The 112,605-nt window shown below is 63.5% G+C and carries 106 protein-coding genes, 1 tRNA gene and 1 other RNA gene (1 of these 108 only partly in view); 67 read left to right on the top strand and 41 right to left on the bottom strand.

All coding sequences use genetic code 11. The annotated features are described in order from the left end of the window. Positions 1-242: the 3' end of a TRAP transporter large permease gene (locus tag AC0CMF_RS18895; protein ID WP_374629501.1), read on the top strand. Its footprint begins 1,345 nt before the window's first position; only the last 242 of its 1,587 coding nucleotides appear in the window; its start codon lies beyond the left edge, outside the window; its stop codon occupies positions 240-242. A gap of 10 nt (positions 243-252) precedes the next feature. Here AC0CMF_RS18895 and AC0CMF_RS18890 read toward each other — a convergent pair whose 3' ends face one another. Beyond that, positions 253-954, bottom strand: a complete 702-nt coding sequence (locus AC0CMF_RS18890; RefSeq protein ID WP_208975691.1) for a response regulator transcription factor — start codon at positions 952-954, stop codon at positions 253-255. Between the two features lie 31 nt (positions 955-985). Further along, entirely contained in the window at positions 986-2,974 is a 1,989-nt protein-coding gene (locus AC0CMF_RS18885) for a PAS-domain containing protein (RefSeq protein WP_374629500.1), read from the bottom strand. A gap of 253 nt (positions 2,975-3,227) precedes the next feature. Here AC0CMF_RS18885 and AC0CMF_RS18880 point away from each other — a divergent pair, with 253 nt between their 5' ends. From AC0CMF_RS18880 to AC0CMF_RS18835, 10 genes are all read left to right on the top strand, one after another. Next, entirely contained in the window at positions 3,228-5,213 is a 1,986-nt protein-coding gene (locus AC0CMF_RS18880; protein ID WP_122522075.1) for an AMP-binding protein, read from the top strand. After that, on the top strand, positions 5,210-6,040 hold the full coding sequence (locus AC0CMF_RS18875) for an ABC transporter ATP-binding protein (protein ID WP_122522073.1): 831 nt from the start codon (positions 5,210-5,212) through the stop codon (positions 6,038-6,040). Before AC0CMF_RS18880 ends, AC0CMF_RS18875 begins: the two co-directional genes overlap by 4 nt. A gap of 12 nt (positions 6,041-6,052) precedes the next feature. After that, positions 6,053-7,006, top strand: a complete 954-nt coding sequence (locus AC0CMF_RS18870) for a branched-chain amino acid ABC transporter permease (RefSeq protein WP_050472402.1) — start codon at positions 6,053-6,055, stop codon at positions 7,004-7,006. A 6-nt stretch (positions 7,007-7,012) separates the two neighbouring features. Beyond that, positions 7,013-8,089 carry a branched-chain amino acid ABC transporter permease gene (locus AC0CMF_RS18865; RefSeq protein ID WP_058898741.1) on the top strand — a complete coding sequence of 359 codons (1,077 nt, stop codon included), beginning with the start codon at positions 7,013-7,015 and terminating at the stop codon, positions 8,087-8,089. 97 nt (positions 8,090-8,186) lie between these two features. Beyond that, positions 8,187-9,509, top strand: coding sequence for an ABC transporter substrate-binding protein (locus AC0CMF_RS18860; protein WP_374629498.1), 1,323 nt, complete (start codon positions 8,187-8,189; stop codon positions 9,507-9,509). 31 nt (positions 9,510-9,540) lie between these two features. After that, positions 9,541-10,419: an ABC transporter ATP-binding protein gene (locus AC0CMF_RS18855; protein ID WP_050472549.1), complete on the top strand. Its 879-nt coding sequence runs from the start codon at positions 9,541-9,543 to the stop codon at positions 10,417-10,419. A 42-nt stretch (positions 10,420-10,461) separates the two neighbouring features. Then, on the top strand, positions 10,462-11,706 hold the full coding sequence (locus AC0CMF_RS18850) for a phenylacetate--CoA ligase family protein (RefSeq protein WP_472482419.1): 1,245 nt from the start codon (positions 10,462-10,464) through the stop codon (positions 11,704-11,706). Positions 11,707-11,838: 132 nt separating this feature from the next. Further along, positions 11,839-12,918, top strand: a complete 1,080-nt coding sequence (gene hemH, locus AC0CMF_RS18845) for a ferrochelatase (RefSeq protein ID WP_122522069.1) — start codon at positions 11,839-11,841, stop codon at positions 12,916-12,918. A gap of 130 nt (positions 12,919-13,048) precedes the next feature. After that, entirely contained in the window at positions 13,049-14,050 is a 1,002-nt protein-coding gene (locus tag AC0CMF_RS18840) for an SPFH domain-containing protein (protein WP_374629497.1), read from the top strand. Next, positions 14,047-14,508 carry an NfeD family protein gene (locus AC0CMF_RS18835; RefSeq protein WP_374629495.1) on the top strand — a complete coding sequence of 154 codons (462 nt, stop codon included), beginning with the start codon at positions 14,047-14,049 and terminating at the stop codon, positions 14,506-14,508. Before AC0CMF_RS18840 ends, AC0CMF_RS18835 begins: the two co-directional genes overlap by 4 nt. A 28-nt stretch (positions 14,509-14,536) precedes the next feature. Here the strand turns inward: AC0CMF_RS18835 and AC0CMF_RS18830 are convergent, their stop codons facing one another. The 3 genes from AC0CMF_RS18830 to AC0CMF_RS18820 form a co-directional block, all read right to left on the bottom strand. Next, positions 14,537-15,385, bottom strand: a complete 849-nt coding sequence (locus AC0CMF_RS18830) for an OmpA/MotB family protein (protein WP_019964856.1) — start codon at positions 15,383-15,385, stop codon at positions 14,537-14,539. A gap of 27 nt (positions 15,386-15,412) precedes the next feature. Continuing rightward, positions 15,413-16,180, bottom strand: coding sequence for a motility protein A (locus AC0CMF_RS18825; protein ID WP_050472409.1), 768 nt, complete (start codon positions 16,178-16,180; stop codon positions 15,413-15,415). A 123-nt stretch (positions 16,181-16,303) separates the two neighbouring features. Continuing rightward, positions 16,304-17,320: a KpsF/GutQ family sugar-phosphate isomerase gene (locus AC0CMF_RS18820; RefSeq protein ID WP_050472410.1), complete on the bottom strand. Its 1,017-nt coding sequence runs from the start codon at positions 17,318-17,320 to the stop codon at positions 16,304-16,306. Positions 17,321-17,556: 236 nt separating this feature from the next. On the opposite strand from AC0CMF_RS18820, the gene AC0CMF_RS18815 reads away from it, so the two are divergent. The 3 genes from AC0CMF_RS18815 (at position 17,557) to AC0CMF_RS18805 (ending at position 21,765) form a co-directional block, all read left to right on the top strand. Next, a complete protein-coding gene (locus AC0CMF_RS18815; RefSeq protein ID WP_374629493.1) occupies positions 17,557-19,071 on the top strand; it encodes an outer membrane beta-barrel protein in 1,515 nt (504 codons plus the stop codon). 112 nt (positions 19,072-19,183) lie between these two features. Next, the gene (locus AC0CMF_RS18810) at positions 19,184-20,404 is read left to right on the top strand and encodes a lytic murein transglycosylase (RefSeq protein ID WP_374629550.1); all 1,221 of its coding nucleotides are present in this window, start codon (positions 19,184-19,186) and stop codon (positions 20,402-20,404) included. Positions 20,405-20,571: 167 nt separating this feature from the next. Continuing rightward, positions 20,572-21,765, top strand: coding sequence for an SGNH/GDSL hydrolase family protein (locus AC0CMF_RS18805; protein ID WP_374629492.1), 1,194 nt, complete (start codon positions 20,572-20,574; stop codon positions 21,763-21,765). 130 nt (positions 21,766-21,895) lie between these two features. Here the strand turns inward: AC0CMF_RS18805 and AC0CMF_RS18800 are convergent, their stop codons facing one another. Continuing rightward, positions 21,896-22,708, bottom strand: coding sequence for an SDR family NAD(P)-dependent oxidoreductase (locus AC0CMF_RS18800; protein ID WP_374629491.1), 813 nt, complete (start codon positions 22,706-22,708; stop codon positions 21,896-21,898). A 107-nt stretch (positions 22,709-22,815) separates the two neighbouring features. On the opposite strand from AC0CMF_RS18800, the gene AC0CMF_RS18795 reads away from it, so the two are divergent. After that, the gene (locus AC0CMF_RS18795; protein WP_050472414.1) at positions 22,816-23,181 is read left to right on the top strand and encodes a winged helix-turn-helix transcriptional regulator; all 366 of its coding nucleotides are present in this window, start codon (positions 22,816-22,818) and stop codon (positions 23,179-23,181) included. A gap of 129 nt (positions 23,182-23,310) precedes the next feature. Here AC0CMF_RS18795 and AC0CMF_RS18790 read toward each other — a convergent pair whose 3' ends face one another. Beyond that, positions 23,311-24,741 carry a glutamate synthase subunit beta gene (locus AC0CMF_RS18790; RefSeq protein WP_058898749.1) on the bottom strand — a complete coding sequence of 477 codons (1,431 nt, stop codon included), beginning with the start codon at positions 24,739-24,741 and terminating at the stop codon, positions 23,311-23,313. A 123-nt stretch (positions 24,742-24,864) separates the two neighbouring features. Beyond that, the gene (gltB, locus tag AC0CMF_RS18785) at positions 24,865-29,601 is read right to left on the bottom strand and encodes a glutamate synthase large subunit (protein ID WP_472482418.1); all 4,737 of its coding nucleotides are present in this window, start codon (positions 29,599-29,601) and stop codon (positions 24,865-24,867) included. A gap of 653 nt (positions 29,602-30,254) precedes the next feature. On the opposite strand from gltB, the gene AC0CMF_RS18780 reads away from it, so the two are divergent. From AC0CMF_RS18780 to AC0CMF_RS18755, 6 genes are all read left to right on the top strand, one after another. Then, entirely contained in the window at positions 30,255-30,554 is a 300-nt protein-coding gene (locus AC0CMF_RS18780; protein WP_050472425.1) for a BufA1 family periplasmic bufferin-type metallophore, read from the top strand. Between the two features lie 79 nt (positions 30,555-30,633). Then, positions 30,634-31,533 carry an MNIO family bufferin maturase gene (gene bufB, locus AC0CMF_RS18775; protein WP_472482417.1) on the top strand — a complete coding sequence of 300 codons (900 nt, stop codon included), beginning with the start codon at positions 30,634-30,636 and terminating at the stop codon, positions 31,531-31,533. Beyond that, the gene (locus AC0CMF_RS18770; RefSeq protein WP_472482416.1) at positions 31,526-32,305 is read left to right on the top strand and encodes an HvfC/BufC family peptide modification chaperone; all 780 of its coding nucleotides are present in this window, start codon (positions 31,526-31,528) and stop codon (positions 32,303-32,305) included. Before bufB ends, AC0CMF_RS18770 begins: the two co-directional genes overlap by 8 nt. A 118-nt stretch (positions 32,306-32,423) precedes the next feature. Beyond that, complete coding sequence (locus AC0CMF_RS18765) at positions 32,424-32,999, top strand: DoxX family membrane protein (protein WP_058898753.1); 576 nt, start codon at positions 32,424-32,426, stop codon at positions 32,997-32,999. 42 nt (positions 33,000-33,041) lie between these two features. Then, complete coding sequence (locus AC0CMF_RS18760) at positions 33,042-34,097, top strand: threonine aldolase family protein (protein ID WP_094463545.1); 1,056 nt, start codon at positions 33,042-33,044, stop codon at positions 34,095-34,097. Positions 34,098-34,286: 189 nt separating this feature from the next. Continuing rightward, positions 34,287-34,745, top strand: coding sequence for a GyrI-like domain-containing protein (locus tag AC0CMF_RS18755; RefSeq protein ID WP_374629490.1), 459 nt, complete (start codon positions 34,287-34,289; stop codon positions 34,743-34,745). 82 nt (positions 34,746-34,827) lie between these two features. Here AC0CMF_RS18755 and AC0CMF_RS18750 read toward each other — a convergent pair whose 3' ends face one another. Beyond that, the gene (locus AC0CMF_RS18750) at positions 34,828-35,277 is read right to left on the bottom strand and encodes an Hsp20 family protein (RefSeq protein ID WP_026355768.1); all 450 of its coding nucleotides are present in this window, start codon (positions 35,275-35,277) and stop codon (positions 34,828-34,830) included. 281 nt (positions 35,278-35,558) lie between these two features. Between AC0CMF_RS18750 and AC0CMF_RS18745 the strand changes: the two genes are divergently transcribed. Next, complete coding sequence (locus AC0CMF_RS18745; RefSeq protein WP_050472431.1) at positions 35,559-35,942, top strand: hypothetical protein; 384 nt, start codon at positions 35,559-35,561, stop codon at positions 35,940-35,942. A gap of 142 nt (positions 35,943-36,084) precedes the next feature. After that, a complete protein-coding gene (locus AC0CMF_RS18740) occupies positions 36,085-37,023 on the top strand; it encodes an alpha/beta fold hydrolase (protein WP_058898755.1) in 939 nt (312 codons plus the stop codon). 32 nt (positions 37,024-37,055) lie between these two features. On the opposite strand, the gene hisN is transcribed toward AC0CMF_RS18740, so the two are convergent. Both hisN and AC0CMF_RS18730 read right to left on the bottom strand, forming a co-directional pair. After that, positions 37,056-37,850 (bottom strand): histidinol-phosphatase, encoded by a 795-nt coding sequence (hisN, locus tag AC0CMF_RS18735; RefSeq protein WP_058898756.1) that lies wholly within the window; start codon positions 37,848-37,850, stop codon positions 37,056-37,058. Positions 37,851-38,190: 340 nt separating this feature from the next. Continuing rightward, positions 38,191-39,093, bottom strand: a complete 903-nt coding sequence (locus AC0CMF_RS18730; protein WP_019964838.1) for an N-formylglutamate amidohydrolase — start codon at positions 39,091-39,093, stop codon at positions 38,191-38,193. Positions 39,094-39,315: 222 nt separating this feature from the next. On the opposite strand from AC0CMF_RS18730, the gene cpdR reads away from it, so the two are divergent. From cpdR to AC0CMF_RS18705, 5 genes are all read left to right on the top strand, one after another. Further along, positions 39,316-39,675: a cell cycle two-component system response regulator CpdR gene (gene cpdR / locus AC0CMF_RS18725; RefSeq protein WP_019964837.1), complete on the top strand. Its 360-nt coding sequence runs from the start codon at positions 39,316-39,318 to the stop codon at positions 39,673-39,675. Positions 39,676-39,832: 157 nt separating this feature from the next. Further along, positions 39,833-39,907, top strand: a tRNA-Val gene (locus AC0CMF_RS18720). Between the two features lie 164 nt (positions 39,908-40,071). Beyond that, a complete protein-coding gene (ykgO, locus tag AC0CMF_RS18715; protein ID WP_019964836.1) occupies positions 40,072-40,197 on the top strand; it encodes a type B 50S ribosomal protein L36 in 126 nt (41 codons plus the stop codon). 57 nt (positions 40,198-40,254) lie between these two features. Then, entirely contained in the window at positions 40,255-40,932 is a 678-nt protein-coding gene (locus AC0CMF_RS18710) for a tetratricopeptide repeat protein (RefSeq protein WP_208991469.1), read from the top strand. Positions 40,933-40,982: 50 nt separating this feature from the next. Beyond that, entirely contained in the window at positions 40,983-41,915 is a 933-nt protein-coding gene (locus AC0CMF_RS18705) for an alpha/beta fold hydrolase (RefSeq protein WP_374629489.1), read from the top strand. A 156-nt stretch (positions 41,916-42,071) separates the two neighbouring features. Here AC0CMF_RS18705 and AC0CMF_RS18700 read toward each other — a convergent pair whose 3' ends face one another. From AC0CMF_RS18700 to AC0CMF_RS18685, 4 genes are all read right to left on the bottom strand, one after another. Continuing rightward, a complete protein-coding gene (locus tag AC0CMF_RS18700) occupies positions 42,072-42,557 on the bottom strand; it encodes a type II toxin-antitoxin system PemK/MazF family toxin (RefSeq protein WP_082205882.1) in 486 nt (161 codons plus the stop codon). Positions 42,558-42,709: 152 nt separating this feature from the next. Then, a complete protein-coding gene (gene pyk, locus AC0CMF_RS18695; RefSeq protein WP_472482415.1) occupies positions 42,710-44,146 on the bottom strand; it encodes a pyruvate kinase in 1,437 nt (478 codons plus the stop codon). After that, positions 44,143-44,604 carry a DUF1036 domain-containing protein gene (locus AC0CMF_RS18690; RefSeq protein ID WP_050472437.1) on the bottom strand — a complete coding sequence of 154 codons (462 nt, stop codon included), beginning with the start codon at positions 44,602-44,604 and terminating at the stop codon, positions 44,143-44,145. Before AC0CMF_RS18690 ends, pyk begins: the two co-directional genes overlap by 4 nt. Positions 44,605-44,676: 72 nt before the next feature. Continuing rightward, a complete protein-coding gene (locus tag AC0CMF_RS18685; protein ID WP_374629487.1) occupies positions 44,677-45,978 on the bottom strand; it encodes a glycerate kinase type-2 family protein in 1,302 nt (433 codons plus the stop codon). 102 nt (positions 45,979-46,080) lie between these two features. Between AC0CMF_RS18685 and AC0CMF_RS18680 the strand changes: the two genes are divergently transcribed. The 3 genes from AC0CMF_RS18680 (at position 46,081) to AC0CMF_RS18670 (ending at position 47,557) form a co-directional block, all read left to right on the top strand. Further along, complete coding sequence (locus AC0CMF_RS18680) at positions 46,081-46,872, top strand: N-formylglutamate amidohydrolase (protein ID WP_374629486.1); 792 nt, start codon at positions 46,081-46,083, stop codon at positions 46,870-46,872. A 19-nt stretch (positions 46,873-46,891) separates the two neighbouring features. Continuing rightward, positions 46,892-47,194, top strand: a complete 303-nt coding sequence (locus AC0CMF_RS18675) for a DUF1244 domain-containing protein (RefSeq protein ID WP_050472440.1) — start codon at positions 46,892-46,894, stop codon at positions 47,192-47,194. 99 nt (positions 47,195-47,293) lie between these two features. Continuing rightward, positions 47,294-47,557: a DUF2312 domain-containing protein gene (locus AC0CMF_RS18670; protein ID WP_050472441.1), complete on the top strand. Its 264-nt coding sequence runs from the start codon at positions 47,294-47,296 to the stop codon at positions 47,555-47,557. Positions 47,558-47,680: 123 nt separating this feature from the next. Here the strand turns inward: AC0CMF_RS18670 and AC0CMF_RS18665 are convergent, their stop codons facing one another. Next, a complete protein-coding gene (locus AC0CMF_RS18665) occupies positions 47,681-49,345 on the bottom strand; it encodes a peptidoglycan L,D-endopeptidase MepK (RefSeq protein WP_472482429.1) in 1,665 nt (554 codons plus the stop codon). A 375-nt stretch (positions 49,346-49,720) separates the two neighbouring features. Next, the gene (locus tag AC0CMF_RS18660) at positions 49,721-51,280 is read right to left on the bottom strand and encodes a sigma-54-dependent transcriptional regulator (RefSeq protein WP_374629484.1); all 1,560 of its coding nucleotides are present in this window, start codon (positions 51,278-51,280) and stop codon (positions 49,721-49,723) included. Positions 51,281-51,469: 189 nt separating this feature from the next. Here AC0CMF_RS18660 and AC0CMF_RS18655 point away from each other — a divergent pair, with 189 nt between their 5' ends. The 5 genes from AC0CMF_RS18655 to AC0CMF_RS18635 all read left to right on the top strand — a co-directional run bounded on the left by AC0CMF_RS18655 (position 51,470) and on the right by AC0CMF_RS18635 (position 57,258). Then, positions 51,470-53,287, top strand: a complete 1,818-nt coding sequence (locus AC0CMF_RS18655; protein ID WP_374629483.1) for a M3 family oligoendopeptidase — start codon at positions 51,470-51,472, stop codon at positions 53,285-53,287. Between the two features lie 35 nt (positions 53,288-53,322). Beyond that, positions 53,323-54,207, top strand: a complete 885-nt coding sequence (locus AC0CMF_RS18650; protein ID WP_374629482.1) for a heme-dependent oxidative N-demethylase family protein — start codon at positions 53,323-53,325, stop codon at positions 54,205-54,207. A gap of 84 nt (positions 54,208-54,291) precedes the next feature. Beyond that, the gene (locus AC0CMF_RS18645) at positions 54,292-55,662 is read left to right on the top strand and encodes an ABC1 kinase family protein (protein ID WP_374629481.1); all 1,371 of its coding nucleotides are present in this window, start codon (positions 54,292-54,294) and stop codon (positions 55,660-55,662) included. A 396-nt stretch (positions 55,663-56,058) separates the two neighbouring features. Continuing rightward, the gene (locus AC0CMF_RS18640) at positions 56,059-56,343 is read left to right on the top strand and encodes an aa3-type cytochrome c oxidase subunit IV (RefSeq protein ID WP_050472553.1); all 285 of its coding nucleotides are present in this window, start codon (positions 56,059-56,061) and stop codon (positions 56,341-56,343) included. A gap of 222 nt (positions 56,344-56,565) precedes the next feature. After that, a complete protein-coding gene (locus tag AC0CMF_RS18635) occupies positions 56,566-57,258 on the top strand; it encodes a pseudouridine synthase (protein ID WP_374629480.1) in 693 nt (230 codons plus the stop codon). Positions 57,259-57,267: 9 nt separating this feature from the next. On the opposite strand, the gene AC0CMF_RS18630 is transcribed toward AC0CMF_RS18635, so the two are convergent. Both AC0CMF_RS18630 and rpsU read right to left on the bottom strand, forming a co-directional pair. Next, complete coding sequence (locus tag AC0CMF_RS18630) at positions 57,268-58,137, bottom strand: tetratricopeptide repeat protein (protein WP_374629478.1); 870 nt, start codon at positions 58,135-58,137, stop codon at positions 57,268-57,270. 232 nt (positions 58,138-58,369) lie between these two features. Beyond that, positions 58,370-58,594 carry a 30S ribosomal protein S21 gene (gene rpsU, locus AC0CMF_RS18625; RefSeq protein WP_040678867.1) on the bottom strand — a complete coding sequence of 75 codons (225 nt, stop codon included), beginning with the start codon at positions 58,592-58,594 and terminating at the stop codon, positions 58,370-58,372. Between the two features lie 395 nt (positions 58,595-58,989). Here rpsU and AC0CMF_RS18620 point away from each other — a divergent pair, with 395 nt between their 5' ends. Continuing rightward, the gene (locus AC0CMF_RS18620; protein ID WP_472482414.1) at positions 58,990-60,390 is read left to right on the top strand and encodes an MATE family efflux transporter; all 1,401 of its coding nucleotides are present in this window, start codon (positions 58,990-58,992) and stop codon (positions 60,388-60,390) included. Between the two features lie 132 nt (positions 60,391-60,522). Here AC0CMF_RS18620 and AC0CMF_RS18615 read toward each other — a convergent pair whose 3' ends face one another. From AC0CMF_RS18615 to AC0CMF_RS18605, 3 genes are all read right to left on the bottom strand, one after another. Continuing rightward, positions 60,523-61,632, bottom strand: a complete 1,110-nt coding sequence (locus AC0CMF_RS18615; RefSeq protein WP_374629476.1) for a 5-(carboxyamino)imidazole ribonucleotide synthase — start codon at positions 61,630-61,632, stop codon at positions 60,523-60,525. A gap of 6 nt (positions 61,633-61,638) precedes the next feature. After that, a complete protein-coding gene (purE, locus tag AC0CMF_RS18610) occupies positions 61,639-62,136 on the bottom strand; it encodes a 5-(carboxyamino)imidazole ribonucleotide mutase (RefSeq protein ID WP_094463533.1) in 498 nt (165 codons plus the stop codon). Positions 62,137-62,266: 130 nt separating this feature from the next. Continuing rightward, entirely contained in the window at positions 62,267-62,473 is a 207-nt protein-coding gene (locus AC0CMF_RS18605) for a YdcH family protein (protein ID WP_019965137.1), read from the bottom strand. A gap of 377 nt (positions 62,474-62,850) precedes the next feature. Here AC0CMF_RS18605 and AC0CMF_RS18600 point away from each other — a divergent pair, with 377 nt between their 5' ends. Then, the gene (locus tag AC0CMF_RS18600; RefSeq protein WP_026355828.1) at positions 62,851-63,030 is read left to right on the top strand and encodes a YdcH family protein; all 180 of its coding nucleotides are present in this window, start codon (positions 62,851-62,853) and stop codon (positions 63,028-63,030) included. Positions 63,031-63,228: 198 nt separating this feature from the next. Here AC0CMF_RS18600 and rpmE read toward each other — a convergent pair whose 3' ends face one another. After that, complete coding sequence (gene rpmE, locus AC0CMF_RS18595; protein ID WP_019965135.1) at positions 63,229-63,453, bottom strand: 50S ribosomal protein L31; 225 nt, start codon at positions 63,451-63,453, stop codon at positions 63,229-63,231. A 248-nt stretch (positions 63,454-63,701) separates the two neighbouring features. On the opposite strand from rpmE, the gene AC0CMF_RS18590 reads away from it, so the two are divergent. Next, positions 63,702-65,543 (top strand): ABC transporter transmembrane domain-containing protein, encoded by a 1,842-nt coding sequence (locus AC0CMF_RS18590; RefSeq protein WP_374629475.1) that lies wholly within the window; start codon positions 63,702-63,704, stop codon positions 65,541-65,543. Between the two features lie 62 nt (positions 65,544-65,605). Here AC0CMF_RS18590 and AC0CMF_RS18585 read toward each other — a convergent pair whose 3' ends face one another. Continuing rightward, a complete protein-coding gene (locus AC0CMF_RS18585) occupies positions 65,606-66,397 on the bottom strand; it encodes an SDR family NAD(P)-dependent oxidoreductase (protein ID WP_050472555.1) in 792 nt (263 codons plus the stop codon). Between the two features lie 113 nt (positions 66,398-66,510). Continuing rightward, positions 66,511-68,427: a propionyl-CoA synthetase gene (locus AC0CMF_RS18580; RefSeq protein ID WP_374630418.1), complete on the bottom strand. Its 1,917-nt coding sequence runs from the start codon at positions 68,425-68,427 to the stop codon at positions 66,511-66,513. Positions 68,428-68,646: 219 nt separating this feature from the next. Here AC0CMF_RS18580 and AC0CMF_RS18575 point away from each other — a divergent pair, with 219 nt between their 5' ends. Further along, positions 68,647-69,423 (top strand): sulfite exporter TauE/SafE family protein, encoded by a 777-nt coding sequence (locus tag AC0CMF_RS18575; protein WP_374630419.1) that lies wholly within the window; start codon positions 68,647-68,649, stop codon positions 69,421-69,423. 85 nt (positions 69,424-69,508) lie between these two features. On the opposite strand, the gene rcdA is transcribed toward AC0CMF_RS18575, so the two are convergent. Then, positions 69,509-70,048 carry a protease adaptor protein RcdA gene (rcdA, locus tag AC0CMF_RS18570; protein ID WP_058898771.1) on the bottom strand — a complete coding sequence of 180 codons (540 nt, stop codon included), beginning with the start codon at positions 70,046-70,048 and terminating at the stop codon, positions 69,509-69,511. Between the two features lie 377 nt (positions 70,049-70,425). Continuing rightward, the gene (locus AC0CMF_RS18565; protein ID WP_050472454.1) at positions 70,426-70,632 is read right to left on the bottom strand and encodes a DUF1192 domain-containing protein; all 207 of its coding nucleotides are present in this window, start codon (positions 70,630-70,632) and stop codon (positions 70,426-70,428) included. A gap of 298 nt (positions 70,633-70,930) precedes the next feature. Here AC0CMF_RS18565 and AC0CMF_RS18560 point away from each other — a divergent pair, with 298 nt between their 5' ends. After that, positions 70,931-71,953, top strand: coding sequence for an NAD(P)H-quinone oxidoreductase (locus AC0CMF_RS18560; protein ID WP_374630422.1), 1,023 nt, complete (start codon positions 70,931-70,933; stop codon positions 71,951-71,953). 187 nt (positions 71,954-72,140) lie between these two features. Further along, positions 72,141-72,875 (top strand): DUF1013 domain-containing protein, encoded by a 735-nt coding sequence (locus tag AC0CMF_RS18555; RefSeq protein ID WP_050472456.1) that lies wholly within the window; start codon positions 72,141-72,143, stop codon positions 72,873-72,875. Positions 72,876-73,224: 349 nt separating this feature from the next. On the opposite strand, the gene AC0CMF_RS18550 is transcribed toward AC0CMF_RS18555, so the two are convergent. The 12 genes from AC0CMF_RS18550 to tkt all read right to left on the bottom strand — a co-directional run bounded on the left by AC0CMF_RS18550 (position 73,225) and on the right by tkt (position 86,023). Then, on the bottom strand, positions 73,225-74,256 hold the full coding sequence (locus AC0CMF_RS18550) for a peptidoglycan -binding protein (RefSeq protein WP_058898774.1): 1,032 nt from the start codon (positions 74,254-74,256) through the stop codon (positions 73,225-73,227). A gap of 3 nt (positions 74,257-74,259) precedes the next feature. Further along, positions 74,260-75,252, bottom strand: a complete 993-nt coding sequence (locus tag AC0CMF_RS18545; protein ID WP_058898775.1) for a hypothetical protein — start codon at positions 75,250-75,252, stop codon at positions 74,260-74,262. Between the two features lie 454 nt (positions 75,253-75,706). Next, positions 75,707-76,501, bottom strand: coding sequence for an inositol monophosphatase family protein (locus AC0CMF_RS18540; RefSeq protein ID WP_050472459.1), 795 nt, complete (start codon positions 76,499-76,501; stop codon positions 75,707-75,709). An 81-nt stretch (positions 76,502-76,582) separates the two neighbouring features. Beyond that, positions 76,583-77,146 (bottom strand): elongation factor P, encoded by a 564-nt coding sequence (efp, locus tag AC0CMF_RS18535; RefSeq protein ID WP_019965123.1) that lies wholly within the window; start codon positions 77,144-77,146, stop codon positions 76,583-76,585. 143 nt (positions 77,147-77,289) lie between these two features. Continuing rightward, entirely contained in the window at positions 77,290-78,585 is a 1,296-nt protein-coding gene (locus tag AC0CMF_RS18530; protein ID WP_374630425.1) for a tetratricopeptide repeat protein, read from the bottom strand. Beyond that, the gene (locus AC0CMF_RS18525; protein WP_374630426.1) at positions 78,582-79,226 is read right to left on the bottom strand and encodes a thiamine phosphate synthase; all 645 of its coding nucleotides are present in this window, start codon (positions 79,224-79,226) and stop codon (positions 78,582-78,584) included. Before AC0CMF_RS18525 ends, AC0CMF_RS18530 begins: the two co-directional genes overlap by 4 nt. A gap of 283 nt (positions 79,227-79,509) precedes the next feature. Then, entirely contained in the window at positions 79,510-80,577 is a 1,068-nt protein-coding gene (fba, locus tag AC0CMF_RS18520; protein WP_058898778.1) for a class II fructose-bisphosphate aldolase, read from the bottom strand. Positions 80,578-80,956: 379 nt separating this feature from the next. Then, positions 80,957-82,150, bottom strand: a complete 1,194-nt coding sequence (locus AC0CMF_RS18515; RefSeq protein WP_374630429.1) for a phosphoglycerate kinase — start codon at positions 82,148-82,150, stop codon at positions 80,957-80,959. Then, positions 82,147-82,452, bottom strand: coding sequence for a hypothetical protein (locus AC0CMF_RS18510; protein ID WP_058898780.1), 306 nt, complete (start codon positions 82,450-82,452; stop codon positions 82,147-82,149). Before AC0CMF_RS18510 ends, AC0CMF_RS18515 begins: the two co-directional genes overlap by 4 nt. 68 nt (positions 82,453-82,520) lie before the next feature. After that, complete coding sequence (locus tag AC0CMF_RS18505; protein WP_374630430.1) at positions 82,521-82,808, bottom strand: hypothetical protein; 288 nt, start codon at positions 82,806-82,808, stop codon at positions 82,521-82,523. A 26-nt stretch (positions 82,809-82,834) separates the two neighbouring features. Then, a complete protein-coding gene (gene gap / locus AC0CMF_RS18500; protein WP_122522023.1) occupies positions 82,835-83,845 on the bottom strand; it encodes a type I glyceraldehyde-3-phosphate dehydrogenase in 1,011 nt (336 codons plus the stop codon). Positions 83,846-84,034: 189 nt separating this feature from the next. Continuing rightward, positions 84,035-86,023 (bottom strand): transketolase, encoded by a 1,989-nt coding sequence (gene tkt, locus AC0CMF_RS18495; RefSeq protein ID WP_050472557.1) that lies wholly within the window; start codon positions 86,021-86,023, stop codon positions 84,035-84,037. Between the two features lie 440 nt (positions 86,024-86,463). Here tkt and AC0CMF_RS18490 point away from each other — a divergent pair, with 440 nt between their 5' ends. From AC0CMF_RS18490 to AC0CMF_RS18460, 7 genes are all read left to right on the top strand, one after another. Further along, on the top strand, positions 86,464-86,760 hold the full coding sequence (locus AC0CMF_RS18490) for a DUF4164 domain-containing protein (protein ID WP_050472465.1): 297 nt from the start codon (positions 86,464-86,466) through the stop codon (positions 86,758-86,760). Between the two features lie 6 nt (positions 86,761-86,766). Further along, a complete protein-coding gene (locus AC0CMF_RS18485) occupies positions 86,767-87,138 on the top strand; it encodes a cell division protein ZapA (RefSeq protein ID WP_019965113.1) in 372 nt (123 codons plus the stop codon). Positions 87,139-87,218: 80 nt separating this feature from the next. Then, positions 87,219-87,375: non-coding RNA, 6S RNA (ssrS, locus tag AC0CMF_RS18480), on the top strand. A gap of 102 nt (positions 87,376-87,477) precedes the next feature. Then, positions 87,478-88,089, top strand: a complete 612-nt coding sequence (locus AC0CMF_RS18475; protein WP_374630433.1) for a 5-formyltetrahydrofolate cyclo-ligase — start codon at positions 87,478-87,480, stop codon at positions 88,087-88,089. Further along, positions 88,086-88,907, top strand: coding sequence for a TIGR00282 family metallophosphoesterase (locus AC0CMF_RS18470; protein ID WP_374630435.1), 822 nt, complete (start codon positions 88,086-88,088; stop codon positions 88,905-88,907). Before AC0CMF_RS18475 ends, AC0CMF_RS18470 begins: the two co-directional genes overlap by 4 nt. A gap of 262 nt (positions 88,908-89,169) precedes the next feature. Continuing rightward, positions 89,170-89,916 (top strand): YebC/PmpR family DNA-binding transcriptional regulator, encoded by a 747-nt coding sequence (locus AC0CMF_RS18465; RefSeq protein ID WP_058898784.1) that lies wholly within the window; start codon positions 89,170-89,172, stop codon positions 89,914-89,916. Positions 89,917-89,979: 63 nt separating this feature from the next. After that, positions 89,980-90,279, top strand: coding sequence for a MazG-like family protein (locus AC0CMF_RS18460; RefSeq protein ID WP_050472469.1), 300 nt, complete (start codon positions 89,980-89,982; stop codon positions 90,277-90,279). A 14-nt stretch (positions 90,280-90,293) separates the two neighbouring features. Here AC0CMF_RS18460 and AC0CMF_RS18455 read toward each other — a convergent pair whose 3' ends face one another. Further along, positions 90,294-91,058, bottom strand: coding sequence for a sulfite exporter TauE/SafE family protein (locus AC0CMF_RS18455; RefSeq protein ID WP_123195140.1), 765 nt, complete (start codon positions 91,056-91,058; stop codon positions 90,294-90,296). Positions 91,059-91,158: 100 nt separating this feature from the next. Here AC0CMF_RS18455 and ruvC point away from each other — a divergent pair, with 100 nt between their 5' ends. The 18 genes from ruvC to serA all read left to right on the top strand — a co-directional run bounded on the left by ruvC (position 91,159) and on the right by serA (position 111,606). Beyond that, a complete protein-coding gene (ruvC, locus tag AC0CMF_RS18450) occupies positions 91,159-91,686 on the top strand; it encodes a crossover junction endodeoxyribonuclease RuvC (RefSeq protein WP_050472471.1) in 528 nt (175 codons plus the stop codon). Continuing rightward, positions 91,683-92,300, top strand: a complete 618-nt coding sequence (gene ruvA, locus AC0CMF_RS18445; protein WP_050472472.1) for a Holliday junction branch migration protein RuvA — start codon at positions 91,683-91,685, stop codon at positions 92,298-92,300. Before ruvC ends, ruvA begins: the two co-directional genes overlap by 4 nt. Before the next feature lie 122 nt (positions 92,301-92,422). Beyond that, complete coding sequence (gene ruvB / locus AC0CMF_RS18440) at positions 92,423-93,469, top strand: Holliday junction branch migration DNA helicase RuvB (RefSeq protein ID WP_374630438.1); 1,047 nt, start codon at positions 92,423-92,425, stop codon at positions 93,467-93,469. A gap of 161 nt (positions 93,470-93,630) precedes the next feature. Then, positions 93,631-95,742 (top strand): methyl-accepting chemotaxis protein, encoded by a 2,112-nt coding sequence (locus AC0CMF_RS18435; protein WP_374630440.1) that lies wholly within the window; start codon positions 93,631-93,633, stop codon positions 95,740-95,742. A 115-nt stretch (positions 95,743-95,857) separates the two neighbouring features. Then, positions 95,858-96,310, top strand: coding sequence for a tol-pal system-associated acyl-CoA thioesterase (ybgC, locus tag AC0CMF_RS18430; protein ID WP_058898787.1), 453 nt, complete (start codon positions 95,858-95,860; stop codon positions 96,308-96,310). 273 nt (positions 96,311-96,583) lie between these two features. After that, positions 96,584-97,291, top strand: coding sequence for a protein TolQ (gene tolQ, locus AC0CMF_RS18425; protein ID WP_050472476.1), 708 nt, complete (start codon positions 96,584-96,586; stop codon positions 97,289-97,291). A 3-nt stretch (positions 97,292-97,294) separates the two neighbouring features. After that, positions 97,295-97,738 (top strand): protein TolR, encoded by a 444-nt coding sequence (gene tolR / locus AC0CMF_RS18420; protein ID WP_058898788.1) that lies wholly within the window; start codon positions 97,295-97,297, stop codon positions 97,736-97,738. A 15-nt stretch (positions 97,739-97,753) separates the two neighbouring features. After that, a complete protein-coding gene (locus AC0CMF_RS18415; protein WP_050472478.1) occupies positions 97,754-98,743 on the top strand; it encodes a cell envelope biogenesis protein TolA in 990 nt (329 codons plus the stop codon). 51 nt (positions 98,744-98,794) lie between these two features. Then, complete coding sequence (locus tag AC0CMF_RS18410; protein ID WP_157757113.1) at positions 98,795-99,148, top strand: energy transducer TonB; 354 nt, start codon at positions 98,795-98,797, stop codon at positions 99,146-99,148. 35 nt (positions 99,149-99,183) lie between these two features. Further along, a complete protein-coding gene (gene tolB, locus AC0CMF_RS18405) occupies positions 99,184-100,539 on the top strand; it encodes a Tol-Pal system beta propeller repeat protein TolB (protein ID WP_050472480.1) in 1,356 nt (451 codons plus the stop codon). Between the two features lie 181 nt (positions 100,540-100,720). Then, positions 100,721-101,212, top strand: a complete 492-nt coding sequence (gene pal, locus AC0CMF_RS18400; RefSeq protein ID WP_050472481.1) for a peptidoglycan-associated lipoprotein Pal — start codon at positions 100,721-100,723, stop codon at positions 101,210-101,212. A 159-nt stretch (positions 101,213-101,371) separates the two neighbouring features. After that, positions 101,372-102,388: a tol-pal system protein YbgF gene (ybgF, locus tag AC0CMF_RS18395; protein WP_050472482.1), complete on the top strand. Its 1,017-nt coding sequence runs from the start codon at positions 101,372-101,374 to the stop codon at positions 102,386-102,388. Next, positions 102,372-103,733, top strand: a complete 1,362-nt coding sequence (gene tilS, locus AC0CMF_RS18390; RefSeq protein WP_374630445.1) for a tRNA lysidine(34) synthetase TilS — start codon at positions 102,372-102,374, stop codon at positions 103,731-103,733. The genes ybgF and tilS overlap by 17 nt, the downstream gene beginning before the upstream one ends. 228 nt (positions 103,734-103,961) lie before the next feature. After that, complete coding sequence (ftsH, locus tag AC0CMF_RS18385; protein ID WP_050472484.1) at positions 103,962-105,887, top strand: ATP-dependent zinc metalloprotease FtsH; 1,926 nt, start codon at positions 103,962-103,964, stop codon at positions 105,885-105,887. 151 nt (positions 105,888-106,038) lie between these two features. Further along, on the top strand, positions 106,039-107,382 hold the full coding sequence (gene glmM / locus AC0CMF_RS18380; protein ID WP_123195135.1) for a phosphoglucosamine mutase: 1,344 nt from the start codon (positions 106,039-106,041) through the stop codon (positions 107,380-107,382). Positions 107,383-107,710: 328 nt separating this feature from the next. After that, the gene (locus tag AC0CMF_RS18375; RefSeq protein ID WP_122522008.1) at positions 107,711-108,541 is read left to right on the top strand and encodes an outer membrane protein; all 831 of its coding nucleotides are present in this window, start codon (positions 107,711-107,713) and stop codon (positions 108,539-108,541) included. A 165-nt stretch (positions 108,542-108,706) separates the two neighbouring features. Beyond that, positions 108,707-109,879 carry a phosphoserine transaminase gene (locus tag AC0CMF_RS18370; protein WP_374630448.1) on the top strand — a complete coding sequence of 391 codons (1,173 nt, stop codon included), beginning with the start codon at positions 108,707-108,709 and terminating at the stop codon, positions 109,877-109,879. 140 nt (positions 109,880-110,019) lie between these two features. Then, complete coding sequence (serA, locus tag AC0CMF_RS18365) at positions 110,020-111,606, top strand: phosphoglycerate dehydrogenase (protein ID WP_374630450.1); 1,587 nt, start codon at positions 110,020-110,022, stop codon at positions 111,604-111,606. Between the two features lie 44 nt (positions 111,607-111,650). Here serA and AC0CMF_RS18360 read toward each other — a convergent pair whose 3' ends face one another. Next, positions 111,651-112,538 carry a DMT family transporter gene (locus AC0CMF_RS18360; RefSeq protein ID WP_374630452.1) on the bottom strand — a complete coding sequence of 296 codons (888 nt, stop codon included), beginning with the start codon at positions 112,536-112,538 and terminating at the stop codon, positions 111,651-111,653. Positions 112,539-112,605 lie beyond the last annotated feature (67 nt).

Below are 112,605 nucleotides of genomic sequence, written 5' to 3'. Positions count from 1 at the left end.
GCAGTTCCATGCATCCGGCCTGGCTGGGCGTGATGATGGCGGTCAACCTGCAGACCTCCTTCCTTACCCCGCCCTTCGGCTTCGCCCTGTTCTATCTGCGCGGTGTGGCCCCGGCCTCCGTGCGCAGCTCCGATATCTACCTCGGCATCATCCCCTTCGTGCTGATCCAGGTGCTGATGCTGGTGATCCTCTGGTTCGTGCCGCAACTTGCCACCTGGCTGCCGCAGGCGATCTACGGGTAGCAGCTGGAGTTTACGCCCAGTCCACCTGTGACGTCAGCATGTAGCCCGAGCCGTAGATGGTGCGGATGAGGGGCGTCGCGGATTCGGTCGCCAGTTTCTTGCGGATGCGGGAGATGCGCACGTCGATGGACCGGTCGAGGCTGTCGTCGCGGCCGCCGTGCTCCAGCAGGTAATCGCGTGAGAGCACGCGCTTGGGGGCCCGCAACAAGGCTTCCAGCAGGGTGGCTTCACCCGTGGAGAGGAACGTCTCCTCGCCCGAGGGCGAGACGAGCCGCAGGGCGCCGGGATGAAAGGTCCAGCCGGCAAAGCGGGCGGCATTGCCCTTGCCGGGGGGCGCGGCCTGACGCTCGGATGAGCGGCGCAGCACGGAGCGCAGCCGCGCCACGATCTCGCGCGGGTCGAAGGGCTTCACCACATAATCGTCAGCACCCATCTCCAGCCCCATTACCCGGTCGGAGGAATGGCTGCGGGCGGAAAGCACGATGACGGGCAGGGAGGTGCGTTTGCGGATCTCGTTGATGAGGCTCATGCCGTCCATGTCCGGCAGCCCAAGGTCGATGAGGCAGGCATCGGGCAGCTGCTGGTCCATCATGGCGAGCATCTTGCCCGCCTGCTGGAAGCAGACCGAGCGGAAGCCGTAGACCTCCAGCGTGCTGGCCAGAATGGCGCAGATCTCCGCTTCGTCGTCGCAGATGTAAACAAGTCCGGACATGGCTGTTGTGCTGCTTCCGGTGCCGGGCGTCTCAGGCGTCATGAGCGGTGATCTTCCTCAAGGTTCCAGACAGCGCTGCCATGTCAAAGGGCTTGGTCAGAAGTGGAAAAGCTGCGGCATCGGGCTTCTGGCCTGCCCCTTCCGCGGGCGCGCCATAGTCGGCATAGCCGCTCATCAGCGCAATGCCGATGTCCGGGCGCTCCTGCCGGATCTGGCGCGCGAGGGCGAGCCCGTTCATCTGCCCGGGCATCACCACATCGGAAAGCACGGCCCGGATTTCCGCCACATCCTGCGCCAGCTCAAGGGCATCTGCCGGGCTTTCCGCCGTCAGCACCGTATAGCCGAGGTCGCGGATCTGCAGGGCGACAGCTTCGGCCACGGCCGCTTCATCCTCCACCAGCAGGATCAGTTCGCCATTGCCCATGGCAAGGGTGGTCTGCACGCCCTCAGCTCCCGTTCCGGAAGGGCCGGTGCCGGCACTGAGGGGCAGCAGCAGCGACACGGTGGTGCCTGCGCCGGGGGCGGTGGAGATATCCGCATGCCCGCCCGCCTGCCGGGCAAGGCCATAGACCATCGACAGGCCAAGGCCGGAACCGGTGCCGAAGGGCTTTGTCGTGAAGAAAGGCTCGAAGGCCCGCTGCCGTGTGGCTTCATCCATGCCCTGGCCGGTGTCGCGCACGCTGATGCGGGCATAGGGGCCTGCCGCCAGACCCGCGCCGGGCAGATCGCGCTCCGCCAGTTGCTCCTGCGACAGGCTGACGGTGATGCTGCCGCCTTCCGGCATGGCATCGCGGGCATTGAAGACAAGGTTGACGATGGCCGTTTCCAGCTGCGCCGGGTCCACACGCGCCACCAGCCGTTCATCGGAAAGATCAAAGGACAGGCTGATGGCGCCGGGGAGGGAGCCATGCAGCAGCGTCGCGGTGTTGGCCAGAAGCGGCGCCAGTTCCACGGTCTGCAGGTCTGAGGACTGGCCCCGGCTGAAGGCCAGCATGCGCTGGGTCAGGTCCGCCCCGCGCTGTGCCGCCTGCAGCATGGGGGCAAGGTGGGCCTCCACATCGGCGGGCGTCACCTCACTGCCCTTGCGCTTCAGGCTGAGGAGATTGCCCATCAGGATGGCAAGCAGATTGTTGAAGTCATGCGCCAGCCCGCCGGTCAGCTTGCCGACCGCATCCATGCGCTGCGACTGGGCGAGCGCCGCCTCGTTGCGCTTCTGCTCTGTGGCATCGAGCGACAGCACGAAAACGCCGAGCGTGCGCCGGTCCACGGTCATGTCCGGAATGAGGGTGGAGCGCATGTAGGCCAGATCGCCGTTCGGCTTGCGGCGGCTGTATTCATAGGACACCGCATGGCCGCTGAACGCATGCTCGATCTGCGGCTGCAGTTCGGTGAAGAGTTCCGCCCCCAGCACTTCGCGGGCGGGCCTCCCCGCAATGGAGGCGATGGAATGGCCGAACCATTCTGCATAACGCCGGTTGGCAAAGCGGAAGACGGGACCGGCTCCAGAACCCGTGTCCGGGGCCATGTAGGCCACAAGAGCCGGGATGTTGTCGGTGACGAAGCGCAGCCAGTCCTCGCTCTGGCGCAGGGCGCGGGTGCGCTCGGCCACGGTCCGCTCCAGCTTCTCCTGCCGCCGCCGCTCCTCGGTGATGTCGGTGTAGATGGTGACGAACCCGCCCTGCGGCAGGGGCGTGCCGCGCACGGCAATCACCTGGCCGTTGGGGCGGATGCGCTCGAAATAATGCGGCACGAACTGGCGCGCCCGCTCCAGTCGCCGCTGGATCTTGCCCTCCACATCGCCGGGCCCGTATTCCCCGCGCTCCGTGTTGACCCGCAGGAACTCCGCCAGATGCGCGCCGCGCCGGGCCAGCTCCTGGGGGAAGTCCAGCATCTCCCAAAGACCCCTGTTCCAGGCCACCAGCTGCAGGTTTGCATCGAAGACCGAGAAGCCCTGATTCACATGATCAAGGGCAGCCTGCAGCATGTCGATATATTCGGTGGTGCCGGAGCTGATCGTCATGGCTTGAGTTTAGGCAGAAGGCCGGAGGGAACACCAGTCAGCCATCGGATGAATGGAGGATGGCCCTGAAACAATTCGTCACAGTCTGAACATACTGGCGCAATGCACCGGGTCTACCGTCAAATGCAACCCATGGTGAGACATCCGCAGGCTCCTCCAAAGAAAGAGCTTGCGGCCCTTCGGGAGGAAGGCGTTTCATGAGGGCCAAAACGCGACTCCGGTAAACGGGGCGCCTGGGAGGGTGGACGACGCGATGGCAAGATTGACCAGCGCTGCGAGGGAAGGTGCAGACACCTTTCCGAAGATTCTCTTGTGCAATGCGAAAGAACTTGGAAGCCGTACTGCAGTGCGGGAGAAGGACCTTGGTATCTGGCAAAGCTGGACCTGGGCTGAAGTTCTTGACGAGACGCGCAGCTTTTCGATCGGGCTTGGCAGTATCGGCTTGAAGGCAGGCGACAAGGTCGCAATTGTCGGTGCCAACAGGCCCCGGCTTTACTGGTCGATGGTGGCAGCGCAGGCGCTCGGCGCCATCCCGGTTCCGGTCTATGCAGACTCCGTCGCAGAAGAAATGGCCTATGTTCTGGGTCATGCCGAAGTTCGCTTTGCGGTTGTGGAGGATCAGGAGCAGGTCGACAAGCTTCTCTCCATGGCGGAGACCGTGCCGAGCCTGAGTGCCGTGATCTATGATGATCCGCGTGGCCTGCGGGACTATGACCACGGCCGCCTGTTCAGCTTCACCGGCGTGCAGGATCTTGGCCGCCAGCACATGGCAGCAGATCCGAAGGCGCTCAGCGCCTGGGAAGAGGGGCTGGCACAGGGCAAGGGCAGCGACATTGCCGTGATGCTCTACACCTCCGGCACCACCGGCCGCCCCAAAGGCGTGATGCTGTCCTTCGACAATCTGGTCATTTCGGCGCGCAACGCCAATGCCTTCGACAAGCTGGACGAGAGCGAGGACATCCTCGCCTATCTGCCGCTGGCCTGGATCGGCGACCACGTGTTCTCGCTGGCACAGGCCTATACGGCCGGTTACTGCGTCAACTGCCCGGAAAGCCTCGACACGGTGGATCTGGACCGGCTGGAGATCGCGCCGACCTATTTCTTCGCTCCCCCGCGCGTTTTTGAAAGCATGCTCACCCGCATCATGGTGCGCATGGAAGATGCAGGCCGGATGAAGAAGGCCATGTTCGACTATTTCATGGGCGTGGCCCGCCGGTCGGGCGAAAAGATCCTCAACGGCCAGCCGGTGCCGCTCAGCGACCGGCTGCTCTACGGCCTTGGCGAGCTTCTGGTCTATGGCCCGCTGAAGAATCGCATTGGCCTGACCCGGCTGAAGGTCGGCTACACGGCGGGTGAAGCCATCGGCCCGGAGATCTTCAGCTTCTACCGCTCGCTCGGCCTCAATCTGAAGCAGCTCTACGGCCAGACGGAAGCCAGCGTCTACATCACCCTGCAGCCGGATGGCGAGATCTTTGCCGATACGGTCGGCAAGCCCGCGCCGCAGGTGGAGTTGAAGATCGCGGAAAATGGCGAAGTGCTCTACCGCTCGCCGGGCACCTTCGTTGCCTATTACAAGAACGACGAGGCCACCCGCACCACCAAGACGGAAGATGGCTGGGTCTTTACCGGTGACGCCGGCTTCATTGCCCCCAACGGCCACCTGAAGATCATCGACCGCGCCAAGGATGTGGGCAAGCTCAACACCGGTGCGCTGTTCGCGCCGAAATACATCGAGAACAAGCTGAAGTTCTTCCCCAACATCAAGGAGGCGGTGGCCTTCGGCAATGAGCGGGATTTCGTGGGCGTATTTCTCAACATCGACCTGACGGCGGTGGGCAGCTGGGCTGAGCGCAACAACGTCAATTACGCCAGCTATCAGGAACTTGCCGCCCATCCGGACGTCTACCGGATGATCCAGCAGCATGTGGACCAGGTGAACCGGGATCTGGCGGCAGAGCCGATGATGGCGGGTGCGCAGATCCACCGCTTCCTCATCCTGCACAAGGAGCTGGATGCGGACGACGGCGAGCTGACGCGCACGCAGAAAGTCCGCCGCTCCTTCATCGCCGAGCGCTACGCGCCGCTGATCGAGGGGCTTTATGACGGCTCCACCTCGCGCCATGTGCGCACCGAAGTGACCTTCGAGGACGGCCGCACGGGCGTCATCGAGGCCACGGTCGAGATCAGGGACATGACGCCGCACGCCCCGGTGCAGGCCATGCGGGAGGCTGCAGAATGAATGCCGTGACAGCAACCAGCCTGCACCCGGCGGAACCGGCAGCGGAAACAGCACCAGCAGCGGAAGTGCTGCTGAAGGTGGACAATGTCTCGCTGTCCTTCGGCGGTGTGAAGGCGATCACCAACATTTCCTTCGACATCCGCAAGGGCGAGATCCGCGCCATCATCGGCCCCAACGGGGCGGGCAAGACGTCGATGCTCAATGTCATCAATGGCTTCTACCATCCGCAGCAGGGCACCATCACCTGGAAGGGCACGGCCCGGAGCAAGATGCGGCCCTATGATGCGGCGGCGCAGGGCATCGCCCGCACTTTCCAGAATGTGGCGCTGTTCAAGGGCATGAGCACGCTGGACAACATCATGTCCGGCCGCTCGCTGAAGATGCACCGCAACTTCTTCTGGCAGCTCCTGCATTACGGCCCGGCGCGGGATGAGGAAATCGAGCACCGCCGCAAGGTCGAGGACATCATCGACTTTCTGGAGATCCAGGCCATCCGCAAGACGCCGGTGGGCAAGTTGCCCTATGGCCTGCAGAAGCGGGTGGAACTGGGCCGGGCACTGGCCATGGAGCCGGAGCTTCTGCTGCTCGACGAGCCGATGGCCGGCATGAACCTTGAGGAGAAGGAGGACATGAGCCGCTTCATCCTCGATGTGAACCAGCAGTTCGGCACCACCATCGCCCTCATCGAGCATGACATGGGCGTGGTCATGGACCTGTCCGACCGGGTGGTCGTGCTCGACTACGGCAAGAAGATCGCCGATGGCCCCCCTGCCGAGGTGCAGGCCAGTCAGGAAGTCATCGACGCCTATCTCGGCGTGGCGCATTAAGGGGGGACGGCGATGCTCTATGATATTTTCATCCTGCCGTTTGCGCAGATGGCCGATCAGCCGGATTTCCTGCTGCAGGTGCTGTGGGAAGGCTTCGTGGCAGGCATTCTCTATGCCCTGATTGCGCTTGGCTTCGTGCTGATCTTCAAGGCATCCGGCGTCTTCAACTTCGCGCAAGGCATCATGGTGGTGTTCGCGGGTCTGACGCTGGTCGGGCTCTATGAGCACGGGGTTCCTGCGTTTCTGGCGCTGCTTCTGACCATCGGTGTGATGGGCATTCTGGCCTACACAATCGAGCGGGTGGTGATGCGGCCGCTGGTGAACCAGCCGGAAATCATCCTGCTGATGGCGACCATCGGCATGACCTATTTCCTCATCGGCTTTGGCGAGTTCATCTTCGGCGGCGAGCCGAAGCGGATGATCACGGAAGAGCTGTGGCTGCCGACCGGTTCGACGGCGCTGGAGCTTGGGGAGGACGGCCTCGTCATCCTGCAGCATATCGACATCGCGGCGGCGGTGATCGCCATGCTGATGGTGGCAAGCCTCGGCATCTTCTTCAACAAGACCCGTATCGGCCGGGCGCTGCGGGCTGTGGCAGATGACCATCAGGCGGCGCTTTCCGTTGGCATCTCGCTGAACCAGATCTGGGCCATCGTCTGGTTTGCCGCCGGTATCGTGGCGCTGGTGACGGGCATCATGTGGGGCGCGCGTTCGGATGTGTCCTTCGCGCTGGAGATCGTCGCCTTCAAGGCGCTTCCCGTGCTCATCCTTGGCGGCTTCACCTCGATCCCCGGCGCCATCATCGGCGGACTGATCATCGGCTTCGGCGAGAAGCTTGGCGAGATCTATTGGGGTCCGCTGGTGGGCGGGGGCATCGAGTCCTGGCTCGCCTACATCATCGCCCTGATCTTCCTTCTGTTCCGTCCGCAAGGTCTCTTCGGCGAACGCATCATCGAGCGCGTGTGAGGTCCCATGTTTTACCGTGAGGCAGGCCAGTTCAAGACGAGCTACGAGGCGGATCAGGCGCTGTTCCCGATCCGGCAGGACCGGATCGGCATTGCGATCCTCATTTTCGGTGCCTTTGTTGCTGTTCCTTACCTGGCTAATGATTTCTTCCTGAGCTCGATCATGATCCCGTTCCTGGTGTTCTCGCTGGCGGCGATCGGGCTCAACGTGCTGACGGGCTTTGCCGGTCAGCTGTCTCTCGGCTCCGGCGCCTTCATGGGTGTCGGCGCCTATGCAGCCTACAAGCTCACCTCCATCTTTCCGGATGTGAACGTGATCCTGCTGGTGCTGGTATCGGGCGTGTTCTCGGCCGGCATCGGCGCGATCTTCGGTCTGCCGAGCCTGCGCATCAAGGGGCTCTATCTGGCGGTGACGACGCTGGCGGCGCAGTTCTTTCTGGAGTGGTGCTTCATCCGCATCGGCTGGCTCTACAATTACAACGCCTCCGGCGCCATCGAGATCCCGCACCGGACCATGTTCGGCATCACCATCGCCGGGGCCGAATCCACACCGCTGACCCGCTATTTCATCGTGCTGTGCATCACGCTTGCCATTGCGGTGCTGGTGTCGAACCTCATCCGTGGCCGCATCGGCCGATCCTGGATGATGATCCGCGACATGGATATTGCGGCGGAACTGATCGGCATCCGTCCGCTCCGGGCGAAGCTGCTGGCTTTCGCCGTGTCGTCCTACATCTGCGGCGTGGCAGGTGCGATGATGGTGTTCTTCTGGCTGAATGCGGCCGAGCCCTCATCCTATTCCATCGCCCTGTCCTTCCAGATCCTGTTCATGGTCATTCTGGGCGGGCTTGGCAGCATCAGCGGCTCGTTCCTGGGCGCGGCCTTCATCTGGATCCTGCCGGTCGTGCTGCGCGCCATTCCGGCGATGACCGGTATCGAGGTGGGGGCCGAGACGATCCAGCATCTGGCCCACATGATCGTGGGTGCGCTGATCATCTTCTTCCTGATCGTGGAACCGCATGGTCTCGCCCGGCTGTGGCAGATCGGCAAGCAGAAGCTTCGGGTCTGGCCGTTCCCGTACTGACGGCCGCCTGCAATCGAAACCGGCCGGATCCGGAATCCGCAATAATGACAAGGGTAAGCGGACCAGAAAACCAGCCGTTCTTTGGGAGGAAAGCAAAATGAACTTCAAGGCAATCGCATTGGGAACCGCACTCGCGCTGGGGGGCGCTGCGCCCTTCACCGTCCAGACCGCAGCAGCGGAAGGCAACTATATCCCGCTTCTGACCTACCGCACCGGCGCCTTTGCAGGCTCGGGCATCCACATCGCCAACGGCATGTATGACTATCTGCAGATGCTGAATGAGCGCGATGGCGGCATCGGCGGCGTCAAGATCATCCTGGAGGAATGCGAGACCGGGTATGACCCGCAGAAGGGCATGGAGTGCTACGAGGCGACCAAGGGCAAGGGTGCCCTGATGTACAATCCGTATTCCACCGGCACCACGCTGCAGATCATTCCGAAAGCCGGTGTCGACAAGATCCCCGTTCTGTCCATGGGCTATGGCCTGTCGGCAGCAGCCGTCGGCAACACCTTCCCATGGGTCTTCAACGTGCCGGACACCTATTGGGACGGCCTGTCCGTGATCATCAAGTACATTGGTGAGCAGGAAGGCGGCATGGACAAGCTGAAGGGCAAGAAGATCGGCTACATCTTCCTTGACGCCGGTTTCGGCCGCGAGCCGATCCCGCTGCTGGAGCAACTGTCCAAGGACTATGGCTTCGAGGTGACCCAGTATCCGGTTCCCGCCAAGGAAATGCAGAACCAGTCCTCGCAGTGGCTCAACATCCGCCGCGACCGTCCGGACTATGTGATCATGTGGGGCTGGGGCGCGATGAACCCGACCGCCATCAAGGAGGCCGTCAAGACGCGCTTCCCGATGGACAAGATGATCGGTGTCTGGTGGTCGGCCGGCGATGACGATGCCGCTGCCGGCGGGGCCGGTGCCAAGGGCTACAAGGCGCTGAACATCTCCGGTCTCGGCACGGACTATCCGGCGCTGGCCGACATCAGGAAGCTGGTCGTCGATGCCCGCAAGTCGCAGACCACGGAGGCCAATTTCGGCAACGTTCTCTACAACCGCGGTGTCCTCAATTCCGTGCTGATGGCTGAAGCCATCCGCACGGCGCAGGAAAAGACCGGCAAGACCGTTCTGACCGGCGAAGACGTGCGCATCGGCCTTGAGTCCCTGAACATCACGGCAGAGCGTCTCGAGGAAATCGGCCTTGCCGGTTTTGCTCATCCGATGAAGGTCACCTGCGAGGATCACGCCGGTTCGCACCCGGTCTACATCCAGGAGTGGGACGGCACCAAGTGGGTGAAGGCGACCGACTGGATCGAGCCGATGAAGGATGTCGTGCGCCCGCTGCTTGAGGCAGCTGCCAAGGAGTACACGGAAAAGAACGCTCCCTGGCCGGCCCGTACGGAGCCCTGCCCGAACTGACAAGAGTTCAAGGATGCTTTCTGCCGCGGGCATGAACCGCCCGCGGCAGGGAAATGCCGGAAAGAGGATCAGACCCGTGCTTCAAGCTTCCAGCCCGGCTGCGGCCAGCAGCCCCATCCTGTCGGTGAACAACATCGAAGTGATCTATGATCACGTCATCCTGGTGCTGAAGGGCGTGTCCCTGACTGTGCCGGAAGGCGGCATCGTTGCCCTTCTGGGGGCCAATGGCGCGGGCAAGACCACGACGCTGAAAGCCATCTCCAACCTGCTGCGGGCCGAGCGCGGGGATGTGACCAAGGGCAGCATCACCTTCAAGGGCGATCAGGTGCAGGATCTGTCCCCCAATGATCTTGTGCGGCGCGGCTGCATTCAGGTCATGGAAGGCCGTCATTGCTTCGGCCATCTGACCATCGAGGAAAATCTGCTTACCGGTGCCTATACGCGGCGTGACGGGGCAGGGGCGATCAAGGCCGATCTGGAGATGGTCTACAATTACTTCCCCCGCCTGCGGGAGCGGCGGCGCAGCCAGGCGGGCTACACGTCCGGCGGCGAGCAGCAGATGTGCGCCATCGGCCGGGCCCTGATGAGCCGGCCGCGCATGATCCTGCTGGACGAGCCTTCCATGGGACTGGCGCCGCAGCTGGTGGAAGAAATCTTCGAGATCGTGAAGCAGCTCAACGAGGAGCAGGGCGTGTCCTTCCTCCTGGCCGAGCAGAACACCAACATCGCGCTGCGCTATGCCACCTACGGCTACATCGTGGAATCGGGCCGCATCGTGCTCGATGGCGAGGCCAAGGCGCTGCGCGAGAATGAAGACGTCAAGGAATTCTACCTTGGTGTCGGCGGTGAGGGCCGCAAGTCCTTCCGCGATGTGAAGCATTACAAGCGCCGCAAGCGGTGGCTGGCGTAACCAGCGCAAGTTATTTCAAGGCGAAGCAAGCGAGGACAGGCTATGAGGGCGGAACATCGTGAAGCGCGCGAACGGCGGTCGCCGGATCAGCGCGAGGCGGAGCTTTTTGCCCGGCTTCCGGAAATCTTGCGCCATGCGCGGGAGGAGGCGCCCGGCTGGGCCCGCCATCTGAAAGACGTGGATCCGGCCGCCGTCACCTCACGGCAGGCACTTGCTTCCGTGCCTGTGCTGCGCAAGTCGGACCTGCTGCAGCACCAGAAGGCGGAACCGCCCTTCGGCGGGTTTCTGGCCGGTTCCCTCAAGGGTGTGCAGCGGGTGTTCATGTCTCCGGGACCGATCTGGGAGCCGCAGCCGGAAGGGCAGGACCCGTGGAATGTGGCCCGGGCACTGGCGGCAGCGGGGTTCCAGGCGGGTGATGTGGTGATCAACACCTTCTCCTATCACCTGACGCCGGGCGGCTTTCTGCTCGATCACGGCGCGCGGGCGCTGGGCTGCACCGTCTTTCCCGGCGGCGTCGGCAACACGGAAATGCTGCTGGAGGCCATCGAAACGCTGAAGCCCTCCGGTTATGTCGGCACGCCGGACTTCCTGAAGGTGCTGCTCGACAAGGGCAAGGAACTGGGGCGGGACATGTCCAGCCTCAAGCGCGGCCTTGTCTCCGGCGGGGCGCTGTTTCCCTCGCTGCGGGCCGATTATGCCGCGCGGGGTATCGCCGTTCTTCAGTGCTATGCCACGGCGGAACTGGGCGTCATTGCCTATGAGAGCGAGGCCGGCAGCGGCATGATCGTCAACGAGGACTATATCGTCGAGATCGTGCGTCCCGGCACAGGCACGCCTGTTGCAGATGGCGAGGTGGGGGAACTGGTGGTCACCACCTTCAACCGCACCTATCCGATGATCCGCTTCGGCACGGGTGATCTGTCGGCAGTGCTGCCGGGCCAGTCCCCTTGCGGACGCACCGGGCAGCGCATTGCCGGCTGGATGGGCCGGGCCGATCAGCGCACCAAGATCAAGGGCATGTTCGTTGATCCGGTGCAGATCGCCGATGTGCTCGCCCGTCACCCCGAAATCCGCAAGGCGCGGCTCGTTGTCACACGCGCCAGCGAGCAGGATGTGATGACCCTGCAGGTGGAAACCGCCACCGCAGACACGGCCTCTGCCATCGCCGCAACCCTTCGGGAGGTGACCAAGCTGAAGGGCGCCGTCGAATGCCTGGCCGAAGGCAGCCTGCCGAATGACGGCAAGGTCATTTCCGATGAGCGCGACTACGGAGGCCAGGCGGCCTGATTGGCCTCTCCCGCTTCTTTTGGGCGGCACTGATCCGGGATCTGAGTTCTGACGTACTGGACAAGGCTGGCTGGTGTCTTATGTTCCGGCCAAATGTGCGCGTGTGCACGCCTGCCCGTTTCCGGAGTTGTCATGACCGTCCAGTTTTCCCCTGAAGCCCTGGCTGAAGCCGGCCAATCCATGCGCAGCATCAAGCTGCCGGACGCCCACCCGCCGGTGAAGGCGGGCAAGATCGGTGTGCTTCTGGTGAACCTCGGCACCCCGGATGCCACAAGCTACTGGCCGATGCGCCGCTATCTGCGCGAGTTCCTGTCCGACAAGCGCGTCATCGAATGGCCGAAGGCGCTCTGGTACCCGATCCTCTATGGCATCGTCCTGATCACCCGGCCGAAGAAGTCCGGCAAGGCCTATGACGAGATCTGGAACAAGGAGCTGGACGAGTCGCCGCTGCGTACCATCACCCGCAGCCAGTCGGACAAGCTGACGCAGATGATGGGCGATCATGGCGGACGGCTGAAGATCGACTGGGCCATGCGCTATGGCCAGCCCTCCATCCGCTCGCGCCTTGAAGCGCTGAAGGCCGATGGCTGTGACCGCATTCTGGTGTTCCCGCTCTATCCGCAATATTCGGCCTCGACCACGGCGACGGTGAATGACGAAGTGTGCCGTGCCCTGCTGGAGATGCGCTGGCAGCCGGCCATCCGCACCGTGCCGCCCTATCACGATGACCCGGCCTATATCGAGGCCCTGAGCCAATCGGTGGAGCGGCATCTTGCCGGGCTCGATTTCGAGCCGGACGTGATCCTGACCTCCTATCACGGCATTCCGCAGTCCTACTTCAAGAAGGGCGATCCCTATCACTGCCACTGCATGAAGACGACGCGGCTGATGCGCGAGCGGCTGGGCATGAGCAAGGAGAAGCTGCGCGTCACCTTCCAGTCCCGTTTCGGCCCGGAAGAGTGGCTGCAGCCCTACACGGACAAGACCGTGGAGGCGCTGGCGAAGGACGGCGTGAAGAACATCGCCGTGATGAACCCCGGTTTCGTCGCCGACTGCCTTGAAACGCTGGAGGAAATTGCCGGAGAAGCCGGGGAGATCTTCCACGAGAATGGCGGCGGCGAGTTCACCCACATCCCCTGCCTCAATGACAGCGATCTGGGCATGGCCGTGCTGGAACAGGTGGTGCAGCGCGAACTGTCCGGCTGGCTCTGAAGCCTCCGGTCCTCAACGGGAATGCTCCTGATCCGGGTGGCGGTGCCGCCCGGCTCTTTCTGGGTGGCATCGCAGGCTGATCCGTCGCATACTCCGCCCGTTTTGAAGGCAGATAAGACGGGAGCCTCGCATGCCCTTGGCCGATTACGGTTTCAACATTGTTCTAGTTGCACTCTTTTTCTTCGTCATCCTGCTGATTTTTGCGGGCGTGAAGACTGTTCCGCAGGGCTATAACCTGACGGTCGAACGCTTCGGCCGCTACCGGCGCACCCTCTCGCCGGGCCTCAACCTGATTGTTCCGGTCATCGACAAGATCGGCCGCCGCCTCAACATGATGGAGCAGGTGCTCGACGTCCCCTCCCAGGAGGTCATCACCCGCGACAACGCCACGGTGACGGCGGATGGCATCACCTTCTATCAAATTCTGGACGCCGCCCGCGCCGCCTATGAAGTGGCTGGACTGGAGAACGCCATTCTCAACCTCACCATGACCAACATCCGCTCGGTGATGGGCTCGATGGACCTGGATGAGCTTCTGTCCAACCGTGACGAGATCAACACCCGCCTGCTGCGCGTGGTGGATGCCGCCGCCGAGTCCTGGGGCGTGAAGATCACCCGTATCGAAATAAAGGACATCAATCCGCCGCGCGATCTGGTGGATTCCATGGCCCGTCAGATGAAGGCCGAGCGTGACAAGCGCGCCTCGATTCTGGAAGCCGAAGGCAAGCGGCAGGCTGAAATCCTCAAGGCCGAGGGCGAGAAGCAGGCGCTGATCCTGCAGGCTGAAGGCCGCCGCGAATCGGCTTTCCGTGATGCCGAGGCGCGCGAGCGCGAGGCTCAGGCCGAAGCGACGGCAACACGCCTCGTCAGCGAGGCGATTTCGGCCGGCGACATGCAGGCGATCAACTACTTCGTGGCGACCAAGTACGTGGAAGCCTTCAAGGAGCTGGCGACCTCGCGCAATCAGAAGACCCTGATCCTGCCGATGGAATCCACCTCGCTCCTGGGCGCCCTGACCGGCATCGGCGAGATTGCCCGCGAGGCTTTCGGCAACAGGGATGGCGAGGGCCGGTCCAGCTCAGGTTCCGGTCTGCCGTCCGTGCCGCTTCCGGGGCAGAGTGAGGGTGCATGAGCACATTTGAGCAGATCTTCCAGGGATTTGGCGCCTGGGGCTGGTGGTTCGCCGGCATCCTGCTCTTCGGGGTGGAGGTGCTCGTTCCGGGCACCTTCTTCCTCTGGTTCGGCGTCGCGGCCATTCTGGTTGGTGTGGTCAACCTGATCGAACCGCTCACCTGGCAGACGAACATCATCCTCTTCGCGGTGCTGTCCGTCATCAGCGTGATTGCCGGGCGGTGGTTCATGCGGCGGCGGGAAAACGCCTTTGGCGATCCCGGCCTCAACCGGCGGGGCAGCCGCTATGCCGGACACATCTTTGTTCTGAAGGACCCGATTGTCTCAGGGACAGGCTGGCTTTCCGTTGACGACACGGTCTGGCAGATCACCGGCCCGGATCTGCCCGCGGGCACCCGCGTGATTGTGGAAGGCGTGGAAGGTGTGCGCTTGCGGGTCAGGCAGGCTGCTGACGCCTGATCCCGGTGCCTTCAGCGCGGACCCGGTTTTACAGGTTTCCCGGCGGGATCGGTGGGGCCTCGCGCATCAGCAAGACGCTGATGCGCCGGTTCGCCGCCAGGAAGGGGTCGTTCGGGAACAGAGGCTCCGTATCGGCCTTGCCCACCACCGAAAAGATCTGGTCTGACGGCACCCCATATTCGTTGAGGATCTGCCGGGCGATATTCGCCCGGTCGGTAGACAGCTCCCAGGTGGTGTAATTGGGGTCTGTGGCGGCGCTGCCGGTTGTCGTGTGGCCGGTGACCTCGATCCGGTTCGGCATATCCGCCAGAACCGGGGCAATTTTTGCCAGGATACGGCGGGTGGTCTCATAGGGATATTTCGAGCCTTCCCGGAACATCGACCGCCCATCCTGATCCACGATCATGATGTTGAGGCCTTCCTCGGTTTCCTCGAAAATGATGTGCTGGGAGATTTCGGTGATCTCCGGCATTTCCTGCAGGGCCTGGCGCAGGGTCGCAGCTGCTGTTGCGAACTGGCGGGAGCGCTCGATCTCGGCCTCCACCGTGTCGTGGGTGTTGGCTTCGGGTCCCTGCTTGGTGTTCTTCTCGTGACGCTCGCTGGCGAAGTCCGAATCCAGTTCCTGTGGAACCTGCGAGACCTGCTTCATGTAGTCGCGGATCGGAATGCCTTCCATTTCGATCACGCCAAGGCGCCGCGAGTTCTCCTTGACACCAAAGGCATCCTTCATCGAGCCGGCGACGATCTGGAGCTTCTGCTTGTCCTGAACCGAGAAGGAAATGATCAGCACGAAGAAGCAGACGAGCAGGGACATCAGGTCGGCGAATGTCACCAGCCATTCCGGGGCGCCGCCGCCTGCAGGCTTCTTGCGTGCCATGACCTGTGCTCCCTTTCCGCCCTTGCCTTATGCCGCGTCGACGAGGCCGGCACGGGCGCTTTCCGGCAGATAGGCGATCAGCATCTCGCGGATCAGCGCCGGGCTTTTGGATTCTCGGATCTGCAGGATGCCGTCGATGATGAGGGTCTGGTTGACCTCTTCCACGTCGAACTTGGCGTCGAGCTTGTCCACCATCGGCAGACAGAAGCAGTTGGAAATCAGCGCGCCATACAGTGTGGTCAGAAGGGCGATGGCCATGGACGGGCCGATGGCCGAAGGATCGTCCATGTTGGCCAGCATCTGCACCAGACCGACGAGCGTGCCGATCATGCCAAAGGCCGGGGCACTGTCGCCCAGGGCCTTGAACACGCGCTTGCCTTCCGCAAGGCGCGACAGCGTGAGATCCCGCTCGCGCATCATGGATTCGCGGATGAAGTCGATCTCGTAGCCGTCGGCGATATACTGCACGCCCTTTGCCAGGGTCGGATCCGAAACAGCGGCATTTTCCAGCCCGAGCGGGCCAGACTTGCGCACGATTTCCGCCAGGCCGCTGATTTCTTCGATCAGGTCGCGCGGCTTGATGTTCTTGGCACCGAAGCCGACCTTGGCGCCAAGGGCGAGGGCGCTGCCGATGCCCCCAAGCGAAAAGCGGATCAGGGTCGCGGCAAGGCCGCCGCCGACCACGATGAGAATGGAAGGAAGATCGACGAATTGACCGAAGCTGCCGCCCAGCAGGATGGCGACCATGACGATGGCAAAGGCGCCGATAATTCCTATGATTGAAGCCAGATCCATTCCAGGCACCGTTCCAAGAGGCCAAAGAGGCCGAACACTCTGGAGCCGGAGCTTAGAGAAACTAGGCTAATCAATCCCTAATCGCGCTGTGAATTGAGGTTTTTGCGTTAAGCAACCTTTGCGTCAGGCCGCTCCGATGCGCAGCAGGTCGTGCATGTGGATGATGCCGGCAGGCTTGCCGTCTTCCACCACGAAGATCGAGGTGATCGCCGCCGTGTTGAGGAACTCCAGCACGGCACCTGACAGCATGTCGCCCGGCACGGATTTCGGCCGCCGGGTCATGATTTCATCGACGGTCTTGTCGAGGAAATTGCTGCTCATGTGCCGACGCAGGTCACCGTCGGTGACGATGCCGGTGAGATTGCCGGCCTGATCCGTGACACCGGCGACGCCAAAGCCCTTCTGTGTCATCAGCACGATGGCATCACGCATCCGCGTGCCTTCCACCGTGAGCGGCATGGCATCGCCCTTGTGCATGATGTCGCGGGCAAGCCTGAGGCTCGCTCCCAGCTTGCCGCCCGGATGGAAGACGCGGAAATCCTGTGCCGTAAAGCCGCGCGCCTCCAGAAGAGCCACTGTCAGCGCATCGCCGATGGCCAGTTGCAGCAGCGTCGAGGACGTCGGCGCAAGGCCATGCGGGCAAGCTTCCGTCACCTGCGGCAGGGCGAGGACGATGTCGGCTGCCTTGCCGAGCGCGCTGGTGGCCGATGAGGTGATGGCGATCAGCGGCACCTTGAAGCGGCGGGTATAGGCGATGATGCTGGCCAGTTCCGGCGTTTCGCCGGACCAGGACAGGGCAACCACCGCATCATTCTGCGTGATCATGCCAAGGTCGCCGTGACTGGCCTCGCTGGCATGGACGAAGAACGCGGGCGTGCCGGTGGAGGCCATGGAGGCGGCAATCTTGGTGCCGATGTGGCCGCTCTTGCCGATGCCGGAAATGATGACGCGGCCAGCGATGCCATGCAGCAGCGCCACCGCACGGGTGAAGGGCTGAGCCAGGCTGTCCTGCAGCGCATCGCGCAGGGAGGTCAGAGCTGCCAGCTCCGTGCCGAGCGTCCGGTCCGCTGAAGCTAGAGTTTCGCGGTCCTCACTTGAAAGTGATGAGGGGGCGGTATCGGTAAGGCTGGCGCTGTGCATGGCTTTGTCCTGTTGCGCTGCGGACCTCAGCCCTTGTGCGGACTGAGGCTTGTGCGGACTGAGGCCTGTCTATGCCAGCGGCGGCGGCGGCGCAAGCATCCGGGTGGATGATGCCTGCCCGGACGGGTCAGCGGTAACCCTCTGGCAATGCCAATTTACGGCACGGAAACCCGTGGTTAACCATGTATCCCGCATTTTGAGACGAATTGTACCCATGGGTCCCGGTCCGGCTTTTGATGATGCGCCAGTTCCTCTCCTGCCTGCTCGTGAGCGCCTTGAGCGCGCTGCCTGCGGCTGCGCAGGTGGCCGGCAGTCCGTCCACGGGCGCAACGGGACTGCGCACCAGCACCTTTGATGGCAGCGGGCAGGCCATGGACAGCACCGGCGGACAGGCTCTGCCACCGGCCGGCGGCGCGGCGCCTTCGGCCACAGGCTCCCTGCCGCCGGTCAATCCCACGCAGGCGCAGGTCTATTCCCTGATTGGCGGCACGGAAGAGGCTGGCTCTGCCGGGCTTGTCGGCACCGGCCGCCAGAGCCAGACGCGGCCCTTCTCCGACCGGGTCAACGCCGTGCGCCGGGTCAGCGCCAATGGCGGGCAGGGCGGCGCCCTGGGCAATGATGTGTTTGACGGTGAAACCACCTATGATGCGCCATTGGGGCTGCGGGTGGGCACCTTTACGGTTGTGCCGCAACTGACGGTCTCCGGCGGCTGGTCGGACAATGCGGCCGGCTCTTCCAGTGGGCGTGCCAACGCGCTCTATTCCGTTGCACCCGACCTGCAGATCCGCTCGGACTGGTCCCGGCATCAGCTGGATGTATCGCTGCGCGGCTCCTATGCGGCCTATCCCGGCAGCAGCGTGCGGAGCGAGCCTTCCATCGACACCAGAGCGGCGCTGCGGCTTGATGCCGGGGACAGCACGCAGATCAACAGCTCACTCGGCCATTCCTATTCGCGTGAAGACACATCCACGGCGGAGAACCCGAATGGGGAAGGCGATGTCAATGTGGTGAATGCCTCGCTGGGCGTGACCCGGGAGGCGGGCATTCTGGCGGCCACCCTGCGCGGTGATGTGGCCCGGACGATGTATTCCGAGGGGCAGAGCGGGACAGACCGCAGCGGACGCGACAACACGCTCTATTCTGCGACACTGCGGCTGGATGCCCGCACAGGCGCAATGCTGCAGCCCTTTGTCGAAGTGACCGCTCTGCGCCGCGCCTTCGATGAGGATTGCGCTGCCCCTTGCATCCGCCGCGATGCCAAGGGCTATGCCCTGCGCAGCGGCGTGACCATTGGCGCCGGGCCAAAGCTTGCGGGCGAAGTGGCGGCCGGATGGCGGGTGGAGCGGCTGGACAGCCGCCAGCTTCAGGATCTGGCGGGCCTGACCGTCGACGGTTCGCTCGTCTGGTCGCCGACGCGGCTCACCACCGTCACGGCCGGCCTGACCACAACGCTCAGCCCGTCGGATCTGGCCGGATCTTCCGGCTCGATCCTCTACAGCGCGGACCTGCGCGTGTCCCATGCCCTGTCCGAGAGGCTGGTGGCGCAGGCGGGCGCGGGCTATGCGCGGCGCCACTATCAGGGCGTGGGCATCGAAGAGGCAACCACCAGCGCGCTGGCGGGAGCAACCTATGCCCTGACACGCAACGTTGCCTTGACGGGGACATATACCTATCGGACCTTTGACAGCTCAATCGCCGGTGCGGATTACGATGAAAACCGCATCCAGGCGGGTGTCCGGATACGCCGGTGAGCCGATGAGGCCAGAAGATCAGCTTGCCAACATGGGGTGCGGGGGCATTCCGGGCATTAAGGAGGCCTGAATGACGAACAACGGTTTGACCGGACAGGATGTGTCCCGGCCAATGGGCCGGATCGCCAGAAAGGCTCGCGGCCTTGCCGCTGCCGTGCTGCTTGCTGCTGGAGGGATGATGCAGGCTGGCTCTGCGCTCGCGGATGCGGGCTTTCAGACGTGGGTCCGCAATTTCTGGCCGCAGGCACAGGCGGCAGGGATCAACAGCCAGACCTACAACGCCGTTTTCACCGGCATGACGCCGGATCCGGACACGGTGCGCCTGATGTCGCGCCAGTCCGAGTTCGTGAAGCCGGTGTGGGACTATCTCGAAAGCGCGGTTTCCCCCACGCGGATCGAGAATGGCCAGAAGATGCTGCGTGAGCATGCCGCCGTTCTGCGCGAGATCGAGGCCCGCTACGGCGTGCAGAAGGAAGTGGTTCTGGCCGTCTGGGGCATGGAAACCAACTACGGCAGCTTCATGGGCGGCCATGATGTGATCCGCGCGCTGGCGACGCTTGCCTATGAAGCGCCGCGCCGCCGTGAGTTCTGGCAGGGCGAGTTGGTCTCGGCCCTGGGCATCATTCAGGCCGGCCATGTGCGCCACAAGGACATGATCGGCTCCTGGGCCGGTGCCATGGGCCACACCCAGTTCATGCCGTCGAGCTGGAAGCGCTATGCTGCCGATTTCGATGGCGACGGCCGCCGCGATATCTGGACCTCCATTCCCGATGCGCTGGCTTCCACCGCCAATTACCTGAAGGAACACGGCTGGCAGCCGGGCAAGACCTGGGGCTATGAAGTCAGCCTGCCGCGCGGTTTCGATTATTCGCTGGCGGACGACACCACCTCCAAGACGCTGGCCGAATGGTCGCGGCTTGGTGTCGTGCGGCCCAACGGCCGCGGCTTCCCGCGTGCCGATGACACCGCCGTGCTGGTGCTGCCGGCCGGGGCGGCTGGTCCGAGCTTCCTGATGCTGAAGAACTTCTCGGTCATCAAACGCTACAACAACGCGACTGCCTATGCGCTGGCCGTTGGCCATCTGGCCGACCGGATCCGGGGCGGCGATGCCTTTGCCGGGGGCTGGGCGCGGGAGCACCTGCCGCTCAACAAGGACCAGACCATGCAGCTGCAGGCAGCCCTCAACCGCAAGGGCTTCCAGGCCGGTGAGCCGGATGGCCTGGCAGGCCCGGCCACACGCCGCGCCATCCGCGCCTTCCAGAAGTCGCGCGGCCTGATCCCGGATGGCTATGCCTCGGTCATGCTGCTGTCCAGGATCGGCAGCGGCAGCTAATACCAAGGCTTTCGATGCTGACGCATCACGCCTTGAAAATGCTCAAGCACCGTACGGGCTTGACCAACTCTCGATGAGCCGAACTCATCGAGAGTTGGTGTAGCACTTCCGGAGCGGCGCCGGATTGCCTATAGTCTGACCTTGTTCAGTCAGATGGAGGTTTCCGGGTGCCGCTTCTTTCGTTCAGGATGCGCTGGCTTGCCATTCTCCTTGCAGCTCTGGTTGTTCTGCCGGTGCTGCAGGGGGCTGTGCTGGCGCAGGGGCGCCCCATTCCGCCTCCCCCTTCCGAAGATGGCTTCAACCCGCTGCGCCCGCTCATGCGCCTGTTCGGTGTGTCCCGGCCCGAGGTGCGGGTGCAGGAAGCCAAGCCTGTGGTGCGCAAGAAAGCCCCTGCCGCCCCCAGCAATACCCCTCCCAAAGTCGTGGAAGCGCCGAAGGAGCCGGATGCAGGTGTTGTGCTCGTGCTCGGCGGGCCAACGGCCGCAGCCCTTGCCGAAGGGCTGACTTCAATATTTGCACAGAAGCCGATGATCCGGGTTGAGCTTCTCACAGAGACGCCTGCGGCCTCACCGGCCGCGTCCCCCGAAGGCGGCACCGGGGCGGCACAGCCGGCCGTCCGGCCTGACGGCCTGATGGGAGAGCCGGACCCGGCGTGGACGGAACGGGCGGTCTCGCGCATCCGCGGCGGCGGCGTCAAGGCGGTCGTGGCTGTCTTCGGCTATGCCGATCTCAAGGATCTGCCGCAGCCGGATGGCGGTCTGGTGCCCTTCGGCAGCGATGCCTTCAAGGCGGAATACCGCAAGAAGCTGCACGCCCTGGCGCTGGCCATGCGGCAGGAGCGCAAGCCCCTGCTGCTGGTGGGCCTGCCACCGACCGAAGCCGCCCGGCTTGATCCCGGCTTTACGCTGATCAACGACCTGCTTCAGAGCGAAGCCGCCATGACCCGTTCAACCTATGTGGACATCTGGAAGATGTTCCTGGATGACAACGAGGCCTATACCGCCTTCGGGCCGGATGTGGACGGCCAGCGCCGCCGCCTGCGCGCCAATGATGGCGTCGGCTTCACCTGGGCCGGGGCCCGCAAGGTGGCGTTTTTCGTCGAGCGGGAGCTTGCCCGTGTGCTTGGCGGCTATGGCGGGCTCGCCTTTGAAGGCGTGGCGGACGATCCGAACTTTATCGTCCTGACCGGACGCGCCCTGTCGGCAGAGGACCATCTGGCGGGCGATGCCAACGAACCCCAGATCCTGCCTCCGGTGGAAACCGAAGCCGCCGCCCGCCTCGCCCGCAAGTTCCTGGCCACAGGCGACACCGGCGCGCCCACTCCCGGCCGCGTGGATTTCACGGGTGCTGTGCCGAATTGACGGGGGCATTCCGGGGTCTGGCGCTCTGAAGGCCGGCTCTGTCCCGGTGTCAGTTGCGGCAGCCTTTGAACAAGGCCGCCGGTTGCCGCAACCCGCTGGAGCCTGAGGTCACCAGCTGCGCCGGCAGCTGCTATCTGGCCAGCTTGTAGCGTTCGGCAGGCTTGCCATCAAACATCGCCTGCAACAGCCTGCCGGACAGAGCAACGTAGTCCGACAGCAGAGACGTGTCGTGCAGCGACGGTGCGGTGATGGTTTCCCCTTGTTCGAGGCCTGAGAGCGCCGCATCGACACAATCCTCCGTGGTCATGACGATTGCCTCCGGCAGAGGCTCAAGGTCTGCGCCTCCGGCGACTTCCCAGCCTTCGGAAATGACCGCACCGGGCAGCACCAGCTGCACCCTGACCGAAGTGCCTTCGGCTTCGTGCTGCAGGCTCTGGGTGAAGAGGAACACATAGGCCTTGGTGGAGCCGTAAACAGGAATGCCGGGATAGGGGCTGAAACCGGCGCCGGACCCGATATTGACAATCGTTCCGGCATTGCGGCCCTTGAACGCCGCGAGCGCGGCTTTCGACAGGGCGGTCAGGGCCGTAATGTTCAGGGCGATCATGCTCTCGATTGTGGCATCAGGTGTCTGTGTGAGAGGCTTCAGAGCGGAGAAGCCGGCATTGTTGATGACAAGTGAAATGGAAGGATCATCCGACAGGAGCTGCGTCACCGCAGAGACCCCTTCAGCGGTGGTGAGATCGGCGGCCAGCGCCCTGGCGGAAACCGGGAACCGTTGCTGCAGATCCCCGGCAATATGCTGCAAGCGGTCCTGCCGCCGGGCAACCAGCACGAGGTCATATCCGCGCGCCGCAAGACGCTCGGCATAGACTTTGCCGATCCCGGAGGACGCTCCGGTCACGATGGCTGTTCCGGGTTTCTTGAGGTTTGAATGTGTCAAGGCGATTTTCCTTATGAGGATGACGAATTGCCTCAACACAGGTATATATCGTGTACTAAGTGTCAATTACGCACTTAATGTATCCTAGGTATCGTCAAGGAAACCGGATGTCCTATACAGAAGAGCGTGTTCTCGAAACACTTCCTGGCGTCAGGCCGGTGCTCGAACAAATAGCCCACAAGTGGTCTATTCTGATCCTGACCTTTCTCTGCGAGGAGCCGAAGCGCTTCAATGCTCTCAAGCGCCGCCTCGACGGGATTACCCAGAAGGCGCTGACTGAGGCGCTGCGCAAGCTGGAAAGAAACGGGCTGGTGCAGCGGACGGTGACAGCCACGTCGCCGGTTGCCGTCGAATATTCGATCACGCCGCTGGGCCGGACGCTGCAGGATCCATTTCTAGCTCTTTATGATTGGGCCGTTGCGCATCAAGGCGATCTTGCCGCTGCACAGGAGCGGTTTGACACGAAGCCTTAGACGGCTTGCGGCGGGGCTGGCCGCGCAGGACCGGACGGTGGCGGCCCCGGCCGGAGAGTGGGCCTTATCCCAAAACAAAAAGAGCGGCCCGGGGGCCGCTCCTGGGGATTGCGCTGTTCCGCCTGCTGCTCAACGGGGCAGGTTGGAGGAGCCGGTGAGGAATTCGTCCACGGCGCGGGCGGCCTGGCGGCCTTCGCGGATGGCCCAGACGACCAGCGACTGGCCACGGCGGACGTCGCCGGCGGCAAAGACGTTGGCATAGCTCGTCTTGTAGTCCTCGGTGTTGGCCTTCACGTTGGTGCGGCCATCCAGCTCCAGCTTGCCGTCCAGCTCGGCGATGAAGGTGTCGAGGCGCGGGCCGGAGAAGCCGATGGCGGCCATCACCAGATCAGCGCGCAGGATGAACTCCGTGCCGGGGATCGGCTTGCGCTTTTCGTCCACGCGGGCGCACTTGACGCCGACGATGTGCCCGTCCTCGCCGACGAGGCCCAGGGTCGCAGCGGAGAATTCACGCTCGGCGCCTTCGGCCTGCGAAGAAGAGGTGCGGAACTTCGTCGGCCAGTAGGGCCACACGGTCAGCTTGTCTTCCTTCAGCGGCGGGATCGGGCGGATGTCGAGCTGGGTCACCGACAGGGCGCCCTGACGGAAGGCCGTGCCGACGCAGTCGGAGGCGGTGTCGCCGCCGCCGATGACGACCACATGCTTGCCCGCAGCCCAGATCGGGGCCTCGCCGGAGACATCCTCGCCGCCGACGCGGCGGTTCTGCTGGACCAGATAGTCCATGGCCCAGTGGCAGCCTTCCAGCTCCATGCCGGAGACGCCCGGATCCCGCGGACGCTCGGCACCGGCGCAGATGATCACGGCGTCATGGCGCTCGGACAGCTCTTCCATGGTGACGGTGACACCGACGTTGACGCCATAGTGGAAGGTGACGCCTTCTTCTTCCAGCTGCTTGACGCGCAGGTCGATGTGGCGCTTTTCCATCTTGAAGTCCGGGATGCCATAGCGCAGCAGGCCGCCGGCCTTGGGCTCGCGCTCATAGACATGCACCGTGTGCCCGGCGCGGGCCAGCTGCTGGGCAGCGGCCATGCCGGCCGGGCCGGAGCCGATGACGGCAACGGTCTTGCCGGTCTTGGTGGCGGAGGGTTCGGCGCGGATCCAGCCTTCCTTCCAGCCCTTGTCGGCAATCGCCTGCTCAACCGTCTTGATGTTGACCGGGGCGTCCTCGAGGTTCAGCGTGCAGGCCTCCTCGCACGGGGCGGGGCAGACGCGGCCGGTGAACTCCGGGAAGTTGTTGGTCGAATGCAGGTTGCGCAGCGCCAGTTCCCAGTCGCCCTGATAGACCAGATCGTTCCAGTCCGGGATCTGGTTGTGCACGGGGCAGCCGGTGGGGCCGTGGCAATAGGGGATGCCGCAATCCATGCAGCGGGCCGCCTGACGCTCGACCTCGCCCTGGTTCAGCGGCAGGGTGAACTCGCGGAAATGGCGGATGCGGTCGGATGCCGGCTGGTACTTCTGCTCCTGCCGGTCGATTTCCATAAATCCGGTGACCTTGCCCAAGGTGACCTCCTCAAAACTCGTTTCGTCCTCAGCCGCCTCGACCGTTCGTCCGGGAGACGGCGCTGTTGCCGGGTGGTGCCGGCCCTCAGCGTGTGCCGCGAGGGCCGGGCGCAGGTGGCGGGCTTATTCCGCCGCCACCATGCCGAGCCGTTTTTCTTCCATCTCGCGCAAGGCCCGGCGGTACTCGACGGGCATCACCTTGACGAATTTCGGCCTGTACACATCCCAGGCATCCAGGATCGCCTGAGCCTTGGTGGAGCCGGTGTGGGCCACATGGTTGAGCAGGAGCTGGCGCAGGCGCTCGTCGTCGTGGCGGGTCATGTCGCCCGTCACGTCCACGCGGCCCTTGTGCTCGATGTCGCCGCCATGGTGGTGCAGCTTCTCCAGCAGGTCGTCTTCCTCGGCCACCGGCTCGATATCGACCATGGCAAGGTTGCAGCGGGAGGAGAAGTTGCCTTCCTCATCCAGCACATAGGCGATGCCGCCCGACATGCCGGCTGCAAAGTTGCGTCCGGTCTGGCCGATGACGACGACGATGCCGCCGGTCATGTATTCGCAGCCGTGGTCACCTACGCCCTCGACCACCGCAATCGCACCGGAGTTGCGCACGGCGAAACGCTCGCCCGCAACGCCGCGGAAGTAGCACTCACCCTCGGTCGCGCCGTAAAGCACGGTGTTGCCGACGATGATGGACTCTTCCGGCACGATCCGTGCCTTGTCCGAGGGACGCACGATGATCTTGCCGCCCGACAGGCCCTTGCCGACGTAGTCGTTGGCATCGCCCCGCAGTTCCATGGTGATGCCGCGGGCGAGGAAGGCGCCGAAGGCCTGACCGGCAGTGCCCTTCAGGTTGATCTTCAACGTATCCGCCGCCAGGCCCTTGTGGCCGTAGCGCTTGGCCACTTCGCCCGAGAGCATGGCACCGGCAGACCGGTCGACCGAGCAGATGGTCTCCTCGACGATGGTCGGCGTCTTGTCTTCCAGCGCCGGACGGGCGGCCGCGATGAGGCGGCGGTCCAGAATATCCGTGATCGGATGCTCCTGGCGCTGGGTCCAGCGGGTCTCTTCGGGCGTTGCCTCGGGCTGGAAGAAGATGCGGCCGAAGTCGAGGCCCTTCGCCTTCCAGTGGTCGATGGCGGTTTCCTTGTCGAGGAAGTCGGAGCGGCCGATGATCTCGTTGAGGTCGGCAACGCCGAGAGAGGCCATCAGCTCGCGCAGTTCTTCCGCGACGAAGAAGAAGTAGTTGATCACGTGCTCCGGCGTGCCCTTGAAGCGCTTGCGCAGCACCGGATCCTGGGTGGCAATGCCAACCGGGCAGGTGTTGAGGTGGCACTTGCGCATCATCAGGCAGCCTGCGGCGATCAGCGGCGCGGTGGCAAAGCCGAACTCGTCCGCACCCAGCAGGGCGCCGATGAGCACGTCACGGCCGGTCTTCAGGCCGCCGTCCACCTGCAGCGCCACGCGGGAGCGCAGGCCGTTGAGCACCAGCGTCTGCTGGGTTTCGGCAAGGCCGATTTCCCAGGGGCTGCCGGCATGCTTGATCGAGGTCAGCGGCGAAGCGCCGGTGCCGCCGTCATAGCCGGAGATCGTGATGTGGTCGGCGCGGGCCTTGGCAACGCCTGCGGCCACCGTGCCCACACCCACTTCCGACACCAGCTTCACGGAGATGTCGGCTTCCGGGTTCACGTTCTTCAGGTCGTAGATCAGCTGCGCCAGATCTTCGATCGAGTAGATGTCATGGTGCGGCGGGGGCGAAATCAGGCCCACGCCCGGGGTCGAGTGACGCACCTTGGCGATGACCGCATCCACCTTGTGACCCGGCAGCTGGCCGCCTTCACCGGGCTTGGCGCCCTGGGCCACCTTGATCTGCAGCATGTCGGCATTGACCAGATATTCGGTGGTGACACCGAAACGGCCGGAGGCGATCTGCTTGATGGCCGAGCGCTGCGGGTTCATCGAGCCATCCGGCAGCGGCTTGAAGCGCTCGGCTTCCTCGCCGCCTTCACCGGTGTTCGACTTGCCGCCGATCTTGTTCATGGCAATGGCGAGCGAGGTATGCGCCTCGCGGCTGATCGAGCCGAAGGACATGGCGCCGGTGACGAAGCGGCGGACGATCTTCTCGGCCGGTTCCACCTCGCCGATGGAGATGGGCTTGCGGCCCAGCTCTTCCGCGCTCTTGATGCGGAACATGCCGCGGATCGAGAAGCGGCCGGTTTCCTTGTTGGAAAGCTCGGCGAACTCCCGGTACTTGTCCGGCAGGTTGCCGCGCACGGCGTGCTGCAGGGTGGCGATGGAATCCGGCGTCCACATGTGGCTCTCGCCACGGATGCGGTAGGCATATTCACCGCCCACTTCCAGCGACCGGCGCAGGATGGCGACATCCTCGAAGGCCATCTGGTGGCGCATGACGGTTTCCTGCGCCACTTCCTTCAGGCCGATGCCTTCGATGGTCGTCGCCGTGCCGAAGAAGTACTTCTCGACGAAGGCGGAGGACAGGCCGATGGCGTCGAAGATCTGCGCACCGCAATAGGACTGGTAGGTCGAGATGCCCATCTTGGACATGACCTTGAGGATGCCCTTGTCGATGGACTTGATGTAGCGGTAGACCACTTCATCGGCATCGACTTCCTCGGGGAAGTCCATCTCGTGATGCATCGAGAGCAGGGTCTCGAAGGCGAGATACGGGTTGATCGCCTCGGCGCCGTAGCCGGCCAGCACGCAGAAGTGATGGATCTCGCGCGCCTCACCTGTCTCCACCACGAGGCCCACAGAGGTGCGCAGGCCCTTGCGGATCAGGTGATGGTGCACGGCCGCGGTGGCCAGCAGCGCCGGAATGGCGATGCGGGCGCGGCTGATCAGGCGGTCGGACAGGATGATGATGTTGTCACCATGCCGCACGGCCTTCTCGGCCCGCTGGCACAGTTCCTCCAGCGCATCCTCCATGCCCTCGGCGCCGCGAGCGGCGGAATAGGTGATGTCGAGCGTCTTGGCCGAGAAGTGGTTGTCCGCGATGTCGCCGATGCGGCGGATCTTTTCCAGATCCTCGTTGGTGAGGATCGGCTGGCGGACTTCCAGGCGCTTGGCGTGCGACAGGCCCTTGAGGTCAAACAGGTTCGGGCGCGGGCCGATGAAGGAGACGAGGCTCATCACCAGCTCTTCGCGGATCGGATCGATCGGCGGGTTCGTCACCTGCGCGAAGTTCTGCTTGAAGTAGGTGTAAAGCAGCTTCGACTTGTCGGAGAGCGCCGAAATCGGCGTGTCCGTGCCCATGGAGCCCACGGCTTCCTGACCCACGGTTGCCATCGGCTGCATCAAGAGCTTGATGTCTTCCTGGGTGTAGCCAAAGGCCTGCTGGCGGTCGAGGAGGCTTTCACCGGCCACCGGAGCGCGCTCGCGCACGCCCGGCATGTCCTCAAGCACGATCTGCGAGCGGTGCAGCCAGTCCTTGTAGGGGTTGGCAGTGGACAGCTGGCGCTTGATCTCGTCATCGGAGACGATGCGGCCTTCTTGCAGGTCGATCAGCAGCATCTTGCCCGGCTGCAGGCGCCACTTCTTGACGATCTTCTCGTCCGGGATCGGCAGAACGCCCACTTCCGAGGACATGATGACATACTCATCATCGGTGACGATGTAGCGGGCCGGACGCAGACCGTTGCGGTCCAGCGTCGCGCCGATCTGGCGGCCGTCGGTGAAGGCCACGGCGGCCGGGCCGTCCCACGGCTCCATGATGGCGGCGTGATAGGCGTAGAAGGCGCGGCGGTTCTCGTCCATCAGCGGGTTGCCGGCCCAGGCTTCCGGGATCAGCATCATCGCTGCATGGGCCAGCGAGTAGCCGCCCATGACGAGGAATTCCAGCGCGTTGTCGAAGCAGGCGGTGTCCGACTGGCCTTCGTAAGAGATCGGCCACAGCTTGGTGATGTCGTCGCCGAACAGCGGCGAGGACACGGACGCCTGACGGGCGGCCATCCAGTTGACGTTGCCGCGCAGGGTGTTGATCTCGCCGTTATGCGCCACCATGCGGTAGGGGTGGGCGAGATCCCAGGACGGGAACGTGTTGGTGGAGAAGCGCTGATGCACGAGCGCCAGGGCTGAGGTGAAGCGCTCGTCCTTCAGGTCCTTGTAATAGGCGCCCAGCTGATAGGCCAGGAACATGCCCTTGTAGACCAGCGTGCGGCTGGACATGGAGACCACATAGAAGCCGTGCTTCACCGCGTCGCTCTCGGCGCGCACGACATTCGAGATCACCTTGCGCAGGATGAACAGCCGGCGCTCGAAGGTGGTCTGGTCGATGCCCTCGGCTGCGCCAATGAAGAGCTGGCGGGAATAGGGCTCGGTGGCGGCAATGTCCGGTGCCTTCGACAGGGACGAGTTGTCGACCGGCACGTCACGCCAGCCGAGGACCTTCTGGCCTTCAGCCGCGACAACGCGCTCGACGATCTCCACGCACTTGGCACGCAGGGCCGCGTCCTGCGGCAGGAACAGGAAGCCGACGCCATACTGGCCCGGCTCCGGCAGGGTCACCCCTTGCGCCGACAGTTCGGCCTTGAAGAAGTCATGCGGGATCTGCACGAGCATGCCTGCGCCGTCGCCCATCAGCGGATCGGCGCCAACCGCACCGCGGTGGGTGAGGTTTTCAAGGATGTTCAGGCCGTCCGCGACGACCTTGTGCGATTTCTGGCCTTTGAGATGCGCAATGAAGCCGACGCCGCAGGCGTCGTGTTCGCGAGAAGGATTGTAGAGCCCTTTATCTGCCGCCTCGCGCAGACGCGTGGCGATAGTGGTCGCGGTGCGAGCTTTTTCCGCTCCCTCGCGCCCTGCTACGGCCATGGCTGTGCTGGTGGTCAGCTCACTCTTCATCATATGCGCCCTCACTGTAATCCAGTGTTTCCGCAGCCGTCCTCAGGTCGCATGTGCGCACCTTTCCCCTCTTGGGGGCAAGACACGCAGATCTCCCTCAGCCTGTGCCGCGGCTCTGTCGTAGTTTTAACGCTTCGCTTCCACAAAGCGAACCGTCTTCTGGCGAAAGCAAGCCTCCCGCTTCGCCGGTGATGCCCTTTTTCTGCCTGCCGCACGGGGCTGCAAGGCAGTCCGGAGCCTGTCCGCAGGTTCCCGCATGAGGTGCCGGTGTCTGTGGTGCCTCCCCCATATCCGGCGATTGCCGCGGATTGGCCACGGCCCAGCGAGTAACCTCGGGGCTCGAAAAAAGGGACAGTATTCCTGCCCTATTCCGAGCCGGGGGAACATGCCAGATTTCCCCCGGGGGGGCAAGACCGTTTATAAGGATTAAAATTCATTTTGTTTCGCCATTTGCAGCGCCAGGTTCATTTTCGGAACGGGCTGCGGCGGAATGAGCAACAAAGTTTCACGATTGCCGTTCACTCTCCCGGCATCAGCGCATGCCTCCGCCGTCACGGGGCTTTGATTTTCCCGCGTCAGGGGAAAGGAGCAGGATGCTGGTCATCCGCTACACGGCGCCATCGGGGGAGCCGGGACGGATGAAACGAGGTACGAAAATGAGCAAGACCTTTCTTTCTGCGGCAATGGTGGCCAGCGCTGTGGCGGCGGCGGTGGCTGGCGTGACTGCGCCGACAGAAGCTGGCGCACAGGCCAAGGAAAAATGCTACGGCGTGTCGCTCGCCGGCAAGAATGACTGCAAGGCCGGTCCGGGCACGACCTGCGCCGGCACGTCCACGGTCGACTATCAGGGTAACGCCTGGACGCTGGTGCCTGCAGGCACTTGCACGGAGATGAAGCTGCCGGATGGCCGCATGGGCTCGCTGACCGAGCTGGACCGCGATCTGCCGAAGTCCTGAGGCTGCAGGACTGGAATGCAGGATCAAGGCTTCCGGCGCGTGCCGCCGGAAGCCGCATTGCGGGGGAGCGATTGCCATCATGACAGGGCTGCAGGAGACGGCGGACCTCAGTTTCACCCTGCCGCAGCGCGGTGGGGCGGGGCTGAAGCCGGAGCATTACACCGAAATTCTTTCGCAGAAGCCCGATGTCGGCTTCTTCGAGATCCACGCGGAAAACTACATGGGCGCAGGCGGCGCGCCGCATCATTATCTGGAGCGGATCCGGGCGGACTATCCCATCTCGCTGCATGGCGTGGGTCTGTCGATCGGCGGCGATGGCCCGCTGGATGAAGCCCATCTTGCCCGGCTGAAGCATCTTTGCACACGCTATGAGCCAGCCTCCTTCTCCGAGCATCTGGCCTGGTCCAGCCATGACACCGTGTTCCTCAATGATCTGCTGCCGCTGCCCTACACACAGGCGCGGCTGGATGTGGTCTGCGACCATATTGACCGGGTGCAGGAGGTTCTGGGGCGGCGGATGCTGCTGGAAAACCCCTCTACCTATGTGGCCTTTGCCTCCAGTGAAATGGATGAACTGAGTTTTCTGGCCGGGATTGTCCGGCGCACCGGCTGCGGGCTGCTGCTGGATGTGAATAATGTTCACGTCTCAGCCGTCAATCACCGCCGCGATGCGCGGGACTATCTGTCGGCTTTTCCCATTGAACATGTGGGCGAGATTCATCTCGGTGGCCACGCGCCGGACACGGATGACGAGGGCGGGCCGCTGTTGATCGATGCCCACGACCGGGAGGTGGATGAAGCGGTCTGGAACCTCTTCGCGGATCTCATGGCGCGGACCGGCCCGCTGCCGGTGCTGATCGAGTGGGACAACAACGTGCCATCCTGGCCGGTGCTGCTGGGGCAGGTGCAGGAGGCGGAGCAGATCATGGCCCAACTTCGGCATGAGGCCCGGCCGCAGGGGCTGCTGCGTCATGGCTGAGCGGGCCTCTGTCTCCGGCGCAGACTTTGCGGCGGCGCTGATGCGGGCCGGCCTGCCGGTGCCGCAGGATGTGACCGGTCCGGACGGCGCCCCTGCGCCCAAGCGTTTCGGCGTTTACCGCAACAATGTCATCGTCAGCCTGACCGAGGCGCTGATGGCGACCTATCCGGCGCTGGTGCGGCTGCTGGGAGAAGAATATTTCCGGGCGCTCGCACGGCTTTATGTGAGCGCCGAGCCGCCGTCATCGCCCGTGCTTCTGACCTATGGCGGCAGCTTTGCCGGCTTCATTGCAGGGTTCCCGCCGCTGGCAGGCTATCCTTATCTGCCGGATGTGGCCCGGCTGGAATGGGCCTGGCTCGAGGCCTATCACGCGGCAGACCGGGCGCCGCTCGATCCGGCCCAGCTTGCCGCTGTGCCGCCGGAGCAGCTGGGCGCCTTGCGCTTCACGCTGCACCCGGCCTGCCGCCTGATTGTGTCGTCTTACCCGGTGCTGGATCTGGTCAGGGCCAACCGGTTCGAAGTTGACGGGGGCGTAGAGGTTGATCCGGGGCAGGGGCAGAGTGTACTCCTCACCCGGCCGGGCATTGACGTCATTCTTCACCCCTTGCTGGCGGGGGATGTGGCTTTTGTGGCGGCGCTGGCAGCTGGCGATGGTCTCGCAGAAGCCGCAGGCAGCGCGCTGACTGTTGATCCGGCCTTTGATCTTGCTACCGCCATTGGCCTGTTGCTGCGCAGCGGTGCAGCTTGTGAATGCCAAATTGACCTTGCGTAAATTTTATCCGGATGCACTCTAACACCAAGCCTTGCCACGCTGACGCATCACGCCCCGCAAAATGCTCAGACGCCGCACGGGCTTGGTATGACACCCGGAACTGTCCGGGAGGGACACAATGTTTGATTTCTTCATCCGTCTGTACAATGGCTTTTTCGCCGGGCTGGAACGGGCCAGCCACGGCTGGCTGATCGGCCTTGCCGGGCGCTTTGTCTTTGCCAGCGTGCTTCTGTTTTACTTCTGGAATTCCGCCCTCACCAAGATCGGGCCGGGCGTTCTGGGGTTCCTTCATCCGTCTGATGGCGCCTTTGCGCAGATCCTGCCGTCGATGATGGAAGCGGTGAGCTATGACACCAGCAAGCTCGCCTTCTTTCCCTATCATGTGATCGTCATTGCCGGGACCTGGGCCGAATTCATCCTGCCGGCGCTGATCACGATTGGTTTGTTCACCCGGGCGGCCAGCCTCGGCATGATCGGCTTCATCGCGGTCATGTCCTATGTGGATGTCTATCAGCTTGGGGCCGATGCAACGGCCATCGGCGCGATGTTTGACGGCAATCCCTCGTCGATGATTGCCGATCAGCGCCTGCTCTGGGGCTTCCTGCTGCTGGTGCTGACCATCTACGGGCCGGGGCGCTTCTCCGTTGACTGGGTCCTGCGCCGCGCGCTGGCCCGGCGGGCGCGATATTATTGAGAGCAGTTGCAAGGCACGGGCTGCGGCGGATAGTGTGACTGCATGATATTTGCCAGTGACAATTGGGCCGGTGCCAGCGCACCGGTCGCCGCCGCCCTCTCCCGCCATTCCACCGGGCTTGCTCCGGCCTATGGCGGCGATCCGCTGACGCTTTCGGTCAAGGCCCGCTTCAGCGAGCTTTTCGAATGTAACGTCGAGGTCTTCTTTGTGCCGACCGGCACGGCCGCCAACGCGCTGGCGCTCTCGGCCTATGCGAAGCCCGGCGGTGTGGTCTTTGCCCACGCCACGGCGCATGTGGCCAATGACGAGGGCAACGCGCCCGAGTTTCTGACCATGGGCCAGAAGATTCGCGGCCTTCCCGGTGCCAATGGCAAGTTGACGCCGGCTGTTCTCACAAATGCCATGGCCGAGCACCCGGATGGGGAGCTGAACAGCGGTCAGGTGGCCGGTCTCTCCCTGACCCAGGCAACCGAATGCGGCACCGTCTATACCGCGAAGGAAATCCGTGCTCTGGCCGATGTGGCCAAATCGCGCGGCATCGTTGTGCACATGGACGGCGCCCGCTTTGCCAATGCGCTGATCACCAGCGGCGGTTCGGCAGCGGACATTACCTGGCGCGCGGGCGTGGATGTTCTGTCCTTCGGCGGCACCAAGAACGGCTGCTGGTGTGCCGAGGCGGTGATCTTCTTCAATCCGGGCGAGGGCAGCCAGTTCCGCTATCTCAGCAAGCGGGCCGGGCATATCCTGTCGAAGAGCCGCTTTGTGGCGGCCCAGTTCGAGGGTTATCTGGAAGACGGCCACTGGCTGGACAATGCCCGCCATGCCAATGCCATGGCCCGCCGTCTGGCTGATGGCCTTGTCCGCTCCGGCTTTGCCCGGCTCGCCTGGCCGGTGGAGGCGAACGAGGTCTTCCCCGTGCTGCCCACCCATGTGATCAACCGGCTGAGGGCCGAAGGCGCCGTCATCCGCGAATGGCCGCCCGCCGGTCTTGAAGGCCACACCGCACCGGGCGCCGATGAAGCGCTGCTGCGGCTCGTCTGCTCCTTCGCCACGACGGAAGAGGAAGTCGAACGCTTTCTGGCACTGGCCGCCGGCTGATAGAGCCAGCGGAGCACTTTGCGCATCGTGTAGGATAATTTTTCCTCAGGCTTCGGATTTCTCTGCTCTTTTGGAAGTGTATTCTGCAATCCGGGTTTGCCTTTTCCAGTCTTGTTCTAGCCTTGCAGGCCTTGAGTCGTTGCGGTGCGGATCCTTCACGCGGTCCGCCCGGCCAGTGAGGATCGTGCCATGAAGATTCACCCAACCGAAGACTTGCGGGTCTTGTCGATTGCCCGGCGGCTGCGGATTCCCGATGTGGGAGCCGCTGCTGCAGAGCTCGCCCCCGTGATTGAAGCTGACTGCCACCGGCATGGGCTTGTCTCTGCCGCTCCCTGGATCTTCATTGCACAGGGCCTGCCGCGCGATGGAAAGACAGAGTTCGACTGGCGTATCTGTCTGCCTGTCACCGGTGCAGAAACCTATGACGGGCCGCTGGATTTTCTGCATCTGGAGCCGGTGATGGTGGCTTCAGCGGTGCACATGGGTCCGCTGCGCAGCCTCTTTACGCAAGGATACCGTCCGCTGCTGCAGGATATCGAGGCTTCCCGCCATGTCCTTTCAGGCCAGAGCCGGGAAATCTACCATGACTGGCGAGGGGCAGGTGCCAGCTTCGGCCGTATCGAGATCCAGTTCGAACTGGCACGCTGAACGGAAAAAGCGCCCAGCGGGGCCGGGCGCTTCTGTCCTGTCTCTTGTCCCCGCGCTCTGCGGAGCGTTTTGAACGATGGCCTCAGTGGGCCTTCGCCTCGATCTGCTTCGGCGTGCCGGCAGCATTGATCTCGATCTTGCGCGGCTTCATCGCTTCGGGGATTTCGCGCAGAAGATCGATGTGCAGCAGGCCGTTCTCCAGATGGGCGCCTTCCACCTTCACATATTCGGCGAGCTGGAAGCGGCGCTCGAAAGCGCGTGAGGCGATGCCGCGGTAGAGCACTTCACCGGCGGTTTCCTCGGACTTCTTCTCGCCCTTTACGGTCAGCGCATGTTCCTTGGCCTCGATCGAGAGATCGTCATTGCCGAAACCGGCAACGGCCATGGTGATGCGGTAGGTGTTTTCGCCCGTCCGCTCGATGTTGTAGGGCGGATAGCTCGGGGTGTCGGAGGTGGCGCTGTCGAGCATCGAGAGCAGCCGGTCAAAGCCGACGGTGGAGCGGTAAAGCGGGCTGAGATCAAAATGACGCATGGTTCTGTCCTCTTCATGAGCAACTGAATGCATGTGCCGGTGCTCCCCCAATTCAGGCGGGAAACCGGCCGTTCCGCAGGCCCGTCTGGCGCCTGCAGCAATGAGGTAGGGAGGGGCTCCGGCGGTTTCAAGACCCGTTGGCACCCCCCTGCCGGTGCAGATGAACGGCGGATGAACAACGCCTTCCGTTTTGGTTCAAGCGCCAGGGTGCATCTTCTTCACAACAGGCCGGCACTGCAGAGAAACACCGCCAGCCGCAGACAGGAAGAAAGGAGCATACCATGCTGAAGACCCTCATCTCCGCCACCGTGATTGCCGCCACCGCAGCTCTCGCCACCGTTCCGGCTCAGGCCTCCTCCGGCCTGTCCATTGAACTTCGCGCCGGTCAGGGCGCACCTGTCGTGCAGATCGATGGCCGTGGCCCGCACTGGGGCCGTGGTCCGGACCGCGGCCGCGATTGGGGCCGCCGTGATGTCCGGCTCTCCGCCCGTGATGTCCATCGCAGCCTGCGCCAGCGTGGCTACGAAAGGATTGATGTGCGCGATGCCCGCGGCCCGGTCTATGTCGTGTTCGCCACGTCCCGCCGCAGCGGTCCGGTCAAGCTGACGGTCAATGCCTACAACGGCAGCATCATCGACCAGCAGCGCCTCGGCCGCCGCTGGTAAGCCGCCGCCGGTAAATCTCAGGGCCCGGAGAGTTTCCCTCTCCGGGCCCTGACTTATACTGCTCCCTGTCCAAGACAGTTGAGCTGGCGCGCTGGCCAAGGTAACTCTGGGAAGCCTGCCCCTTGTGCCCGAGGCTTCCCAGATGACCCTGACCGAAATTCCCGGCAACCCGATCCCTGATGGCGCGGTGGCCGGCTTCATTGAAACGCCGGATCGCGTCAGGCTGCGCTTTGCCCGCTTTTCCGCAAAGCCGGGCCAGCTCAAGGGCACTGTGACCCTGCTGCAGGGGCGGGCGGAGTTCATCGAGAAATATTTCGAGGTCATCACGGAGCTGCAGGAGCGCGGCTTCCACGTGGTGGCTTTCGACTGGCGCGGGCAGGGCGGTTCCGACAGCCATCCCGGCTCGTTGAAGCGCGGCAATGTCAGCAGCTTTTCCCGTTACCGTATCGATCTCGAGACTGTGGTGAGGCAGATTTCGCTCGCCGACTGTCCGGGGCCGCATTATGTGCTGGCCCATTCCACAGGCGGTGCGGTGTTCCTCTCGGCAACGGAGCGCCTGCGCACGCAGATTTCCCGGGCCGTGCTTTCGGCACCTTTCACCGGATTGAGTGATTTTGGCCGCAAGGAACGGATGATCTTCCGGCTGGTGCGGCTTCTGGCCATGCTGGGCCTTGCCCTTGCGCCTGTGCCGGGGCGGGGAAACGGCAAGGCCGAAACCTTCGAGACCAACCGTCAGACGAGCGACCGGCGGCGTTTTGAGCGCATGGTGGAAATCGGCAAGGCCAATCCCGCTCTCGAAATCGGGCCGCCCACCATTGGCTGGCTGGCGGCCGCCGTGCGCTGCCTGATGTCGTTCCGCGAATTGCGGTTTGGCCCGTCCGTGGCCGTGCCGGTGCTGATGATCACCGCCGGACGGGACCGGATCGTCTCAAGCCGGGCAACGGAAGAGCTGTCGACCCGGATCCGGGCCGCCGGCTTCATCGAGATTCCCGGGGCCGAGCATGAGCTGCTGATGGAGCAGGACGTCTACCGCGACCAGTTCTGGGCTGCCTTCGACGCCTTCATCCCCGGCGAGGAATGAAGGCGCCTGAGAGACGGCTCAGGAGAGAAGGCTCAGGTCTGCGGCACATCCATAAGCTGCTTCAGCACGATTTCATGCAGGCGCGGATCGCCGCTGGCAACAATCCGCCCGCCATTGACCGGTGAGCCGCCGCTCCATGTGGTGACAACGCCGCCCGCCCCTTCGATGATGGGGGCAAGAGCCACGATGTCATAGGCCTGCAGACCGGCCTCGATCACCACATCGGCCATGCCTGCCGCCACCATGCAATAGGCGTAGCAATCGGTGCCATAGCGGGCGAGGCGGACCTGTTTCTCGATGCGGTCATAGGCCTCCTTCTCCACCGGCTTGAAGATGCGCGGGCTGGTGGTGAAGAGCACCGCGTCGGCAAGGCTGGCGCAGGCGCGGGATTTGAGCTGCCGCGTGCCCAGCGGGCCGCGGTACCAGGCGGACTTGGTGTCGCCGGCATAGGCCTCGTTCACATAGGGCTGCACCATCATGCCAAGGCTGGGCCTGCCGTTGGTCGTCAGGCCGATCAGCGTGCCCCAGGTGGGCAGGCCGGTGATGAAGGATCGGGTGCCGTCGATCGGGTCCAGCACCCAGACATGCTCCGCATCCGTGCGTTCGCTGCCGAATTCCTCGCCCAGAATGCCGTGCTCCGGGTGCCGGGCGTTGATCAGGGCGCGCATCGCCTCTTCGCCGCCGCGGTCGGCCACCGTCACCGGATCGAAGCCGCCGCTGAGCTTGTTTTCCACCCCGTGGCTGGTGCGGAAATGCGGGAGGATGGCGGCGCTGGAGGCTTTGGCCAGATCTTCGAGGAAGGGATAGAAGTCATGTGATATTTGCATGTCTGATATGCCTTCCTTGCATGTCTTGCCGTTTGAGGCTCATTCTGCCGCGCAACATACGGATTTTCGCGGAGACTTCCATTTATTTCAGCCACTTAATAAATGCTGCAGTGCCCGCAGTTTTAGCCTCCGCCACGCCATGCCGTCAAAGGGAACCGCTTGGAAAGGTGCGGAACCTCTTGACGTTTGTGCGCTGCAATGCGACCTTATTGCAGCGCGATACGACGCGTTGCGTTGTAGCGCCGCCCTCCTTGGGCGTTTCCTCCCTAGACTCGGGCCGCCTCTTTTGAGTGCGGCCCTTTTTTCTGGGGCGCGCCAGCCTGCGCTGTCTTGAGGTGCGTTACTCGGCGGCGATGGACCAGGCGGAAAAGGCACTGTCGGGCATGGCGGTCAGCTCCCGCACAAAGTCCATGAGATCGGCCGCGACGCGGACAAAATCCGCGCCCCGCTCATGGGTTTCCTCATCCATGTAAAGGCCCCGGTTGATTTCCACCTGCAGGGCATGCAGCCCCTTGGCCGGGCGCCCGTAATGCTCGGTGATGAAGCCGCCTGCATAGGGCTTGTTGCGGCTGACCGTGTAGCCCTTCGAGCGGAGCAGATCCGCCGCCATGTCCGTCAGCTCGATGGGGCAGGAGGTGCCATAGCGGTCGCCCAGGATGAAATCCGGGCGGATGCCGGAGGTCTGGCACCTCACGGTGGAGGGCATCGAGTGGCAGTCGATCAGCACCGCGTAGCCGAAAGCCACATGGGTCTGTGCCAGAAGGCGGCGCAAGGTGGAGTGATAGGGTTTGTAGATGGCCTCGATCCGCGCCATGCCCTCTTCCACGGTCAGGCGGCGGGCGTAGATTTCCTGGGTCTCGCTGACGACGCGGGCAATGGTGCCAAGACCGCCAGCCACCCTCAGCGAGCGCACATTGGCATAGGCAGGCAGGCGCCCCTCGAACATCTTCGGGTCCAGTTCATAGGGTTCCCGGTTCACATCCAGATAGGCGCGGGGGAAGCGTGCCCGCAGCAGCGGCGCACCTATCGGCACCACGCCGGCGAACAGCTCGTCCACGAAGGCATCTTCCGACTTGCGGATCGTCAGCCGGTCCAGCCGGGAGGCGTCGAGAAAGCTCTGCGGGTAGCAGACACCGGAATGGGGGGAGTTGAACACGAAAGGCAGGCGCTGGTCGGCGGGCGCGAGAATCTCGAAGGCTGGTTCAAAGACGGGCTCCGCTCCGAAGCCGGTGATGATGCGCATGGGGCTGACCGCTTTCCGCTCTGCCGGCAAACCTGCCCGGTCGCAAGCTTGCTGTTTCCTTATCTTGCCAAGGAATCAACAGTCCTGTCCACAAATGAGCGAAAGCGCGGTGTTCAAGCCCGCTTCACTCTATCTTTACGGCGGATTGGAATTATAACTGGCATCGAGCACCCACCCCCGGCGGTGGTTTCCCTGAGTTTCGGAGTTTGACGGTTGTCCACCATGTCGCGAATCCTTCTGGCGGAAGACGACAATGATATGCGGCGCTTTCTGGCCAAGGCGCTTGAGAACGCCGGCCATGATGTCGTGTCCTTTGATAACGGCAAGAGCGCCTATGAACGCCTGCGGGAAGAGCCTTTCGCCCTGCTGCTGACGGATATCGTCATGCCGGAGATGGACGGCATCGAGCTGGCCCGCCGCGCCACGCAGCTGGACCCGGACCTCAAGGTCATGTTCATCACCGGCTTTGCGGCCGTGGCGCTGAACCCGGATTCCAATGCGCCGAAAGATGCCAAGGTTCTGTCCAAGCCCTTCCACCTGAAGGACCTTGTGCAGGAAGTCGAACGCATGCTGGCAGCCTGAGGGCTGCCGGTCAGTGATGTGGGAAGGCGTCTTTCCACAGGTCAGTGCCGTCTGAAAAATTGTTTGACGGTTCTGAGATTGGGGTCTTGCACAGTCCGGCGATCCCCGTTATATCGCTGACCACCGCAGCGCTCCGGCGCTTGGTTCCGAAGATTTCGGGCGTGTAGCTCAGCGGGAGAGCACTACGTTGACATCGTAGGGGTCACAGGTTCAATCCCTGTCACGCCCACCATTATTGCAGCAGGCAAGGCGAGGGCCCGGTCAGCTGCAGGTGAGGAAAGAAGCCTCAGGCGCGATATCCGCGCCGGGGTTTTTGGCCAGAAACCAAGTCCATGCGGGCGCCCAGGCGCCCGTTTCTTTTGAGTAGAACAGCAGGGCCCTTCCGGGGACACAACGATGAAGATCAAGAACTCTCTCAAGGCGCTGATGGCCCGTCACCGGGAAAACCGCATGGTTCGCCGTAAGGGCCGCGTCTACATCATCAACAAGAAGAACCCGCGCTTCAAGGCTCGTCAGGGCTGAGTTGCTGGTGCTCGCGGGATCGTGAGCCCCTTCTTGCTTTGCAGGATTGACGGCCGCGTGCAGCAAGGTATCCTTGCCAGCATGCGGCTTTTCCTGTTTGTAGCTTTCCTTCTTGCCCTTCCGCTCCAGCCATCGCTGGCGCAGGAAGTGACGCCCGGCACGCCACCGCCTTCCGCAGAGGATCTTAACACTCTGCCGCCGGAAGGCGATGAGGATGCGTCCGGTGCTGCAAGGGCGCCTGAGGTCCAGGCTGACGAGAAGCCGCTGGACAGCCTCTACCGGGACCTTGCTGCTGCAAAATCGGACCGCGATGCGGCTCCGATCGCGCGCAAGATCCAGCGGGCGCATCTTGAATCCGGCAGCGACACGGTGAACCTGCTGATGCAGCGCGCGGCCGTTGCTCTCAGGGCCGAGGACTATGGCCTTGCCCTCGATCTCATGGATGTTGTGCTGCGCTTGAAGCCCGATTATGCCGAGGGCTGGAACCGCCGGGCGACTATCTACTATGTGCAGCGCGAGTATGGCCGTTCGCTGGCCGACATCGAGCACGTTCTGGCGCTGGAGCCCCGACATTGGGGCGCGCTGTCCGGTCTGGCGATCATCCAGCGCCATCTGGACCAGAAGGAAAAGGCCTTGGCCACCTTCCGGAGTGTCTCGCAAATACATCCGGGACTGGAAAGCGCACGTAAAGCAATCGAAGAGCTTGAGAAGGAACTGGCCGGCGAGCCGATCTGAGGCCGGGCCCGTTCCCTTGCTGCCGCACTCAGGCTCAACCGGCTGCCGGAGTGTCGTTGTTGCTGATTGTTGTCGCCGTTTTCCTGTTCCTCGCCCTCTATACCGAATTGCGCCGCAGGCGCATCAATGCCCGTCATAAGCCGGCCGGAACCCTTGGCTTTGTTGACCGTGCATACGTGCACTATGTTCGTTCGTGGCCTCCTGCTGTCTCTGGCGATGTGCCCCGCCTGCTTTTCATCCATGGGGCGAGCGGAAACCTGCAGGATCTGCACCTCGCCTTTGCGCCGCATTTCAAGGACACGCACGAGATGCTGTTCGTGGACCGGCCGGGCCTTGGTTTCTCCGAGCGGAACCTGCCGCCGGATGCCTCGCCGCGGGATCAGGCCCGGCGCATCGCCGCGCTCCTGAAAATGCTGGACTTCGGGCCGGCTGTTGTCATCGGCCATTCCTTTGGGGCTTCTGTGGCCGCTGCATTGGCGCTGGAGGCGCCGGAGCGGGTCAGGGGCCTCGTCTTTCTGGCGCCCGCCACCCATCCCTGGAATGGCGGCGTCGCATGGTACTACAAGCTCGCTGCGCTGCCTGTGATCGGGGAACTGTTCTGCCGCACGCTGGCCTTGCCCGCTGCCGAGCGTCTGGCGCCTGCCTCCATGCGCAACGTCTTTGCGCCGGCAAGCGTGCCGGAGGGATATGACACGGCCATCGGCGTGGATCTGTTGTTCCGGCCGGAGAGCTTCCGCGCCAATGCCATGGACCTTGCCGCCTTCAACCGCCATCTGGCGCAGCAGTGCCGTGACTACGGCGCCATCACCCAGCCGGCCCTTGCCATCACAGGCGATCAGGACACGGTTGTCTGGCCCAGCATTCACTCGAAGGGCCTGGAGCGCGATCTGCCCAATTGCCGCCTGATCGAACTGCCCGGCGCCGGCCACATGCCGCAGCACAGCCACACGGAGGAGATCGTGGCGCTGATCCGGGGGCTTTGAGGCGTGGGGGGGAAGCGTGCGGGCGCTTGAAAAACCAAAGCCACCCCGAGGGGTGGCTTGGCATTTAACTCCCGTCTCCGGGCGGCGGAAGAATGTTTCCATTCCCGCATATGTCTTCAAATATGCGTCTTACTGCTCAAAAGTCAAGGTAAGTGCTTAAGGAAGAGGTTCCGCAAGAGCCCTTGTCATCAGAAGCAGGACGTCCCTCAGTTCCGCAGAGGGCAGTTTCGGGACACCGCCCTTCACTTGCCGCAAGCGGCTGGTGGCAACGGTGCAGGGGTGATCGCATAGAATCCAGCTTACTCTGCCATCCAGCTTGTCGCGAGTCGCCTTGCTGACCTCATGGGCCATCCCGTCATCTGCATTCCTAAGTGATGTTGAAAAAGGCAGAACTGTAACCTTGCCGTGAAGCACGTTCTTGCGGCTTACGATGACGCAGGGCCGGGTCTTCCACATTTCAGGGAGCTCAACTTCGGTTTCCCGATGGAAGTTACACCAGTAAAGGTCGCCGACGCGCGGTGTGCCCTTGATGACTGGCCTGAATTTCTTGGGCCAGCGTGATTCAGAAACTCGTTTGATCTGAGTAAGCCATTCCTGGATCCAGAACTCCGGGTCAGTTTGATGATGGCCGCTCTGATTCATTCGAGTGCAGTCCAGGAAATTTGTCAGAAGAGATTTTCGCAAACTTCGCCATATATCAAGTGTAATCTATTCTTTGCCCCTTTGGGTTGTGCTCCTTCAAACAAAATGGCCCGCCAGGGGCGGGCCATCAGGTATCAGGTGTTTGAGGGCTCTCAGAGGCCGCTCTGGCCGTCGCTGCCGACGAAGGCGATGCGCAGCATGTTGGTGGAGCCGGGGGTGCCAAAGGGCACGCCGGCCGTCACGATCACGCGCTGGCCGGGCTTGGCGAAGCCTTCCTGGCTGGCGATCTTGCAGGCGCGGTTCACCATGTCATTCTCGTCGTTCGCATCCTCGCTGACGACGCAGTGCAGGCCCCAGGCGAGGGCAAGACGGCGGGCCGTGGAAGCGACCGGCGACAGGGCGATGACCGGGGCGGAGCAGCGTTCACGCGCGGCGCGCAGGCCCGTGGCGCCCGACGAGGTGTAGCAGACGACAGCCGCAAGGTTCAGCGTTTCGGCGATCTGCCGTGCCGCTGCCGAGATGGCATCGGCGCCGGTGGCCTCCGGCTCGGTCCGCTGCGCGTGGATGATGGTGCGGAAGTTCTGGTCCGTTTCCACCTGCTGGGCGATCCGGTCCATGGTGCTGACCGCTTCGATCGGGAACTGGCCAGCAGCCGACTCCGCCGACAGCATGATGGCATCGGCGCCTTCGAACACGGCCGTGGCGACGTCCGACACTTCGGCGCGGGTCGGCACCGGAGCGGTGATCATGGATTCCAGCATCTGGGTGGCGACGACCACCGGCTTGCCGGCGCGGCGGGCAGCGCGGACGATGCGCTTCTGGAGGCCGGGAACCTGCTCCAGCGGCATTTCCACGCCAAGGTCACCACGGGCAACCATCAGGGCGTCGGACAGCTCGATGATCTCGGCCAGACGGTCGATCGCCTGGGGCTTCTCGATCTTGGCGAGGATGCCGGCGCGGCCGCGCACGATCTTGCGCACTTCGGCAATATCGTCCGGGCGCTGGATGAAGGAGAGAGCGATCCAGTCCACGCTGGTTTCCAGCACGGCGGTCAGGTCGGCGCGATCCTTGTCGGTGAGGGCGCTCATGCCGATTTCCGAATCCGGAACGCTGACGCCCTTCTTGTCGGACAGCTTGCCGCCGACTTCCACGCGGGTCATGGCGCGCGAGGGAGTGCACTCGGTGACAACGAGGCGGATCTTGCCGTCGTCGAGCAGCAGGCGGTGGCCCGGCTGAAGTGCCTTGAGGATTTCCGGATGGGGCAGGAAGACGCGGGAGACGTCGCCTGGGGTGGGGGCGGAGTCCAGCACGAAGGTGGCGCCGTCTTCCAGCATCACCGGGCCTTCGGCGAACTTGCCGACGCGCAGCTTCGGGCCCTGGAGGTCGGCGAGAATACCGATCGGGCGGCCGACCTTCTCCTCGACAGCGCGGATGCGGCGCACCAGTTCGCGCATCAGATCGTGGTCAGCATGGCTCATGTTGATGCGGAACACATCCGCACCGGCCGTATGCAGCTTCTCGATCATCTCCTGGGTGGAAGAGGCCGGTCCCAGAGTTGCAAGAATTTTAACGCGCCGATTTCGCCTCATTGTGCACCCGTTCCCTGTTGTACCGGCTCAGTCAGCTGAACCGTCCAGTTGCTCTGCTCGCCTGTGTCGATTTCGAAAAATCCAGTGCGCTCGTAGCCGCGCGCCACACAGTCTTCAATTCCGCGAATCGTGAACTCTTTTTCGCGCGTACACATGTACGCCCGGCCGCCCCATTCGCCAAACTGATCGTAATCGACGGCATAAATGTAATAGTAGCGTGACACAAGTGCCCCCGGCACAAGCGTTTCACAGCTGTTGGCTGCCAGGTTCCACCAGCCTTCGGTGACCCAGTCAGTCTTGTCCTTGTATCCAATGGCAACGCCAACGTTGCTTTCGGTCTTGTTACACAGGCGCAAGTCCGCTTTTGCCGTATCACTCAGGAGAGCAACAGCAACAAAAGCTGCAAATGCAAGAGCTGCACGCGCAAAGCCTGTGCCGGTCCATGCCGGATCTCTCATGCCCTGCGTTCCTTGTCCGTGATCATTAAACCGATTTAATCCGATAATTTGTGAGGACTTTTGCGGTCCGGGTCATGTCCTGTCAATGACAACGGCACGGAAGTCGTTGACATTGGTGAAAGTTGGCCCGGGGGTCAGCAGATCCCCAAGCTTCTCGAAGAAGCCGGTGCTGTCGTTTCTCGCCAGAAATGCGGCAGCATCAAGACCCGTGGCCGATGCGCGGGCGAGGGTGGACGAATCGAGCATGGCACCAGCCGCGTCATCGGCGCGTCCGCGTCCGCCGTCCGTGCCGTCCGTATCCCCCGCGACTGCCGAAATGCCTTCGGTGCCGTTGAGGGCGAGCGCCAGCGCCAGCGCATATTCCTGGTTCGGCCCGCCGCATCCGTCGCCGCGGATGGTAACCGTCAATTCTCCGCCGGACAGAAGCACGCAGCGCCGGCCGCTCCGCTGCAGGTCAAGGGCCAGTGTTGCATGCGAGGCGGCGACGTCGCGCGCCTCACCTTCAAGGCTGTCGCCCAGGATGATCGTCTCGTAACCGGCGGCCTCTGCCACGCGCCTTGCGGCCTCGATGGACTGCATCGGCGTTGCCACCAGCGTGTAGCTGCGCCCCTCGAAAGCGGCATCGCCCGGCTTGATGCTTTCGTTGGCCGGGTCGTTCAGTGCAGCCTGAATGGAGGGCGGCAGGCTGATGCCGCGTGCCAGGCACAGGCCGCGCGCATGCTGCAGCGTGGTCGGGTCCGGCACGGTGGGGCCGGAGGCAATCACCGCAGGATCGTCGTGGGGCACATCCGACGCGGCCAGCGTCGTCAGCGCCACATCCGGACGGATCGCCTTGGCAAGGCGGCCGCCCTTGATGCGCGAGAGATGCTTGCGGATGGTGTTGATCTCGTCGATCGTCGCCCCGGAGCGCAGCAGCGCCTTGGTCAGCGCCTGCTTGTCGGCAAGAGACACGCCTTCAGCCGGGGCAATCCAGTTTGCAGAGCCGCCGCCGGAGAGCAGCACCACCACATGATCGCCGGCTCGCGCGCTGCGGGCGATGTCGAGGCAGCGCAGCGTTGCCGCAACGCCCGCCTCATCCGGCACGGGGTGTCCGGCCTCTACCAGTTCGATGGTGCCCGTCGGGCGGGCGTAGCCATGGCGGGTGACGCCAAGGCCCAGAAGCCGGTCCGGCCCGAGGCCGCGGTCTTCCCGGTAATGGCGCTCGGCTGTCTCCAGCATGGAGCCTGCCGCCTTGCCTGCCGCCAGCAGAATGATCCGCCCGCTTTCCACAGGTTCAGGCAAATGCGGGGGAAGGCACTGTCCCGGAAGAGCAGCATCAACCGCAGCCTGAAACAAGGTTTCGAGAAAGGAAGCGGTATGTGTGGCGACGGGCATCGAAAACCTGTTGGTAGAGGCGCCTCTATGTTCTATTTCTTACGCAAGCAAAGCGCTTGCGTCATCCGAATTGCGCATCCTCTCAACCGTCATCCCCGAGCAATGCACTTGAACCCTTCCGCATTTGAGCCTGTCGAAGCCATTGACGGGAATCTTGCCTGCGGCCTGCTGCTGCTGTGCGATCATGCCCGCAACGCCCTGCCGCCCGAATATGGCGATCTGGGCCTGCCTCCGGCACAGTTTGAACGGCATATCGCCTATGACATCGGCGTGCGGCCGCTGACGCTGGAACTGGCACGGCGGCTTGCCGCGCCCGCGCTGATGACGACCTTCTCGCGCCTGCTGATCGATCCCAACCGGGGGGAGGATGATCCGACGCTGGTGATGCGCCTGTCCGATGGTGCCGTTGTGCCCGGCAATGCCCGCCATGATGCGGCAGAGCGGGAGCGGCGCATTGCGCTCTATCACCGGCCCTATCATGACCGTATCGCCGCGACGCTGGATGCCATGCTGGAAGAGGCGGCACCTCCGGTCGTCGTGTCGATCCACAGCTATACGCCGGTCTGGCGTGGCACGCCGCGGCCCTGGCATGCGGGGCTGCTGTGGGACAAGGATCCGCGTGCGGTTACGCCCGTTCTCGAAGCTCTGTCTGCGGATGGAACGCTTGTCGTCGGCGACAATGAGCCTTACGACGGAGCCCTGAAAAACGACACAATGTACCGCCACTGCACCCGGCGCGGCCTGGCCCATGTGCTGATCGAAGTCCGGCAGGATCTGATCGGCGATGAGGCGGGTGTGCTGGAATGGGCCGGCCGGCTGGAGTCCATCCTGCGCCGCATGACCGGCATGCCGGACCTGCGCCAGATCCGGCATCACGGGTCGCGGGCGGACTGAAACAAGCGGAGAGACAGCGATGGATCTTGATGCAGCAACGCAGGAAAAGCTGGAAGCAGCGGCGTTCCGCCGGCTGGTGGAGCATCTGCGCAAGCGCACCGATGTGCAGAACATCGACATGATGAATCTCGCCGGCTTCTGCCGCAACTGCCTGTCCAACTGGATGGCGGAGGAAGCAGGCAAGGCGGGTGTCGCCCTTGGCAAGGACGAGGCAAGGGAACTTGTCTACGGCATGCCTTATGAAGACTGGAAGCGGCTCCACCAGCGCGAGGCGACGGCGGAACAGAAGGCTGCCTTCGACGCCAGCCGTCCGGAGCACTGATCCGGCTTCAAACTTTGGGACTTCCCATCAAGCCGCCGCTTGACCCGGCCTTCGGACCGTGGCAGGGCAGGCGCAATTCACAACTGAAGGAGTGCTAGCATGTCAGATCCGGGTGGCGTTGCCGCAGACCAGCTCAGGGCGTTTATCGAGCGTATCGAGCGTCTTGAGGAAGAAAAGAAAGTGATCTCCGACGACATCAAGGATGTCTATGCGGAGGCCAAGGGCAACGGCTTTGACGTCAAGATCCTGCGCAAGGTGATTTCCCTGCGCAAGAAGCAGCCGCATGAGCGTGAGGAAGAGGAAGCGGTTCTCGACCTGTACCTCCAGGCCCTCGGCATGTCGGCCTATTCCGGCAACGGCTGAACGCAGACCACCGGTTTGCAAACGGGCGGCGTGGCCGCCCGTTTCTTTTCCGGGGCACCGGACATGAAAAGAGCGGCCTCAAGGGGCCGCTCTTTTTGTTTCAAGCTTGTGCTTCCACCCGGTTCAGCGGGTGTAGACCACCGGAAGAATTGCCACGGCGGTGCCGGTGAAGCTGTCGGCACGGATGTCCTGCGGAGCTGCCGTGGTGAAGCTGTTCTTCAGGAAGCGGTTGCCCGGCTCCAGCAGCTCGGTGAGCTTGCGCTGGTTCGGATGGCTCATCTTCGCGAAGGATCCGGTGCGCAGCGTCGATGCGGCCGAGATGATCTCCGGCGAGTTCTTGTCCGGTGCGCGGGCAAAACCAGCCAGCGGATCTTTGATCTGCGCGGGTACGAGGCCGGCAAGGGTCGGAGCAGGCGTGGCCGGCTTCTTCTTGTCGCGGGCCATCCGGGCCGCAGCTTCCGCTGCCTTGGCGCGCAGCACATCCTGCGTGGTCGGCTGCGGCTGGGTGGCGGCCTGCGAGGCATAGGCCATGGCCGCTGCCGTCAGTTGCGGCTTCGGAGCCGGCTGGGTGCCCGTGGCAGCCATGATTGCAGAGACAGGGTCCGTGGCCTGAGCCACGGCGCGGGCGGTTGCCGACTGCGGCTTGGCGTGCGGAACCGCGACTGCGGCCAGTTGCTGCGCGGCGGCTGGCTGGGACGGTGCTGCGGGCGGGACCGGCGCTGCGGCTGCGGCAGCCTGCTTCAGAGCCTCGTCGGCGCTGACGCCGCCTGTATCAGCCGATGCAATCTGGAAGGGGATGTTGGCTGGCTCGCGGGCCCCTGCGGGCTTGCCCTGAGGCAGGGCGGTTGCGGTGACAACAGGAGCTTCGGGTTCAGGCGCACGTGCCGGTGCTGCAGCAGGCGGAGTTGCAGCCACAGTGCCGCGTGCAGCGACTGCGCCCGGGCGCACCTGCGCAGGGGCACGGTCAGGCTGGGCTGCAGCCTCTTCTACATCGTCATCCTCGCCAGAGAAGAGGGCGGCCAGGAAGTTGCGGCCACCACTTGCGGCGGGACGCACAAGGCGGCCATCGTCACCTGAGGTGAGGGTCTGGCCACGTGTGTTCATCCGGCTGGTGCTTTCACCTTCCTCACCGCCGCTGTTGCTGGCGACAACGACGGGGGCAGAGCGGCGGCCGCTCTTCAGCTCGGCCAGGGCCTGCTGATAACCCGGCATCGGCTTGCCATCGGCGGGAATGTGAATGGTCTTGCCGTCCGGGAAGACGCTTGCCAGCTGCTGGCGCGTCATCTTCGGCCAGTGGCGGACGCTGCCGGTGTCCATATGGACGAAGGGCGAGCCGGAGGTGGGATAGAAGCCGACGCCGCCTACCTGCCTGCGCAGGCCGGTGGCACGGAGCTTTGCAAGATCAACGCCGGGGATGAAGAAATCCATCGCCTTGCCAAGCATGTGCTGGCTCTTCTGCGCCACACCGCGCGAGCGGCCGCGCAGCATGTTGTTGGTTGCCGGCGAACGGTAGCTCGACACCACGTGGATGTAATCACGTCCGCCAACCTGCTGGTACACTTCCCAGACCAGGTCGAGCAGATTCGGGTCGATGTTGGTGATCTCGTTGCGCCGCCAGTCCCTCAGGAAACGGTTCGCGTCACGCAGGCCGCCCGGGATATACCGGCCGTCCTTCTTGAACGTGATCTGAACTCTTTCCTTGGTATGCACGTTATAGAGCTTGAGGGTGCGGGTTTCGGCATGTGCGGATGACAGGCCGGGTGCAACCAGTGCAGGCGCAAGGAGCATGGCGCCGAAAACACAGACGAGCGCCACAAGGCGCTTCAGTCGGGTCAGGGCGTTGTCTCGGGCAAACCGTGTACGCAAATCACTTCTCGCATTCTATCGGCCTGGCGGCCGGAACTTCCCCCCGATGATGAAGAGGACGTTACCGGCGTGAGGTTAAGAAGTTTTTACCGTGATTTCATTTCACGGCCCATAGTGGCGAATTTACAACGAGGAATCCAGCCCCTGATTTTGCGTATGCCGCATTTGGTAACCGGCTGATTCCCATTGTCTTGTCCTCCAGTCGAGGCAGATCCAGGAGAAGGTTTCTGCGTCAGCAGTCCGGAACGGCTCAATCAAACATCCATTGACAGATGCCGGTATGCCGCAGCTGCGCTGTCACGTTTCTCCAGTCTGCTGATCGGTGCTGTCCTCCAGACCGTAATCCTTCAGCTTTCTGTACAGCGTCGAGCGTCCAATTCCTAGCCGTTTCGCGACTTCTGTCATCCGCCCGCCATAGTGGCTGATGGCCGTACGGATCATTTCCTCCTCCACAGCCGTCAGGCTGCGCAGATGACCGCCATCGTCAAGACTGCGGAGGAACCCATAGGGGGAGCTTGTGGCAGCTTGATGATGAGGCGGCACAGCCTGGCCGCCCTGTGGGGAACTTGTGGAAAACGCCGCCGCCGCGCTTGTGGCCGGCGAAGAGCTCGCGCTCACGCTGACAGGCGCTGCCTTTAGTTCCGGCACGGGCAGGGGATGATCGAGCGCTGCTGCCACCTGCGGGAAATCCTCAGGCACGAGCTGGTCGCCATCGCACAGCACCACGGCGCGGAAGATGGTGTTTTCCAGCTGGCGGATGTTGCCGGGCCAGGTATAGGCCTGCAGCAGGGCCAGCGCTTCGGCCGAGATGCCGCGCACCTGCGGCTTGCCTTCCTCGGCTGCAAAGCGCGCGAGGAAATGGCGGGCGAGTGCCGGAATGTCCTCGATGCGGTCGCGCAGCGGCGGGATCCAGATCGGAAAGACGTTGAGCCGGTAATAAAGGTCCTCGCGGAAGCCGCCTTCCTTCACCAGATCCAGCAAGCGCCGGTTGGTGGCGGAGATGAGGCGGAAGTCCACCTTCACGGGGCGGCGGGCGCCGATGGGGTCGATCTCCCCTTCCTGCAGCGCGCGCAGGAGCTTGACCTGCACCTCCATGGGCAACTCGCCCACTTCATCCAGGAAAAGGGTGCCGCCATGGGCTTCCTGAAACTTGCCGACATGCTTGTCGACCGCGCCGGTGAAGGCGCCTTTCTCGTGGCCGAAGAGGATCGATTCCACCAGATTGTCCGGAATGGCGCCGCAGTTCACGGTGATGAAAGGGCGGGACTTGCGGTCGCTGGTGCCCTGGATGGCGCGGGCGATCAGTTCCTTGCCGACGCCGCTCTCTCCTTCGATCAGGATCGGGATGTTGGACGAGGCGGCCCGCTGGCCAAGGCGCAGCACGCGCTCCATGGCGGCCGAGCGGGTGATGATCTCGTTGAAGGTCAGCGTGCCGGACGCGCGCTTGTGCAGGCGGGTGATTTCGCTTTCGAGTGCCGAGACCTTCATCAGGTTGCGGATGGAGACCTCCAGCCGCTCGGCCGACACCGGCTTGACGACGAAATCCTGCGCGCCCGCATTCATGGCATTGACGACCGTGTCGATGCCGCCGTGGGCGGTCTGCATGATCACCGGCACGGCAATCTTCTGGGCCCGCATCTGGCGCAGGGCGCCAAGGCCGTCCAGCTCCGGCATCACCATGTCCATGACGACTAGGTCGATATCCGCGCCTTCCACGCCGGTCATGATCTTCAGCGCTTCAGCGCCGTTCTCGGCCAGCTTCACCTTGTAACCAAAGCGGGTGATGGCCTCCTGCAACAGGCGGCGCTGGATCGGGTCGTCATCAACAACGAGGATGCGTCCGCTGGCTGCTACCATTTTACGTCCCGGCCTTACCTGTCTCAATTCGGGCCATCATTCGCAGCCGCAAGTAAACAAATCGTCCATAATCATGGCGCCATTCGATAGAATGATGATTGCTTGTGACGGGGTTTGCGCCCTAATTTCAACAAGCACAGACTTGCAGACATGTCTTTGACGCATCGCACGGATGCAACCGGAGGATTTATGAAGGGTATTGAAGCCGCCAGCTCCCACGCAACCGCAACAGGGCTGGGCGACTTGCCGGAATGGGATCTCACAGACCTCTATCCGGCACCGGACGCGCCGCAGGTTCAGGCCGATCTGGCCGCAGCCCTCGAGCGCTCCCGCCAGTTCGAAGGCGCTTACAAGGGGCATCTGGCAAGGCTTGCCGCCGAAGACAGGGACGGGCTCCTTGCTGCGATTCAGTCCTTTGAGGATCTGGAAGACCTGCTCGGCAAGCTGATTTCCTTCGCGGGCCTCGTTTATGCCGGCAACACCACCGATCCGGCCCGGCAGAAATTCTATGGCGACGTGCAGGAAAAGATCACCTCGGCCAGCTCGCACCTTCTGTTCTTCACGCTGGAGATCAACTCCATCGAGGATGCGGTGATCGAAGCGGCGCTGGAGGATTCCGGCCTGAAACACTACCGTCCCTGGTTCGAGGATCTGCGCAAGGAAAAGCCGTTCCAGCTGGAAGACCGGGTGGAGCAGCTGTTCCACGAGAAGTCCGTCACCGGGCGCGGCGCCTGGAACCGGCTGTTTGACGAAACGATCGCCTCGCTTCGCTTCACCGTTGGCGGCGAAAGCCTTGGCATCGAGCAGGTGCTGAACCTGTTGCAGGACGCTGATCCGGCACGGCGCAAGGCAGCCTCTGATGCGCTGGCCGAAACCTTCAAGGCGAACCTGCGGGTCTTCACGCTGATTACCAACACGCTGGCCAAGGACAAGGAAATCTCCGACCGCTGGCGCAAGTTCGAGGACATTGCCGACAGCCGGCACCTGGCCAACCGGGTGGAACGCGAGGTGGTGGATGCCATGGTTGCCGCCGTGCGCGATGCCTATCCGCGCCTGTCGCACCGCTATTATGCGCTGAAAGCCCGTTGGCTCGGCATGGACAAGCTGAACCACTGGGACCGGAATGCACCGCTGCCGAAGGCGGACAACCGGGTCATCCCCTGGAGCGAGGCCCGCGATACGGTGCTGGCCGCTTACGCCGGTTTCTCGCCGGAGATGGCGGAAATCGCGCAGCGCTTCTTCGACAAGGGCTGGATCGATGCGCCTGCACGCGACGGCAAGGCGCCGGGTGCCTTTGCCCATCCCACCGTGCCGAGCGCGCATCCCTATGTGCTGGTCAATTACCTTGGCAAGACGCGGGACGTGATGACGCTGGCCCATGAACTGGGTCATGGCGTGCATCAGGTGCTCGCTGCCCCCAACGGCCCGCTGATGGCACCGACGCCGCTGACGCTGGCCGAGACGGCGAGCGTCTTCGGCGAGATGCTGACCTTCCGCTCGCTGCTGGACAAGGCCGGGGACAAGCGCACCCGCAAGATCATGCTGGCCTCCAAGGCAGAGGATATGATCAACACGGTGGTGCGGCAGATCGCCTTCTACAGCTTCGAGCGCCGCATCCATGCCGAGCGGCGCAACGGCGAGCTGACGGCGGAGCGCATCGGCGAGATCTGGATGGATGTTCAGCGCGAGAGCCTTGGACCCGCAATCCATCTGGGTGAGGGCTACGAGACCTTCTGGACCTATATCCCGCACTTCATCCATTCGCCCTTCTATGTGTACGCCTATGCCTTCGGCGACTGCCTCGTGAATTCGCTCTATGCGGTCTATGAGGAAGCCGAGGCTGGGTTCCAGCAGAAGTATTTTGATCTGCTGAAGGCCGGTGGCACCAAGCATCATTCGGAGCTGCTGGCGCCCTTCGGGCTTGATGCCGGCGATCCGGGCTTCTGGAAGAAGGGCCTGTCGGTGATCGAGCGCATCATCGACGAGCTGGAGGCGATGGAAGACTGAGGTCCGGTTTTCCATTGATAAAATGAGGAGAGGGGATGTTCCGTTACACGCCTTATGACGGGTCGAAACGTCCCTTCTCCATTGGCCTGGAACCGGTGCCGCAGGAGCGCTGGTTTGATCCGGACGAGCGCTTTGCCGAACAGCTGGCGCGCAAGCGTGAGCTGATGGCCACCGTGCCGGATCTGGTGTTCCATGGCGAGCCGGAGACTTTGGCCGCGCAGGCGGAAGCCTTCGCACTCATGGCCGCGCATCTGCCTGTGGCGCATCCGGATCTCTACCGGGCTGATGGCGGCGGTATTGCCTTGGCCGCGGATGGCACGGCCTTTCATCTGCAGGACAATGAGCCGCCGCTTCTGACCATCAGCGGTGCCGTGCAGGAAGATCTCGTCCTCATGCGCAAGGGGGAGGGTGGCTGGCGGCTGGCTGCGGCTTCGCTCTGTTTTCCGTCCTCCTGGTCGCTGGCCGCCAAGGCGTCGCGGCCGATGGCGCAGATCCATGAACATGTGCCGGGCTATGCCGGGCGCATGGGCCAGACGGTGGACCGCATCTTCGACAATCTGAAGCCCGGCCAGCTGGTGGCGCGGCTCAACTGGTCGGTCTATGACAGTCCGGAGCTGCATCACCCCCGGCCCAAGCAGATGTCGCCGCAAATGGCGGAAGGCGAGGGGGCGATGCTGGCGGGCGCCTTCATCCGGGTGGAGCGGCAGACGCTCTCACGGCTGCCGGATAGCGGCGATCTGCTGTTTACCATCAAGATCCATCACGATCCCTTGCGCCTGCTGGCCGCGCAGCCCCGGGCGCGGGAATTGGCCGCAGGGCTGGCGGAGCAGCTTGGCAGCCTTGATGAGGCGCAATTGCGCTACAAGGGCCTGACGCTGCACCGCGACCAGCTTGCCGCAGATCTCGCCAGCCTTGTCTGATGACTGCCGGCAATGTGACTTGCTGAACGGAGCCAGCGTCCCATATGGGAGCAGGACAAGAGTTCAGCATGTCAGGAAGCCTTGATGTCCGCAGGTAATGACAGGGAAGCCAACCGGTTTTCGGCCCGCGTTGGCCGCTATGCCCGCGTGGGCACCAATGTGGGCGGCGTTGCCGCCAAGCTGGCGGGGGCGAAGCTTTTCGGTCTTGCGGCGGACAACAGGAAGGATGCCGAGAGCCTTGCCGCCGCGCTGGGCGGTCTGAAGGGGCCGCTGATGAAGGTGGCGCAGCTTCTCTCCACCATCCCCGATCTGCTGCCACCCGAATATGCTGCCGAACTTGCCAAGCTGCAGGCCAATGCCCCGCCGATGGGCTGGGCCTTCGTCAAGCGCCGCATGCGCGCCGAATTGGGGGCGGATTGGGAGCAGCGCTTTGCCATTTTCGAGAAGGAGCCTGCGGCGGCGGCATCGCTGGGTCAGGTGCACCGGGCCGAGGCGCAGGACGGCCGCGCTCTGGCCTGCAAGCTGCAATATCCGGACATGGCTTCTGCCGTAGAGGCGGACCTGAGCCAGCTTTCCATGCTCTTCTCCCTGCACCGGCGCATGCAGTCGGCCATTGACACCCGTGAGATCGCCAAGGAAATCGGCGAGCGGCTGCGTGAGGAGCTGGATTACCAGCGCGAGGCGCAGCAGATGGCCGTCTACCGCGCCATCTTCAGGGATGAGCCGCGCATCCGCGTGCCCGAAGTGGTGCCGGAACTCTCGACCAATCGCCTGCTGACCATGGGCTGGCTGGAGGGTGGGCCGCTGCTGTCCTGGAAGGACGCGGATCTGGAAACGCGTAACCGGCTGGCTTCCACCATGTTCCATGCCTGGTGGCATCCTTTCAGCCATTTCGGTGTCATCCATGGCGATCCTCACCTTGGCAATTACACCGTGTTTCAGGAGAACGGCGAGGCGGCGGGCATCAACCTGCTTGATTACGGCTGCATCCGCATCTTCCCGCCCGGTTTTGTCGAAGGGGTGGTGGATCTCTATCTGGGGCTCCTGCATGAGGATGAGGCGCGGGTCGTCTCTGCCTATGAACGCTGGGGCTTCAAGGGGCTGACGCGGGAGCTGATCGATGTGCTGAACATCTGGGCCCGTTTCATTTATGGCCCGCTCTTGAGCGACCGGGTGCGCTCCATCGCTGACGGGGTGAGCCCGGCCGAATATGGCCGCAAGGAAGCCTTCCGCGTGCAGCAATCCCTGAAGAAGCTTGGGCCAGTCACCGTGCCGCGCGAGTTCGTCTTCATGGACCGCGCCGCCATCGGCCTTGGCGGTGTGTTCCTGCATCTGCGTGCCGAGCTGAATTTCTTCCGCCTGTTCAACGAACAGATCGACGGTTTCAAGGTGGAGACGGTCGCTGCCCGTCAATCTGCGGCACTGGAAAGCGCGGGGCTTGTGGCGGGAGGGTGAATTCTTGCGTCTGCAGAAGTGGCGAGGAGGGCCAAGCTTGGGGGCTCCGGGTCGCCCCGGCCAAGCGAAGCGCGAGCCGGGGACTACTCGCTTGCAGAGAGAGGCCGCCGTCTCCAAAGGTCCGGCAGGTACCTGCACCATCCATTCGAGCAGGAGCCCAATCAGCTCCGCTCTGGAAACGAGTGGTCCCCGGATCTCCGCTTCGCTGCGTCCGGGGCGACACCTCAGTCTTTCTGGCCGCTCCACTGCGCTTTACCCACAGCGAGTAAAAATGCCATTTCTGCGCAAAGCCCCCGCCCCTTCAAACTCACATCTTTGCACCTCGGGGCTTGACTGGCGGCGCCGGTCGTGAGAGCGATGCGGGCAGAAAAGGATGACCGGAACCGGGGGAATCTGATGTCCAACTCCACTTCTTCTTCTTCCATGGATTACGCCGAGCACGAGCGGACCTACGAAGGCTTCATCAACGCCTCGAAGATCGGGACGATCTCGGTCCTGTCCATCGTGGTGACGCTGCTCATGTTTGCTTTTGGCGGCACGGCTGCGCTGGTTCTTGGCTGGATCATGCTGATCGCCAATCTGGTGACCGTCGGCATCGGCTTCGCCCTTGGCGAAAAGGGCTGGATCCCGCCCGCCGCCGTCTTCGCCCTGACGTGCATTCTGGCGATCCTGACCGTCTGATCCATCCTTCTCGGGATACGGCAAGGCCCGCAGCCCATGCTGCGGGCTTTGTCATTTCGGTGGAATGCTGCTGGAAAACCTTCACCGTCGTCATCCCGGCTCGCGCTGCGCTTAGCCGGGATGACGAAGGAGAGGTGCCGGGCTAGGAAACAGCCTGCGCCCACTCTGCGGGCTTTGTCATGTCCGGGTGGCGCTGTCCGCGGCTTTTTCTTGCAAATGCGCATGCGCCGCGCCATACGCTCTGGCATGGACCAGAGCCAGCCGCTTCCCTTTGATTACACGCCGCCGCAAGGCCCCCTGCAGATCCTGTTTCAGGACCGGGACGTGCTTGTCGTGGTCAAGCCGCACGGGCTTTTGAGTGTCACCGGCAAGGGTGAGGGGCGCGATGACAGCCTTGCCACCCGCGTGTCGCGGATGGTGCGCGGGGCGCGGATCGTCCACCGGCTCGATCTCGACACCTCCGGCATCATGGTCATGGGCCTGAACGCGGAAGCGCACCGGCAGCTTTCCATGCAGTTCGAGCGGCGCGAGACGGACAAGGCCTATGTGGCGCTGGTCCATGGCCATGTCGAAGGGGAGGCTGGGGAAGTGAACCTGCCGCTCATCGTCGACTGGCCGAACCGGCCGAAGCAGAAGATCTGTTTCGAGGAAGGCCGTCCTTCGGTGACCCAGTGGCGCAATGGCGGCATTGAGGGGGAATTTACCCGTATGCTGCTGACGCCCATCACGGGCCGCTCGCATCAGCTGCGGGTGCATATGCTCAGCCTCGGCCATCCCATCATCGGCGACAGCCTTTATGCGCATGAGGAAGCCCGCAAGGCGTCCCCGCGTCTGGCGCTGCATGCGCAGATGCTGGAGTTCACCCATCCGGTGACGGGCGAACGCATGCGGTTCGAGGCGCCTGCGCCGTTCTGAGAGCTAGAGTTAGCGGGAAGCCTGCTGCTGGGCGCGCTGGGCGCGGCCCAGGCCTTCACGGGCAAGATCGTTGGTGCTGTCGAGGCCGAGGGCGCGGTTGTAGCTGCGCACCGCGTCGGTATATTTGCCCTGCATTTCCAGCGCCACACCGCGCCCGGCCCAGGCCATGGCGGAGTTCTTGTCGAGGTTGACCGCATCGGACAGATCCGACAGGGCCGCCGCCGGATCGTTGATCTTCAGATAGGAAATGCCGCGGGCGGTATAGGGCTCTTCCGCCTTGGGGTTCAGCACGATGGCGGTCGAGAAGTCCTCGATGGCGAAGGTGTGCTGGCCCTGTGCCTGATAGATCAGGCCACGGTTGTGGAAGGCCCGGGCGTCATAGGAGTTGCGGCGGATCGCCTCGTCAAAGTCGCGCAGGGCCTCATTGTAGCGGCCCATCAGACGGTAGGTGTTGCCGCGGCCGATAAGCGCGGTGTCATAGGCCGGGTTGATGCGCAGCGCCCGGTCATAATCGGCGATGGCATTGGGCATGTTGCCCCGGCGGCGCTCGACAAGCGCACGGTTGGCGAAGGCCTGATAGGAGTTGGGGTCCAGATTCAGCGCGGTGTTGAAATCTTCCATCGCCTTGTCGAGGCGGCCGGCCTGGCCATAGGCGATGCCGCGCGTGTTATAGGCGCTGGCGTCCCGCGGGTTGGACTGGATCACTGCCGTCAGTGAATCGATGTTGGCGCTGGACCCTGCCGCCCGGTCAATGGGCACATTGCTGTAGATGTCCGAGGTCTGGCAGGCCGCCAGCGCGAGGCAGAGTGCCGCAGCACCCGTCAGCCGCGCTGCCAGCTTGATACTGGTCCGGGGAAGAATGCCTGCAAAAACGCCCATCCGAATCATCCGTCCTGATACAGAGGCCTCATGGAGGCTTCACCCTGCCGTCTTAAACACGCTTTGACAATGCCGGCCGTGCCGCCCGTTTGCCGTAGCGGTCTCAAGGCTTGCAGGCAACATAAAAAGACCGGCCGGAAATCCAGCCGGTCTTTTCAGAATCTTTAAGGCATAGCCCTCTCGCGCGCTGCACGCCTGGCCAGTGTTTCACCAGCTTCCAGAGCGTGAGCTTTCAGTGCGTGGCGCGGCCGGGAACCAGGCCCTCGCGCTGCGCGCGCTTGCGCGCAAGCTTGCGGGCGCGGCGGACAGCTTCAGCCTTCTCGCGCGCCTTCTTCACGGAAGGCTTCTCGTAGTGGCCGCGAAGCTTCATCTCGCGGAATACGCCTTCACGCTGCAACTTTTTCTTCAGCGCACGAAGCGCCTGATCAACATTGTTGTCGCGAACCAGAACCTGCACGCGTCTGACCCTATCGTTCCACATCCCGCCAGAGGCAGGAGTGCTGTAGACATGATGTTTAGAAAGCAAGGCCTGTGGCGCGCCCCGGCCTGAAAGGCCTGTTCTCGCAGCCACCACCGCTCACTGGCGCGCGTGTTATCAGAATTTGGCCGCAATGTCCACTCTGCTTGCGCTCTGCGCCTGCGAAAGCGCCAGCCTGGTCCCGTTGCGGCAGAACTGGTTGTGCGGCGGGTGTGCCAGTATTGCGGGTGGACAGGGGCTGCCAAAGGGTCTACCTCTTTCTGCCCATCAAACAGGCATGCCCTCCATGCCGGTGGGGAGTTCCTTCATTGCACCGCCCCCGCATGCCATTGATCTGACGGGAGACGTGCCTGCCGCGCTTTCCGGAGCCTGTCATGCAGACCTCACCCCCGAATGCCCCTGCCGCTCTTCCGGCGAAGAGCCTCTGGCTCAGTGATATCCGCCCGACGCTGGTGCTGGGCCTGCCACTGGCCGGTGCCCAGCTGGCACAGATGGCCATCAACACCACCGACGTGATCATGGTGGGCTGGCTTGGTGCCGTCGAGCTTGGCGCCGTGGTTCTGGCGCAGAATGTCTATATCCTGTTCTGGATGTTCGGCATGGGCGTCTGCCAGGCCATCGTGCCGCTGGCAGCGGCCGCGCGCGGGCGCAAAGATGCCCGCGCCATGCGCCGTTCCGTCCGCATGGGGCTGTGGATCGTGGCCTGCTACTGCGGGCCGGTGTGGCTGCTCCTGTGGTTCAGCGAGGATATCCTCCTGATTCTGGGGCAGGAACCGCAGATTTCTGCAGCCGCCGGGGCCTATGTCCGGGTGATGCAGTGGTCGCTGTTCCCCGCGCTTGCGGTCATGGCGCTGCGCTCCTTCCTGACGGTCACCGGCCTGACGCAGATGGTGCTCTGGGTCACGGTGCTTTCCGCCTTCCTCAACGGCGGTCTCAACTATCTGCTGATTTTCGGCAATTTCGGCTTCCCAAGGCTGGAGCTGGTGGGGGCGGCCATTGCCTCGGTCCTGACGTCCAGCTTCGGCTTCCTGCTGCTCGTGGTTTATGTCACGCGGCACCGCCGTCTGCGCCGCTTTGCCATTTTCGGACGGATCTGGCGGCCGGACTGGCCGGATTTCTTCACGATCATCAAGGTCGGTACACCCATCGGCGCGACCATCGTGGCCGAAGGCCTCCTGTTCTCCGGATCGACACTGATGATGGGCTGGCTGGGAACGGTTTCCCTTGCAGCCCATGGCATCGCCCTGCAACTGGCGGCCATCACCTTCATGATCCCGCTGGGCATCAGCCAGGCGGGCATGAGCCGCATCGGCATCGCCGCCGGTCAGCGGGACCGGTCCGCGGTTGCCCGGGCCGGCTGGGTCACGCTCGGCCTTGCGCTCGTCTCCATGGGCTGCGCTGCCATCACCTTCTGGACGATTCCGGAGTTTCTGGTCGGCCTGTTCCTCGACAGCGGCCATCCGGATACGCCGCCGGTTCTGGCGCTGGCTGCGGTGTTCCTCGGTGTGGCTGCCATCTTCCAGCTGGCCGATGGGGCGCAGGTGGCGGCAGGCAGCATCCTGCGCGGGCTGGGGGACACGATGGTGCCCTTCTTGCTGGCGCTTGCCGGTTACATCGCCGTCGGCATGACCACGGCTTACGTGCTTGCCTTTGTTATCGGGCTGGGCGGTGTGGGCATCTGGTGGGGCCTTGCCGTTGGCCTTGCCTTCACCGCTGTTCTCGCCATCTGGCGCTTCTCCCAGCGCGAGCGGCTGGGGCTGGTGTCCAGAGGCTGATTCAAGCCCGCGTGGCGTGTGAGCCTTTTCAAGGCGTGATGCGTCAGCAGAGCAGGCCTTGGTGCTACGAAACGGAAAAGGCCCGGCGGAGCGTTTCCACCGGGCCTTTTGATTCATGCCGCCAGCGGGATGTCAGCCACCTGCCTTCGGGCGGATGCGGTTGACGTGGCCCATCTTGCGCCCCAGCCGGATTTCGGCCTTGCCGTAGAGATGCAGCCGCGCGCCGGGCTCTGCAAGGACAGCGGCCCAGCCTTCGGCATCGGCGCCGATCAGGTTCTCCATCACCACATCACTGTGGCGCGCCGGATTGCCCAGCGGCCAGCCTGCAACGGCGCGCATGTGCTGCTCGAACTGGGACACGAGGCAGGCGTCCTGCGTCCAGTGGCCGGAGTTGTGCACGCGCGGGGCGATTTCGTTGACCAGAAGGTCCTCGTCCGCACCGGAGCCGGTGACGAACATTTCCACGCCGGTCACGCCTACGTAGCCGAGACTATCGACCACGCGCCGGGCAATTTCCAAGGCCTTTGCCGCCGTGGCCGGTGTGACACTAGCCGGAACGGTGGAGGTCTTGAGGATGTGATGCTCGTGGTGGTTCTCGGTGATGTCGTAGCAGGCGATGTCACCATTGATGCCGCGTGCGGCGACGACAGAGACTTCACGTGTGAAGGGGATGAGCTGTTCCAGCACCAGATCCTTGCCGCCAAGTTTCGCCAGCGCATCGGCTGCGGTGGCGCGGTCGCGGATCATCGCCTGGCCCTTGCCGTCATAACCGAAGCGGCGGGTCTTCAGGACGCCCTGGCCGCCGAAGCGGTCGAGCGCGGCGTTCAGATCCGCAAGGCTGTCAATGGTGGCATAGCCGGCAAGGGCAATGCCTGCGCCGGAGAGAAAGTCCTTCTCGCTCAGCCGGTCCTGCGACACGGCAAGGGCGCGCGGCCCGGGGCGGACGGGGACGAAGGAGGCAAGATGCGCCGCCGTTGGGCCGGGCACATTCTCGAACTCGTAGGTCACCACATCGACGCTGCGGGCAAAGGCCTCCAGCGCTGCGCTATCCTCATAGGCGGCCTGCGTGTGTGCTGCCGCGACCTCGAAGGCGGGGCTTCCGGCTTCCGGGCAATAGATATGGCTCTTCAGGCCAAGGCTGGCACCGGCAAGGGCGAGCATGCGGCCCAGCTGACCGCCGCCGAGAATGCCGATGGTGCTGCCGGGCTTGAGGATACGGCCGTCGTCAGGAAACTGGCTCATCCGGGGTCAGGCCTCGTCGCTCGGGAAATCGGCAACGGAAGCCGTCTGTTCGGCGCGGTAGCTGTCGAGCCGGCCGGCGAGCCCGTCATCGGTGAGGGCAAGGACGGAGGCGGCGAGCAGGGCGGCGTTGACGGCACCGGCGCGGCCAATCGCCAGCGTGCCGACGGGAATGCCTGCCGGCATCTGCACGATGGACAGGAGGCTGTCTTCACCTTTCAGGGTGCGCGATTCGATCGGCACGCCGAACACCGGCAGCGGCGTAAGTGCGGCGGTCATGCCGGGCAGATGGGCGGCCCCGCCGGCGCCTGCGATGATGACCTTGACCCCATTTCCGCGGGCGGCCCTGGCGAAGTCGAACATGCGCTCGGGCGTGCGGTGGGCGGAGACGATGCGGGCCTCATAGGCGACCCCCAGACGGTCAAGCGTATCTGCGGCGTGTTTCATGGTCGGCCAGTCGGACTGGCTGCCCATGATGATTGCGACCGGTGCGGGCCCGTTTGCCATGCTGTCTCCTTATACCAAGTCTCTGAGATGCTGGCGCATCAAGCCTTGAGAAGGCGCGGATTATAGGCACGGCAAGGCGTGGCGCAAGGCCGCAAGGGCCTGCGATCCGGCATTTTTCAGCCCCTGAGGATCAGGCGATGATATCCGGGAAAAGCTGGTCTTCCAGAATGGCGATCCGGTCGCGGATCATCAGTTTCTTCTTTTTCAGGCGCTGCAGCTGCAGGGCATCTGCGCTGCCGGTGCCGGCAAGGGCCTGAATGGCGGTATCAAGGTCACGGTGCTCCTGGCGCAGCTGCGCCAGCTCAACTCGCACGGCCTGTTCATTAGCTTCCGGCATCGCTCTCCCCAGACACAATACACGCCGGGCTCAAGTGCTCTGATCCTGGCACAAGTGCTCCCCGGCCCATCGCGCCTTGCAACTCCAATCGCGGTGGAGAAACCGTACACCGCTGCCTGCGTTTCTGCGAGCCAAATTTGCACCGGGTGGTCCCAACACATTGTGGGCGTGGACAAATTCCGGTTTTATGGTGCGGTGCAATAGAATAGAATCCCTCTATTATTCTTGTGATTTTAATTCTTACGTAAGTGTAGTTTTTATTTTGCACTGCACTATGCGCCAGATGCAGAGCGGGTCCCATGAAATGCATTCGACAAGCCGGCAAAATGTGTGGCAACATCTGTCTGTCTGAGCCAACAGGACAAGGAGCACTATCCATGTCAATGCAGTCGCATCTTGCAGAACTGGAGCGCCGCCACGCAGCCCTCGACGAAGAGATCGAAACGGCCCTGCGGCACCCGAGCGTCGACACGCTCGAACTGGCCGAGATGAAGCGCAAGAAGCTCAAGCTCAAGGAAGAGATCTTTAAAATCCAGTCGAAAGCCACGATGCACTGAGGTCTGGTCTGACCTGAAGCAACTGTGACGTGACAGGAAGCATGAGCTGGCGGGGCTTCCGCCAGCTGCCAACTGGGACCGAAGCGCCAAACGGCTGAAGCGGAACCCGCAGAAACACAAAATCAGAAAACACGAAAAACCCCCGGCCAGTCAGGTCCGGGGGTTTTTTGATGCTTGCAAGATCTGCAGTGCTGGGGCTCAGGAGCCCAGGAAGCCTGCGAACTTGTTCTTGAAGCGCGAGACGCGGCCGCCACGGTCCATGATCTGACGGTCACCACCGGTCCAGGCCGGGTGGGAGGTCGGATCGATGTCGAGGGTGAGCGTGTCACCTTCCTTGCCGTAGGTCGAACGGGTCATGTATTCCGTGCCATCGGTCATCACGACCTTGATGCCGTGGTAATCGGGATGGATGTTCGCTTTCATCGCCGGTCCTTTCCAGCACCTGCCCACACACCCGTGAGGGCGTTCCGGCGAGATGCAAGTCCTGAAATTTGAGCCAGCGAACGTCTTCCGCACGCGTGACCCTTGAAACATGAGGCGCTGCTATATCTCAAGACGGCAGGCAAGACAAGGGCAGGCAAACGCTTGCAGGCGCCTTTTTCCGCTTGGAATTGCCGCTGCCATGGGCCAAGTGATGGCAGGACAGGTTGACAGAGCTGACGGGCAGGCAAATGAGCGGGCAGTTTGACGGCGCAAGAGACGCAAATACGGCAATGCAGGGCGCTGAAGACGAGGCTGAAGCACGCCGCCGCTCACTGCGGCCGCTGGCGCAGCTTCTCCCCTATGTGCTGCGTTACCGCTGGATGGTTGCCGGGGCGATGGCGGCGCTGTTTGCGGCGGCCTCCGTCACGCTGGTTCTGCCTGTGGCCGTGCGGCGGATGATCGACAACGGCTTCACTGCAGGCGATCCGGCGCTGGTCAACTCCTACTTCCTGATGCTGATCGGCGTCGCGGCGGCCCTCGCTCTTGCCAGTTCCTGCCGGTATTTCCTCGTCATGTGGATCGGCGAGCGCATCGTTGCCGATGTGCGGGCGGATGTCTTTGCCCATCTGACGGCGCTTAGCCCGGCCTTCTATGACAGCGCCCGCTCGGGTGAGATCCTGTCGCGGCTGACGGCGGACACCACCCAGATCAAGTCCGCCTTCGGTGCCAGCGCCTCCATCGCCATGCGCAATCTGGTGATGTTCATCGGTGCCGTGTCGCTGATGGTCTTCACCAGCCCGCGCCTGTCCGTCATCGTGCTGGCCGCCATTCCGGTGATCGTGCTGCCCCTGATCGGTTTCGGCCGCTCGGTGCGCAAGCGCTCGCGCCGGGCGCAGGACACGCTGGCCGGTGCTTCCGCCTTTGCCTCGGAAATGCTGGGCGCCATCCGGGCGCTGCAGGCCTTCACCAGCGAAAGCGTTGCGGCAGGCAAGTTCCGCAAGGCGGTGGAAGAGGCGTTTGGCGCAGCGCGCAGCGCCATGGGCGCAAGGGCGGTTCTCACCGGCTTTGCCATCTTCATCATCGCCTCCAGCGTGGTGGCGGTCTTGTGGATTGGCGCGGGGGACGTGTTCGAGGGCCGGATGACCGGCGGAGAACTCGGCCAGTTCCTGCTCTATTCAATCCTTGCCGCCGGGGCTTTGGGCGAGCTGTCGCAGGTCTGGGGCGAGATTTCGCAGGCTGCGGGCGCTGCCGAGCGGCTGGGCGAGATCCTGCGCATCGAGCCGGTGATCAAGGCCCCTGCCCATCCCAAGCCCCTGCCAAGCCCGGCGCGCGGCGAAGTGAGCTTTGACGGCGTCAGCTTCGCCTATGGCCACACCGGCGGCGGGCCCGTGGTGCGGGAGGTGACCCTTGATGTGAAGGCGGGCGAAACGGTCGCCATCGTCGGGCCGTCGGGGGCAGGCAAGTCGACGCTCTTCCACCTGCTGATGCGTTTCTATGACCCGGTGGCCGGCCAGGTGCGCCTTGATGGCGTTGACCTGCGCGATGTCAGCCCGCAGGCCCTGCGCTCCCGCATCGCGCTGGTGCCGCAGGACACGGTGGTGTTTGGCACGACGGCGGCGGAAAACATCGCCTATGGCCGCCCGGGTGCCTCGCTGGAGGAAATCCACGCGGCCGCCCGCGCCGCCCGTGCCCATGACTTCATCTCCGCCATGCCGCAGGGCTATGACACGGTAATCGGCGAGCGCGGCGTGACGCTCTCCGGCGGTCAGCGCCAGCGCATTGCCATCGCCCGTGCCATCCTCAAGGACGCGCCTGTGCTGCTGCTGGACGAGGCGACAAGCGCGCTGGATGCGGAAAGCGAGGTGCAGGTGCAGAAGGCGCTGGAGCAGCTGATGCAGGGCCGCACCACGCTGGTCATCGCCCACCGCCTTGCCACCGTGCTGAAGGCGGACCGGATCATCGTCATGGAAGAGGGCCGCATCGTGGAGATGGGCCGACATGCGGATCTCGTTGCCGAAGGCGGCCTCTATGCCCGCCTCGCCCGCCTCCAGTTCGACGCCAGCCGCGAGGATGCGCTGGCCGGTGCCTGAAAAAGCTGCGGCGGCGCGTTCAGGGAACGGCCGCCGCTTGTTGTGTCCGAATGCGGGAGCGCTCAGTCGCCGTCCGGAACGGCGACCGTGTAGTTGAGCGGCATGCGGCCGCCGTCCACGTAGAGCGTCTGGCCGGTCATGTAGGATGCGTCGTCCGAGGCCAGGAAGGCGGCAACAGAGGCGATTTCCGAAGCTTCGCCGATCCGGCCGAGCGGCGTGCGCGACAGGATGCGGTTCTTTGCGGCCTTGTCGGAATTCACCGCTGCCAGCATGTCGGTCATGATCGAGCCGGGGCCGATGGCATTGACACGGATGCCGTAGGGCGCCAGCGAAAGCGCCGTGGCGCGGGTCAGCTGGGCAAGGCCACCCTTCGACACGCAGTAGGGGATCTGCGAGGGGATCGCCAGAACTGCGTTGATCGAGGACATGTTGATGATGCAGCCCGGCGTGCCGCCCGCCTCGACGCGCTCCACCATGTGGCGGGCAACGGCCTGCGACACCAGGAAAGAGCCCTTCAGATTGACCTGAATGACCCGGTCAAAATCGGCTTCCTCCAGATTGAGGAAATCGGTGCCGGCGACGATGCCCGCGTTATTGACCAGAATGTCGATGTCGCCGAAGGCATTCAGCGTTTCGGCGACCAGATTGCGCACGTCCAGCGCTTCGGCGACGTTGCAGTTGACATAGAGCACATCGCCCAGCGGCTTCAGCTCTTCGGCTGCGGCTTCGCCGGCCTCGTCGTCGATATCCGCGATGACGACCCTGGCGCCGTCGCTCAGAAAGCGCCGTGCAATGGCAAGACCGATACCGCGCGAGGCGCCGGTGACGATGGCAACCTTGTTGGTGAGGGACAAGGGAAAATCCTCGTTGTTGTGCAAGGGCGAACCGCCCGGGAGAGGGCCGTTCCGCGCGCAACAATAGGGCCTTGCGGTCAGCCTGTCGATGGCTGACCGCAAGGCCCTGTGTCTCAGGTTCTTGTCAGAACACCATATTCCCTGAGGGCCGTCTCGATCTCGTCAAGGATGGCCGGATCGTCGATCGTCGCGGGAATGCGGAACTCCTGCCCGTCAGCGATCTGCCGCATGGTGCCGCGCAGGATCTTGCCGGAGCGGGTCTTGGGCAGGCGGTCGACGGTGACGGCGATCTTGAAGGCAGCGACCGGGCCGATGACATCGCGCACGCGGCGGACAAGCTCCGTCTCCACCTCGTCATGCGGCCGGTTGACGCCTGCCTTCAGCACGACAAAGCCGCAGGGCAGCTGACCCTTGAGCTGATCATTGATGCCGATGACCGCGCATTCGGCCACATCCGGGTGTCCGGACAGCACTTCTTCCATGGCGCCCGTGGACAGGCGGTGCCCGGCCACGTTGATGATGTCGTCGGTGCGCGACATGATCGACAGATAGCCGTCCTCGTCGATGATGCCTGCGTCCGCCGTCTTGTAGTAGCCGGGGAACTCCTCGAGATAGGCGCTGCGGAAGCGGGCATCCGCGTTCCACAGGGTCGGCAGGCATCCGGGCGGCAGGGGCAGCTTGATGACGATGTTGCCCAGCGTGCCGCGCGGCACCGGGTGGCCTGCGTCATCCAGCACCTGCACGTCATAGCCGGGCATGGCCACCGTGGGCGAGCCGCGCTTGACGGGGAGAATGCCAAGGCCAACCGGATTGCCCGCAATGGCCCAGCCGGTCTCCGTCTGCCACCAGTGGTCGATCACCGGCACGCCGAGCTTTTCCTCCGCCCATTGCACCGTGTCCGGATCGGCGCGTTCACCGGCAAGGAACAGGGTGCGGAAGCCGCTGAGGTCATAATCCTCCATCAGCTTGCCGTAGGGGTCTTCCTTCTTGATGGCGCGGAAGGCGGTGGGTGCGGTGAAGAGCGCTGCCACCGAATGCTCCGAAATGACCCGCCAGAAGGCACCGGCATCGGGCGTGCCCACCGGCTTGCCCTCATAGACCAGCGTGGTGCAGCCCTGCAGTAGCGGGCCGTAGACAATGTAGGAATGGCCAACCACCCAGCCCACATCGGAGGCGGCCCAGAACACTTCGCCGGGCGCGATGCCATAAAGGTTGGACATGGACCATTTCAGCGCCACCATGTGGCCGCCGGTGTCGCGCACCACACCCTTGGGCTGGCCGGTGGTGCCGGACGTGTAAAGCACATAAAGCGGATCAGTGGCCTTCACCGGCACGCAAGGCACCTGACGGGCAGCCAGAAACGCGGCTTCCGTCAGGGCGCCGAAGTCGCGGTCGCGCTCCTGCGAAATCTCTGCGGCAAGCTGCGGGCGCTGGATGACGAGGCAGAACTCCGGCTTGTGCGCCGACTGGGCGATGGCCGCATCCACCAGCGGCTTGTAGGCAATCACGCGGCCGGGCTCGATGCCGCAGGAGGCGCAGATGATGGCCTTGGGCGCGGCGTCATCAATGCGGGTGGCCAGTTCATGGGCGGCAAAGCCGCCGAAGACCACGGAATGAATGACCCCCAGGCGCGCGCAGGCCAGCATGGCCATGGCTGCCTGGGGAATCATCGGCATGTAGAGAATGACGCGGTCGCCCTTGCCGATCCCATGGTCCTGCAGCACGGCTGCCATGGCCTGAACCTGGTCGAGCATTTCCTGATATGTATAGGCGGCCTGCGTCCGGGTGATGGGGCTGTCGTAAATCAGGGCTGTCTGTCCGGCACGGCCGCGGGCCACGTGCCGGTCGAGGCAGTTGTAGCAGGTGTTCGTCTCGGCCCCGGCGAACCAGCGGCCATAGGCGCCTTCCTGCGCATCGAAGACCTTGTCCCAGGGCCGGAACCAGTCGATCTCAGCCGCCGCCTGCGCCCAGAAGGCCTCCGGATCGCGTTTCCAGGCATCATAGGTTTCATGATAGCGGCTGGCGGCCATGGCTTGTCCTCCCAGACAGTTCGGCGGTTCCATCCCTTGCGGCCAGGGCAGGCTTGTGCCTTGCCGGGCCGCGTGGCGGAGAATGTCGCAGCTTGCGCTGCACAAGCAAGAGGGCGGCTGCTTAGACATTCGCAGGGGCGTGGGTTTACTTAACCTCTTTGGCTATGCTCCAAAGAGTGGCCCCTGTTTCGGGGGCACAGTCCCGCCGGAAGCCTCATCATGTTCCTGTCTCCGATATCCGATCCGCTGTTCTATGCCGTGGCCATTCCGGCCGTCATCCTTGCCGGGCTGGGCAAGGGCGGCTTTGGCGGGCCCATCGGCATGCTCGCCGTGCCGCTGATGGCATTGGTCATCCCGCCCATCCAGGCAGCTGGCATCATGCTGCCGGTGCTGATCGTAATGGATGGCGTGAGCCTTGCCGCCTACCGGGGCACGTTTGATCGCAAGGCCATCGCAATCCTGCTGCCTGCGGGCATCTTAGGGGTGGGGCTGGGCTGGCTGACGGCGGCCTTCGTCGAGAACGCGCATGTGACGCTGCTGGTCGGCGTCATTTCGCTGGCTTTTGTGGCCGACAGGTTCCGCCCGGGACGCAGGGGAGGCGGGGCGCTGCCGCATAATCTGCCCTCAGGGGTCTTCTGGGGCACGGTCTCCGGCTTCACCAGCTTCGTCAGCCACACGGGCGGGCCGCCCTATCAGATCTACATGGTGCCGCGTGGCCTTGCCCCGGCGCTCTTCGCGGGCACGGCCGTCATCTTCTTCACCACCGTCAATGTGGTGAAGCTTGTTCCCTATTTCCTGCTGGGCCAGTTCGATGCGGCCAATCTGGCGACCGCAGCGGTGCTGTTGCCGCTGGCGCCTCTGGCAACGCTGGCCGGCTGGCGGCTGACGCGGATTGTCCGCCCGCAGCTCTTCTACGGCGTGGTCTATGCCGTGATGGCCGTTGTCGGCACCAAGCTGGTCTGGGATGGCCTGTCTGCGCTTACCGGTGCAGGCTGATCCGGGCTTGATGCAGCCGCTGTTCCGGAACGGCACGCTGCCTGTCCCGGAACGGGCCTGAGAAGGGAAGGGGAAAGTCCGGCTCTCAGCCGGCCTTGCCGAAAGCCGCGAAGATGCGGTCGATCTGCTGGGCCACCGGGTTTTCGGCCGCAACCGGCTCTTCCGGCTTTTCTTCCACCGGATAGAGCATGGCGTCCAGATGCTGCACCCGCTCCTGCAGACGCACGGAGCGCAGGATCAGGTCCTGCAGGCGCAGCGGCAGGGCATCAAAGGAATTACCCGAATTGGCGCTGCTCAGGCGGTCGAGGCGCACGCGATTCTTGTCGGTGCTGGCCTGATCGGGAGACATCTCGCCTTCGTTGACCGCGCGCTGCAGCAGCAGCCAGGAGGCGAGCTGCATGAGGCGCGTCGTCAGGCGCATGGATTCGGTCGCATAGGCAAGCGAGGCAGGGCGCTCCAGCCGCTTCGATTCACTGCGGCCGTTGCCGTCCAGATAGGCGGCCGTCTCTTCCACGAGGGCCATGCCCTCATGAAACAGCGCCTGGAACTGCTGGGATGCGGCAAGGCGGTCTGCGAAGCTGACCGTTTCCGGCACGATGCTGAGCTTCCTGGTTTCGTCCGTCATGGGTTAACGCCTTCTCATTTGACCCCGGTCCTTGTCCGGACCAGCCATCCGCTTCTGTTCCGATTTGAAACGCGCGGATTTCTTGACAGGATGAAGAGCAACTGCCGTGCCAGCCGCTGTGCCCATGGCGCTGCGGTGAACCGAATCCCTGCTTACAATGTCACGATGGCGAAAAAAAGAGCCGCGCGCGCGCGGCTCGAAGTCATTAACAGGGAGGCGTCAAACAGAGTGGACAGGAGCCACTCAGGAATCCAGATAACTGGACATTCACAGTTATCTCCCGGAAGGCTTAATATGGCGTAAATGAATAAAATTTTAATGATGCCGTTCCGTTAGCCACCTTTAACGGTCTGGTGATGCTGGGATTTTTTCTCACCTCATGAGGATGATGGCTTGAACAGCGCATCGGCTGCTGCGCGAACACCGCTTCTGGCGTCAATTTCCCGCTGAAGACGGACGATCTCTGCTTGCAGGTTGGAGATCTCTGTCTGCAACTCGGCCACGGACAGACGCGAGAGATCACTGCCCGGAACAAAGACCGCCGAAGCTGCCTTTGGTGCTGCCCAGATGTTGTCGTCGCTCATCTGCCTTCTCCTCCTCTTTCTGCCGTGCCTTGCAGGCGCAGTGGCACAGGCTGGCACGGCGGGTGTGGCCCATTCCGGAACAGGTCCCGATCTGAAACCCTCTCCGCCGCGCTTGTGCCAGCGGACAAGAATAGGACAGGGCGCGGCGTCTGTCAGTCTTTCAGGAGAGACCTTGCATGTGAGGGGAGGGCAGCCTTGCGTGCGATTTCCGGGAAAACCGGTTTCCACTTTCGCCGGACAGACTCTACAGTGCCGGGCGAGAGTGTGAACCGCTTCAGACAGATACAGGGAGATTGCCATGTCCGCCATTCCGTCCAGCATTCCGCCCGGCCTGCCGCAGGAGATGACCGTGATGGCGATTCCGGTTCCCGGCGGGCCGGATGTGCTGGCGCCGGAGAAGCGGCATCTGCCGGTGGCGCAAAAGGGCGAAATCCTCATCAAGGTCGAGGCGGCGGGCGTCAACCGGCCGGATGTGATGCAGCGCATGGGGCTCTATCCGGCCCCCAAGGGCGCGTCCGACCTGCCGGGCCTTGAAGTGGCCGGCACGGTGGTGGACCGTGGCCCGGGTGCCGAGCGGTTCAACATCGGTGATCAGGTGACCGCGCTTGTGGCGGGTGGCGGCTATGCCGAATACTGCAAGGTGGACGAGCGCCACGCGCTGCCGGTGACTTCCGGTCTTTCCATCGTGGAAGCTGCGGCTCTGCCGGAAACCTTCTTCACCGTCTGGAGCAATGTGTTCGACCGGGTGGGGCTGAAGGCCGGGGAACGCTTTCTGGTGCATGGCGGCACCTCCGGCATCGGCACCACGGCAATCCAGCTGGCCAAGGCCTTTGGCGCCGAAGTCTTCACCACCGTGGGCTCGGAGGACAAGCGCCAGGCGGTGCTGAAGCTCGGCGCGGATCACGCCATCAACTACAACACCCAGGATTTCGTCGAGGAGATCGGCCGCATCACCGGCGGGGCGGGCATCCACGTCACCCTCGACATGGTGGGCGGCGATTATGTCGAGAAGAACTGGCAGGTGGCGGCCGTCGAGGGGCGCATCTGCCAGATCGCCAATCTCAACGGGGTGGCCATGGAGGTGAACTTCAACCGCCTGATGATGAAGCGCCTCATTCACACCGGATCGACCCTGCGCCCGCGCGACAATGACTTCAAGGCGGCGATTGCGGCGGCGCTTGAGGCGCATGTCTGGCCGCTGATCGCAAATGGCACCATCCGGCCGGTGATGGATTCGACTTTCCCGCTGGAGCGGGCCGCCGATGCGCACCGGCGGATGGAAAGCTCCGGCCATATCGGCAAGATTGTCCTCACCGTCTAGGCGGCGATGGTGGTGCCGTCTGACGTTGCGGCAGAAAAGGTCGAGATTCTTTGAGGCAGGCGCGCTTGCGCGTTTGCCTTTTAAGCCGTCTCAGCCTATATTGTTGTCAATCTCCCATTCATTCGAACATGGAATACCGCTTTTTCGCCTTGCCGGGCGAGGGAGCCGACAGGAGGATTTTACACCGATGTCGAACACGCCTCTTATGCCGAAGGCCACTGCCGTCTGGCTGGTGGACAACACGGCGCTGAGCTTCACTCAGATCGCCGCCTTCTGCAAACTGCATCCGCTGGAAGTGAAGGCGATCGCCGACGGTGAAGCCGCACAGGGCATCAAGGGTCTGGATCCGGTGATGACCGGTCAGCTCAGCCGCGAGGAAATCGAGCGTGCGCAGCGTGATCCGAACTATCAGCTGAAGCTGCAGGGTTCCAAGGTCGTCGTGCCGGAAAGCAAGCGCCGTGGCCCGCGCTACACCCCGGTGTCGCGCCGTCAGGACCGCCCGAATGCCATTCTCTGGCTGGTGCGCAACCATCCGGAGCTGAAGGATGCGCAGATCATGCGCCTTGTCGGCACCACCAAGCCGACGATCGCCGCCATCCGCGAGCGCACCCACTGGAACTCGTCCAACCTGACGGCATCCGACCCGGTGACGCTGGGCCTGTGCAGCCAGCTTGAGCTGGACATGGAAGTTGAAAAGGCCGCCAAGAACGCCCCGCCGCGTCCGGAGACCGATTACACCGAACTGCTGGCACCGGTGGAAGACACCACGAGCGAGGAAGCCATCGCCGCCGCCTTCACCCGCGACCGCCCGCAGCGCGAAGTGGAAGAAGAGATCGACGCCGATGCGGTCTTTGCCAAGCTCAACGCGCTCAAGGGCTCGAAGAAGAACGACGACGAGGAAGAAGACGACTACCGCTTCTGAGCCGTCAGCGTTTCGCGATCATTCAAGGCCGTCCCATTGGGACGGCCTTTGTTGTTTTGGGGGAGCGGGGAAGACCACGCAACGGGTCTGCACCAACGCGGTGCCGGATGGCTCCACACTCCCGGCGTCGCCCCGGACGCAGCGGAGCGGAGATCCGGGGCCTACTCGTTCGCAGAGCGGTGAGGGTGAGGCGAGGGGCTGAGATTCGCACCAGAAAGCCTCGGTTGCCGCACGTCTTCAGACAACGGCCTCTCTCTGCAAGCGAGTGGTTCCCGGCTCGCGCTGCGCTTGACCGGGGTGACTGAGTGCCTGATTGCATGCGCGGTGCCGGAGCGGCAGGGGCGCCCTCTCACCGTTCCGTCAGCTTCAGCTCGATGCGGCGGTTGCGGGCGTTGATTTCGGGGGTATTGCCCGGCTCCAGAGGCTGGAATTCGCCGAAGCCGGCGGCCACGAGATGCTTGGGGTCGACACCCTTGCTGATCAGGTAGCGCACCACCGAGGTGGCGCGGGCGGAGGACAGCTCCCAGTTATCGCGCAGGCGCCCCGTGCCGGACAGCGGCACTGCATCGGTGTGGCCGTCAACGCGCAGCACCCACTGGATCTCGCTCGGGATCTGCCCCTCAAGCTCCAGCAGCGCCTCGGCCAGCTTGTCCAGTTCCACCCGGCCGTTGGGGTTGATTTCGTCGGAGCCGGAGGGGAACAGCACTTCCGACTGGAAGACGAAGCGGTCGCCCACCACGCGGATATCGGAGCGCTGGGACAGAAGCTCGCGCAGGCGGCCGAAGAAGTCGGAGCGGTAGCGGTTCAGCTCCTGCACGCGCTGCACCAGCGCTGCATTGAGCCGCTGGCCAAGGCTGGCGATGCGGGCCTGGCTTTCGCTTTCCTTGGCCTCGGAAGCCTCCAGCGCCGCATTGGCGGCGGCCAGCTGGCGGCGCAGGGCGGCGATCTGCTGGTTCAGCAATTCCACTTGCGCCAGTGCCCGCTGGCTGACCTGCCGCTCCTCGTTGAGGGTGCCCTCGAGGGCTGCAAGCTCGCCGCCGGCGCTGGCGGCGGCGCCCTCGCGGTCAGACAGCAGGCCGGAGAGCCTGTCGCGCTCGCTGGTGGCGGCACCGAGGCTGGCCTGCAGGGTGGCGACGGTTGTTTCCAGATCGCGCTTGGAAGCCCGTTCCAGCGACAGAAGCTCGGTCAGTTCGCTGATCTGGGCATTGAGGCGGTTCAGCACCGAATCGCGGCCCGACAGCTGCTGGCTGAGCACGAACTGGGCGATGACGAAGATCGACAGCAGGAAGATGAGCACCAGCAGCAGCGTGGTCAGCGCATCCACGAAGCTCGGCCAGTAGTCGATGTCCTGATTGCGCCTGCGGCCGCGAAACCCCGCCATGGATCACTCCTTGGCGCGGTCGAAGGCCGCCGCGATGGAGGAGAGGAGGTTCTCCACCCGCTTCTGCTGGGCGCTCTGGGTGTCGGCCCATTCGCGCATCATCTGCTGCTCGGAGCGCACGTGCTTGACGAGGCCCTGGATGCCTTCGGCAAGGTTCGCCATGGCCTGATTGGCGGCCTTGCTGCCGCCTTCCTCCACCGCGCGCTGCAGCCGCTCGATGGCCAGTTGCAGCTTGTCCGTATCGGGTGCCGCAGCAACGGGTGCACGCGCCTCTTCCTGCTCGATCTCGGTGACGGTGGAGAGCCAGTCTTCCAGCTCCGTGTAGAAGCGGTTCTGGGCCTGTCCGGCCTGAAGATCGAGAAAGCCGAGAACCAGCGAGCCGGTGAGGCCGAAGAGCGAGGACGAGAAGGCCGTGCCCATGCCGGAAAGCGGCGCCTGCAGGCCTGCCTTCAGGTCTTCGAAGATGACGCCCGTATCGCCGGACACCACATCCAGCGACTGGATGGTGGAGCCGACGGCGCTCACCGTCTGCAGCAGGCCCCAGAAGGTGCCGAGCAGGCCGAGGAACACGAGCAGGCCGGTCATGTAGCGGGCAATCTCGCGCGACTCATCAAGGCGCATGCCGATGGAATCGAGAATCGAGCGGGCAGTGGCAGGCGTCAGCGCCATTTCGCCCACCTTGTTGCCGAGCAGCGTCGCCATCGGCGCCAGCAGCACCGGCGGGCGGCGCACTTCGATGCCTGGATCCCCGATGCGGAAGCTGTTGACCCAGGCGATTTCGGGGAACAGCCGCACCACGCGGGCAAACGTCAGCATGATGCCGAACAGGCCGGTGAGCACGATCATCCCGTTGAGGCCGGGGTTGCTCATGAAGGCCGTGGCGATCTGCTGGTTCAGGATGAAGGCGACGAAGGCAACGATCACCAGGAAGATGATCATGAACGAGAGATACGCCTTGGGACTGGACAGGCTGTAGGGATCGAAATCGCGTGCCATGAACCGTCGAGCTTCCGCCTGTTGCTGTTGGCACCAGTGATAGCGCGATTTACCGTTTGTTGAAAACCGTTAATCGCGCGTTAGCAAAAGCTTAATTGAAAAGCAGAAGGCCGGGGAGCGGTTTTGCTCTCCGGCCTTCGACGGATAAATCCCGGGTTTCCGGGCGTTCCTGGGGGGCTTCCCTTTGCAAGGCAAAGCCTCTCCGTCTTCGTCCTGCCATGGCTTGACCATGGCATCCTCCCCGTGACCTTCCCGCTCTATAAGCCTGACAGTATGCCTGCCCATTTCCGCCGAAGGCCGGGAGAGACAAGGGCATGGATGCCATGGTCAAGCCATGGCAAGACGGAAGGGAAATATTGGGGGTGGCAGAAAAAAATGAGCGCAGAAGCATAGGGCTTCTGCGCTGCGTGTTCATGCCGGGCGGGCGCGCGGGCTGCCGCAAACGCCTGCTGTGTTACTCGGCTGCGCTCTTCAGCAGCTTCTGCAGCTGGGCCTTGATGAACTCGTTGCCCGCGACCACCGAGCCGGTCTCCAGCATCGTGTCCTTGCCGTCAATGTCGCTGACATAGCCGCCGGCTTCACGGATCAGAAGGATGCCGGCTGCAATGTCCCAGGGGTTCAGGCTGTGCTCCCAGAAGCCGTCGAGGCGGCCCGAGGCGACATAGGCAAGGTCGAGCGCGGCAGCGCCGATGCGGCGGACACCGGCGACTTCCGGCATCACGTAGCGCAGTTCCTTGAGGGCACGGCCATGGTCGCCACGGCCGAGGAACGGCAGGCCGGTGCCGATCAGGCTGTCCGGCAGGGCGGTACGGGCGGCAACGCGCAGGCGCCGGTCATTGACGAAGGCGCCACGGCCGCGCTCAGCCGTGTAAAGCTCGTCCATCACCGGATTGAAGATGACACCGGCAACGATCTGGCCCTGGCGTTCCAGCGCGATGGAAATGGCGAAAACCGGAATGCCGTGCAGGAAATTGGTGGTGCCGTCAAGCGGATCGACGATCCAGCGGTGCTGGCCATCTTCGCCGGCCGTCTCGCCGGATTCTTCCATCAGCAGGCCATAGGTGGGCCGTGCCTTGGTCAGTTCGGCGCGGATGATCTCTTCGGCGCGGCGGTCGGCGGCGGAGACGAAGTCGCCGGGGCCCTTGCGCGAGACCTGAAGGTTTTCGACTTCGCCGAAGTCACGCACGAGCGAACGTCCGGCCTTCATTGCTGCCTGGACCATTACGTTGAGGATTGCTGTACGTGCCATGATCTGTCTTGCCGGGTCTTTGGAATGGGGAGCCCGGCACCCCAGGGGGAGCGCCGGGCGGAAGGATTTTCAGAAGCAGGATCAGTCCGCGCGGCGGACGTATTCGACCGTGCCGGTGTCGACGATGATCTTCTCGCCAGCGGTGATGAACGGGGGCACGAGCACACGCACGCCGTTTTCCAGAATGGCCGGCTTGTAGGACGAGGACTGGGTCTGGCCCTTCACCACGGCATCGGCCTCGGTGATCTGCAGGGTGACGAACTGCGGCAGGGTGATGCCGATCGGCTTCTCTTCGTGCAGTTCCACGGTCACCATCATGCCGTCCTGCAGGAAGGCGGCGCGGTCACCGACGAAGTCCTTCTGCAGCTCAAGCTGCTCGTAGGTTTCGGTGTCCATGAAGATCAGGACGTCTTCCTGGATGTAGAGGAACTGGAAGTCCTTCTGCTCCAGACGGACGCGCTCGACCTTGTCTTCCGAACGGAAGCGCTCGTTCAGCTTGCGGCCGTCGATGAGGTTCTTCATTTCCACCTGGGCGAACGCGCCACCCTTGCCGGGCTTGACGTGGTCCACCTTGACGACCGCCCAGAGCGTCTCCTGATGCTGGAGAACATTGCCGGGCTTGATCTCGTTACCGTTGATCTTCATGAAACGACCGATTGATTAGGGCGTGAAACCTGACGGTGCATCCACGCTCTGCCGGATAAGGACGGCGAGCGGGCACCAATGACGCGCCTGTCCAACACAAAACGGGCGCAAATTCAAGGAAAAACCTGCAAAGCGGTTACTTGTCAGGGGGTGGCCCTGGCCGGATCCAGCGGTTTGGGGATCAGCGTGGCGGTCAAGGTGCCTGCGCGTTCCATGGCCTTGGTCACGGTTTCCTGGTCCAGCGATCCCACGTAACCATCCAGCTCCAGATCGGAAAGGCCAAGCGCGCGCGCCACATAGTGCCAGGCGGCGGCCTCGGTCTGATCGACGGGCCGTCCACGGCCGAAGGCATAGACGCGGGCGAGCCGGTTCATGCCCACCGGATTTCCGGCCCGCGCGGCCCGCTCGAACCAGTCTGCAGCATCCGCCTCGTCCGGTTCCACGCCGCGCCCCTGAAAGCGCAGGATGCCGTAGTAAACCTGTGCCGAGGTATGGCCGCGCCGGGCAGCCCGGCCCAGCCAGTTGGCGCCCTTGATCGGGTCGCGCACTTTCTCGCCGCCTTCCAGGAACTGGAGGCCGAGGGCATATTGCGCTTCCACGTCATCCTTTTCGGCGGCCTGCAGCAGCAGCTGGGAGGCGCGCTCCTCGTCATAGGGACGGCCTTCGCCTTCCTGATAGAGGATTGCCAGATTGTAGATGGCGCCCGGGATGCCCGCATCAGCGGCTTTCTGGAAGAGATCGGCCGCTCTTTTCTTGTCGGCCTCAACCCCTTCGCCCAGCAGATACATCTGCCCCAGCCGGTAGGCCGCATTGGGGTCGCCGGAGGTGCTGGCGACCTGATACCAGTCCGCAGCCTTCTTCCAGTCCCGTGCCACGCCAAGGCCGGTTTCATGCATCACGCCCAGCAGGGTCTGCGCGGCACGGTCACCTTCCTCAGCCAGCGGGGTGGCAACGGCAAGCGCCGTCAGATACCAGCCGCGCTGGAAGACGCCATAGGCGAAATCGGCATCAATCGGCTCGCCCGGCTCCATCAGCGGCGGACCCGCCTCAAGCAGGCTGACAAGCGGTTCCGGCTCATAGCGGGCAAGGGCACGTGCGGCTGCATCGGCTTCGGTAGCCGTCTCTGCAGCCGCGCCTTCAGCGCCATCCTGTGCCGCAGAAGGCTGGGCCGATGCTGCCTCGCCTGCCGGGGTTCCTGCTGCCGGGGTTTCGGCAGTTGGCGGCGCGGCCTGCTCCTGAGCCGGGGCTGCGGGCACCGTTGGAGCCGCCGTCTGGGCAAGGCTGCTGCCTGTGGCTGCGCAGAGCGCAGCCAGCGCCAGACCTGCCAAAGCCAGACCCGGTGCGCCGGGCCTCAGGCCACGGCGCAGGGGCGGGCGGGCAGATGCCTCCGCCGTTTCGGGAAACTGGCTTCCGGTCAGGGTCCGGCGCGGCAGGGTCATTCCTCGTCCTCTTCAAACGGGTGCTGATCGAGAATCGCATTGGCAAGGCGCACGGCTTGCGCCGGGCCTTCCGGATGCTGCCAGATGGCATCCTTCAGGGCAACGAAGTCGGCCTTGGTGTCCGCCGTTTCGCCGAGGGTGGCCAGATCATTGCCGCCAAGGGCAACGCAGGGCGTGGAGAACAGCTCCGCCCACCATTCGGCGCGCTCCAGCGTCTTGGCATGGGCGCCGGGCTGCTCCTCAAGGTCCAGCCGGCCGAAGAACAGATAGTCCACGCCGCTTTCGGCGATTTCCATTTCCTCGTGCTTCATCTTGGTGCCGCCCACGCCGACAATGCGCGCCGGCTGCAGGCTTTCCATGGCCAGCTTGATGTCCTCGAAGGAGCTGTCGATATGGGCGCCGTCTGCACCCGTGCGGCCGGTCACCTGCGTGTCGCGGTAGATCAGCGCGGCGGCTTCCGCCTTCTGGATCATGGGCACCAGCTTTGCAGCCGTGTCCTGCAGCGCCTTGGCGGTCGCCTCGGGCTGATAGATGAGGACGCAGGCCACATCCCCGCCCGACAGCGCCGCTTCAAGGCGCGGGGCAAAGGCTTCGAGGTCAAAGGTGGGCGGCGTAACCAGATAAAGGCGCGGGCGGTTCAAGGCGGTATCCGTCTGTTGGGCCCGGCATGCGGGCACATGGTACATACCTATGTCCCTAAAGACGGCAAAAGCGCGACGCAAGCGCAGAGATGGGTGCAGAAGCTTTGCGCGGCGGAATGTTGCGGGTGAGGGGGGCTGTGCTCGCCTCACAGGTCCCGGCACGGAGGCCGGGACGGTGCGGTGCAAGATGCCGCGCCTGCCTGACTGCATGCACCAGAGTGCAGCAAAAAGGCCGGAGCGATGCCCCGGCCTTGGTTTGATCCTTGAGTAAGGTTCGAAAGCCTTACGAGATCTTCGGGTCCAGCGCACCGGACTTGTAGCGGGCGGCCATTTCCGGGAGGGTGAGGACGCGCTTGATCTTCGAGGCCTGACCGGCGGTGTTGAAGGCTTCCAGACGCTCCTTGCAGAGCTTGGTCATGGCATCGCGGGCGGGCTTGAGATACTTGCGCGGGTCGAACTCGCCCGGGTTCTCGGCGAGGATCTTGCGGATCTGGCCGGTCATCGCCATGCGGTTGTCGGTGTCGATGTTGATCTTGCGCACGCCGTTCTTGATGCCGCGCTGGATTTCTTCCACCGGCACGCCCCAGGTCTGGGGCATCTTGCCGCCGTACTGGTTGATGATGTCCTGCAGGTCCTGCGGCACCGAGGAGGAGCCGTGCATGACCAGATGGGTTTCCGGCAGGCGGCGGTGGATTTCCTCGATCACGTGCATGGCCAGGATCGCGCCATCCGGCTTGCGGGTGAACTTGTAGGCGCCGTGGCTGGTGCCCATGGCGATGGCCAGCGCGTCAACCTTGGTCTCGCGCACGAACTTCACCGCTTCTTCCGGGTCGGTCAGCAGCTGGTCGTGGCTCAGCTGGCCTTCGGCGCCATGGCCGTCTTCCGCTTCGCCCATGCCGCTCTCAAGGCTGCCGAGCACGCCCAGCTCGCCCTCGACGGAGATGCCGCCCAGATGGGACATGTCCGTCACGGCCTTGGTGACGCCGACGTTATAGGCCCAGTCGGCCGGGGTCTTGCCGTCGGCCTTCAGCGAGCCGTCCATCATCACCGAGGTGAAGCCGGCCTGGATGGCGGTCATGCAGGTGGCCGGTTCGTTGCCATGGTCAAGATGCACGCAGACCGGGATGTGCGGATAGATTTCCGTCACCGCGTCCATCATGTGCTTCAGCATGACGTCATGGGCATAGGACCGGGCGCCGCGCGATGCCTGGATGATGACCGGGGAATCGGTCGCATCGGCCGCTTCCATGATGGAGAGCGCCTGTTCCATGTTGTTGATGTTGAAGGCCGGAACGCCATAGTCGTGTTCCGCGGCATGATCGAGCAATTGACGAAGTGTAATGCGTGCCATCGAATCTCTCCTGTTCCAGATCCGCAAGGAACCCTGACCCGGCTCCGGACCTGCCTGCTCAAACACTGCGCGTGGTCCGCCTGTTCCATTGGTCTTGCCAATTGAACGAAGCGTTTTCCCGCGCTGGCCGTGCAACGGCGGCGTGGGCCGCAGATAAGTTTCGCACTGCGACAAAACCGTGGCCGTTCTAACAAAATCCAGCGGTTTGGGAAGATGGGGCCGCAGCCCATAAATCAATTTAAATGCCGGTAAACGCAGGAAAATTCGAACATTTTTAATTTGATGCCCGAATTAAATAGGTGCCTTGCAAGGCCTGCAGGCGGGAGGCGGCGCGCCAATACTGGAGCGGCGCGCCGCAAGACTTGATGAACTGTCAGGCTCAGGCCTGCAGGGCCGTTACGCCCGGCAGATCCTTGCCTTCCAGCCACTCGAGGAACGCCCCGCCAGCGGTGGAGACATAGGAGAAGTCACCGGCTGCGCCTGCGTGGTTGAGGGCAGCCACCGTGTCACCGCCACCTGCGACGGACAGCAGCTTGCCGTCCTTGGTGCGGCTCGCCGCATGCCGGGCAGCGGCGACGGTTGCCTTGTCGAAGGGCTCGATCTCGAAGGCGCCGAGCGGGCCGTTCCACACCAGGGTGGAAGCGCCGTCGATCTTGGCCTTCACCGTCTCGATGGAGGCTGCGCCCACATCCAGCATCATGGCATCGGCGGGAATCGCGTCGAGGCTGACGGTTTCGTTGGCAGCGCCTGCCTTGAACTCGCGGGCGACGACTGCGTCTACCGGCAGCACGATCTCGCAGCCGGCCTTTTCGGCGGCTGCCATGATCTTCAGCGCGGTCGGGGCAAGGTCATGCTCGCACAGGGACTTGCCGACATTGACGCCCTTGGCGGCGAGGAAGGTGTTGGCCATGCCGCCGCCGATGACGAGCATGTCGACGCGGGTGACGAGGTTTTCCAGAAGGTCGATCTTGGAAGACACCTTTGCACCGCCGACAACGGCCAGAACCGGGCGCTTGGGCGCGCCAAGAGCTGCACCAAGGGCTTCCAGCTCGGCCTGCATGGAGCGGCCGGCATAGGCGGGCAGCAGACGGGCAAGGCCCTCGGTGGAGGCATGGGCGCGGTGGGCGGCGGAGAAGGCGTCGTTCACATAGAGGTCGCCATTGGCAGCCAGAGCGGCGGTGAAGTCGGCGCCGTTCTTTTCCTCGTCCTTGTGGAAGCGGGTGTTCTCCAGCAGCAGCACGTCGCCGTCCTGCATGGCGGCAACGGCACCGGCCGCAGCCTCGCCAATGCAATCGGCGCAGAAGGCCACCGGGCGGCCGATGACGGCGGCAACAGCCGGGGCCACCGGCGCAAGGCTCATGTCTGCCACGACTTCACCCTTCGGGCGGCCAAAGTGGGCCAGCAGGATAACCTTGGCACCCTTGTCAGACAGCTCGCGGATGGTGGGGGCGACGGCGCGGATGCGGGTGTCGTCGGTGATCTTGCCGTCCTTCATGGGGACGTTGAGGTCCACACGCACGAGGGCGCGCTTGCCTGCGATTTCGCCGGCATCGTCAATTGTCTTGAAGGTCATGGCTGGGCGTATCTCATCACGGTGAAAACAATAGCGCTTCCTGCTCCCCACGTGGTGAGGAGTGCAAGCACCAGCTGAAACATTGTCGGCATTGCCGAAAGTCTGTCCGCCAGTCCGGAAAGGCGTCCCTCAATCCCTGAAAGTCTGCCATCAAGTTTGGCGGCATTGACCTCCAGGCTGGTCAGGCTTTTCCTGAAATCCTTATTGTCCTCGGCAATCTGGCGGATTGCAGGTTCAAGTCTGGAAAGTGCCGTCTCGATACGGGAACAGGTCTCTTCGAGAGCAGCCACGCGCTGTTCCATCGTCGGTCCTCCTGATCCCCCTCCAGACTGGGGTTCCTTACCCGGTGGAAAGGGGACAATGCTTGCCATCAGGATTCACCCTTTTCCGGAAGCATGTTGATCAGAATCTTGGTCAGGTGCTGCTCAATGTGGCCGCAACGCCTGCAAACAAGTGTCGTGACCGGGCGTATGCCGGCACGTTCTGAAGCCAGTATTATATCCGGAACTTCACCGAAGTTGAAGCCGGGAGGCGACAGATCTTGAGACATATAAAAACTGTCATGGCTGCATCGAAGACAGCGGAGATTGGGAAACCGGTCTGATATCAAATCAACCAGTTGCCTGAAGTCTTCCACCGGCTTCGATGCGTCGTCCATGACCTTACCCCTTTGGGGTAAAGCTATCAGATGTGCTTGGCGAGTGCCACAGCGGTGTCCGACATGCGGTTGGAGAAGCCCCACTCGTTGTCGTACCAGCTCATGATGCGCACCAGCGTGCCGTCCATGACCTTGGTCTGGTCCATGTGGAAGATCGAGGAGTGGCTGTCATGGTTGAAGTCCATGGACACCAGCGGCTCGTCGGTGAAGCCGAGGATGCCCTTCAGCTTGCCGTTGGCAGCGTCGCGGATGGCGCTGTTGATCTCTTCCACGGTGGTGGAACGCTTGGCGATGAACTTGAAGTCCACCACGGAGACGTTCGGGGTCGGCACGCGCACGGACACGCCGTCCAGCTTGCCGTTCAGCTCCGGCAGCACGAGGCCCACGGCCTTGGCGGCACCGGTCGAGGTCGGGATCATGGACATGGCTGCAGCGCGGGCGCGGTACAGGTCCTTGTGCATGGTGTCCAGCGTCGGCTGGTCGCCGGTGTAGGAGTGGATCGTGGTCATGAAGCCCTTCTCGATGCCGATGGCGGCATTGAGGACATAGGCAACCGGAGCCAGGCAGTTCGTGGTGCACGAAGCGTTGGAGACGACGAGGTCGGCAGCCGTCAGCGCATCGTGGTTCACGCCGTAAACGATCGTCTTGTCAGCGCCGTTGGACGGAGCGGAGACGAGAACGCGCTTGGCGCCAGCAGCGAGGTGCGCTTCGGCCTTCGGCTTGTCGGTGAAGATGCCGGTGCATTCCATGGCGATGTCGACGCCCAGCTCGCCGTGCGGCAGATCCTTCGGGTCGCGGATCGCGGTCACCTTGATCGGCTTGCCGCCGTTGATGCGGATGCTGTCGCCTTCGACAGTGACGGTCGCCGGGAACTTGCCGTGCACCGAATCATGACGCAGCAGATGCGCGTTGGTCTCCACCGGGCCGAGGTCGTTGATGGATACGACTTCGATGTCGGTGCGGCCGGACTCGACGATCGCGCGCAGCACGTTGCGGCCGATGCGGCCAAATCCATTGATCGAAACCTTGGTCACCATGTGAATAACTCCCATACATGCGTGGCGCCGTTATGGAGGACGCCTTTCGCCAGCCCAGACCGGGCCGGCCTTGCGAAAGGGCAGGAGAGGGCCTGCCCGGGCTCAGGAGCCCCCGCCGGGCGGCGGAGGCGAGAGTTCTGGTGTCTTCCGGCGGCAGCCAGGCCCATGGCCCGCTGCACTGGAGCCGGATCAGGCGCCGAGGCGCGCCTTGGCAGCGTCCACAACCGCCGTATCGGTGATGCCGAAGTGGGCATAGAGCTCCTTGTAGGGGCCCGATGCGCCGAAGCCGTGCATGCCGACGAAGATGCCGTCGTTGCCGATGAAGCGGTCCCAGCCGAGGCGGATGCCGCTCTCGACCGCGATCTTCACCTTCGAGCTGCCGATGACGGAGGCCTTGTAGTCGTCCGACTGGGCTTCGAACAGCTCGAAGCACGGCACGGAGACGACGCGGGCAGGGATGCCGTCAGCCATCAGCTTTTCGCGGGCGTTCATGGCGATTTCGACTTCCGAGCCGGAGGCGAAGATCGTCACATCCGCAGCTTCTTCGCTGCCCGCCAGTTCATAGGCGCCGCGTGCGGAGAGGTTCTCTTCCTCGAAGGTCTTGCGCTGCGAGGGCAGGGCCTGACGGGTGAGGGCGAGCACCGACGGGGTCTTGGCGGCAGTCAGCGCAATCTGCCAGCACTCCAGCGTCTCGGTCACATCGGCAGGGCGCAGGAAGTAGAGGTTCGGGATGGCGCGCAGGGCAGCGTAATGCTCCACCGGCTGGTGGGTGGGGCCGTCCTCGCCAAGGCCGATGGAATCGTGGGTCATCACGTGGATGACGCGCTGTTCCATCAGGGCGGCAAGGCGCAGGGCCGGGCGGCAGTAGTCCGAGAACACCAGGAAGGTGCCGGAATAGGGGATGACACCGCCGTGAAGGGCCATGCCGTTCATGGCAGCGGCCATGCCGTGCTCGCGGATGCCCCAGTGCATGTAACGGCCGGAGAAGTCATCCGGCGTCACGGCCTTGGTCTGCGGGGTCTTGGTGTTGTTGGAGCCGGTGAGGTCGGCCGAGCCGCCGATCGTCTCCGGGATCACCTCGTTGACCACGTTCAGCACATGCTCGGAGGCCTGACGGGTGGCGAGCGAGGGCTGCTCCTCGAACAGCTTGCGCTTGTAGGTCAGCATCGCTTCATCGAAGCCGGCCGGCAGGTCACCGCGGTTGCGGCGCTCGAACTCGGCGCGGGTTTCCGCATCCTTGGCGGCGAAGCGCTTTTCCCAGCTCTTGTGTGCATGGGCGGAGCGCAGGCCGGCGATGCGCCAGGCGTCCAGCACGTCGCTCGGCACGACGAAGGGTTCGTGGCTCCAGTTCAGCGCCTTGCGGGTGGCGGCGATTTCGTCCGCGCCCAGCGGCGAGCCGTGCACCTTGTTGGTGCCGGCCTTGGTCGGAGCGCCGAAGCCGATCACGGTCTTGGCTGCGATCAGCGTCGGCTTGTCGCTCTCCTGCGCCTTGCGCAGGGCATTGGCGATGGCTTCCGGATCATGGCCGTCGACGCGGCTGGTGGCCCAGCCGGAGGCCTCGAAACGGGCGATCTGGTCGGTGGAATCGGTCACATCGATCTTGCCGTCGATGGAGATGTTGTTGTCATCCCAGATGACGATCAGCTTGTTCAGCTTCAGGTGGCCGGCGAGCGTCAGGGCTTCCTGGCTGATGCCTTCCATGAGGCAGCCGTCACCGGCCAGCACATAGGTGTAGTGGTCGACGATATCCTCGCCGAAACGGGCTGCCTGCAGCTTCTCGGCAATGGCCATGCCGACAGCGTTGGCAAGGCCCTGGCCCAGCGGGCCGGTGGTCGTCTCGATGCCGGCGCCATGGCCGAATTCCGGATGGCCGGCCGTGCGGGCGCCGATCTGACGGAAATTCTTCAGCTGATCGAGTGAGAAATCCTCATATCCGAGCAGATAGAGCGCGGAATAGAGCAGCATGGAGCCGTGACCGGCGGACAGCACGAAGCGGTCGCGGTCGGCCCAGTGCGGGGCGGTGGGGTTGAACTTCAGGAACTGCGTAAACAGGACCGTGGCGATGTCGGCGGTGCCCATCGGAAGGCCGGGATGGCCCGATTTGGCCTTTTCGACCGCGTCCATGGAGAGGAAGCGGATCGCATTCGCCATGCGGTGATGCTTTTCAAGATCAGTCATGTTCATCCCGTTGCTACATGCGGCAGGCCGCAGGGCTACCTGAGAATCTGTTTTCCTGGTGCCGGAGAGGTGAGGATCGGCCTTTTGCCATCTCCCATGCCCTCGCCAGCCCTGCAGGGAGCCCGACAAATAACAGGAACCCTAGTGGTGTCAACAAAGGCCGCACTTGCATGAAATGACGGGATGGCGGGGGAGAAACGCCGCAGAGCCGAATGCCGCCATTGACGGCGCTTTTAACGATTGCTTAATCTTTATGCCGCGAAGGCGGTCCGGGCGAATTCCGTTAAGTGTGGTCATCCGGTTATTGCCGCCTGCTCGCAATTTGCTTTAGTTTTTGCGGCGGGCCATATGTGTCACGCCAGCGGGCGCTGGTGGTCTACGCTCAGGAAATACCCCTACGCAGGGTCCTGAAGGCGGATTTTGAAAGTGGATGCGGTTTGATGGCAGAATTGGGCTCAGGTCATAGCCAGTCTCTGGATGCTGCCTTGACGCGCCTTGCGACTGCCATTTCCCATCTGGAAACGTCGGTTGGCCGGCGGCTGGATGGCGACCATTCCCTCAACGCCCTGCATGACGACATTCAGCGCCTCGGCGAGGACCGCTCGCAGCTGGCCATGAACCTGGACAAGGCCGAGGCCCGGGCGCAGAGCCTGGAAGACGCCAACCGCGAAGTGTCCCGCCGTCTCGTTTCCGCCATGGAGACGATCCGCTCCGTTCTCGAAGCACACGGAGGCTGAGGGCGGATGGCGCAGATTTCCGTCACCATCAACGGCAGGGCCTTCCGCATGGCCTGCGACGACGGCGAGGAAGACCGGCTGATCGGTCTTGCCGAGCGGTTTGATGGCTGCATCAATCAGCTGCGCGGCAGTTTCGGTGAAATCGGCGACCAGCGGCTGACCGTCATGGCCGGAATCATGGTGATTGACGAACTGGTCGAGCTGGAAAAGCGCGTGCAGCAGCTGGAGCAGGAGCTGTCCATGGTGCGCGACGCCCGCCAGGCGGCACTGGAGCATATCAACCGCAATGAGGCCACCGTCGTGCTGCGCATCGATGAGGCCGCCCGCAAGATCGAGGCGCTGGCCGAAGGCCTGACTCGCAGCCTCAAGACCGATTGAATGCAGTCCGGCGGGGGACGATGATGCCTGCGGCTGCGCGAAGGGCTTTCAAATGCAGCGCTCTGGCTCTATATCTGGTTCAGCAGCTGCGCTTCCCGTCAGGAAACATTATCCCCGGGGCCTTACGCATTCCCTAGGGAGCTGTCCCTGATCCGGCCCCTGGGCTGGAACAAACGGCGCCCACCTACACTGTAGGTTTCCCGGGATTGCAATTCCAACGGTCGCCGTGGCTGCACTTTACCATTCTTCTGAGGGCCGGATCTGCGGCCCGCCGCTGCCTGAAAAGGTGCGCCGGATGGCAGTCCCACCGATTGCCGGACCGGTTCCCAGCGAGGTTCGATGCCCGCCACTGACACCCGCAACGCTCTCACCGATCTTGTTCAGGCCAAACAGCAGATCCGCGCCGGGGCGCTGGCGCGCCGTGCGGCGATGACGGCTGTAGAGCGGATCGAGGGTTCCCTTGCCCTGACCGCTCACGTGGACGGGCTGAACCTGAAGCCCGGCGAAACCGTCTCCGGCTTCTGGCCGATTCGCGACGAGATCGATCCGCGTCCGCTGATGCATGAGCTGGCATCCCGCGGCCATCCTCTCTGCCTGCCCGTTGTCGCAAGGCCGCATCTGCTGTTCCGCAAGCTGGACCGGGAAACGAAACTGGTGCCGGCAGGTTTCGGCACGAGCGTGCCTGAGGAAGCGTCTGCGCTCATGCGCCCGGATGTGATGCTGGTGCCGCTGGCGGCATTTGATGCGCGCGGCGGGCGGCTGGGCTACGGCAAGGGGCACTACGACACGGCGATTGCCGCGCTGGAGAAAGACGGCCCGATCCTGCGCATCGGGCTTGCCTTTTGCGTCCAGGAAGTGGATCAGGTGCCCACAGAACCGCATGACCAGCTTCTCCACGGCATCCTGACTGAAACCGGGCTGCGCTGGTTTCACACACGAGAGGACCGATGAAGCTTCTGTTTCTGGGTGATCTGGTCGGCCGGGCCGGCCGCACCGCTGCCATTGAGGCTCTGCCGGGCCTGATCGAGGAAAACGGCCTCGATTTCGTCGTTGTGAATGGCGAGAATTCTGCCTCCGGCTTCGGCATCACCGAGCAGATCCTTCAGGATGTGGTGGATGCGGGCGCCGATGTGGTCACCACCGGCAACCATGTCTGGGACCAGCGCGAAACCCTCGTCTATATCGACCGGCAGCCGCGCCTGCTGCGTCCGGTCAACTTCCCGGCCGGAACGCCGGGACGCGGCGTCAACATCTATTCTGCCCGCAACGGTGCGCAGGTAGCGGTCGTCAACGTCATGGGCCGCGTCTACATGGACCCGCTGGATGATCCCTTCGCCGCCGTGGAGCGGGCGATTGCCGATTGTCCGCTCGGCCATGTGGTGGATGCGATCATCATCGACATGCATGCGGAAGCCACCAGCGAAAAGCAGGCGATGGGCCACTTTCTCGATGGCCGCGTCAGCCTTGTGGTTGGCACGCACACCCATGTGCCGACGGCCGATCACCAGATCCTGCCGGGCGGCACGGCCTATATGTCCGATGCGGGCATGTGCGGCGATTATGACAGCGTGCTGGGCATGGAAAAGGAAGAGCCGGTGCAGCGTTTCCTGCGCAAGGTGCCTTCCAGCCGCTTCACCCCGGCGCTGGGCGATGCGACGGTCTGCGGCGTGGCGGTGGAAACCGATGACCGCACGGGCCTTGCCGTTCATGTCTCGCCTCTGCGTCTGGGCGGGCGGCTCGAGCCGGTGATCCCGCACTTCTGGCGCTGACACCAACTCCCGGTGGGAATGTCTCACCGGGAGTTGGCCAAGCCCGTGCGGCGCTTGAGCAATTCCAGGGCGTGATGCGTCAGCATCTCCGCGCCTTGGCATGACAACGGTGCAGATCCGGTGCTCCGTGCGCAAGAGAAGCGGCGGGGTGTCTGGATTTTACCCGCGTCATTGCCTATAAGGCTGCCCATTCTTCATGCGCCGGAGCATTGTCTGGTCCTGACGGGCCTTGGCTCCGGCCGTCTCAACTGCCGGGAAGACCATGGCCGGACATTCACAGTTCAAGAACATCATGCATCGCAAGGGCCGCCAGGACGCTGCCCGGTCGAAGCTTTTCTCCAAATTGTCGAAGGAAATCACCGTTGCGGCCAAGCACGGCGATCCGGACCCCGCCTCCAACCCGCGCCTGCGCTTGGCCGTCCAGAACGCCAAGGCCCAGTCGATGCCCAAGGACAACATCCAGCGGGCCATCAACAAGTCGCAGAGCGGTGACGCTGAGTCCTACGACGAAATCCGCTACGAGGGTTACGGCCCCGGCGGCGTTGCCGTCATCGTCGAGGCGCTGACCGACAACCGCAACCGCACCGCTTCCAACGTGCGTTCCTATTTCACCAAGTGCGGCGGCGCCATGGGTGAAACCGGCTCGGTGTCCTTCATGTTCGACAAGGTCGGCGAGATCATCTACCCGGCCAAGGCCGGTGGTGCCGAGGCGGTTCTGGAAGCTGCCATCGAGGCGGGCGCCGAAGACGTGCAGTCGGATGAAGACAACCACGTCATCATCTGCGCCTTCGAGGATCTGGGCGATGTGTCCAAGGCGCTGGAAGGGACCCTGGGCGAGCCGGAATCGGTCAAGATCATCTGGAAGCCGCAGAACCTGACGCCGGTGGATGCCGACAAGGCCCAGACGCTGATGAAGCTCGTCAACATGCTGGAAGATGACGATGACGTGCAGAACGTCTACGCCAACTTCGATATTGACGAGGAAACCATGGCGAGCCTTGCAGGCTGAAGGCCGGATCAAGCCCTTCATGGCGCCGGTCCATCCGGCGCCATTTTTCTTTGGAGTCCCATCTTGCAGGAAATCTTCCGTCTCAGCCGTCTCGACCCGAAGACACTGCAGGAGCGCACCCTGAAGCTGAGCGAGGAAGCCGGCGAGGTGGCGCAGGCGGTTCTGTCCGCCACTGGCGCGCCGGGGTCTGCCTACAAGGGGCTGACGCTGGAAGATGTGCGCGAAGAGGCCGTGGATGCGGCCATTGTCGCTCTCGCCATCCTGGCGCAGGCCTGCCCCGACGAAGAAACCTTCCACGCCGAATGGCAGCGCCTTGTCAGCGGCAAATGCGCCAAGTGGCTGGGATCTCTGCCGCAGGAGTGATCCTGCATGTCTGATCAGCGCCCGAGCCAGCCATCCAGCGCAGGCAGGCTCGTCAGGGCGGCAAGGGCAATCAGGCTGTAGGCGATGCGGCGGTAGAGCTGCGGATTGGCCCGGCCGAAGCCGCGCGCGCCGAGATAAAGCCCGAGGCCATAGACGGCGATGCCGCCAATCGCCAGCGCCAGCACCCGGCCGTTGAAAACCCCTGCAATCAGATAGGCCAGCAGGCTTCCCGTTCCCGCCAGCGCGAAGAAGACGATGAGATTTGCCCGGATCACATGCGGGGGATGCGGGCTCGACAGCCAGAAGGCAACCACCGGCGGGCCGGAAACCTGCGACACGCCGCCCATGATGCCCGCTGCAGCGCCGACGCCGGCGGAGGTGGCAGGCGAGGGCGTACCGGCATAGCGCCAGCCGGAGATCAGCAGCCCCAGCAGCGCCAGCACCACAAGGCAGATGATCCAGCGCAGGACCAGCGGATCGGCGCTCACCAGCAGCCAGGCCCCCAGATGCACAGAGACAACCGCCGCCAGAACCGCAGGCAGCACCGTGCGCCAGTCGCACAGGCGTAGGGCGCGCGGCAGCAGCGGCAGGGTGACGAAGTAGTCCAGCAGCAGAAACGCCCCTGCCGCCACGGGCGGCGAGAACAGGGCGGCGGCGACCGGCATGAAGATCATGCCCGCGCCGAAACCGGCAAAGCCACGCACAACACCCCCGGTGAAGAGGACCAGAAGACCGGTGATCAGGGTGGGCCAGCCGTAGGCGGTGATGAGGTCCTGCAAGGGGCTTCCTTTCCGCAGGGCGGGATAACTTCGCAGCTAGCCTGCGTTAGAAGCCCCTCGCACTAGCGTCAAGGCCAGAGTTTTGTTACCGGTTTGTTCTATGATGCATCCGATTCGAATTCTCGGGATTGATCCCGGCCTGCGCCGCACCGGCTGGGGCCTCATTGAGGCGCTGGGCAACCGGCTGACCTTTGTTGCCGCCGGAACCGTCACGTCGGATGACAAGCGGGAACTGGCCGCCCGGCTGGTGCAGCTGCATGACGGGCTGCAGAAGGTCATCGACGAGAATGCGCCGCAGGAGGCCGCCGTTGAGCTGACCTTCGTCAACAAGGACGCCGGCGCGACGCTGAAGCTTGGCCAGGCGCGCGGCATTGCGCTGCTGGTTCCTTCGCTGCACGGGCTGGAAGTGGCCGAATATGCGCCCAATCTCGTGAAGAAGACCGTGGTGGGCACGGGGCATGCCGAGAAGGACCAGATCCGCCACATGGTGAAGATCCTGCTGCCCAAGGCGCAGTTTGATACGGATGATGCGGCGGATGCCCTGGCAATCGCCATCTGTCACGCGCACCATCGCAAGACCTCGGCGGTGCGGGCAAAGGCTGAGGCATTGGCACGGGGTGCAGCATGATCGGCAAGCTCAAGGGTACGGTCGACAGTTACGGTGACGACCACCTCATTCTCGATGTCCACGGCGTGGGCTATCAGGTGTTCTGCCCCTCGCGGGTGCTGCAGGGATTGCCGCGTGCCGGTGAGGCGGCGGTGCTTTTCATCGAGACCATCGTGCGCGAGGACATGATCCGGCTCTACGGCTTCTCCTCCGAGGCCGAGCGCGAGTGGTTCCGCCTGCTGATGACCGTGCAGGGCGTCGGTGCCAAGGTGGCGCTGGCCGTGCTCAGCGTGCTGAAGGCCAGCGAAGTGGCAACCGCCATTGCGCTGGGGGACAAGGCGGCGCTGGCACGCGCACCGGGCGTCGGCAAGCGCGTGGCCGAACGGCTGGTGATCGAGTTGAAGGACAAGGCGCCGGGCTATTCCAGCCTTGATGCCGACACACTGGCGGTGGCACAGACGGTGAGCGAGAATGTCGCCGCCCGTCCCGTTGCCGAGGCAGTTTCGGCGCTGACCAATCTGGGCTATGCCCAGGCGCAGGCGAGTGCGGCCGTGGCCCGTGCCGTGAAGTCCGCCGGCGAGGATGCCACGACCGAAACGCTCATCCGCCTTGGCCTGAAGGAACTGGCCCAGTAAGAAGGCGGCAAGGGAATACCGGGACTTTGAGGCGCTGACGTACCGCGCCCCCGATCTGCTCAAGCGCCGCACGGGCTTGTGCCAATCACTCCGCCACGGGCGGGGTCTGGAGTTGAAAGCGTATGGAGAAGACCGAACGCCTCGTCACGCCGGAAATTCGCGGTGACGAAATCGACACCACCATGCGCCCGCAGGCGCTGGATGATTTCGTCGGTCAGGCGCAGGCGCGAGCCAATCTGAAGGTCTTCATCGGTGCGGCAAAAGCCCGCGGCGAGGCGCTGGATCACGTGCTGTTCGTTGGCCCTCCGGGGCTTGGCAAGACGACGCTGGCGCAGATCATGGCGCGCGAGCTTGGGGTGAATTTCCGCGCTACGTCCGGCCCGGTCATCGCCAAGGCAGGCGATCTGGCGGCGCTTCTGACCAATCTGGAAGAGCGGGACGTGCTTTTCATCGACGAAATCCACCGGCTCAGCCCGGCGGTGGAGGAAGTGCTCTATCCGGCGATGGAGGATTTCCAGCTGGATCTGATCATCGGCGAGGGGCCTGCTGCCCGCTCGGTGAAGATCGATCTGGCGAAGTTCACGCTTGTCGCCGCCACCACGCGTCTTGGCCTGCTGACCACGCCGCTGCGGGACCGCTTCGGCATTCCGGTCCGGCTGGAGTTCTATACGGTCGAGGAGCTGGAGCTGATCGTCAACCGGGGGGCGCGGATTCTCGGCATCGGCATGGCGCCAGATGGGGCAAGGGAAATTGCCAAGCGCGCCCGCGGCACGCCGCGCATCGCCGGGCGCCTGCTGCGCCGGGTGCGGGATTTCGCCGTCTTTGCCGGGAACGACACGGTGGACCGGGGGATGGCGGACCGGGCGCTGTCACAGCTGGAAGTGGACGGGGCGGGGCTGGACAGTCTCGACCGGCGCTATCTCAACCAGATCGCGCTCAACTTCGGCGGCGGACCGGTGGGCATCGAGACGATTGCCGCAGCCCTGTCCGAACCGCGCGATGCCATTGAAGAAATTGTTGAGCCCTATCTCATCCAGAACGGCTTCCTGCAGCGCACCCCGCGCGGGCGGGTTCTGACGGCGCAGGCCTTCCGGCATCTGGGTCTCGCAGTGCCGCAAAGTTCTGCTGCGCCGCAACTTGGACTGTTCGCGGATGATGCTGAAGTGTGACCTAAGGAAAAATACCTGTCACGTTGTGCATTGCCAGAAACTGCAATCAAAAGTGTTCATTAAGTTAGTATTTCGGCGCCTTGTATCTTATTTCCGGCGCTGATTAAGGCTTTTTTGGGGAAGTATGCTCACGATCCTCCCAGTTCAGGGAGGAACCCCATATGATCCGTAACCGCTTGTCCAACAAGGTTGCCGCGATGTTTTTCGCCGGTGCAGCCATTATGTGCCTTGCCATTGTCATTGTCACGGCACGGCTCGCGGGGGACGTAGCCGACAGTCAGGCGAGCAAGGCACTTTCAAGCGCAACACTCGGTAAATACCGCACGCTGGAACTTGCCCTCGAGCAGCGTGTCGATGCCGCCCGCTTCTTTGCATCGGTGTCCGATGCCAAGGATGCGGTCATGAAAATGACCGCCGGCTGGAAGGTGCTGAAGGAAAATCAGACCGAACAGCTCCGCAAGACCTTTATCGATGACAACCCGCATGGACCGGACGAGCGGCATTTGCTGGTGGAATCGAGCGCAGGCAATTTCTACGCAAACAACCACAAGCCCATCCACATGGCTATTGGCTCTTTCGTGGATCAGGGGCTGTTCAAGGACATTCAGCTCATCGATCTCGATGGCAATGTCATCTACAGCTACATGAAGGGGGAGGAGTTCGCCCGCAACCTCAGTTCACCCGAACTGCAGGGTGGCCCGCTGACGGCGGCGGCGAAAGCCATTCTCGATATCCCGGAAAGGACAGAGACGGCGTTGCCAAGGGTCACATCCTCGGGCTTCCTCGTTGCGCCGGACGGCAGTGTGCGCCTGACGCTGGCAACCCCCGTCTTCTCGCATGACCGGTTCTTCGGCGTCATCGGCTACACGGTTGACATGACCAAGCTGGCGGGTCTGATCTCCGCAAAGGGCGGCATTGGCGAGACGGAACTTGCCCTGCTTGTGGATGCGGCCGGAAATGTCGCTGTGTTCGATGGCGACAAGGCGCCGCAGGCTTTCCGCTTTGATGCCATCCGCTCCGGCGATGGCCTGGTGACGCTGGGCGGCAATGCCTACCGCTACACCGTGACGGATGGTCTGAGCGTCGACAAGCCGTTTGGTGTCGGCGCCGCTGTCGAAAGCGCAGAACTGAACGCGGCAGCGCGTCAGATCACCTGGGGTGCGGTCATCGCGGGCATTGCCTGCCTGCTGCCGATCGTTGCCGTCATGTGGTGGCTGACCAGCCGTATGTTTGCGCCGCTGCAGTCCCTGTCCGTCACGGCCCGCCAGATTGCGGATGGCGATCTTTCGGTGGCGATCAATGCTCTGGAGCGGGGCGATGAAATCGGCCAGATGGCCCGTTGCATCGAGGTCTTCAAGGAGAACTCGCTTGAGCGCGAACGGCTGGCCGAGGAGCGCCGCACCGGCCATGTGGCCCGCGAGCAGCGTGAGAAGCATATTGATGGCCTGATTGCAGGATTCCGGGAAGAGGCGCAGGCGCTGCTGGCGGAGGTGGAGAGCAATCTCGTCCGCGTGGAGGAAACATCGGTCATTCTGAGCAGCCGTTCCGACACGGCCTCCCATCGCGGGGCGCAGGCCGCCGGTGATGCGGAGAATGCGTCCTCCAACGTGCAGGCGGTTGCCAGTGCGACGGAAGAACTGAATGCCTCCATCGCTGAAATCGCCCGGCAGGTTGCCACGACCGCGGATGTTGTCGGCCGCACCACGGCCAATGCCCAGTCGTCGAACCAGAAGATTGCAGGGCTTGCCAATGCCGCAAACAAGATCGGTGAAGTGGTGGACCTGATCCGCGCCATTGCCGAACAGACGAACCTCCTCGCCCTCAACGCCACCATCGAGGCGGCGCGTGCAGGTGAGGCCGGACGGGGCTTTGCGGTCGTGGCCGCGGAAGTGAAGGAACTGGCAACCCAGACCTCCAAGGCGACGGAAGAGATTTCCGCCCAGATTTCCGCCATCCAGAACTCCACGGCAGAAGCGGTGGACCAGATCGCCGATGTCACCAACTCAATGGAAGAGGTGAACTCCTACACGGCCTCCATTGCCGGCGCCGTGCGCGAGCAGGGTTCGGCGACGGGCGAGATTTCCCGCAATGTTTCCGAAGCGGCCCATGGCACCATGGCGGTGGCCAACGCAGTAGCTGCACTCAATGCGGATATTTCCGAGAACTCCGGCTCGGCCTCGGCCATGCAGGAAGCCACGCTCACCATGAAGCAGCAGGCCGACACGCTGCGCCGGTCGGTGGAACGCTTCCTGCGCGAGGTGGCGGCCGCCTGACCTCAGAACATCTGAAGACGGATCCTGAACGCCCGGTGCTGGCCGGCCCATTGCGGGCTTGCAAGCGCCGGGCGTTTCGCGCATATGCGGCCGGGCAGGGAGTTCAGATGGCATCATGACGCAGCAAGACAGCACCACCGATGGCCGGATCGTGGAAGGTGTGCACGTCCTTCCTGTCCGCATCTATTACGAGGACACGGATTTCAGCGGGCTCGTTTATCACGGGTCCTATGTCCGGTTCTTCGAGCGCGGCCGGACGGAACTGCTGCGGGCTTGCGGTGTGCATCATGCGGCGCTCGCCGACGGCAGCCACGGGCAGCCGATTGTCTTCGCCGTGCGCGACATGGTGATCCGTTTTGTGAAGCCGGCCCGTATCGATGATCTTCTTGAGGTCCGCACCCGTCTCAGCGAAGCGCGCGGCGCCCGTCTGGTGCTGGAACAGGAAATCTGGCGCGACGGTTCGCTGCTGGTTTCGGCTCAGGTCGTCGTTGCGGTGATCCTGGCTTCCGGCCGTCCGGTGCGTCTGCCGCCGGAGCTGGCAGCCAGGCTGCCGGTACAACCGGATTAAGAAACACCACCCGGCTTTGGGTGGCTTTTCCGGAAGCTTTTTGAGGCTTTGGGATCAAATCAATTTGTGCGACGCAACGTCATTAACAGGGCAGTAACCTTAATCCTTTTGTTTAGGGGAGATTGCGCGCGTTGCGCAGTCCCAGTTTTGCCAAATTCAGCGGTCAGGAAGACCAAAGGTCCGGGAGGAAACCGAAGCCGCCGGGACACAACAGGTTTCCTGGCGTGCTTTTAACTCATGATGACAACTCCACGGGCAAGAGGTCCCTTTTAGATGAATGAAATCGCCCAGACGACCATGGCGGCCCCGCATGGCGACATGTCGTTCATTGGCCTGTTCTGGCAGGCCCACATCGTCGTTAAGCTTGTGATGTTTGGTCTGATCATCGCATCGGTCTGGTGCTGGGCGATCATCGTTGACAAGGCGATGCTTTTTACCCGTACCAAGCGCCAGATGACACGGTTTGAAACTGTATTCTGGTCGGGCCAGTCGCTCGAGGAGCTGTACAAGACCCTGTCGAGCCGTGCCAATCACTCCATGGCTGCCCTGTTCGTGGCGGCCATGCGCGAATGGAAACGAAGTCATGAAGGCGCAAGGCCGGCTCTTGCCAGCCTGCAGCAGCGTATCGACCGGGTGATGGACGTGACGATTGCCCGTGAGACGGAGCGCCTGGAATCCCGCCTGCTTGTTCTGGCAACGGTTGGCTCGGCGGCGCCCTTCATCGGCCTGTTCGGGACGGTCTGGGGCATCATGACGGCGTTCCAGTCCATCGCCCAGTCCGAAAACACCTCGCTTGCCGTCGTGGCTCCGGGTATCGCCGAAGCTCTGCTGGCAACGGCTCTCGGCCTGCTTGCCGCAATTCCGGCGGTTATTGCCTATAACAAGCTGCAGACGGATGTGGCCAAGCTCTCTGCCCGCATGGAAGGTTTTGCGGACGAGTTCTCGGCCATCCTGTCCCGCCAGATTGACGAACGGATCTGACCCATGGGTATGAGTGTTGGAGCGGGCGGCGGCGGTGGAGGACGGCGCAGACGCGGCGGCCGCCGTGCGACGCCCATGAATGAAATCAACATCACCCCCTTCGTGGACGTGATGCTGGTGCTTCTGATCATTTTCATGGTGGCCGCGCCGCTGATGACCTCCGGTGTGCCGGTGGATCTGCCGCAGACGGCGGCCAAGCCCCTGCAGGGGGACAATGAGCCGATCACGATTTCCGTGACGGCGGATGGGAAGATCTTCATCCAGAACACCGAGATCGCGCTGGATGAGGTGGTGCCGAAACTGTCTGCCATTGCTGAAAATGGCTACGAGGAGCGGATCTTCGTGAAGGGCGATCAGACGGCGGCCTATGGCACGATGATGCAGATCATGGGCCGGATCAACGCTGCCGGCTTCAAGCGCCTTGGGCTTGTGACACTTGCTGAATAGGGAACCTGACGCATCATGCGCACAGGCTTGATCGTTTCCGTCTCGGGCCATATGGCTCTTGTGCTCTGGGGGCTTGTTGCGCTTCCGGGGGCGGAACCGTTTGACACCAAGCCGATGGAGTCCCTGCCGGTTGATCTGGTGCCGATTGGTGAATTCACCCAGCTGCACAAGGGTGAAAAGACCGCGGAGCTGAAGGAACAGCCGAACGAGTCCACCGCCAAGGAAGCCAACAAGAAGGCGCCTGAACCGGACAAGACGGCCGGGGAGGCGAAGACCGAACTGCAGACGCCGCCGACACCCCGGCCGACCAATCAGTCTGTTGCCGCGCAGGAGTCATCGACGCCGCCACCCACGCCAACGCCAGAGCCTGCCCCGGTGAAGCCTGCACCGGTCAAACCGGCTGCAGAGCCTGCACCGAAGGCCGAGCCGGAGCCTGTCAAGCAGGCCGTGGCAGAAGCTGCACCTGCCGAGGAAGCGCCCAAGCCGCTTATGTCCGAGCCGGTGAAGGTGACCCCGCGTTCCAAGCCAGTGCCGCCGAAGCCGCAGCAGCAGACCGCCCAGCAGCAGCCGAAGAAGGACGAAAAGTTCAACCCGAACGAGATCAGCGCGCTGCTGAACAAGGTTGATCCCTCCGGCGGTGGCACCGCCGGTGCCACGGAGGCCGCCTCCCTGGGCAGCCGCACGGGCAACAACAACGTCAAGATGACGGTGTCGGAGCTGGATGCGCTGCGCGGCCAGATCGCAAGGTGCTGGAACCCGCCGGTCGGTGCTGCGGGAGCTTCGGATCTTGCCGTGCGCCTGCAGTTCAATCTGAGCATGGCTGGCGAAGTGGAAGGGTCTCCCCGGGTGATCAACTCGAGCGGCAACCCCTCGTTCCGGGCCGCTTCCGACAGTGCCGTGCGCGCCGTCATGCGCTGCCAGCCCTATACGCTTCCGGCCGAGAAGTATGATGCCTGGCGTGAGGTCATCATCAACTTCGACCCAAGCCAGATGCTGGGGGGCTGACACATGAGGCGGCCAGGCGGGGCGAGGCATTCCGGGCTGGGCAGGCACCTGATGCAGACTGCATTGCTGCTTTGTGCGCTTGCCGTGCCGCCGATGGCCAAGGCGTCTGACACGCAGACGCTGACCGGACAGGAAATCTCTGGCCTGCGGGAGGCGGTCCAGCGCTGCTGGATGCCGCCTCAACTGCAAGCTGGCACCAGCGCCGAGGTGAAGGTGCGGTTCAGATTAACGCCGTCCGGGGAACTGGATGGAACGCCGCAGGTTGTAGAGGCGGCAGACGGTGTGGATGGGCAGTTGCTCGCCCAGAGCACCATCCGGGCTGTGCAGCGATGCGCGCCCTATTCGTTGCCAGAGGCCAAATACGAGGCCTGGCGTGAGATTGTCATCAATTTTGTCCATCAATGACGGACTGGTGGACTTTAGGAAAAACCGGAGCCTCGATGAAGATGAGAGCCTTCCAGATTAAACGGCGCCTTGCCACGGCCCTGCGTGCGGCCCTGGCGGTTTGCGCCATCTCGGTGTCTGGCGCGGCAATGATTGCGCCGGCCAGCGCCCTGATCGAAATCGACATCACGCAGGGCACGATCGAGCCGATGCCGATCGCCCTGCCGGATTTCTCTCCTGAAGGCGGTGACGCCCAGCTGGCGCGTCAGCTGACGGAGGTGATCTCCAACAATCTGCGCCGCTCCGGGCTTTTCCGTCCGCTCGACCCGGCCAGCTTCATCGAAAAGAACGTGAGCGCCCAGACGACCCCGCGTTTTGGTGACTGGCGCACCATCGGGGCGCAGGCGCTCGTTTCCGGTTCCGTCACCCGCCAGCCGGATGGCCGGCTGCGCGCCGAGTTCCGCCTGTGGGATGTGTTCGCCGGCCAGCAGATGCTGGGCCAGCAGTTCTTCACCACGCCGGAGAACTGGCGCCGCCTTGGCCATATCATTTCCGATGCCATCTATGAGCGCCTGACCGGTGAAAAGGGCTATTTCGATACCCGTATCGTTTTCGTCGATGAAAGCGGCCCGAAGCAGAAGCGCGTCAAGCGTCTGGCCATCATGGATCAGGACGGCGCCAACCTGCGGTATCTGACCCGTGGCGATGAACTGGTGCTGACGCCGCGCTTCTCGCCGACGACGCAGGAAATCACCTATATGGCCTACACCGGGGCCGATCCGAGCGTTTTCCTGCTCAATATCGAGACCGGTCAGCGCGAGATTGTCGGCAACTTCCCCGGCATGACCTTTGCGCCGCGTTTCTCGCCGGACGGACAGCGGGTGATCATGAGCCTGCAGCAGGGCGGCAATGCCAATATCTTCACCATGGACCTGCGCTCGCGCGCCACGACCCGTCTGACCAATACGCCGGCCATTGACACGAGCCCGTCCTTCTCGCCGGATGGCCGCCAGGTGGTGTTCGAATCCGACCGGGGCGGCACCCAGCAGCTTTACGTGATGGGTGCAGACGGCTCCAATCCGCAGCGCATCAGCTTTGGTCCGGGCCGCTACTCGACGCCGGTCTGGTCGCCGCGCGGGGATCTGATTGCCTTCACCAAGCAGAACCAGGGACGGTTCATGATCGGCGTGATGCGTCCGGACGGCAGCGGTGAGCGTATCCTGACGGAAGGCTACCATAACGAAGGTCCGGCCTGGGCGCCGAACGGCCGGGTGCTGACGTTCTTCCGCGACACGCCGGGCCCCAATGGCGGCCCGCAGGTGTGGACCGTGGATCTGACCGGCTACAACGAGCAGCGCATCACCACTCCGGCCTTCGGCTCGGATCCGGCCTGGTCGCCGCTGCTGGACTGATTGAAGCCATCTGCTGCCGCCTCCGGCGGCGGCACGCCTGTGTGGAAGAGCCGGAATCGCAGAAAAACGTGAGGTGCCCGGCTCTTTCTTATATGATAGGGCTGGCCGCCAACCGGTTGTTAACCACTGTTGTAGAGAATGCGTTCACCTTGCCGGATTCGGCGGGACGAGGAGTTATCGAATGTTGAATACGGCTATGATGGCGCGCGGTGCGCGCATGGCGGCTGTCATTGGTTTTGCGCTGACCTTGGCTGCCTGCTCCAACACCAATACCGACGGGCTTGATGGCAGCGCCAACGCCACCCCGGGCTCAAGCCAGGACTTTGTGGTCAATGTCGGCGATCGCGTGTTCTTCTCAAACGATCAGTCGACCCTGAGCGGTCAGGCGCAGGCGACCCTCGACAAGCAGGCGCAGTGGCTGAACAGCTACAGCCGCTACAGCATCACGATGGAAGGCCATGCGGATGAGCGCGGCACCCGTCAGTACAACATTGCACTGGGCGCCCGCCGTGCAAACGCTGCCCGCGACTACCTCGTCTCGCGCGGTGTTTCGGCTTCGCGCATCCGCACCATCTCCTATGGCAAGGAGCGTCCGGTGGCCGTGTGTGACGACGAGAGCTGCTGGTCCCAGAACCGCCGCGCTGTGACCGTTCTGAACAGCGCCGGCAGCTGATCTGATCTGCCCGTGAAGAATTTGACAGGCGCGAAGGCTTCCTTCGCGCCTGTTTTTATATGAACTGGTGGTTGAACGGTGTTTCCGTCAAATTTTGGCCGAAGTCAGCGCGCCCTGTGCTATCCATCGGATGCCATGAAGGCAGACCGGAGGTAAAGCATGGTGAAATGGAAGACGCTTCTCGCGGCCCTGGCCGCCGTTTGCATGATGGCATCAGCGGTGCCGTCCGCAAATGCGCAGCTTTTCGGCAGCGGTGGCGGTAACGATGCGCAGGTGCGCCTCAACGAAGTGGAAGACCAGATGCGCCGCCTGAACGGTCAGGTGGAGCAGCTGAGCTATCAGCTGCGTGAGTTGCAGGATCAGCTGCGCCGGATGCAGGAAGACAACGAGTACCGCTTCCAGCAGCTGGAAGGCGGGCAGAAGCAGCCGGGCAAGCGCTCTGACGCGGGCCCTGCCGCGCCGGCTCAGCAGCCGCAGCACGCGAACAACAATGCAGCAACTGCGGGTGCCGGTCTGGCACCCGCAGAGGGCACTCTCGGGCAGATGGCTCCGGGCAGCAATGCGGCGGGGGGCTCGGGTGATGCCGAGTTTGCGGCCGGTGGCGGTTATCAGGACGGGGTCTATCAGGAGGGCGCGCCTTCCGGCAGCGGGCCGCTGGATCTGTCGGCGCTGGCACGTGGCCAGTTTGGCCAGCCGCAGCAGCAGCCCATTTCCCCGGGCGGCACGCCGCCGGGCGTCAACAGCGGCAATGGTGAGTTCTCCGGCCAGATCGCGAGCCTCGGCATGACCGGCGATCCCAGAACCGATTACGACAACGCCTATAATTTTGCGCTTCAGGGCGATTACGTCTCCGCCGAACAGGGCTTCCGCTCCTTCCTTGAGGCCTATCCGCAGAGCGATCAGGTGCCCAATGCGCAGTACTGGCTGGGGGAAAGCCTTTATGGGCAAGGGGATTTCCGCGGTGCTGCGGACGCTTTCCTGAAGACCTATACCGATCATCCGCAGAACACGAAAGCACCCGACAGCCTGCTGAAACTGGGTCTTTCCCTCAAGGGCCTTGGCGAGACGGGCGCGGCTTGCGCGACCTATGCCGAGCTTCTGACGAAATATCCCAATGCGGCGAAGGCGGTGCGTGATCAGGCCCGCGCCGAACAGCAGCGTGCCCGCTGCTCCTGATGCTTCCAGCGCATTTCCGGTCTCAGATGATGAGGCCGCGCGTCTTCTGGCGCCGCTTGAGCGGTTCTCGTCGCTTGCGCTGGCCGTCTCGGGAGGCGGTGATTCTCTTGCGCTCCTCCATCTGACCGCCGGCTGGGCCCGCGCGCGCCATTCTGCCGGCCTTCCGGCGCCACGCCTTCAGGTTCTAACCGTTGATCATGGCTTGCGCCCGGAGGCGGCGGCCGAGGTCCGGTTTGTCGTTCAGCAGGCGGAAGTCCTGCAGATTCCCGCGAAAATTCTCACCTGGCAGGCGCCGGAGGGCCTCACCAATCTGCAGGCGGAAGCCCGCATGGCGCGCTACCGGCTGATGGCCGATGCCATGGATCTGTCCGGCGTGGAGGCGCTGGTGCTGGCGCATCATCTCGATGATCAGATCGAAACATTCTTCGACCGGCTGACCCGCGGCAGCGGTGTCTATGGACTGGCGGCGATGGCGGCGGATCAGTCCGGGGGGGCCTTCGGTCTGCGTCTTCTGCGGCCTTTTCTGACGGTTCCCGGAGCCCGCCTCAAGGCCTCCCTTGTGGCTCGTGGCCTCTCCTGGGTGGATGATCCTTCCAACAGCAATCCCGCCTACAAGCGGGTGCGCCTGCGCCAGCTTCAGGCCGGGCTGCTGCTTGAGGGGTTTGATCCGTCCCGTATCAGTTCCACCATCCGCCGGATGGCGCGGGCTGCGCAGGCCATTGATGCGGCTGTGGATGTTCTTCTGAAGGACGCCTGTGCCGGTGATGTGCCCGACTTCGCCCGTCTCGACCTTGCGCGCCTGACACCACTGCCCGAAGAGGTGCGCCTGCGGCTGCTGGCCCGGCTGGCGCAGCATGTGGGCGGCAGTCTGCATCCGCCCCGTCTCGACCGCCTGGAGGCGCTGGATGCCCGCCTTCTTGCCGGTGGCCCGTTGCGGGTGACGCTGGCGGGGGCGGTGTTTGATGTTTCGGCGGGCGGGCGCATGCGGCTTTGGCCGGAACCGGGCCGCTCCTTGCCGGTCGCGGTGGAGCTCCTGCCGGGGCAATGCGTCCACTGGGACGGGCGTTACCGTGTCTGCCTCAAACCGGATGTTAAGGGGAGCCTCAGGATCATGCCCGTGGCGCAGCTGCGGCAAGATGAAGCGCTGCGGGAGGAAGTCCGCACCCTTGCAAGGGCCAGTGGTTTCCCCACTGCAGCTTTCGCCCGTCTTCCGGCCGTCATGCGTCTTGAGGGTGGCGGCAAAAACGGCGCAGTCTGCCTTGCATGGGCCTTGCCGCGGGAGCCGGGACTGGTTCTGCGCCGCACCGGAGATCAGGCCCTGTCCGCAATGATGCCGGATAATTGACGCTCTGTGCAAAGAGTGCGGGGCGGTGCGTCATTGCACCTGCAGGCAACATGCCCTAAGGGAGGCTGATGTTGCTGAAAACCGGCGCGGGCTTAACAAAAAAGTGAGCTGATCCGCGCAACACTGCGGCTACTCCTTGGCAGGGGCACTATGCCGACCTATCTTGTGGGACAGTAGCCGGCAACCCCTCGACGTTGATGGACGCCTGATGGCGGACAAGGGATCGAAATGAACGCAAATTTCCGCAATCTTGCCCTCTGGGTGATCATCGCGCTCCTGCTGATCGCGTTGTTCCAGCTGTTTCAGGGCTCTTCCCAGAGAACGGCGTCCAATGACATTCCGTTCTCGCAGTTCCTGAACCAGGCGGATCAGGGTGAGATTCGTGATGTAACGATCCAGGATCAGCTGATCACCGGCAACTTCACCAATGGCGGCCAGTTCCAGACCTATGCGCCCAGCGGCACCCAATATGTGGACGAGCTGCGCAACAAGGGCGTGCTGATCAAGGCCCGTCCGCCTTCAGAGAATTTCTCGCTTGCAGGCGCACTGATTTCCTGGCTGCCGATGATCATCATCCTCGGCGTCTGGATCTTCCTCATGCGCCAGATGCAGGGCGGTGCCGGCGGCAAGGCGATGGGCTTTGGCAAGTCCAAGGCCAAGCTGCTGACCGAAGCCCATGGCCGCGTGACCTTTGACGACGTGGCCGGCATCGATGAAGCCAAGGAAGACCTCCAGGAAATCGTGGAATTCCTGCGTGATCCGCAGAAGTTCCAGCGTCTCGGTGGCCGCATTCCGCGCGGTGTGCTGCTTGTCGGCCCTCCGGGTACCGGCAAGACCCTGACCGCCCGCGCGGTGGCAGGCGAGGCCAATGTGCCGTTCTTCACCATCTCCGGTTCGGACTTCGTCGAAATGTTCGTCGGTGTCGGTGCATCCCGTGTGCGCGACATGTTCGAACAGGCGAAGAAGAACGCGCCTTGCATCATCTTCATTGACGAAATTGACGCGGTCGGCCGTCATCGTGGTGCGGGTCTCGGCGGCGGCAATGACGAGCGCGAGCAGACGCTGAACCAGCTCCTCGTTGAGATGGATGGTTTCGAGCCGAACGAAGGCATCATCATCATCGCTGCGACCAACCGTCCGGACGTTCTGGATCCGGCGCTGCTGCGCCCGGGCCGCTTCGACCGCCAGATCGTTGTGCCGAACCCGGATGTGACCGGCCGCGAGAAGATCCTCAAGGTGCACATGCGCAAGGTGCCGCTGGCGCCGGATGTGGACGTGAAGGTTCTTGCCCGTGGCACCCCCGGCTTCTCCGGTGCGGATCTGATGAACCTCGTCAACGAGGCAGCCCTTCTGGCCGCCCGCCGTTCCAAGCGCCTCGTGACCATGGCAGAGTTCGAAGACGCCAAGGACAAGGTGATGATGGGCGCCGAGCGCCGCACGCTGGTGATGACCGAAGAGGAAAAGCGCTGCACCGCCTATCATGAGGCTGGCCACGCCCTTGTCGCGCTCAGCGTGCCGAAGGCGCATCCGGTCCACAAGGCAACCATCATCCCGCGTGGCCGTGCGCTTGGCATGGTGATGCAGCTGCCCGAGCGTGACGAAATCTCCATGAGCTACACCCAGATGACCTCGCGCCTTGCGATCATCATGGGCGGGCGCGTGGCGGAAGAGCTGATCTTCGGCCTTGAGAATGTCACTTCGGGCGCTTCCTCGGACATTCAGCAGGCGACCCGTCTCGCCCGTGCCATGGTCACCCAGTGGGGCTATTCCGACAAGCTCGGCAAGGTGGCCTATGGCGACAACCAGGAAGAAGTGTTCCTCGGCCATTCCGTTGCCCGCCAGCAGAACGTGTCCGAAGAGACCGCGCGTATCATTGACGCCGAAGTGCGCCGGTTCGTGGAGGATGGCTTCAACGAAGCCCGCCGTATCCTGACCGAACGTGCGGACGATCTTGAAACGCTCGCCAAGGGCCTGATCGAATACGAAACCCTGTCGGGCGAAGAGATCAAGAACCTGCTCGCAGGCAAGCCGCCGGTTCGTGACGAGGATGATGACCAGCCGGTGGGCCGCAGCTCCGCAGTTCCCTCCGCCGGTGCCAAGCGCGGCGGGGAGGGCGGTGCGCCCTCAGGCATGGAGCCGCAGCCACTCGCCTGAGCTGTCATTCCTTCTTGATAACCTGACGCCCGGTCTTTACAGGCCGGGCGTTTTTCATCGTAACAGTCGATCACAAATTTTGACCGGCCTTCTGCGGCGGAACGCTGTATGAGGGACGCACAAGACCAATCGCAAAGGCAGTGATTCACCCATGCGCAAGTATTTCGGAACCGACGGCATTCGCGGCAAGGCGAACACCCATCCGATGACGGCGGAAGTGGCACTCAAGGTCGCCATGGCGGCGGGCCTCATGTTCCGCAATGGCCATCACCGCAGCCGCGTCGTGATCGGCAAGGATACGCGCCTGTCCGGCTACATGCTGGAGAATGCCATGGTGGCGGGCTTTACGTCCGTTGGCCTCGAAGTGTTCCTGCTCGGACCGATGCCCACGCCGGCCGTCGCCATGCTGACGCGCTCGCTGCGTGCAGATCTCGGCGTCATGATCTCGGCGTCGCACAATCCCTTTGCCGACAATGGCATCAAGTTCTTCGGGCCGGACGGCTTCAAGCTGAGCGATGAGATCGAGCTCGAAATCGAGCGTCTCGTGGACAGCGACCTGACGCCGCGCCTTGCCAGCGCCGATCAGCTGGGCCGGGCCAAGCGCATTGACGGCGTGCACGACCGTTACATCGAATTTGCCAAGCGCACCCTGCCGCGCGACATGAGCCTGGAAGGCCTGCGGATCGTCGTCGATTGCGCCAATGGTGCGGCCTACAAGGTGGCGCCTGCGGTGCTGTGGGAGCTGGGCGCGGAAGTCATCTCCATCGGCGTCAATCCGGACGGCTACAACATCAACCAGGACTGTGGCTCCACCTCCACCGATGCGCTGGCGCGCAAGGTGCATGAAGTGCGGGCCGATATCGGCATTGCGCTGGATGGTGACGCGGACCGGGTGATCATCGTCGATGAGCGCGGTCAGGTGGTGGATGGCGACCAGCTGATGGCAACCGTTGCCGAGAGCTGGCATGCGGCAGGCAAGCTCTCGGGCCCCGGCATCGTTGCGACGGTCATGTCCAACCTCGGGCTGGAGCGTTTCCTGGGAGCACGCGGGCTGGAGCTGGCCCGCACCAAGGTGGGGGACCGCTATGTGGTCGAACACATGCGCGCCCATGGCTTCAACGTGGGCGGCGAGCAGTCCGGCCATCTCGTACTGTCGGACTTCGCCACCACTGGCGACGGCCTGATTGCGGCCCTGCAGATTCTCGCCTGCGTGCGTGAGCAGGACCGCCCGGTCTCCGAGGTCTGTGCCAAGTTCGTGCCGGTTCCGCAGGTGCTGAAGAACGTGCGCTACAAGAGCGGCAAGCCGCTGGAGAGTGACATGGTCAAATCGGCCATAGATGCTGGGCGTGAGCGCCTTGGCAGCAGCGGCCGGCTGGTCATCCGTCCGTCCGGGACAGAGCCGCTGATCCGTGTCATGGCGGAAGGGGATGACGCCTCGCTGGTCAATGATGTGGTGGATGAGATCGCCGGAGTTGTCGCGCGTTCGGCTGCCTGACGTCGAGGGACCGGCTCATCCCAAGGCGTCTGATGCTGTTCATCACACCTTGAAACGCTCAGACGCTGCACGGGCCTGACCATCCTGAGATGAGGTAAGCTCTTTTTGGAGCGGTAAAAGCACAAGGCATCTGCTGGAGAGGCGGGTGCCTTTTTTATTAATGAAGTCCTAACGTGATTGCTCTTGTTTACCTTGGGTTAAGGTAAAAAATCCTGGTAAAGAAATACGGTTAAGCACCCTTTAAACCTTTTGCCCTAGATCTAAGACATGTTCCAAAGCGCGCCCCGCAGCCTGGCTGGTGCGGACGCTTGTTTCAAAGGACGAGGACATGGGCAGCGTTTTCAAGCAGTTGTCTTTGGCGAGCTGTGCGATCTTCATCTCGCAGGCAGCACTGGCTGCGGATCTGGCGATGGATCTGCCGGCTCCTGTGATTGAGCATATCCCCGAAGTCCCGGCCACTGGCGGCTGGTATCTGCGCGGCGATATCGGCTACAAGATTTATCAGGCGCCGAAAGGCAGCTTCAGTGATCCCGTGATCGGTGATCTGCGGTTTAACCGCAACAAGATGAACGATACGGTCGTCATCGGTGCGGGTATTGGTTACAAGTTCAACGACTATCTGCGCTCAGATCTGACGTTCGACTACGAGCCGTCGGCCAAGTACACGGGTCATGCCCCGTGTAATGATCCCTGTGCGAGCCCGGGATACTCCCGCGAGACGTCGAATATTGACGTCTGGACGCTGATGCTGAACGGCTACCTGGATGTTGGCACCTGGAATGGCTTCACCCCTTACGTGGGTGCCGGTGTTGGCGCGGCATATGTCAATGTGCGTGACACCAAGTCCTTCAACCCGAATGGCGTGAACACGTCCTACGACGGGTCGAGCGGCAAGTGGAACTTCGCCTGGGCGCTGATGGCCGGTACCTCCTATGCGGTGACGCCGAACTGGGACATTGATCTTGGCTACCGCTACAAGAACCTGGGCGAGGCCCGTACGGTTCAGCTGAACAACGTCGGCACCGGTCAGAGCCGGATCAAGTACAAGGATCTGGCCGCTCACGAAATCCGGCTTGGCGTGCGCTACAACTTCGATACGGCTGGCCCGGTCAACCGTCCGATGCTCTATTCGGGCAATGCTGTCTCTGCCCGTTACTGATCCTCTTCCCCGCGGATCATTTCAGGGGCCGGTGCCACAAGCACCGGCCTTTCGCTTTGCAGCGCTGCAAGGCTCCATCCGGCTTGACCGGCCCGCCGGAAGGGCATATCCAAGTCAGTGGGACACTCCTCCCCAACGAGGAGCGCCTATCTGAGAGGATAGCATATGACAGCGACTGCAAAGCCGGCACAGCGCCCGGCCAATCCCCATTTTTCGTCTGGTCCTTGCGCCAAGCGCCCCGGCTGGTCTGCCGCCGCGCTGGACGTGAAGTCCCTTGGCCGCTCCCACCGCGCCAAGATCGGCAAGACCCGGCTTGAACTCGCCATCGACAAGACCCGTGAGATCCTTGAGGTGCCTACGGACTACCGCATCGGTATCGTTCCGGCCTCGGACACGGGCGCGGTCGAGATGGCCCTGTGGTCGCTGCTCGGCGCGCGCGGTGTCGACATGCTCGCCTGGGAAAGCTTCGGCTCCACCTGGGTGACCGATGTGGTCAAGCAGCTGAAGCTGGATGCCCGCACCATCGAAGCGCCCTATGGCGAGCTGCCGGACCTTGGCAGCGTCGATTTCAGCCGCGACGTTGTCTTCACCTGGAACGGCACCACGTCCGGCGTGCGCGTGCCGGACGCCAACTGGATTCCGGCAGACCGGGAAGGCCTCGTCATCTGCGATGCCACCTCCGCCGCTTTCGCGCAGGACCTGGACTTCGCCAAGCTCGATGTGGTCACCTTCTCCTGGCAGAAGGCACTCGGCGGTGAAGGCGCCCATGGCATGCTGATCCTCAGCCCGCGCGCCGTTGCCCGGCTGGAGAGCTACACCCCCGCCTGGCCGCTGCCGAAGATTTTCCGCCTGACCTCCAAGGGCAAGCTGATCGAAGGCATCTTCAAGGGCGAGACCATCAACACCCCGTCCATGCTCTGCGTCGAGGACTATATCGATGCGCTGGAATGGGCATCCTCCATCGGCGGCCTGAAGGCCCTGATCGGCCGCGCCGACACCAGCGCCGGGCATATCGCCCGCTGGGTGGAAGAGACGCCGTGGGTGGACTTCCTCGCCGTTGATCCGGCCACGCGCTCCAACACCTCCGTCTGCCTGAAGATCGTTGATCCGGCGGTTACGGCGCTGGACGATGCGGGGCAGGCGGCGTTCGCCAAGGCCATGGCCTCCGCGCTGGAGGCTGAAGGCGTCGCCTATGACATCGGCTCCTACCGCGATGCCCCGACGGGCTTCCGCATCTGGTGCGGTGCGACGGTGGATCCGGACAGCGTTGCGGCCCTTCTGCCCTGGCTCGACTGGGCCTTTGCGGCTCAGAAGGCCCGCCTGCAGGCCGCCGCTTGATGCGAGGGCCCGGTGAGCTTTTCTCCGGGCCTTGCACTTCACCAAAATCCTGCGCCCGCGTGAGGCGCCTGCTGCGGTTCACCGGTTGAACCGTAGACGGTGCTGCCTTGCCTGAAGCGCGCTGAATGAAGGAGAGTTTCATGGCTCCCAGAGTGCTCATTTCGGATCAGCTGTCGGAAGCAGCCATCCAGATCTTCAAGAACCGTGGCATCGACGTGGATTTCCGCCCGGAGCTGGGCAAGGACAAGGACGCGCTGCTGGCCGTGATCGGCGAGTATGACGGCCTTGCCATCCGTTCGGCCACCAAGGTGACCGAAAAGGTGATTGCCGCCGCCACGCGGCTGAAGGTGATCGGCCGCGCGGGCATCGGCGTCGACAATGTCGATATCCCGGCTGCCACCGCCAAGGGCATCATCGTGATGAACACGCCCTTCGGCAACGCCATCACCACGGCGGAGCATGCCATTGCGATGATGTTCTCGCTCGCCCGGCAGATCCCGGCCGCCGATGCCTCGACGCAGGCCGGCAAGTGGGAGAAGTCCCGCTTCATGGGCGTGGAAATCACCGGCAAGACGCTGGGTCTCATCGGCTGCGGCAACATCGGTTCGATCGTCGCCGACCGGGCCATCGGCCTGAAGATGAAGGTTCTTGCCTTTGACCCGTTCCTGTCGGTTGAGCGGGCAAGGGATCTGGGCGTTGAGAAAGTCGAGCTGGACACGCTGCTGGCGCGGGCCGATTTCATCACCCTGCACACGCCGCTGACGGACAAGACCCGCAACATCATCTCCGCCGATGCACTGATGAAGACCAAGCGCGGCGTCTATATCATCAACTGCGCCCGTGGCGGTCTGGTTGATGAGGTGGCCCTGCGGGCGGCACTTGATACGGGCCATGTGGCAGGGGCCGGGTTCGATGTGTTTGTCGAGGAGCCTGCGAAGGAAAACGTGCTCTTCGGCGCGCCGAACATGGTCTGCACCCCGCATCTGGGCGCTTCGACCGAAGAGGCGCAGGAGAACGTTGCCCTGCAGGTGGCCGAGCAGATCTCGGACTATCTGATGAGCGGTGCCGTCATCAACGCGCTCAACATGCCTTCGATCTCGGCGGAAGAAGCGCCGCGCCTGACGCCCTTCGTGCGGCTGGCCGAGCAGCTGGGTTCCTTTGCGGGCCAGCTCACGGAAACCGGCATCCGCAAGATCCGCATCGAATATGAGGGCACGATTGCCGACATGAACACCCGTGCCCTGACGGCGGCGGCGCTGACCGGCGTGCTGACGCCGGTGCTGCAGACCGTCAACATGGTGTCGGCCCCTGCCATCGCCCGCGAGCGGGATATTCAGGTGGAAGAGGTGCGGCGCGGCCAGATGGGCGCCTACGAGACCTACATGCGCCTGACCATCGTCACCGACCGGCAGGAGCGCTCCGTTGCGGGCACGGTGTTTGCCGATGGCAAGCCGCGCATCATCCAGGTGAAGGGCATCAACATGGAAGCCGGTTTCGGCCCCTACATGCTCTACATCACCAACGAGGACAAGCCGGGCTTCATCGGCAAGTTCGGCAGCCTTCTGGGCGAGGCGGGCATCAACATCGCCACCTTCAACCTTGGCCGCACGGAGCCGGGGGGCGACGCGATTGCCCTGCTGGAGGTGGACGGTGAAGTGCCTGCCGCCACGCTGACAGCCATCGAATCGCTGCCGCTGGTGAAACAGGCCAAGGCGCTGAAGTTCTAAAAAGGCATAGGGAGCGGCATCCGGCAGGGTGCCGCTTTTTTATTTTACCGGCGCAGCAGTTTCAGCACCCGCCCGTCAAGCAGCACGAGGCCGCAGAGCAGAATGCCGAGCCCGGCGAATTGTACCGGATAAAGCCTCTCGCCCAGCAGCAGATATCCGAAGCCGAGGGCGCAGACGGGGACCAGCAGGGTGACCGTCGAGGTGTTGGTTGCCCCTGCCTCGCCCAGAAGCCGGAAGAAGATCATGTAGCCGAGCGCCGTGGCGAGCACGGCGAGCGCCAGCACATTGCCCCAGACCAGCAGGCTGATATCCGCCGGTGACCAGCTTCCGGCCGAGAAAAGCGCGACCGGCAGCATCAGCAAGGTGGAGCCGGTGATCTGGCCGGTTGCGGTGACGAGCGGCGGCGTGCCCTTGAAGCGGCGGCCGAAAGCTCCGGCGAAACCGTAGGAGAGGGCGGCGCCCAGGCAGGCGGCCTGCGCCCAGAGCGGATCGGAGCTGAGCCCGGCAAGGCTGGAAGACAGCATCAGCGCCACGCCTGACAGTCCCAGCAGCACCCCTGCTATGCGGTTGGCCGTTACCGGTTCCTGATGCAGCACCACGGCGGCGATCAGGAAGGTGAAAATCGGCGTTGTGGCATTGAGGATCGAGGCAAGGCCTGCCGCGATGCCCGTCTGGCCCCAGAAGATCAGCGAGAAGGGAATCACGTTGTTGAGCAGGCCCATGACAAGGAAGCTTGCCAGCAGCTTCGGATCACGGGGGAAACGGTGCCGCGACAGCCGGAGCACCAGATGCAGCACGGCGGCGGCAATCAGCACCCTGAGGAACACCAGCATCAGCGGCGGTATCTCGGCCACCGCCACCTTGGCAAAGAGGAACGAGCCGCCCCACAGGGCACTGAGGAAAAACAGCAGCAGCCAGGCGGCTAATGACATGATTGTGTCCGGATGTTTGAGGCGAGTGTTGATGCTGGCCGGCAGTGTTTACAACGGACTTTCAGTT

The organism is Pannonibacter sp. CBAS1226 (genome assembly GCF_055685825.1).
This window is presented reverse-complemented; position numbering and strand designations above follow the sequence as displayed.

Bases quoted from the DNA above. Each gene is read 5' to 3' on its own strand.
- AC0CMF_RS18890 (WP_208975691.1), bottom strand. From the start codon at position 954: ATGTCCGGACTTGTTTACATCTGCGACGACGAAGCGGAGATCTGCGCC.
- AC0CMF_RS18885 (WP_374629500.1), bottom strand. From the start codon at position 2,974: ATGACGATCAGCTCCGGCACCACCGAATATATCGACATGCTGCAGGCT.
- AC0CMF_RS18880 (WP_122522075.1), top strand. From the start codon at position 3,228: ATGGCAAGATTGACCAGCGCTGCGAGGGAAGGTGCAGACACCTTTCCG.
- AC0CMF_RS18875 (WP_122522073.1), top strand. From the start codon at position 5,210: ATGAATGCCGTGACAGCAACCAGCCTGCACCCGGCGGAACCGGCAGCG.
- AC0CMF_RS18870 (WP_050472402.1), top strand. From the start codon at position 6,053: ATGCTCTATGATATTTTCATCCTGCCGTTTGCGCAGATGGCCGATCAG.
- AC0CMF_RS18865 (WP_058898741.1), top strand. From the start codon at position 7,013: ATGTTTTACCGTGAGGCAGGCCAGTTCAAGACGAGCTACGAGGCGGAT.
- AC0CMF_RS18860 (WP_374629498.1), top strand. From the start codon at position 8,187: ATGAACTTCAAGGCAATCGCATTGGGAACCGCACTCGCGCTGGGGGGC.
- AC0CMF_RS18855 (WP_050472549.1), top strand. From the start codon at position 9,541: ATGAACCGCCCGCGGCAGGGAAATGCCGGAAAGAGGATCAGACCCGTG.
- AC0CMF_RS18850 (WP_472482419.1), top strand. From the start codon at position 10,462: ATGAGGGCGGAACATCGTGAAGCGCGCGAACGGCGGTCGCCGGATCAG.
- hemH (WP_122522069.1), top strand. From the start codon at position 11,839: ATGACCGTCCAGTTTTCCCCTGAAGCCCTGGCTGAAGCCGGCCAATCC.
- AC0CMF_RS18840 (WP_374629497.1), top strand. From the start codon at position 13,049: ATGCCCTTGGCCGATTACGGTTTCAACATTGTTCTAGTTGCACTCTTT.
- AC0CMF_RS18835 (WP_374629495.1), top strand. From the start codon at position 14,047: ATGAGCACATTTGAGCAGATCTTCCAGGGATTTGGCGCCTGGGGCTGG.
- AC0CMF_RS18830 (WP_019964856.1), bottom strand. From the start codon at position 15,385: ATGGCACGCAAGAAGCCTGCAGGCGGCGGCGCCCCGGAATGGCTGGTG.
- AC0CMF_RS18825 (WP_050472409.1), bottom strand. From the start codon at position 16,180: ATGGATCTGGCTTCAATCATAGGAATTATCGGCGCCTTTGCCATCGTC.
- AC0CMF_RS18820 (WP_050472410.1), bottom strand. From the start codon at position 17,320: ATGCACAGCGCCAGCCTTACCGATACCGCCCCCTCATCACTTTCAAGT.
- AC0CMF_RS18815 (WP_374629493.1), top strand. From the start codon at position 17,557: ATGATGCGCCAGTTCCTCTCCTGCCTGCTCGTGAGCGCCTTGAGCGCG.
- AC0CMF_RS18810 (WP_374629550.1), top strand. From the start codon at position 19,184: ATGGGCCGGATCGCCAGAAAGGCTCGCGGCCTTGCCGCTGCCGTGCTG.
- AC0CMF_RS18795 (WP_050472414.1), top strand. From the start codon at position 22,816: ATGTCCTATACAGAAGAGCGTGTTCTCGAAACACTTCCTGGCGTCAGG.
- gltB (WP_472482418.1), bottom strand. From the start codon at position 29,601: ATGATGAAGAGTGAGCTGACCACCAGCACAGCCATGGCCGTAGCAGGG.
- AC0CMF_RS18780 (WP_050472425.1), top strand. From the start codon at position 30,255: ATGAGCAAGACCTTTCTTTCTGCGGCAATGGTGGCCAGCGCTGTGGCG.
- bufB (WP_472482417.1), top strand. From the start codon at position 30,634: ATGACAGGGCTGCAGGAGACGGCGGACCTCAGTTTCACCCTGCCGCAG.
- AC0CMF_RS18770 (WP_472482416.1), top strand. From the start codon at position 31,526: ATGGCTGAGCGGGCCTCTGTCTCCGGCGCAGACTTTGCGGCGGCGCTG.
- AC0CMF_RS18765 (WP_058898753.1), top strand. From the start codon at position 32,424: ATGTTTGATTTCTTCATCCGTCTGTACAATGGCTTTTTCGCCGGGCTG.
- AC0CMF_RS18760 (WP_094463545.1), top strand. From the start codon at position 33,042: ATGATATTTGCCAGTGACAATTGGGCCGGTGCCAGCGCACCGGTCGCC.
- AC0CMF_RS18755 (WP_374629490.1), top strand. From the start codon at position 34,287: ATGAAGATTCACCCAACCGAAGACTTGCGGGTCTTGTCGATTGCCCGG.
- AC0CMF_RS18750 (WP_026355768.1), bottom strand. From the start codon at position 35,277: ATGCGTCATTTTGATCTCAGCCCGCTTTACCGCTCCACCGTCGGCTTT.
- AC0CMF_RS18745 (WP_050472431.1), top strand. From the start codon at position 35,559: ATGCTGAAGACCCTCATCTCCGCCACCGTGATTGCCGCCACCGCAGCT.
- AC0CMF_RS18740 (WP_058898755.1), top strand. From the start codon at position 36,085: ATGACCCTGACCGAAATTCCCGGCAACCCGATCCCTGATGGCGCGGTG.
- hisN (WP_058898756.1), bottom strand. From the start codon at position 37,850: ATGCAAATATCACATGACTTCTATCCCTTCCTCGAAGATCTGGCCAAA.
- AC0CMF_RS18730 (WP_019964838.1), bottom strand. From the start codon at position 39,093: ATGCGCATCATCACCGGCTTCGGAGCGGAGCCCGTCTTTGAACCAGCC.
- cpdR (WP_019964837.1), top strand. From the start codon at position 39,316: ATGTCGCGAATCCTTCTGGCGGAAGACGACAATGATATGCGGCGCTTT.
- ykgO (WP_019964836.1), top strand. From the start codon at position 40,072: ATGAAGATCAAGAACTCTCTCAAGGCGCTGATGGCCCGTCACCGGGAA.
- AC0CMF_RS18700 (WP_082205882.1), bottom strand. From the start codon at position 42,557: ATGAATCAGAGCGGCCATCATCAAACTGACCCGGAGTTCTGGATCCAG.
- pyk (WP_472482415.1), bottom strand. From the start codon at position 44,146: ATGAGGCGAAATCGGCGCGTTAAAATTCTTGCAACTCTGGGACCGGCC.
- AC0CMF_RS18690 (WP_050472437.1), bottom strand. From the start codon at position 44,604: ATGAGAGATCCGGCATGGACCGGCACAGGCTTTGCGCGTGCAGCTCTT.
- AC0CMF_RS18685 (WP_374629487.1), bottom strand. From the start codon at position 45,978: ATGCCCGTCGCCACACATACCGCTTCCTTTCTCGAAACCTTGTTTCAG.
- AC0CMF_RS18680 (WP_374629486.1), top strand. From the start codon at position 46,081: ATGCACTTGAACCCTTCCGCATTTGAGCCTGTCGAAGCCATTGACGGG.
- AC0CMF_RS18675 (WP_050472440.1), top strand. From the start codon at position 46,892: ATGGATCTTGATGCAGCAACGCAGGAAAAGCTGGAAGCAGCGGCGTTC.
- AC0CMF_RS18670 (WP_050472441.1), top strand. From the start codon at position 47,294: ATGTCAGATCCGGGTGGCGTTGCCGCAGACCAGCTCAGGGCGTTTATC.
- AC0CMF_RS18665 (WP_472482429.1), bottom strand. From the start codon at position 49,345: ATGCTCCTTGCGCCTGCACTGGTTGCACCCGGCCTGTCATCCGCACAT.
- AC0CMF_RS18660 (WP_374629484.1), bottom strand. From the start codon at position 51,280: ATGGTAGCAGCCAGCGGACGCATCCTCGTTGTTGATGACGACCCGATC.
- AC0CMF_RS18655 (WP_374629483.1), top strand. From the start codon at position 51,470: ATGAAGGGTATTGAAGCCGCCAGCTCCCACGCAACCGCAACAGGGCTG.
- AC0CMF_RS18650 (WP_374629482.1), top strand. From the start codon at position 53,323: ATGTTCCGTTACACGCCTTATGACGGGTCGAAACGTCCCTTCTCCATT.
- AC0CMF_RS18645 (WP_374629481.1), top strand. From the start codon at position 54,292: ATGTCCGCAGGTAATGACAGGGAAGCCAACCGGTTTTCGGCCCGCGTT.
- AC0CMF_RS18640 (WP_050472553.1), top strand. From the start codon at position 56,059: ATGTCCAACTCCACTTCTTCTTCTTCCATGGATTACGCCGAGCACGAG.
- AC0CMF_RS18635 (WP_374629480.1), top strand. From the start codon at position 56,566: ATGCGCCGCGCCATACGCTCTGGCATGGACCAGAGCCAGCCGCTTCCC.
- AC0CMF_RS18630 (WP_374629478.1), bottom strand. From the start codon at position 58,137: ATGGGCGTTTTTGCAGGCATTCTTCCCCGGACCAGTATCAAGCTGGCA.
- AC0CMF_RS18620 (WP_472482414.1), top strand. From the start codon at position 58,990: ATGCAGACCTCACCCCCGAATGCCCCTGCCGCTCTTCCGGCGAAGAGC.
- AC0CMF_RS18615 (WP_374629476.1), bottom strand. From the start codon at position 61,632: ATGAGCCAGTTTCCTGACGACGGCCGTATCCTCAAGCCCGGCAGCACC.
- purE (WP_094463533.1), bottom strand. From the start codon at position 62,136: ATGGCAAACGGGCCCGCACCGGTCGCAATCATCATGGGCAGCCAGTCC.
- AC0CMF_RS18605 (WP_019965137.1), bottom strand. From the start codon at position 62,473: ATGCCGGAAGCTAATGAACAGGCCGTGCGAGTTGAGCTGGCGCAGCTG.
- AC0CMF_RS18600 (WP_026355828.1), top strand. From the start codon at position 62,851: ATGTCAATGCAGTCGCATCTTGCAGAACTGGAGCGCCGCCACGCAGCC.
- rpmE (WP_019965135.1), bottom strand. From the start codon at position 63,453: ATGAAAGCGAACATCCATCCCGATTACCACGGCATCAAGGTCGTGATG.
- AC0CMF_RS18590 (WP_374629475.1), top strand. From the start codon at position 63,702: ATGAGCGGGCAGTTTGACGGCGCAAGAGACGCAAATACGGCAATGCAG.
- AC0CMF_RS18580 (WP_374630418.1), bottom strand. From the start codon at position 68,427: ATGGCCGCCAGCCGCTATCATGAAACCTATGATGCCTGGAAACGCGAT.
- AC0CMF_RS18575 (WP_374630419.1), top strand. From the start codon at position 68,647: ATGTTCCTGTCTCCGATATCCGATCCGCTGTTCTATGCCGTGGCCATT.
- rcdA (WP_058898771.1), bottom strand. From the start codon at position 70,048: ATGACGGACGAAACCAGGAAGCTCAGCATCGTGCCGGAAACGGTCAGC.
- AC0CMF_RS18565 (WP_050472454.1), bottom strand. From the start codon at position 70,632: ATGAGCGACGACAACATCTGGGCAGCACCAAAGGCAGCTTCGGCGGTC.
- AC0CMF_RS18560 (WP_374630422.1), top strand. From the start codon at position 70,931: ATGTCCGCCATTCCGTCCAGCATTCCGCCCGGCCTGCCGCAGGAGATG.
- AC0CMF_RS18555 (WP_050472456.1), top strand. From the start codon at position 72,141: ATGTCGAACACGCCTCTTATGCCGAAGGCCACTGCCGTCTGGCTGGTG.
- AC0CMF_RS18550 (WP_058898774.1), bottom strand. From the start codon at position 74,256: ATGGCGGGGTTTCGCGGCCGCAGGCGCAATCAGGACATCGACTACTGG.
- AC0CMF_RS18545 (WP_058898775.1), bottom strand. From the start codon at position 75,252: ATGGCACGCGATTTCGATCCCTACAGCCTGTCCAGTCCCAAGGCGTAT.
- AC0CMF_RS18540 (WP_050472459.1), bottom strand. From the start codon at position 76,501: ATGGCACGTACAGCAATCCTCAACGTAATGGTCCAGGCAGCAATGAAG.
- efp (WP_019965123.1), bottom strand. From the start codon at position 77,146: ATGAAGATCAACGGTAACGAGATCAAGCCCGGCAATGTTCTCCAGCAT.
- AC0CMF_RS18530 (WP_374630425.1), bottom strand. From the start codon at position 78,585: ATGACCCTGCCGCGCCGGACCCTGACCGGAAGCCAGTTTCCCGAAACG.
- fba (WP_058898778.1), bottom strand. From the start codon at position 80,577: ATGGCACGCATTACACTTCGTCAATTGCTCGATCATGCCGCGGAACAC.
- AC0CMF_RS18515 (WP_374630429.1), bottom strand. From the start codon at position 82,150: ATGACCTTCAAGACAATTGACGATGCCGGCGAAATCGCAGGCAAGCGC.
- AC0CMF_RS18510 (WP_058898780.1), bottom strand. From the start codon at position 82,452: ATGGAACAGCGCGTGGCTGCTCTCGAAGAGACCTGTTCCCGTATCGAG.
- AC0CMF_RS18505 (WP_374630430.1), bottom strand. From the start codon at position 82,808: ATGGACGACGCATCGAAGCCGGTGGAAGACTTCAGGCAACTGGTTGAT.
- gap (WP_122522023.1), bottom strand. From the start codon at position 83,845: ATGGTGACCAAGGTTTCGATCAATGGATTTGGCCGCATCGGCCGCAAC.
- tkt (WP_050472557.1), bottom strand. From the start codon at position 86,023: ATGACTGATCTTGAAAAGCATCACCGCATGGCGAATGCGATCCGCTTC.
- AC0CMF_RS18490 (WP_050472465.1), top strand. From the start codon at position 86,464: ATGGCAGAATTGGGCTCAGGTCATAGCCAGTCTCTGGATGCTGCCTTG.
- AC0CMF_RS18485 (WP_019965113.1), top strand. From the start codon at position 86,767: ATGGCGCAGATTTCCGTCACCATCAACGGCAGGGCCTTCCGCATGGCC.
- AC0CMF_RS18475 (WP_374630433.1), top strand. From the start codon at position 87,478: ATGCCCGCCACTGACACCCGCAACGCTCTCACCGATCTTGTTCAGGCC.
- AC0CMF_RS18470 (WP_374630435.1), top strand. From the start codon at position 88,086: ATGAAGCTTCTGTTTCTGGGTGATCTGGTCGGCCGGGCCGGCCGCACC.
- AC0CMF_RS18465 (WP_058898784.1), top strand. From the start codon at position 89,170: ATGGCCGGACATTCACAGTTCAAGAACATCATGCATCGCAAGGGCCGC.
- ruvC (WP_050472471.1), top strand. From the start codon at position 91,159: ATGATGCATCCGATTCGAATTCTCGGGATTGATCCCGGCCTGCGCCGC.
- ruvA (WP_050472472.1), top strand. From the start codon at position 91,683: ATGATCGGCAAGCTCAAGGGTACGGTCGACAGTTACGGTGACGACCAC.
- ruvB (WP_374630438.1), top strand. From the start codon at position 92,423: ATGGAGAAGACCGAACGCCTCGTCACGCCGGAAATTCGCGGTGACGAA.
- AC0CMF_RS18435 (WP_374630440.1), top strand. From the start codon at position 93,631: ATGATCCGTAACCGCTTGTCCAACAAGGTTGCCGCGATGTTTTTCGCC.
- ybgC (WP_058898787.1), top strand. From the start codon at position 95,858: ATGACGCAGCAAGACAGCACCACCGATGGCCGGATCGTGGAAGGTGTG.
- tolQ (WP_050472476.1), top strand. From the start codon at position 96,584: ATGAATGAAATCGCCCAGACGACCATGGCGGCCCCGCATGGCGACATG.
- tolR (WP_058898788.1), top strand. From the start codon at position 97,295: ATGGGTATGAGTGTTGGAGCGGGCGGCGGCGGTGGAGGACGGCGCAGA.
- AC0CMF_RS18415 (WP_050472478.1), top strand. From the start codon at position 97,754: ATGCGCACAGGCTTGATCGTTTCCGTCTCGGGCCATATGGCTCTTGTG.
- AC0CMF_RS18410 (WP_157757113.1), top strand. From the start codon at position 98,795: ATGCAGACTGCATTGCTGCTTTGTGCGCTTGCCGTGCCGCCGATGGCC.
- tolB (WP_050472480.1), top strand. From the start codon at position 99,184: ATGAAGATGAGAGCCTTCCAGATTAAACGGCGCCTTGCCACGGCCCTG.
- pal (WP_050472481.1), top strand. From the start codon at position 100,721: ATGTTGAATACGGCTATGATGGCGCGCGGTGCGCGCATGGCGGCTGTC.
- ybgF (WP_050472482.1), top strand. From the start codon at position 101,372: ATGGTGAAATGGAAGACGCTTCTCGCGGCCCTGGCCGCCGTTTGCATG.
- ftsH (WP_050472484.1), top strand. From the start codon at position 103,962: ATGAACGCAAATTTCCGCAATCTTGCCCTCTGGGTGATCATCGCGCTC.
- glmM (WP_123195135.1), top strand. From the start codon at position 106,039: ATGCGCAAGTATTTCGGAACCGACGGCATTCGCGGCAAGGCGAACACC.
- AC0CMF_RS18375 (WP_122522008.1), top strand. From the start codon at position 107,711: ATGGGCAGCGTTTTCAAGCAGTTGTCTTTGGCGAGCTGTGCGATCTTC.
- AC0CMF_RS18370 (WP_374630448.1), top strand. From the start codon at position 108,707: ATGACAGCGACTGCAAAGCCGGCACAGCGCCCGGCCAATCCCCATTTT.
- serA (WP_374630450.1), top strand. From the start codon at position 110,020: ATGGCTCCCAGAGTGCTCATTTCGGATCAGCTGTCGGAAGCAGCCATC.
- AC0CMF_RS18360 (WP_374630452.1), bottom strand. From the start codon at position 112,538: ATGTCATTAGCCGCCTGGCTGCTGCTGTTTTTCCTCAGTGCCCTGTGG.